General features: G+C 66.4%; 117 protein-coding genes, 2 tRNA genes and 1 other RNA gene (2 of these 120 only partly in view). 65 read left to right on the top strand and 55 right to left on the bottom strand.

The features are described from left to right. From AAIO73_RS00875 to AAIO73_RS00850, 6 genes are all read right to left on the bottom strand, one after another. Nucleotides 1–143: the 5' end (the start) of an HAD family hydrolase gene (locus AAIO73_RS00875; RefSeq protein WP_345875600.1), read on the bottom strand. It extends 556 nt beyond the left edge of the window; 143 of the gene's 699 nt are visible here — the first part of the coding sequence; its start codon is at nt 141–143; the stop codon falls past the left edge of the window. 102 nt (nt 144–245) lie between these two features. Next, the gene (gene clpX / locus AAIO73_RS00870; protein WP_055756400.1) at nt 246–1,511 is read right to left on the bottom strand and encodes an ATP-dependent Clp protease ATP-binding subunit ClpX; all 1,266 of its coding nucleotides are present in this window, start codon (nt 1,509–1,511) and stop codon (nt 246–248) included. 128 nt (nt 1,512–1,639) lie between these two features. After that, the gene (locus tag AAIO73_RS00865) at nt 1,640–2,269 is read right to left on the bottom strand and encodes an ATP-dependent Clp protease proteolytic subunit (RefSeq protein WP_345875599.1); all 630 of its coding nucleotides are present in this window, start codon (nt 2,267–2,269) and stop codon (nt 1,640–1,642) included. 93 nt (nt 2,270–2,362) lie between these two features. Continuing rightward, nucleotides 2,363–3,289, bottom strand: coding sequence for a glycosyltransferase family 2 protein (locus AAIO73_RS00860; RefSeq protein WP_345875598.1), 927 nt, complete (start codon nt 3,287–3,289; stop codon nt 2,363–2,365). A gap of 110 nt (nt 3,290–3,399) precedes the next feature. Further along, entirely contained in the window at nt 3,400–5,028 is a 1,629-nt protein-coding gene (tig, locus tag AAIO73_RS00855) for a trigger factor (protein ID WP_345875597.1), read from the bottom strand. A gap of 66 nt (nt 5,029–5,094) precedes the next feature. Beyond that, nucleotides 5,095–5,179 (bottom strand) — tRNA-Leu (locus AAIO73_RS00850). A 137-nt stretch (nt 5,180–5,316) separates the two neighbouring features. On the opposite strand from AAIO73_RS00850, the gene AAIO73_RS00845 reads away from it, so the two are divergent. Both AAIO73_RS00845 and AAIO73_RS00840 read left to right on the top strand, forming a co-directional pair. Next, complete coding sequence (locus AAIO73_RS00845; protein WP_345875596.1) at nt 5,317–5,547, top strand: hypothetical protein; 231 nt, start codon at nt 5,317–5,319, stop codon at nt 5,545–5,547. Between the two features lies 1 nt (nt 5,548). Continuing rightward, the gene (locus AAIO73_RS00840; protein WP_345875595.1) at nt 5,549–5,767 is read left to right on the top strand and encodes a hypothetical protein; all 219 of its coding nucleotides are present in this window, start codon (nt 5,549–5,551) and stop codon (nt 5,765–5,767) included. 123 nt (nt 5,768–5,890) lie between these two features. Here AAIO73_RS00840 and AAIO73_RS00835 read toward each other — a convergent pair whose 3' ends face one another. Genes AAIO73_RS00835 through gatC form a run of 4 tightly spaced genes read right to left on the bottom strand, consistent with a single transcriptional unit; the run spans nt 5,891 to nt 9,810 of the window. Further along, nucleotides 5,891–6,520: a peptidylprolyl isomerase gene (locus AAIO73_RS00835; protein ID WP_345875594.1), complete on the bottom strand. Its 630-nt coding sequence runs from the start codon at nt 6,518–6,520 to the stop codon at nt 5,891–5,893. Continuing rightward, a complete protein-coding gene (gatB, locus tag AAIO73_RS00830; protein WP_345875593.1) occupies nt 6,517–8,001 on the bottom strand; it encodes an Asp-tRNA(Asn)/Glu-tRNA(Gln) amidotransferase subunit GatB in 1,485 nt (494 codons plus the stop codon). Before gatB ends, AAIO73_RS00835 begins: the two co-directional genes overlap by 4 nt. A 40-nt stretch (nt 8,002–8,041) precedes the next feature. Beyond that, nucleotides 8,042–9,523 carry an Asp-tRNA(Asn)/Glu-tRNA(Gln) amidotransferase subunit GatA gene (gene gatA, locus AAIO73_RS00825; protein WP_345875592.1) on the bottom strand — a complete coding sequence of 494 codons (1,482 nt, stop codon included), beginning with the start codon at nt 9,521–9,523 and terminating at the stop codon, nt 8,042–8,044. Further along, the gene (gene gatC, locus AAIO73_RS00820) at nt 9,523–9,810 is read right to left on the bottom strand and encodes an Asp-tRNA(Asn)/Glu-tRNA(Gln) amidotransferase subunit GatC (RefSeq protein WP_056399654.1); all 288 of its coding nucleotides are present in this window, start codon (nt 9,808–9,810) and stop codon (nt 9,523–9,525) included. Before gatC ends, gatA begins: the two co-directional genes overlap by 1 nt. A gap of 105 nt (nt 9,811–9,915) precedes the next feature. Between gatC and AAIO73_RS00815 the strand changes: the two genes are divergently transcribed. From AAIO73_RS00815 to AAIO73_RS00800, 4 genes are read left to right on the top strand one after another with little or no spacing between them, the layout of a single operon-like run. After that, nucleotides 9,916–11,025 (top strand): DUF3089 domain-containing protein, encoded by a 1,110-nt coding sequence (locus AAIO73_RS00815; RefSeq protein ID WP_345875591.1) that lies wholly within the window; start codon nt 9,916–9,918, stop codon nt 11,023–11,025. Continuing rightward, nucleotides 11,022–11,492, top strand: a complete 471-nt coding sequence (gene ruvX / locus AAIO73_RS00810; RefSeq protein WP_345875590.1) for a Holliday junction resolvase RuvX — start codon at nt 11,022–11,024, stop codon at nt 11,490–11,492. The genes AAIO73_RS00815 and ruvX overlap by 4 nt, the downstream gene beginning before the upstream one ends. 40 nt (nt 11,493–11,532) lie before the next feature. After that, complete coding sequence (locus AAIO73_RS00805) at nt 11,533–12,522, top strand: aspartate carbamoyltransferase catalytic subunit (protein ID WP_345875589.1); 990 nt, start codon at nt 11,533–11,535, stop codon at nt 12,520–12,522. Then, entirely contained in the window at nt 12,519–13,721 is a 1,203-nt protein-coding gene (locus AAIO73_RS00800; RefSeq protein ID WP_345875588.1) for a dihydroorotase, read from the top strand. Before AAIO73_RS00805 ends, AAIO73_RS00800 begins: the two co-directional genes overlap by 4 nt. Nucleotides 13,722–13,764: 43 nt before the next feature. Here AAIO73_RS00800 and AAIO73_RS00795 read toward each other — a convergent pair whose 3' ends face one another. Genes AAIO73_RS00795 through AAIO73_RS00785 form a run of 3 tightly spaced genes read right to left on the bottom strand, consistent with a single transcriptional unit; the run spans nt 13,765 to nt 16,093 of the window. Continuing rightward, on the bottom strand, nt 13,765–15,006 hold the full coding sequence (locus AAIO73_RS00795; protein WP_345875587.1) for a tetratricopeptide repeat protein: 1,242 nt from the start codon (nt 15,004–15,006) through the stop codon (nt 13,765–13,767). Next, nucleotides 15,003–15,386, bottom strand: a complete 384-nt coding sequence (locus AAIO73_RS00790) for a hypothetical protein (RefSeq protein ID WP_345875586.1) — start codon at nt 15,384–15,386, stop codon at nt 15,003–15,005. The genes AAIO73_RS00795 and AAIO73_RS00790 overlap by 4 nt, the downstream gene beginning before the upstream one ends. 2 nt (nt 15,387–15,388) lie before the next feature. Beyond that, complete coding sequence (locus tag AAIO73_RS00785) at nt 15,389–16,093, bottom strand: AAA family ATPase (RefSeq protein WP_345875585.1); 705 nt, start codon at nt 16,091–16,093, stop codon at nt 15,389–15,391. Nucleotides 16,094–16,225: 132 nt separating this feature from the next. Between AAIO73_RS00785 and AAIO73_RS00780 the strand changes: the two genes are divergently transcribed. Continuing rightward, on the top strand, nt 16,226–17,140 hold the full coding sequence (locus tag AAIO73_RS00780; RefSeq protein ID WP_345875584.1) for an SPOR domain-containing protein: 915 nt from the start codon (nt 16,226–16,228) through the stop codon (nt 17,138–17,140). 3 nt (nt 17,141–17,143) lie between these two features. Here the strand turns inward: AAIO73_RS00780 and serB are convergent, their stop codons facing one another. Further along, nucleotides 17,144–18,025, bottom strand: a complete 882-nt coding sequence (gene serB / locus AAIO73_RS00775; RefSeq protein ID WP_345875583.1) for a phosphoserine phosphatase SerB — start codon at nt 18,023–18,025, stop codon at nt 17,144–17,146. On the opposite strand from serB, the gene miaA reads away from it, so the two are divergent. The 5 genes from miaA (at nt 18,024) to AAIO73_RS00750 (ending at nt 23,480) form a co-directional block, all read left to right on the top strand. Further along, on the top strand, nt 18,024–18,956 hold the full coding sequence (gene miaA / locus AAIO73_RS00770) for a tRNA (adenosine(37)-N6)-dimethylallyltransferase MiaA (RefSeq protein WP_526023752.1): 933 nt from the start codon (nt 18,024–18,026) through the stop codon (nt 18,954–18,956). The two genes, serB and miaA, sit on opposite strands and share 2 nt — an antisense overlap. An 87-nt stretch (nt 18,957–19,043) precedes the next feature. After that, a complete protein-coding gene (locus AAIO73_RS00765) occupies nt 19,044–20,789 on the top strand; it encodes an acetolactate synthase 3 large subunit (protein ID WP_345875581.1) in 1,746 nt (581 codons plus the stop codon). Nucleotides 20,790–20,934: 145 nt separating this feature from the next. Beyond that, complete coding sequence (ilvN, locus tag AAIO73_RS00760; RefSeq protein WP_345875580.1) at nt 20,935–21,450, top strand: acetolactate synthase small subunit; 516 nt, start codon at nt 20,935–20,937, stop codon at nt 21,448–21,450. Between the two features lie 54 nt (nt 21,451–21,504). Further along, on the top strand, nt 21,505–22,524 hold the full coding sequence (gene ilvC, locus AAIO73_RS00755; protein WP_345875579.1) for a ketol-acid reductoisomerase: 1,020 nt from the start codon (nt 21,505–21,507) through the stop codon (nt 22,522–22,524). A gap of 350 nt (nt 22,525–22,874) precedes the next feature. Next, nucleotides 22,875–23,480 carry a YceI family protein gene (locus AAIO73_RS00750; protein WP_345875578.1) on the top strand — a complete coding sequence of 202 codons (606 nt, stop codon included), beginning with the start codon at nt 22,875–22,877 and terminating at the stop codon, nt 23,478–23,480. A gap of 16 nt (nt 23,481–23,496) precedes the next feature. Here the strand turns inward: AAIO73_RS00750 and AAIO73_RS00745 are convergent, their stop codons facing one another. Then, a complete protein-coding gene (locus tag AAIO73_RS00745; protein WP_345875577.1) occupies nt 23,497–23,880 on the bottom strand; it encodes a BLUF domain-containing protein in 384 nt (127 codons plus the stop codon). 259 nt (nt 23,881–24,139) lie between these two features. Here AAIO73_RS00745 and leuA point away from each other — a divergent pair, with 259 nt between their 5' ends. After that, nucleotides 24,140–25,816: a 2-isopropylmalate synthase gene (leuA, locus tag AAIO73_RS00740; RefSeq protein WP_345875576.1), complete on the top strand. Its 1,677-nt coding sequence runs from the start codon at nt 24,140–24,142 to the stop codon at nt 25,814–25,816. 61 nt (nt 25,817–25,877) lie between these two features. Here leuA and AAIO73_RS00735 read toward each other — a convergent pair whose 3' ends face one another. From AAIO73_RS00735 to AAIO73_RS00720, 4 genes are all read right to left on the bottom strand, one after another. After that, on the bottom strand, nt 25,878–26,609 hold the full coding sequence (locus tag AAIO73_RS00735; protein WP_345875575.1) for a TorF family putative porin: 732 nt from the start codon (nt 26,607–26,609) through the stop codon (nt 25,878–25,880). Continuing rightward, the gene (locus AAIO73_RS00730; protein WP_345875574.1) at nt 26,606–27,052 is read right to left on the bottom strand and encodes a hypothetical protein; all 447 of its coding nucleotides are present in this window, start codon (nt 27,050–27,052) and stop codon (nt 26,606–26,608) included. Before AAIO73_RS00730 ends, AAIO73_RS00735 begins: the two co-directional genes overlap by 4 nt. A gap of 214 nt (nt 27,053–27,266) precedes the next feature. Beyond that, nucleotides 27,267–27,539, bottom strand: coding sequence for an SWIB/MDM2 domain-containing protein (locus tag AAIO73_RS00725; RefSeq protein ID WP_055761337.1), 273 nt, complete (start codon nt 27,537–27,539; stop codon nt 27,267–27,269). Between the two features lie 160 nt (nt 27,540–27,699). Then, a complete protein-coding gene (locus tag AAIO73_RS00720) occupies nt 27,700–30,351 on the bottom strand; it encodes a TonB-dependent receptor (RefSeq protein ID WP_345875573.1) in 2,652 nt (883 codons plus the stop codon). 204 nt (nt 30,352–30,555) lie between these two features. Here AAIO73_RS00720 and folE point away from each other — a divergent pair, with 204 nt between their 5' ends. From folE to AAIO73_RS00705, 3 genes are all read left to right on the top strand, one after another. Beyond that, nucleotides 30,556–31,179, top strand: a complete 624-nt coding sequence (gene folE, locus AAIO73_RS00715; protein ID WP_345876295.1) for a GTP cyclohydrolase I FolE — start codon at nt 30,556–30,558, stop codon at nt 31,177–31,179. Nucleotides 31,180–31,213: 34 nt separating this feature from the next. Beyond that, entirely contained in the window at nt 31,214–31,759 is a 546-nt protein-coding gene (locus AAIO73_RS00710) for a hypothetical protein (protein ID WP_345875572.1), read from the top strand. Between the two features lie 46 nt (nt 31,760–31,805). Beyond that, nucleotides 31,806–31,882 (top strand) — tRNA-Arg (locus tag AAIO73_RS00705). Between the two features lie 237 nt (nt 31,883–32,119). On the opposite strand, the gene AAIO73_RS00700 is transcribed toward AAIO73_RS00705, so the two are convergent. From AAIO73_RS00700 to AAIO73_RS00685, 4 genes are read right to left on the bottom strand one after another with little or no spacing between them, the layout of a single operon-like run. Then, nucleotides 32,120–32,548, bottom strand: a complete 429-nt coding sequence (locus AAIO73_RS00700) for a DUF1178 family protein (RefSeq protein WP_345875571.1) — start codon at nt 32,546–32,548, stop codon at nt 32,120–32,122. Next, complete coding sequence (locus tag AAIO73_RS00695; protein WP_345875570.1) at nt 32,545–33,372, bottom strand: carbon-nitrogen hydrolase family protein; 828 nt, start codon at nt 33,370–33,372, stop codon at nt 32,545–32,547. The genes AAIO73_RS00700 and AAIO73_RS00695 overlap by 4 nt, the downstream gene beginning before the upstream one ends. Continuing rightward, the gene (gene grxC / locus AAIO73_RS00690; RefSeq protein WP_345875569.1) at nt 33,369–33,623 is read right to left on the bottom strand and encodes a glutaredoxin 3; all 255 of its coding nucleotides are present in this window, start codon (nt 33,621–33,623) and stop codon (nt 33,369–33,371) included. The genes AAIO73_RS00695 and grxC overlap by 4 nt, the downstream gene beginning before the upstream one ends. A gap of 32 nt (nt 33,624–33,655) precedes the next feature. Next, nucleotides 33,656–34,387, bottom strand: coding sequence for a double zinc ribbon domain-containing protein (locus AAIO73_RS00685; RefSeq protein ID WP_345875568.1), 732 nt, complete (start codon nt 34,385–34,387; stop codon nt 33,656–33,658). A 42-nt stretch (nt 34,388–34,429) separates the two neighbouring features. Here AAIO73_RS00685 and AAIO73_RS00680 point away from each other — a divergent pair, with 42 nt between their 5' ends. Then, nucleotides 34,430–35,263 carry a class I SAM-dependent methyltransferase gene (locus tag AAIO73_RS00680; protein WP_345875567.1) on the top strand — a complete coding sequence of 278 codons (834 nt, stop codon included), beginning with the start codon at nt 34,430–34,432 and terminating at the stop codon, nt 35,261–35,263. Nucleotides 35,264–35,413: 150 nt separating this feature from the next. On the opposite strand, the gene AAIO73_RS00675 is transcribed toward AAIO73_RS00680, so the two are convergent. Next, the gene (locus AAIO73_RS00675) at nt 35,414–35,800 is read right to left on the bottom strand and encodes a (deoxy)nucleoside triphosphate pyrophosphohydrolase (protein WP_156359867.1); all 387 of its coding nucleotides are present in this window, start codon (nt 35,798–35,800) and stop codon (nt 35,414–35,416) included. Nucleotides 35,801–35,880: 80 nt separating this feature from the next. Between AAIO73_RS00675 and AAIO73_RS00670 the strand changes: the two genes are divergently transcribed. Both AAIO73_RS00670 and AAIO73_RS00665 read left to right on the top strand, forming a co-directional pair. Further along, the gene (locus AAIO73_RS00670) at nt 35,881–36,072 is read left to right on the top strand and encodes a Flp family type IVb pilin (RefSeq protein WP_345875566.1); all 192 of its coding nucleotides are present in this window, start codon (nt 35,881–35,883) and stop codon (nt 36,070–36,072) included. A 131-nt stretch (nt 36,073–36,203) separates the two neighbouring features. After that, the gene (locus AAIO73_RS00665; protein ID WP_345875565.1) at nt 36,204–36,383 is read left to right on the top strand and encodes a Flp family type IVb pilin; all 180 of its coding nucleotides are present in this window, start codon (nt 36,204–36,206) and stop codon (nt 36,381–36,383) included. Between the two features lie 64 nt (nt 36,384–36,447). Here AAIO73_RS00665 and AAIO73_RS00660 read toward each other — a convergent pair whose 3' ends face one another. From AAIO73_RS00660 to AAIO73_RS00645, 4 genes are read right to left on the bottom strand one after another with little or no spacing between them, the layout of a single operon-like run. Continuing rightward, a complete protein-coding gene (locus tag AAIO73_RS00660; RefSeq protein ID WP_345875564.1) occupies nt 36,448–37,395 on the bottom strand; it encodes an acetyl-CoA carboxylase carboxyltransferase subunit alpha in 948 nt (315 codons plus the stop codon). An 11-nt stretch (nt 37,396–37,406) separates the two neighbouring features. Continuing rightward, entirely contained in the window at nt 37,407–38,315 is a 909-nt protein-coding gene (locus AAIO73_RS00655) for a tyrosine-type recombinase/integrase (protein ID WP_345875563.1), read from the bottom strand. Then, complete coding sequence (locus AAIO73_RS00650) at nt 38,312–40,108, bottom strand: hypothetical protein (protein WP_345875562.1); 1,797 nt, start codon at nt 40,106–40,108, stop codon at nt 38,312–38,314. Before AAIO73_RS00650 ends, AAIO73_RS00655 begins: the two co-directional genes overlap by 4 nt. Beyond that, nucleotides 40,089–40,226 (bottom strand): hypothetical protein, encoded by a 138-nt coding sequence (locus AAIO73_RS00645; protein ID WP_200909539.1) that lies wholly within the window; start codon nt 40,224–40,226, stop codon nt 40,089–40,091. Before AAIO73_RS00645 ends, AAIO73_RS00650 begins: the two co-directional genes overlap by 20 nt. Before the next feature lie 90 nt (nt 40,227–40,316). On the opposite strand from AAIO73_RS00645, the gene AAIO73_RS00640 reads away from it, so the two are divergent. Genes AAIO73_RS00640 through AAIO73_RS00625 form a run of 4 tightly spaced genes read left to right on the top strand, consistent with a single transcriptional unit; the run spans nt 40,317 to nt 43,322 of the window. Next, nucleotides 40,317–40,868 carry a shikimate kinase gene (locus AAIO73_RS00640; RefSeq protein WP_242117616.1) on the top strand — a complete coding sequence of 184 codons (552 nt, stop codon included), beginning with the start codon at nt 40,317–40,319 and terminating at the stop codon, nt 40,866–40,868. After that, a complete protein-coding gene (gene aroB, locus AAIO73_RS00635) occupies nt 40,865–41,965 on the top strand; it encodes a 3-dehydroquinate synthase (RefSeq protein WP_345875561.1) in 1,101 nt (366 codons plus the stop codon). The genes AAIO73_RS00640 and aroB overlap by 4 nt, the downstream gene beginning before the upstream one ends. After that, a complete protein-coding gene (locus AAIO73_RS00630) occupies nt 41,965–42,126 on the top strand; it encodes a DUF2256 domain-containing protein (protein ID WP_345875560.1) in 162 nt (53 codons plus the stop codon). Before aroB ends, AAIO73_RS00630 begins: the two co-directional genes overlap by 1 nt. 47 nt (nt 42,127–42,173) lie before the next feature. After that, nucleotides 42,174–43,322, top strand: coding sequence for a diguanylate cyclase domain-containing protein (locus AAIO73_RS00625; RefSeq protein ID WP_345875559.1), 1,149 nt, complete (start codon nt 42,174–42,176; stop codon nt 43,320–43,322). Nucleotides 43,323–43,326: 4 nt separating this feature from the next. On the opposite strand, the gene AAIO73_RS00620 is transcribed toward AAIO73_RS00625, so the two are convergent. After that, a complete protein-coding gene (locus AAIO73_RS00620) occupies nt 43,327–43,731 on the bottom strand; it encodes a hypothetical protein (RefSeq protein WP_242117607.1) in 405 nt (134 codons plus the stop codon). 109 nt (nt 43,732–43,840) lie between these two features. Here AAIO73_RS00620 and AAIO73_RS00615 point away from each other — a divergent pair, with 109 nt between their 5' ends. From AAIO73_RS00615 to lexA, 6 genes are all read left to right on the top strand, one after another. Further along, nucleotides 43,841–44,425 carry an anthranilate synthase component II gene (locus AAIO73_RS00615; RefSeq protein WP_345875558.1) on the top strand — a complete coding sequence of 195 codons (585 nt, stop codon included), beginning with the start codon at nt 43,841–43,843 and terminating at the stop codon, nt 44,423–44,425. After that, nucleotides 44,422–45,414, top strand: a complete 993-nt coding sequence (gene trpD / locus AAIO73_RS00610; RefSeq protein ID WP_345875557.1) for an anthranilate phosphoribosyltransferase — start codon at nt 44,422–44,424, stop codon at nt 45,412–45,414. The genes AAIO73_RS00615 and trpD overlap by 4 nt, the downstream gene beginning before the upstream one ends. Continuing rightward, nucleotides 45,411–46,187 carry an indole-3-glycerol phosphate synthase TrpC gene (gene trpC, locus AAIO73_RS00605; RefSeq protein ID WP_345875556.1) on the top strand — a complete coding sequence of 259 codons (777 nt, stop codon included), beginning with the start codon at nt 45,411–45,413 and terminating at the stop codon, nt 46,185–46,187. Before trpD ends, trpC begins: the two co-directional genes overlap by 4 nt. Further along, a complete protein-coding gene (moaC, locus tag AAIO73_RS00600; protein ID WP_345875555.1) occupies nt 46,184–46,651 on the top strand; it encodes a cyclic pyranopterin monophosphate synthase MoaC in 468 nt (155 codons plus the stop codon). The genes trpC and moaC overlap by 4 nt, the downstream gene beginning before the upstream one ends. A 264-nt stretch (nt 46,652–46,915) precedes the next feature. Further along, nucleotides 46,916–48,094 (top strand): molybdopterin molybdotransferase MoeA, encoded by a 1,179-nt coding sequence (locus AAIO73_RS00595; RefSeq protein ID WP_345875554.1) that lies wholly within the window; start codon nt 46,916–46,918, stop codon nt 48,092–48,094. A gap of 53 nt (nt 48,095–48,147) precedes the next feature. Then, entirely contained in the window at nt 48,148–48,810 is a 663-nt protein-coding gene (gene lexA, locus AAIO73_RS00590) for a transcriptional repressor LexA (RefSeq protein WP_345875553.1), read from the top strand. Between the two features lie 183 nt (nt 48,811–48,993). Here the strand turns inward: lexA and AAIO73_RS00585 are convergent, their stop codons facing one another. Further along, nucleotides 48,994–51,132, bottom strand: a complete 2,139-nt coding sequence (locus AAIO73_RS00585) for an alpha-glucuronidase family glycosyl hydrolase (protein ID WP_345875552.1) — start codon at nt 51,130–51,132, stop codon at nt 48,994–48,996. 209 nt (nt 51,133–51,341) lie between these two features. Between AAIO73_RS00585 and AAIO73_RS00580 the strand changes: the two genes are divergently transcribed. Together AAIO73_RS00580 and AAIO73_RS00575 are read left to right on the top strand one after the other, a co-directional pair. After that, nucleotides 51,342–52,568, top strand: coding sequence for an MFS transporter (locus tag AAIO73_RS00580; RefSeq protein WP_345876293.1), 1,227 nt, complete (start codon nt 51,342–51,344; stop codon nt 52,566–52,568). Further along, entirely contained in the window at nt 52,565–53,725 is a 1,161-nt protein-coding gene (locus AAIO73_RS00575; RefSeq protein WP_345875551.1) for an endo-1,4-beta-xylanase, read from the top strand. The genes AAIO73_RS00580 and AAIO73_RS00575 overlap by 4 nt, the downstream gene beginning before the upstream one ends. Before the next feature lie 399 nt (nt 53,726–54,124). Here AAIO73_RS00575 and AAIO73_RS00570 read toward each other — a convergent pair whose 3' ends face one another. Continuing rightward, a complete protein-coding gene (locus AAIO73_RS00570; RefSeq protein WP_345875550.1) occupies nt 54,125–58,351 on the bottom strand; it encodes a translocation/assembly module TamB domain-containing protein in 4,227 nt (1,408 codons plus the stop codon). Continuing rightward, nucleotides 58,351–60,522, bottom strand: coding sequence for an autotransporter assembly complex protein TamA (locus AAIO73_RS00565; RefSeq protein ID WP_526023751.1), 2,172 nt, complete (start codon nt 60,520–60,522; stop codon nt 58,351–58,353). The genes AAIO73_RS00570 and AAIO73_RS00565 overlap by 1 nt, the downstream gene beginning before the upstream one ends. 180 nt (nt 60,523–60,702) lie before the next feature. Between AAIO73_RS00565 and AAIO73_RS00560 the strand changes: the two genes are divergently transcribed. Further along, complete coding sequence (locus tag AAIO73_RS00560; RefSeq protein WP_345875549.1) at nt 60,703–61,707, top strand: YihY/virulence factor BrkB family protein; 1,005 nt, start codon at nt 60,703–60,705, stop codon at nt 61,705–61,707. On the opposite strand, the gene AAIO73_RS00555 is transcribed toward AAIO73_RS00560, so the two are convergent. Further along, nucleotides 61,701–62,162, bottom strand: a complete 462-nt coding sequence (locus AAIO73_RS00555; RefSeq protein ID WP_345875548.1) for a MarR family winged helix-turn-helix transcriptional regulator — start codon at nt 62,160–62,162, stop codon at nt 61,701–61,703. The genes AAIO73_RS00560 and AAIO73_RS00555 overlap by 7 nt on opposite strands. Nucleotides 62,163–62,267: 105 nt before the next feature. On the opposite strand from AAIO73_RS00555, the gene gntA reads away from it, so the two are divergent. Next, on the top strand, nt 62,268–62,954 hold the full coding sequence (gntA, locus tag AAIO73_RS00550) for a guanitoxin biosynthesis heme-dependent pre-guanitoxin N-hydroxylase GntA (protein WP_345875547.1): 687 nt from the start codon (nt 62,268–62,270) through the stop codon (nt 62,952–62,954). Then, nucleotides 62,951–63,538, top strand: coding sequence for a DUF1989 domain-containing protein (locus AAIO73_RS00545; protein ID WP_345875546.1), 588 nt, complete (start codon nt 62,951–62,953; stop codon nt 63,536–63,538). Before gntA ends, AAIO73_RS00545 begins: the two co-directional genes overlap by 4 nt. On the opposite strand, the gene AAIO73_RS00540 is transcribed toward AAIO73_RS00545, so the two are convergent. Then, entirely contained in the window at nt 63,535–64,287 is a 753-nt protein-coding gene (locus AAIO73_RS00540) for a prepilin peptidase (RefSeq protein WP_345875545.1), read from the bottom strand. The two genes, AAIO73_RS00545 and AAIO73_RS00540, sit on opposite strands and share 4 nt — an antisense overlap. A 95-nt stretch (nt 64,288–64,382) precedes the next feature. Between AAIO73_RS00540 and AAIO73_RS00535 the strand changes: the two genes are divergently transcribed. From AAIO73_RS00535 to AAIO73_RS00480, 12 genes are all read left to right on the top strand, one after another. Then, complete coding sequence (locus AAIO73_RS00535) at nt 64,383–65,567, top strand: acetyl-CoA C-acyltransferase (protein ID WP_345875544.1); 1,185 nt, start codon at nt 64,383–64,385, stop codon at nt 65,565–65,567. Between the two features lie 63 nt (nt 65,568–65,630). Next, complete coding sequence (locus AAIO73_RS00530; protein WP_345875543.1) at nt 65,631–67,910, top strand: FdhF/YdeP family oxidoreductase; 2,280 nt, start codon at nt 65,631–65,633, stop codon at nt 67,908–67,910. After that, the gene (gene fdhD, locus AAIO73_RS00525; protein ID WP_345875542.1) at nt 67,907–68,686 is read left to right on the top strand and encodes a formate dehydrogenase accessory sulfurtransferase FdhD; all 780 of its coding nucleotides are present in this window, start codon (nt 67,907–67,909) and stop codon (nt 68,684–68,686) included. The genes AAIO73_RS00530 and fdhD overlap by 4 nt, the downstream gene beginning before the upstream one ends. Then, nucleotides 68,683–69,222 (top strand): molybdenum cofactor guanylyltransferase, encoded by a 540-nt coding sequence (mobA, locus tag AAIO73_RS00520; protein ID WP_345875541.1) that lies wholly within the window; start codon nt 68,683–68,685, stop codon nt 69,220–69,222. The genes fdhD and mobA overlap by 4 nt, the downstream gene beginning before the upstream one ends. Before the next feature lie 33 nt (nt 69,223–69,255). Beyond that, nucleotides 69,256–69,729: a chemotaxis protein CheW gene (locus tag AAIO73_RS00515; RefSeq protein WP_345875540.1), complete on the top strand. Its 474-nt coding sequence runs from the start codon at nt 69,256–69,258 to the stop codon at nt 69,727–69,729. Further along, complete coding sequence (locus AAIO73_RS00510) at nt 69,726–70,991, top strand: CheR family methyltransferase (protein WP_345875539.1); 1,266 nt, start codon at nt 69,726–69,728, stop codon at nt 70,989–70,991. The genes AAIO73_RS00515 and AAIO73_RS00510 overlap by 4 nt, the downstream gene beginning before the upstream one ends. Continuing rightward, nucleotides 70,988–71,500 carry a chemotaxis protein CheW gene (locus tag AAIO73_RS00505; RefSeq protein ID WP_345875538.1) on the top strand — a complete coding sequence of 171 codons (513 nt, stop codon included), beginning with the start codon at nt 70,988–70,990 and terminating at the stop codon, nt 71,498–71,500. The genes AAIO73_RS00510 and AAIO73_RS00505 overlap by 4 nt, the downstream gene beginning before the upstream one ends. A gap of 3 nt (nt 71,501–71,503) precedes the next feature. Continuing rightward, nucleotides 71,504–73,162, top strand: coding sequence for a methyl-accepting chemotaxis protein (locus AAIO73_RS00500; protein WP_345875537.1), 1,659 nt, complete (start codon nt 71,504–71,506; stop codon nt 73,160–73,162). A 3-nt stretch (nt 73,163–73,165) separates the two neighbouring features. After that, nucleotides 73,166–75,169 carry a hybrid sensor histidine kinase/response regulator gene (locus tag AAIO73_RS00495; protein WP_345875536.1) on the top strand — a complete coding sequence of 668 codons (2,004 nt, stop codon included), beginning with the start codon at nt 73,166–73,168 and terminating at the stop codon, nt 75,167–75,169. Nucleotides 75,170–75,176: 7 nt separating this feature from the next. After that, the gene (locus AAIO73_RS00490) at nt 75,177–76,217 is read left to right on the top strand and encodes a chemotaxis protein CheB (RefSeq protein WP_345875535.1); all 1,041 of its coding nucleotides are present in this window, start codon (nt 75,177–75,179) and stop codon (nt 76,215–76,217) included. Then, nucleotides 76,217–77,860 (top strand): response regulator, encoded by a 1,644-nt coding sequence (locus tag AAIO73_RS00485; protein ID WP_345875534.1) that lies wholly within the window; start codon nt 76,217–76,219, stop codon nt 77,858–77,860. The genes AAIO73_RS00490 and AAIO73_RS00485 overlap by 1 nt, the downstream gene beginning before the upstream one ends. Further along, nucleotides 77,860–79,659, top strand: coding sequence for a response regulator (locus tag AAIO73_RS00480; protein ID WP_345875533.1), 1,800 nt, complete (start codon nt 77,860–77,862; stop codon nt 79,657–79,659). Before AAIO73_RS00485 ends, AAIO73_RS00480 begins: the two co-directional genes overlap by 1 nt. Here the strand turns inward: AAIO73_RS00480 and AAIO73_RS00475 are convergent. After that, entirely contained in the window at nt 79,634–80,392 is a 759-nt protein-coding gene (locus tag AAIO73_RS00475; RefSeq protein WP_345875532.1) for a hypothetical protein, read from the bottom strand. The two genes, AAIO73_RS00480 and AAIO73_RS00475, sit on opposite strands and share 26 nt — an antisense overlap. Beyond that, entirely contained in the window at nt 80,376–80,987 is a 612-nt protein-coding gene (locus tag AAIO73_RS00470; protein WP_345875531.1) for a L,D-transpeptidase family protein, read from the bottom strand. The genes AAIO73_RS00475 and AAIO73_RS00470 overlap by 17 nt, the downstream gene beginning before the upstream one ends. 177 nt (nt 80,988–81,164) lie before the next feature. On the opposite strand from AAIO73_RS00470, the gene AAIO73_RS00465 reads away from it, so the two are divergent. Continuing rightward, a complete protein-coding gene (locus tag AAIO73_RS00465; RefSeq protein WP_345875530.1) occupies nt 81,165–81,872 on the top strand; it encodes a murein L,D-transpeptidase catalytic domain family protein in 708 nt (235 codons plus the stop codon). Between the two features lie 324 nt (nt 81,873–82,196). Further along, a complete protein-coding gene (locus AAIO73_RS00460; protein WP_345875529.1) occupies nt 82,197–84,251 on the top strand; it encodes an NAD(+) synthase in 2,055 nt (684 codons plus the stop codon). A gap of 158 nt (nt 84,252–84,409) precedes the next feature. Here the strand turns inward: AAIO73_RS00460 and AAIO73_RS00455 are convergent, their stop codons facing one another. Next, nucleotides 84,410–85,264 carry an oxygenase MpaB family protein gene (locus tag AAIO73_RS00455; RefSeq protein ID WP_526023738.1) on the bottom strand — a complete coding sequence of 285 codons (855 nt, stop codon included), beginning with the start codon at nt 85,262–85,264 and terminating at the stop codon, nt 84,410–84,412. Between the two features lie 102 nt (nt 85,265–85,366). On the opposite strand from AAIO73_RS00455, the gene AAIO73_RS00450 reads away from it, so the two are divergent. Continuing rightward, complete coding sequence (locus AAIO73_RS00450) at nt 85,367–87,004, top strand: histidine kinase famiy protein (protein WP_345875527.1); 1,638 nt, start codon at nt 85,367–85,369, stop codon at nt 87,002–87,004. 85 nt (nt 87,005–87,089) lie between these two features. Beyond that, nucleotides 87,090–89,264, top strand: coding sequence for a histidine kinase dimerization/phosphoacceptor domain -containing protein (locus AAIO73_RS00445; RefSeq protein WP_345875526.1), 2,175 nt, complete (start codon nt 87,090–87,092; stop codon nt 89,262–89,264). 168 nt (nt 89,265–89,432) lie between these two features. Here AAIO73_RS00445 and rplS read toward each other — a convergent pair whose 3' ends face one another. Continuing rightward, entirely contained in the window at nt 89,433–89,822 is a 390-nt protein-coding gene (gene rplS, locus AAIO73_RS00440; RefSeq protein WP_345875525.1) for a 50S ribosomal protein L19, read from the bottom strand. Further along, nucleotides 89,819–90,556, bottom strand: coding sequence for a tRNA (guanosine(37)-N1)-methyltransferase TrmD (gene trmD, locus AAIO73_RS00435; RefSeq protein WP_345875524.1), 738 nt, complete (start codon nt 90,554–90,556; stop codon nt 89,819–89,821). Before trmD ends, rplS begins: the two co-directional genes overlap by 4 nt. A 61-nt stretch (nt 90,557–90,617) precedes the next feature. Here trmD and AAIO73_RS00430 point away from each other — a divergent pair, with 61 nt between their 5' ends. Together AAIO73_RS00430 and AAIO73_RS00425 are read left to right on the top strand one after the other, a co-directional pair. After that, nucleotides 90,618–91,559 carry an NAD(P)/FAD-dependent oxidoreductase gene (locus AAIO73_RS00430; protein ID WP_345875523.1) on the top strand — a complete coding sequence of 314 codons (942 nt, stop codon included), beginning with the start codon at nt 90,618–90,620 and terminating at the stop codon, nt 91,557–91,559. 107 nt (nt 91,560–91,666) lie between these two features. Continuing rightward, entirely contained in the window at nt 91,667–92,062 is a 396-nt protein-coding gene (locus tag AAIO73_RS00425; protein ID WP_345875522.1) for a BLUF domain-containing protein, read from the top strand. Here AAIO73_RS00425 and rimM read toward each other — a convergent pair whose 3' ends face one another. The 4 genes from rimM to ffh all read right to left on the bottom strand — a co-directional run bounded on the left by rimM (nt 92,063) and on the right by ffh (nt 94,680). Next, nucleotides 92,063–92,521, bottom strand: coding sequence for a ribosome maturation factor RimM (rimM, locus tag AAIO73_RS00420; RefSeq protein ID WP_345875521.1), 459 nt, complete (start codon nt 92,519–92,521; stop codon nt 92,063–92,065). Between the two features lie 28 nt (nt 92,522–92,549). Continuing rightward, nucleotides 92,550–92,678: a hypothetical protein gene (locus tag AAIO73_RS00415; protein WP_345875520.1), complete on the bottom strand. Its 129-nt coding sequence runs from the start codon at nt 92,676–92,678 to the stop codon at nt 92,550–92,552. A gap of 86 nt (nt 92,679–92,764) precedes the next feature. Then, the gene (gene rpsP, locus AAIO73_RS00410; RefSeq protein WP_242117527.1) at nt 92,765–93,139 is read right to left on the bottom strand and encodes a 30S ribosomal protein S16; all 375 of its coding nucleotides are present in this window, start codon (nt 93,137–93,139) and stop codon (nt 92,765–92,767) included. A 47-nt stretch (nt 93,140–93,186) separates the two neighbouring features. Further along, nucleotides 93,187–94,680 (bottom strand): signal recognition particle protein, encoded by a 1,494-nt coding sequence (ffh, locus tag AAIO73_RS00405; RefSeq protein WP_345875519.1) that lies wholly within the window; start codon nt 94,678–94,680, stop codon nt 93,187–93,189. A gap of 240 nt (nt 94,681–94,920) precedes the next feature. Here ffh and AAIO73_RS00400 point away from each other — a divergent pair, with 240 nt between their 5' ends. Then, complete coding sequence (locus AAIO73_RS00400; protein ID WP_345875518.1) at nt 94,921–96,567, top strand: putative bifunctional diguanylate cyclase/phosphodiesterase; 1,647 nt, start codon at nt 94,921–94,923, stop codon at nt 96,565–96,567. Here the strand turns inward: AAIO73_RS00400 and AAIO73_RS00395 are convergent. Then, nucleotides 96,542–97,147 carry a DUF924 family protein gene (locus AAIO73_RS00395; protein WP_345875517.1) on the bottom strand — a complete coding sequence of 202 codons (606 nt, stop codon included), beginning with the start codon at nt 97,145–97,147 and terminating at the stop codon, nt 96,542–96,544. The two genes, AAIO73_RS00400 and AAIO73_RS00395, sit on opposite strands and share 26 nt — an antisense overlap. Between AAIO73_RS00395 and mtaB the strand changes: the two genes are divergently transcribed. The 3 genes from mtaB to AAIO73_RS00380 are packed head-to-tail and all read left to right on the top strand — an operon-like array spanning nt 97,119 to nt 99,909. Continuing rightward, on the top strand, nt 97,119–98,354 hold the full coding sequence (gene mtaB, locus AAIO73_RS00390; RefSeq protein ID WP_345875516.1) for a tRNA (N(6)-L-threonylcarbamoyladenosine(37)-C(2))-methylthiotransferase MtaB: 1,236 nt from the start codon (nt 97,119–97,121) through the stop codon (nt 98,352–98,354). The genes AAIO73_RS00395 and mtaB overlap by 29 nt on opposite strands. Then, a complete protein-coding gene (gene ftsY / locus AAIO73_RS00385) occupies nt 98,351–99,280 on the top strand; it encodes a signal recognition particle-docking protein FtsY (protein WP_345875515.1) in 930 nt (309 codons plus the stop codon). Before mtaB ends, ftsY begins: the two co-directional genes overlap by 4 nt. Beyond that, nucleotides 99,277–99,909, top strand: coding sequence for a septation protein A (locus AAIO73_RS00380; protein ID WP_345875514.1), 633 nt, complete (start codon nt 99,277–99,279; stop codon nt 99,907–99,909). The genes ftsY and AAIO73_RS00380 overlap by 4 nt, the downstream gene beginning before the upstream one ends. A 137-nt stretch (nt 99,910–100,046) precedes the next feature. On the opposite strand, the gene AAIO73_RS00375 is transcribed toward AAIO73_RS00380, so the two are convergent. Then, nucleotides 100,047–100,658, bottom strand: coding sequence for a superoxide dismutase (locus AAIO73_RS00375; RefSeq protein ID WP_345875513.1), 612 nt, complete (start codon nt 100,656–100,658; stop codon nt 100,047–100,049). 112 nt (nt 100,659–100,770) lie between these two features. After that, nucleotides 100,771–101,799 (bottom strand): phage shock protein operon transcriptional activator, encoded by a 1,029-nt coding sequence (pspF, locus tag AAIO73_RS00370; protein WP_345875512.1) that lies wholly within the window; start codon nt 101,797–101,799, stop codon nt 100,771–100,773. Nucleotides 101,800–101,969: 170 nt separating this feature from the next. Here pspF and AAIO73_RS00365 point away from each other — a divergent pair, with 170 nt between their 5' ends. The 9 genes from AAIO73_RS00365 to AAIO73_RS00325 all read left to right on the top strand — a co-directional run bounded on the left by AAIO73_RS00365 (nt 101,970) and on the right by AAIO73_RS00325 (nt 105,142). Next, nucleotides 101,970–102,113 carry a hypothetical protein gene (locus AAIO73_RS00365; RefSeq protein WP_345875511.1) on the top strand — a complete coding sequence of 48 codons (144 nt, stop codon included), beginning with the start codon at nt 101,970–101,972 and terminating at the stop codon, nt 102,111–102,113. Between the two features lie 67 nt (nt 102,114–102,180). After that, the gene (gene pspA, locus AAIO73_RS00360) at nt 102,181–102,849 is read left to right on the top strand and encodes a phage shock protein PspA (RefSeq protein WP_242117502.1); all 669 of its coding nucleotides are present in this window, start codon (nt 102,181–102,183) and stop codon (nt 102,847–102,849) included. A 5-nt stretch (nt 102,850–102,854) separates the two neighbouring features. Further along, complete coding sequence (gene pspB / locus AAIO73_RS00355) at nt 102,855–103,139, top strand: envelope stress response membrane protein PspB (protein ID WP_242117499.1); 285 nt, start codon at nt 102,855–102,857, stop codon at nt 103,137–103,139. Next, nucleotides 103,139–103,519 (top strand): envelope stress response membrane protein PspC, encoded by a 381-nt coding sequence (pspC, locus tag AAIO73_RS00350; RefSeq protein WP_242117496.1) that lies wholly within the window; start codon nt 103,139–103,141, stop codon nt 103,517–103,519. Before pspB ends, pspC begins: the two co-directional genes overlap by 1 nt. Before the next feature lie 38 nt (nt 103,520–103,557). Then, nucleotides 103,558–103,851 (top strand): hypothetical protein, encoded by a 294-nt coding sequence (locus AAIO73_RS00345; RefSeq protein ID WP_345875510.1) that lies wholly within the window; start codon nt 103,558–103,560, stop codon nt 103,849–103,851. A gap of 20 nt (nt 103,852–103,871) precedes the next feature. Next, nucleotides 103,872–104,183: a hypothetical protein gene (locus tag AAIO73_RS00340; RefSeq protein WP_526023750.1), complete on the top strand. Its 312-nt coding sequence runs from the start codon at nt 103,872–103,874 to the stop codon at nt 104,181–104,183. A gap of 11 nt (nt 104,184–104,194) precedes the next feature. Continuing rightward, nucleotides 104,195–104,458 (top strand): hypothetical protein, encoded by a 264-nt coding sequence (locus AAIO73_RS00335; RefSeq protein ID WP_056451243.1) that lies wholly within the window; start codon nt 104,195–104,197, stop codon nt 104,456–104,458. A gap of 25 nt (nt 104,459–104,483) precedes the next feature. Next, nucleotides 104,484–104,714 carry a hypothetical protein gene (locus tag AAIO73_RS00330; RefSeq protein ID WP_345875509.1) on the top strand — a complete coding sequence of 77 codons (231 nt, stop codon included), beginning with the start codon at nt 104,484–104,486 and terminating at the stop codon, nt 104,712–104,714. Between the two features lie 23 nt (nt 104,715–104,737). Next, nucleotides 104,738–105,142 carry a SufE family protein gene (locus tag AAIO73_RS00325; RefSeq protein WP_345875508.1) on the top strand — a complete coding sequence of 135 codons (405 nt, stop codon included), beginning with the start codon at nt 104,738–104,740 and terminating at the stop codon, nt 105,140–105,142. Nucleotides 105,143–105,431: 289 nt separating this feature from the next. On the opposite strand, the gene AAIO73_RS00320 is transcribed toward AAIO73_RS00325, so the two are convergent. The 9 genes from AAIO73_RS00320 to AAIO73_RS00280 form a co-directional block, all read right to left on the bottom strand. Then, complete coding sequence (locus AAIO73_RS00320) at nt 105,432–105,728, bottom strand: (2Fe-2S) ferredoxin domain-containing protein (protein WP_345875507.1); 297 nt, start codon at nt 105,726–105,728, stop codon at nt 105,432–105,434. Beyond that, nucleotides 105,725–106,261: a J domain-containing protein gene (locus tag AAIO73_RS00315; RefSeq protein WP_242117486.1), complete on the bottom strand. Its 537-nt coding sequence runs from the start codon at nt 106,259–106,261 to the stop codon at nt 105,725–105,727. The genes AAIO73_RS00320 and AAIO73_RS00315 overlap by 4 nt, the downstream gene beginning before the upstream one ends. A gap of 51 nt (nt 106,262–106,312) precedes the next feature. Further along, an RNA gene (gene rnpB, locus AAIO73_RS00310) (RNase P RNA component class A) lies at nt 106,313–106,711 on the bottom strand. Between the two features lie 33 nt (nt 106,712–106,744). Continuing rightward, nucleotides 106,745–107,428, bottom strand: a complete 684-nt coding sequence (locus tag AAIO73_RS00305) for an N-acetylmuramoyl-L-alanine amidase (RefSeq protein WP_345876287.1) — start codon at nt 107,426–107,428, stop codon at nt 106,745–106,747. A 67-nt stretch (nt 107,429–107,495) separates the two neighbouring features. Beyond that, nucleotides 107,496–108,332 carry a CheR family methyltransferase gene (locus tag AAIO73_RS00300; protein ID WP_345875506.1) on the bottom strand — a complete coding sequence of 279 codons (837 nt, stop codon included), beginning with the start codon at nt 108,330–108,332 and terminating at the stop codon, nt 107,496–107,498. Next, nucleotides 108,329–109,378, bottom strand: a complete 1,050-nt coding sequence (locus AAIO73_RS00295; protein ID WP_345875505.1) for a chemotaxis protein CheB — start codon at nt 109,376–109,378, stop codon at nt 108,329–108,331. Before AAIO73_RS00295 ends, AAIO73_RS00300 begins: the two co-directional genes overlap by 4 nt. Nucleotides 109,379–109,397: 19 nt before the next feature. Further along, nucleotides 109,398–109,763, bottom strand: coding sequence for a response regulator (locus AAIO73_RS00290; RefSeq protein WP_056401071.1), 366 nt, complete (start codon nt 109,761–109,763; stop codon nt 109,398–109,400). Between the two features lie 61 nt (nt 109,764–109,824). Next, on the bottom strand, nt 109,825–110,265 hold the full coding sequence (locus AAIO73_RS00285) for a chemotaxis protein CheW (RefSeq protein WP_345875504.1): 441 nt from the start codon (nt 110,263–110,265) through the stop codon (nt 109,825–109,827). A 2-nt stretch (nt 110,266–110,267) separates the two neighbouring features. Continuing rightward, on the bottom strand, nt 110,268–111,316 hold the 3' portion of the coding sequence (locus AAIO73_RS00280) for a chemotaxis protein CheA (protein WP_345875503.1). The gene runs 1,291 nt beyond the window's last position; only the last 1,049 of its 2,340 coding nucleotides appear in the window; the start codon falls outside the window, past its right edge; its stop codon occupies nt 110,268–110,270.

Genomic DNA, 111,316 nt, shown 5'->3' with positions numbered 1-111,316 from the left:
CACGCCTCAAGCGTCTCGATCGCCACATCGGCGGCCGCAAAGGGTTCGAGCATCGCGACGAAGGCGTCCTGCGCCTCTTCGAAATGGCGCATATTGTGCCACAGCGTGTCGTCGGCATCGAGGCAGATGAGTTCGATCGCCATGACAAAGCCGGTAGCCGACGAATCAGCCCTTCGAAAGCCCGCACAAACGAAATGGGCGCCGGTTGCCCGACGCCCATCTCTATCGATGGTTGGCGATGCAGCCTATGCCGCGTCGCCCGCTTTCTTCTTCTCCGCATAGACGCGGACGGGTTCCTTGCGGCCCTCGATCACGTCCTTGTCGACCACGACCTCATCGACACCGTCCATCGACGGCAGGTCGAACATTGTGTCGAGCAAAATGCCTTCTAGGATCGAGCGAAGCCCGCGCGCCCCGGTCTTGCGCTCGATCGCCCGCTTCGACACCGAGACCAACGCCTCGTCGTTGAAGCCGAGCTTCACGCCCTCCATGTCGAACAACTTCTGATACTGTTTGACCAGCGCGTTCTTCGGTTCGGTCAGGATCTTGATGAGTGCCGCCACGTCGAGATCCTCGAGCGTCGCAATCACCGGCAGACGGCCGACGAATTCCGGGATCAGCCCGAACTTCAGCAGATCCTCCGGCTCGGTCTGGCGCAGCACCTCGCCGGTGCGACGCTCTTCCGGCGCGGCGACATAGGCACCGAAGCCGATCGACTTGCCCTGCAGGCGATCCGCGATGATCTTCTCCAGACCCGCGAACGCCCCACCGCAGATGAACAGGATGTTCGTCGTATCGACCTGCAGGAATTCCTGCTGCGGATGCTTGCGACCACCCTGCGGCGGCACCGAGGCGGTGGTGCCTTCCATCAGCTTGAGCAGCGCCTGCTGCACGCCCTCGCCCGACACGTCACGCGTGATCGACGGATTTTCGGCCTTGCGGCTGATCTTGTCGATTTCGTCGATATAGACGATCCCGCGTTGCGCCCGCTCGACGTTGTAGTCCGACGCCTGAAGCAGCTTGAGGATGATGTTCTCGACATCCTCACCGACATAGCCGGCTTCGGTCAGCGTCGTGGCATCGGCCATGGTGAACGGCACGTCGAGAATCCGTGCCAGCGTCTGCGCCAGCAGCGTCTTGCCGCAACCGGTCGGGCCGACGAGCAGGATGTTCGATTTCGCCAGTTCGACGTCGGCACCCTTCTGCCCATGGTTCAACCGCTTGTAATGGTTGTGAACCGCGACCGACAGCACGCGCTTTGCCTGCTTCTGCCCGATGACGTAATCGTCGAGCACGTTGCAGATTTCCTGCGGCGTCGGAACCCCGCCATCCTTCTTGGCGACCAGTGCCGACTTCGTCTCCTCACGGATGATGTCGTTGCACAGTTCGACGCATTCATCGCAGATGAACACGGTCGGACCCGCGATCAGCTTACGCACCTCATGCTGCGATTTGCCGCAGAACGAGCAGTACAGGGTGCTCTTGGAGTCGCCGCCGCTGAGCTTCGTCATTCAATTCATCTCCCGCGTCGCCGTGACGCGTCTTTCCGCCTGTCAGGATACACACAGGCTTGTATCCGGCAATGCCTTAAAACTTTACCCGACCGCGCCGCCGGTTGAGGCGCGGTCGGCCAGGCCGCTTACGCCGTCGGGGTGGCTTCCTCGGGCGCGCCCGGACGCTTGTCGAACACCTGATCGACCAGCCCGAACGCCTTGGCCTCTTCCGCCTCGAGGAAGGTGTCGCGGTCCATCGCCCGTTCGATCTCTTCCAGCGGCTTGCCGGTGTACTTCACGTACAGCGCGTTCATCCGGTCCTTGATCCGCTGGATTTCCTTCGCCTGGATCTGGATGTCCGACGCCATGCCCTGCGCACCACCCGAGGGCTGGTGGATCATGATCCGGGCATTGGTCAGTGCCACGCGCATGCCCGGCTCGCCCGCCGCCAACAGAAAGCTGCCCATCGACGCCGCCTGCCCGATGCAGACCGTGCCGACGCGCGGACGGATATATTGCATCGTGTCATGGATCGCCATGCCGGCCGTCACCACCCCGCCCGGCGAGTTGATGTACATCCAGATGTCCTTCTTCGGATTTTCCGATTCGAGGAACAGCAGCTGGGCCGTGATCAGCGAGGCCATATGATCCTCGACGCCGCCAGTCACGAACACGATCCGCTCGCGCAACAGACGCGAATAGATGTCGAAGCTGCGCTCGCCGCGGCTCGACTGTTCGATGACGATGGGGACAAGGGCGTCGTGAATATCGTGCATTGGGTTCCCGCTGAGTAGATTTCGACCCCTACATCGGCGCTCGCGAGAGGCGACGCAAGAGGCGACCCTGCCGCGGCGCACCCGGAAAGATGGTTAGTGGTCGCCGGGTGCCCGATGCGCGAGATAGGCGAGCCGCCGCACCTCGCGCCGGCCGCGCACCACCGTGTCGAGGATCAACCCCGAAAACAGGCAGAGCGACGCCAGTATCACAAGGCCGGTAGCGAGGATCGCGGTCGGGAAGCGCGGCACCAGCCCGGTCTGCGCATAGGTGATGGCCAGCGGTACCGCGAGGATCACCGCGAAAACGGCCAGCGCCAGCCCGATTGCGCCGAAGAACCACAAGGGCCGCTCGATCCGGTACAGCGTGGCGATGGTACGCGCGATCCGGAAGCCGTCGCCATAGGTCGACAGCTTCGACGCCGATCCCTCGGGTCGCGCGAAATAGCGCGTCGCCACCTCTGCGACCGGCATGCGGAGTTCCAGCGCATGGACGCTAATCTCGGTCTCTATCTCGAACCCGGCCGACAGCGAAGGAAAGCTCTTCACGAACCGTCGTGAAAATACCCGGTATCCCGAGAGAATGTCGGTGAAACTCCGCCCGAACAGCCGTGCCAGCATGCCGGTCAGCATCGCATTGCCGAACCGGTGCCCACGCCGATAGGCCAGCACCGCCTCGCTCACCCGTTGTCCCACGACCATGTCGAGTTGCTCGTCGACCAGTCGCGCGACCAGTTGCGGCGCTGCCTCCGCATCATAGGTCGCGTCGCCATCGGCCATGACATAGATATCGGCATCGACATCGGCGAACATGCGCCGGACGACCGCGCCCTTACCCTGGATGCGTTCGGTCCGGACCACTGCCCCCGCGCCGCGTGCAACGTCGACCGTACGGTCGGTTGAGTTGTTGTCATAGACATAGATGGTCGCCTGCGGCAGCGCGGCGCGGAAACCGGCAACGGTCGCGGCGATCGCGGCTTCTTCGTTATAGCAGGGCAGCAGGACGGCGACGGTCATGGACATGGCGCGCCGTACAACATCCTGCGCCGTCGAAAGCAAGCATCCCGACAGCAAAAGGCCGCCCGCTCCCGTTCAGGAAGCGGACGGCCTTCACGCCGTTCGATCGCGAGGGATCAGCCTTCGCTGGCTTCGGTCTCGACCTTCTTCTTCGCGCGAGGCTTCTTCGCCGGAGCCGGAGCGGCGTCGCCCTCGGCAGCGTCCGCAGCCTCTTCGGCCGGAGCCGCTTCGGCCTTCTTTGCCGGCGTCTTGCGGGTCGCGGCCTTCTTCTTCGGCGCTTCGGCCTCGGCGGGTGCGTCGGGCGCGGCCGGCTCGATGTCCTTCGCGGTCACCGGCGTGGCTTCGGCATGGTCATGATCGTGATCATGGCCGTGGTCGTGACCGCAGCCCGGGCCATGCACATGCGGCACCGCGCCTTCTTCGCTCTCGATCTCGGCTTCCAGTTCCTCGCGCGTCACTTCGCGGTCGGTGATCTCCGCCTTGCCGAACAGGAAGTCGACGACCTTGTCCTCGTACAGCGGGGCGCGCAGCTGGGCGGCCGCCATCGGCTCCTGCTGGACATACTGCATGAAGCGCTGACGATCCTGCGGGCTGTACTGCTGCGCAGCCTGCATGATTAGGCGCTGCATTTCCTGCTGGCTGACCTCGATGCCGTTGGCCTGCCCGATTTCCGACAGCAGCAGGCCAAGGCGAACGCGACGGACGGCGATCTGCCGGTAATCCTCACGCTCCGCTTCCAGTTCGGCGCGCGCCGCTTCGGGATCGGCTTCATGGCCGGCTTCGTGCTGAAGCTGCGCCCAAATCTGCTCGAACTCCGCCTCGACCATCGACGGCGGCACTTCGAAATCATGGCCGGCAGCGAGCTGGTCGAGCAGCTTGCGCTTCATATGGGTGCGGGTCAGGCCGTTCAGTTCCTGCTCGATCTGTCCCTTGATGAGGCCGCGCAGCTGCTCGAGGCTCTCGAGGCCCAGCGACTTGGCGAACTCGTCGTCCGGGCCGCCTTCGGCCGGGACCTTCACGTCGGTGATCTTCAGGTCAAAGGTCGCGGCCTTGCCCTTCAGGTTTTCGGCCTGATAATCTTCGGGGAAGGTGACGTCGATCGTCTTCTCGTCGCCCTTCTTGACGCCGACCAGCTGGTCTTCGAAGCCGGGGATCAGACGGCCAGAGCCGATCTCGATCGACATGCCTTCGCCCGTGCCGCCGTCAAAGGCAACGCCGTCGACCTTGCCCACGAAATCCATGACGACCAGATCGCCGGTCGCCGCTTCATGGCCTTCTTCGGCTTCGTCATGCCGCTTGTTGTTGCTGGCGAGCTGTTCGAGCTGCTGATCGACGACCGATTCGTCGGCCGGAACGGTCAGGCGCTCCAGCTTCAGCCCGTCGATCGCCGGGGCCGGCACGTCGGGCAGCACTTCGAGCGAAACGTTGACCGCAGCGTCCTGACCGGGCGCATAGGTGCCGTCCAGCGAAACCTGCGGCGCGGTGGCCGGGCGCAGCTTCTGTTCCGCGATCAGCGTCTGAATGCCGTCCTGGATCGAGCTGTTGAGCGCGTCCTGCGACAGCGCTTCGCCGTGCATCTTGCGGATCAGGTTCGCGGGCACCTTGCCGGGGCGGAAGCCGGGCATCTTCACGGTCGGCGCAACGCGCTTCACTTCGGCATCGACCTTCGCGTCCACCTCGGCCGCGGTGATGGTCAGCGTGTAGGCGCGCTTCAGGCCCTCGTTCAACGTCTCGACAGTCTGCATTCTCGAAGCTTTCGTCAAAGTAATCGATTCGGGGCGGCTCCAGCCTCGACCGGGCGGCGGCGTCACTGGTGCGGGCGAAGGGAGTCGAACCCCCACATCTTTCGATACTGGAACCTAAATCCAGCGCGTCTACCAGTTCCGCCACGCCCGCCGAGCGGACGCCGCCGGCACGGGCGCGTCTATAGCAGCCATGCACGCCGGGGCAAGTCGCCACGCTTCGCAGAGTTGCAATGCGACCGCAACCCGCATCCATCGGACGCGTTGGGTAGGGCGAAGGAGAGGATTTCCATGCCCGTCGAACCACCGATCCCCGCCGAAACCCCCGCGCCCGATCCGGGTGTTGCGCCGACCGCGCCGCCGCCCGAACAGCCCGTTCCGCAGACTGAACCCGGCCAACCGACTGCGCCGCCGCCCGAAATCGACGTGCCCGGCCCCGACATCGACGTGCCCAGCCCGACGCCCGGCGGCGATCCGGGCGTAACCCCGGTACCCGGCCAACCCGTGATGAAAGGAAACTGACATGAGCGATCGCGATCGCAGCAGCCATCCAGACAGCCCGCCCGAGGGCGAAACCGATCGTCGCAGCGACATCGAGAAGGCGGTCGACTCCGTCAACGGTGACGTCGAGCGCGGCGGAACCGATATCGGCGCGACGTCGCCGACCGAACCGACCGTCTCGCCGGATACGGCAGGCGGTTCCGGCGGGGTGGTCCGCAATCAAGAGGGGGACGGGCAGTAATTCTGCCGCGTCCGGCGCACCTTCCTCGACGAAGAAGCTGCTACGGGGGGCCGGGCTTGCGGCGCGGGTTACGCTCCGGCGCAAACCGACCCACCCTTTCCGGCCGGTAATCAACGCTTCCCGCTAACTCGCAACCCGCCGCGCGCTAACGACCTTCACCGGCGCGGCGGGCATCTCCCCCTTGAAAGCACCGTTGCTCGCCTTTGCCGGATCGACTGGCGTGTCGAGGATCTTCAGCAGTACATCGCGACCGTCGACGATGCGGGCAAAGGCGGCATAGCCCTGCCCGTCCGCCGGCACGCCCGGTGCCGCGTCCAACGCGCGACGCTGATCGCCGACCGAGATCGTAAACTCGCCGCGCGCGGTACCAACTCCCAGTCGCGCGACCGACAACGTGCCATCGGTATGCGACAGGCCGGTTTGCGTCGTCGGTTCATGCTTGATCGGGGGCAGCATCTTCTTGGCATCGGTATGCGGACCGAACTGGACGAAGCCGAATTCCGGACCGACCTTGACGATGCGGTAGAAGCTGACGCCGTCTAGCCTTTTCTGGTCGACATAGCGCAGGAAATTGGCGGCGGTGATCGGCGCACGCTTCACTTCGACCTCGACGGTCAGCGTGCCGGCAGTGGTGACAATCGCGACACGCGGCAGCGGCGGTTCGGCGGGCGGTTGCGGAGCGGGCGTCTGGGCCCATGCCGGCCCGACACAGGCCAATGCCACCAGCAGCGCGCGTCGCGTCGTCTTCATCATCCCAGCGCCTTCTTCAGCAGATCGTTGACCACGCCGGGATTGGCCTTGCCGCCCATTGCCTTCATCGTCTGGCCGACGAAGAAGCCGAACAGCTTGTCCTTGCCGCCGCGATAGTCGGCTACCTTGTCGGCATTCTTTTCCATGACCTCGGCGATCACCGCCTCGATCGCGCCGGTGTCGCTGGTCTGCTTCAGCCCACGCTCTTCGACGATGGCATTTGCCCCCTGCCCGGTTTCGAGCATGATTTCGAACACCTGCTTCGACAGCGTGCCCGACAGCGTGCCGTTGGCGACCAGCTTGAGCAGTTCCGCGCCCTGCGCCGGCGATACCGGGCTGTCGCCGATGGTCTTGCCCAAACGATTCAGCGCACCATACAGGTCGGAAATCAACCAGTTGGCAGCCGACTTTGCCGGCACGTCCGAACCGCATTCCGCCAGCAGTGCCTCGAACCAGCGCGCCGTTTCGACCTCGGCGGTCAGCACCGCAGCGTTGTATGCCGAAAGGCCGAGTTCGCCCTCATAACGCTTGCGCTTGGCGTCGGGCAGTTCGGGCAGCGACGCGCGGCATTCCTCAAGGAACGCATCGTCGAGTTCGAGCGGCAACAAATCGGGATCGGGAAAATAGCGATAATCGTGCGCGTCTTCCTTCGACCGCATCGACCGCGTGACGCCCTTGTCCGGATCGAACAGGCGGGTTTCCTGCACGATGCGACCGCCATCCTCGAGCACCGCGACCTGCCGGTTCGCTTCATATTCGATCGCGGCCATGACGAAGCGCACCGAATTGACGTTCTTCGTCTCGGTCCGGGTGCCGAATTCCTCGCCTGGACGCCGCACCGATACGTTGACGTCCGCGCGCATCGACCCCTGGTCCATATTGCCGTCGCACGACCCGACGTAGCGGAGAATCGTTCGGAGCTTCGACAGGTAAGCCCCTGCTTCGGCGGGAGAACGCATGTCGGGACGGCTAACGATTTCCATCAGCGCCACGCCCGAGCGGTTCAGGTCGACATAGGAACGCGTCGGGTGCTGGTCGTGCATCAGCTTGCCGGCATCCTGCTCGACATGGATGCGCTCGACCCCGATTGCCTTGGGGACGCTGTTCGGGTCCTTTTCGTCGAGCACGATCTCGACCACGCCTTCCCCGACCAGCGGATGGTAGAGCTGGCTGATCTGATAGCCCTGCGGCAGATCGGCATAGAAGTAATTCTTGCGGTCGAAGCGCGACCATTTGTTGATGACCGCATCGATTGCCATGCCGGTCCGCACCGCCTGCCGAATGCATTCGCGGTTCGGGGTCGGCAACATGCCCGGCATCGCCGCGTCGACTAGCGACACCTGCGTATTCGGCTCGGCCCCGAACGCCGTTGCCGCGCCGGAGAACAGCTTGGCGTTCGAGGTGACCTGCGCATGGACTTCGAGGCCGATCACGACCTCCCAGTCGCCGGTCGCGCCACGGATGCGGTAGTTTGATTCAGTCATTTCGCATTCCTCTCGCACCGCACGCAGGCGGCGCGGCCAATCACCACCACTTATCTGCGCGAGCCACGAACCCGGCCCGCTGCTCGATCGCCAGCCCGGCGTTCAGCACGCCCTGCTCGTCCAGCGGCCTGCCGATGACCTGCAACCCCAGCGGCAGGCCGTCCTTGTCGACGCCACCCGGCACGCTCATCGCGGGCAGCCCTGCCAACGACGACGGCACGGTGAAGACGTCGTTGAGGTACATCGCAATCGGATCGGCGCTCTTCTCACCGAGCGCGAACGCGGCCGACGGCGCGGTCGGGGTCAGCAGCACGTCGCACTGTTCGAACGCCTGTTCGAAATCGCGCGCGATCAGCGTCCGCACCTTCTGCGCCTGCGTATAATAGGCGTCGTAAAAGCCGGCGGAGAGCACATAGGTGCCGATCATGATCCGGCGCTTCACCTCGTCGCCGAAGCCGGCGGCGCGGGTCGCGGCGTACATGTCCTGCAAGCCGGCACCATCGGGCAACACCCGCTGGCCATAGCGCACGCCATCATAGCGCGCGAGGTTCGACGACGCTTCGGCCGGCGCGATGATGTAATAGGCCGGCAGCGCATATTTGGTATGCGGCAGCGAGACCTCGACGATTTCCGCCCCGGCATCCTTCAGCCAGTCGATACCCTGCTGCCACAGCGCCTCGATCTCCGCCGGCATTCCGTCGACGCGGTATTCCTTCGGAATGCCGACGCGCTTGCCGCGCAGGTCGGCGTTCAGCCCTGCTTCCCATGCGGGCACGGGCAGGTCGAGCGACGTCGCATCCTTCGGATCGAATCCGGCCATCGCCTCCAGCATGATCGCGCAGTCGCGCACGTCGCGCGCCATCGGCCCGGCCTGATCGAGCGAGGAGGCGAAGGCGACCACGCCGTAGCGCGAGCAGCGGCCGTAGGTCGGCTTGATGCCGGTGATGCCGACGAACGCGGCCGGCTGGCGGATCGAACCGCCGGTATCGGTGCCGGTCGCCGCCGGGCACAGCCGCGCCGCGATCGCCGCCGACGACCCGCCCGACGAACCGCCGGGTGCCAGCGGCGCTGTATCGCCCGGCCGCCGCCATGGCGAAATGACGTTACCGAACGCGCTGGTTTCGTTGGACGACCCCATCGCGAACTGGTCGAGGTTCAGCTTGCCCAGCATCCCCGCACCGGCATTCCACAGATTGCCGGAAACGGTCGATTCATACTGGGGAACGAACCCCTTCAGAATGCCGCTCGCCGCCGTCGTCTCGACGCCCTGCGTGCAGAACAGGTCCTTCATGCCGATCGGCACGCCGGCCAGCGGCTTCAGCGTCTCGCCAGCGGCGCGCGCATCGTCGGCCACCTTGGCGGCGGCACGGGCATAGTCGGGGGTTTCGACGAGGAAGGCGTTGAGCGGCTTCGCAGCGGCAACCGCGTCGATGAACGCATCGGCGACGTCGCGGGCGGAAAATTCGCCGCCGCGCACGCCGTCGCGGATCGCGGCGACGCCAAGGTCGGTCAGGTTCGACACTATTCGATCACTTTCGGAACGGTGAAAAAGCCATGCTCGCCCTGCGGCGCATTGGCGAGCACGCGGTCGCGCACATCGCCATCGGTGACGACATCGTCGCGCAAGCGCAGATGATTGGGGATGACGGCGGTCATCGGCTCGACGCCGCTGGTATCGACCTCGCCCAATTGCTCGATGAAGCCGAGAATATTGCCGAGTTCGGGTGCCAGCTTTTCGGCTTCGGCATCGGTGATCGCGATACGGGCAAGGCCGGCCACGCGTTTGACGGTTGCAGGTTCGACGGACATGGCACGGCGGCTAGCATCCCGCCGCGCCCCCCACAAGCACCGCAAAGCGGTTGCACGGGAACGCCGCTTCCCGCACTCAAGGCGCAATCACCAGCGGAGATCGGTTTGGCGCGCAAGTTCCTGTATGTCGTGGCGGCGCTGATCGTCCTCGCGATCGCGGCGCTGTTCGCGTTTCGCCTGTTCGGCAATGACCTGTTGCGCCGCGCGATGGTGCCGAGCGTCGCGTTCCGCGCCGAACCGGCGATGCCCGCCAACGCCTATGCCGACCGCGCCATGTGGTTCGCGCGGCCGGGACTGACCAACACACCGATCGACTGGCTGCCGCAGGGCGTCACGAGGACGGCACCCGGCAATGCCGAAATCTTCTTCATCCATCCGACTTCGTTCGTCGGGACCGACCGGTGGAACGCCGCGCTGGACGACAGCGAGACCAATGGTCGCGCGCAGGTGTTCTTGCGCGGACAGGCCAGCGCGTTCAGCGGCGCCGGGCAGGTCTGGGCACCGCGCTATCGGCAGGCGACGTTCGGCGCGTTCCTGACCAGCGATGCCGCTGCTACCCAGGCGCTCGACCTCGCCTATCGCGACGTGTCGGCCGCGTTCGATACCTTCGTTGCCGAAGCCGACCCCGAACGGCCGATTATCCTTGCCGGGCATAGCCAAGGCGCCCTCCACCTCACGCGCTTGCTGCGCGAGAAAGTCGCCGGCACCCCCCTCGCCAGCCGGATCGTCGCCGCCTATGTCGTCGGCTGGCCGATATCGAGGGTGACCGACCTCACCGCGCTCGCCCTGCCCGAATGCGCCACTGCCGATCAGGCCGGTTGCATCCTGTCATGGCAAAGCTTCGCCGAACCTGCCGACCCGACGCTGGTCGTCGAGCAATATGATGCCTCGACCGGTTTCGACGGCAACCCGCGAAAGGGCACGGCGATGGTCTGCACCAACCCGTTGACCGGCACAGCCAACGCCGCCGCGCCCGCTACCGCCAACCGAGGCACGCTGATCCCCGACAAAGAACTGACCGACGCGACCATGGCACCGGGACTGGTCCCCGCACGGTGCGACGAACGCGGTTTCCTGCTGATCGGCGACAATCCGCCCGATCTCGGCCCCTATGTACTGCCGGGCAACAACTGGCACGTCTATGATTACAGCCTGTTTTGGGCGGATGTCCGCGCCGATGCACTGCGCCGGTTGGCGGCTTGGGAGAAACGATGATTACCGAAGACCGCGCCGTCTTTCGCGACGCGCTGCCCGATGGCGGACGGCTGATCGGGCTGGACGTCGGCACCAAGACGATCGGCACGGCTTTGTGCGACGCCGGGTGGAGTTTCGCTAGCCCGGCTGTGCTGGTGAACCGCACGAAATTCACCGCCGACAAGGCGCAACTCGGGACGCTGATCCGGCAACAATCGGTGCGCGGCATCGTCATCGGCCTGCCGCTTAACATGGACGGCAGCGATTCGCCGCGGACGCAATCGGTCCGCGCCTTTGCCCGCAATCTTGACGATACCGGCATGCCGATCTTCCTGTGGGACGAACGCTGGTCGACGGTCGCGGTCGAACGACAGATGATCGCCGAGGATCTGAGCCGCGCCAAACGCGCCGAACGCGTCGACAAACTCGCCGCCGCCTATATTCTGCAAGGTGCGATCGACGCGCTGGTCAACGTTCCGCTCGCCTGAGCTTGCGCGCGCGCGCCCTCCGGCTTAACCGGTCGCTTCGATGCCTAGCTCAGACCACCGCCCCGCCGCCATGATCGATGGGGGTGCCGTTTTCCCGCATCGCCACCTGACCGGGATCGAGGGGTTGCAGCCCCATGAGATCCTGTTCCTGCTCGACGAAGCCGAACAATGGATCGACGCCAATCGCAGCCGCGGTCCCAGCGACCACTGGCTGGACGGCGTGACGCAGATCAACGCCTTTTTCGAGAACAGCACGCGCACGCTGCTGTCGTTCGAGATCGCCGGCAAGCGGCTCGGCGCAGACGTCGTCAACATGCATGCCGGCCAGTCGAGCGTGAAGAAGGGCGAGACGCTGATCGACACCGCCGTCACCCTCAACGCGATGCGCGCCGACGTCATCGTCATCCGCCACAGTTCGTCGGGCGCGGTGCAGCTGATCGCCGACAAGGTCGACTGCCCGGTGCTGAACGCTGGCGACGGCTGGCACGAACATCCAACCCAGGCGCTGCTCGACGCACTGACCATACGCCGGCGGTTGGGCGAGATCGCCCATAAGCGCGTCGTGATCTGCGGCGACATCCTCCATAGCCGCGTCGCGCGGTCGAACATTCTCGCCCTCACCACCCTCGCCGCCGAAGTCCGCGTCGTCGCGCCGACGACGCTGATGCCGCAGGCGATCGAATCGATGGGCGTCACCCCCTTCACCGATTTCGATGCCGCGTTGGAAGGTGCCGATGTCGTGATGATGCTGCGATTGCAGAATGAGCGGATGAATGGCGGCTTCATCCCGTCGACCCGCGAATATCATTTGCGCTACGGCCTGACCCGCGAACGGCTGAAGCGCGCCGAACCGCACGCGATCGTCATGCATCCCGGCCCGATGAACCGCGGGATCGAGATCACCAGCGACGTCGCCGACGATCCCGAACGATCGACGATCACCGAACAGGTCGAAATGGGGGTCGCGGTCCGCATGGCATGCCTCGACGTGCTCACTCGACGCAGTCGCGGCGTGGAGGGCTGGGCATGAACATGTTCTTCACCGGCGGCACTTTGGTCTGCCCCGACCACGGCGTTCTCAACGGCGATCTGTCGGTCACTGGCGACACGATTGCGCAGGACGCGCCGGGTGCCGACCCGATCGACATAACGGGCAAGCTGCTGGCGCCCGCGATCGTCGATTTGGGCGTATTCGGCATCGATGCGGCGGCATGTCGTGCGGGCGGGATCGTTCGCGTCGGCCTGATGCCCGATCAGGCACCTGTCCTCGACGATCCGGGCATCGTCGCGCGGGCCGCGCATATGGGCAAGCCCGACATCTGGATTCATCCGCTGTCGGCAGCGACGCAGGGGTTGCGCGGCACCGACCTCGCCGAAATGGCGATCAATGCCGAAGCCGGCGCGGTGGCGGTTGCGACCGGCCGGCGCTGGATCGCCGACAGCGGCGTGATGCGCAAGGTGCTGGCCTATGCGCGCGATTGTGAACTTGTCGTTGTCGCGCATGCGGAGGATGGCGGTCTGGCAGGCGACGCAGTGGCGACGTCGGGCGAAACCGCGACCCGGCTTGGCCTGCCCGCGGCGCCGGCCATGGCCGAGGCGCTGGCGATCGCTCGCGACGTGATGCTGGCCGAGGATACCGGCGCGCGGCTGCATTTCCGGCAGGTGACGACCGCCGCCGGATTCGACCTGGTCCGCGCGGCGAAGCGGCGCGGGGTCCGCGTTACCTGCGGCATCACCCCGGCCCATCTCTATTTTTCCGACATCGCAATGAGCGATTTCCGCACCTTCGCGCATCTCTCCCCGCCGCTGCGCGACGAAAGCGATCGGCGGGCGGCACGCGCCGCGCTGGCGGACGGGACGATCGACGTGCTCTGCTCAGGCCATGACCCGCGCGGACCCGAGGCAAAGCGCCTGCCCTTCGCCGATTCGGAGCCGGGCATGGCGGGGGCGGAGACGCTGCTGGCGTTGGGACTGGGGCTGGTCCGCGACGGGCTGATCGGGCTCGATCGCCTGTTCGCGCTATTGGCGCGCAATCCTGCGAAGCTGCTCGGGCTCGATTCGGGCACGCTGACGATTGGAGCGCCGGCCGACCTGATCGTCGTCGATCAGGATTTGCCGTGGCAGGTTCGCGCCGATGCGCTGGCGGGCAAGGCGGCAAACACCCCGTTCGACGGGCTGCCGGTGCAGGGCCGCGCAGTGCGGGTGATAAAGGGCGGCGCGTTCCTGTAACGGAACGCGCCGCCTCCTCCTGGGAGAGGCTCGGGAAACTGGTTTAGCGCGATGCGAGCCGCTCGGGACCGGCCCAGCTCGCAATTTGTTCGCCGGCATGGGTGCGAACGAAGCAACGGTCGCCCTTCGCCCGGACGCTGCCGCACAGCGACGCCGCATCGGCCCGCGCGAACCCGCCGACCGACAGCCGATAGAAGCTGGCGCCACGGACACTCGCCTGCATACCCTGCGGCGACATTTCGGCAAGCCGGGGTACGTTTCGACTCAGACGCCGCCATGCCGTACGAGCAACCGCCGCACTGTCGAACGCGCCGAGCTGCACATAATAGCCGCCCGTGCTGCGCGGTGCGGCGGCCATACGAACCGGTGCAACGGAACGCCCGCCTGCCCCGCGATAGTCGCGCGGCAGGGCCTGTACTATCTCCTGCCGCGGAGCGAAGGTGATTGCCGGCCGTACGATCGCCGCCAGTTGCGTCGGGGCCGCTTCAGGCGCCGACGGCACATCGACCGGCTCGGCCGGTGCCTGCGCGACCGCCACCGGCGCCGCATCGCCCGGCGCTGCCAAGGCGAGTTGCACCGGCTGCCCGCGATCGACCACCGGCGTCACGCCCAGCAAGGCCGCCACCTGCTGCGCCGCCGATTGCGGCCGCGCGAAGCCCGCCCATTCGACCAGTCGCGCATCGACCTGTTCGGGCGACATATCGACCGACGCGATCGTCCGTGCCTCGACCCAGCGCCCGTCGAGCGCCAGTGCGAGCGCCAGATTCTGCCGCATTGTCGCCGTCGCCGCCGGATCGCGCGCCGCATTGCCGAGCAACGCGATGCCTCCCGCCGGATCGCCCGCAAGTGCCAGCGCCAACCCGCGATCGGCATCGGTGATCCGCGCGGCATGGGCGTTCAGCGTCTGGCGCGCAGCCACCCATTCGCCGGTAGCCGTCTGCGCCAGTGCGAGGTTCAGCGCCGCGCGACCATCGGCCGGGTCCAGCGCCAGCACGTCGCTGAACGCCTGCGCCGCGGAAGCGAAGCGACCAGCCTGTAGATAGGATTTGCCCAACAGGGTGCGATATCCGGCATCGCCCGGCATCAGGGCGACCGCCTGTTCGGCAAAGGTAACGGCTTCGTCACCGCGCCGCTTCGCCAGCGCTTTCGCCGCTTTGCCGGCCAGCTTCTGCGCCATGCCCTGCTCCGACGACGCCACCGCCATGGTCCCGCTGGCAACGAGCGCCAGCGAACCGCCAAGCATCGTCGCGGCAAGGCCGATCGATACGAACAAATGGGTCTTCATTGCGCACCCTTTGCGGCCCCATCGGGGGCAAGGCGCTGAACGAGCGCCGCGATGTCGGACGTCGACGGGAGGGACCGGTCTAGTGTTTCGAGAATAAACGCTTCGGGCGAGAGATCGCGCACTGTCGCCGCCAGCCGCAGCCGTAACAGCCGATCGGCGTCGAGCCGCAGCGTGATCGCCTCACCGGCTGCCGCCTGCAGTTTCGCACGCTCGTGCAACACCGCAGGAACCGGCATCGTCTCGCCAAGATCGTTCCAGCCGAGATCGTCGCCGGGATCGATCGCATCGCCGGTCCCATGCGGTCGCATCGCCGGACGCGCCTCGCCCTTGCGTGCCAGCAGACCCGGATTGATCTGCGTCGGATTGCGCGGTGCCGCCATGACTAGCCCCGCACCCGACGGCCGAAACCGCCCGTCGCTCGCGGTCCGCCCGGCAGCGTCGGCACCGCGAACACGGTGCGACGGAAATTCTTTTCCAGCCGGTCCTGAATATAGGACCACAGCGCCTCGATCTCCGCACTCGACTTCGACGTCGGATCGATCTCCATGACCGTGCGACCGTCGACCATCGACGATGCGAAATCGACACGGTGATGGATCGTCACCGGCGCGACGGTGCCGTGCTGCGACAGCGCCATTGTTGCCTCACTCGTGATCTTCGCCCCCGGCGTCGCGGCATTGACCACGAACACCAGCGGCTTGCCGGCACGATCGCACAGATCGACCGTCGCGCCCACCGCGCGCAGATCGTGCGGGCTCGGTCGGGTCGGCACGACGATGAGTTCGGCGACGGCGATCACGCTCTGGATCGCCATGGTGATGGCCGGCGGCGTATCTATCACTGCCAGTTTGAAGCCGTGCCCGCGCAGCGTCTCCAGATCGGCGGCCAGTCGTGCTACCAGCGTGTGCGCAAAGGCGGGTTCGTCGGAGACGCGGGCATTCCACCAGGCGGCCAGCGACCCCTGCGGATCGATATCGACCATCACGACCGGCCCGGCGCCCGCCCGCTCCGCCTGCACAGCGAGATGGCCAGACAAGGTCGTCTTGCCCGATCCGCCCTTTTGCGATGCCACCGCCAGAACGCGCATGCCGCCAACGTCTCCCTTCTCTTGACGCCGGGAGTCGCATGGTCGTCGCTAAAATGCGGTTAACGTCCGGTACGGGGACGGCGGATCGCGAAAGCCGTTCCGCCGATCGACAAGCGCTGGTAATGGATCGGCATGATCGCAAAGGGAATTAGAATGCGCGGTGCGAAGGGGCTGGCGATGGCGGTGGCGATGCTGGCGGCGCCGGCGTTGGCCGATGTGAAGGCCGGAGTCGAGGCGTGGTCGCGCGGCGACTGGGCGACGGCGGTGAAAGAATGGCGCGATCCGGCAGTCGCGGGCGACGCCGATGCGCAGTTCAATCTGGGGCAGGCGTACAAGCTCGGCCGCGGCGTGCCGATGAGCCTGACCGAAGCCGAAACATGGTATGCCCGCGCTGCCCAGCAGGGCCATCGCCAGGCCGAGGACAATTACGGTCTGATCCTGTTCCAGAACGGCAAGCGTGCCGAAGCCGTCCGGTGGCTGGAGAAATCCGCCGAGCGGGGCGAGGCGCGTAGCCAGTTCGTGCTCGGCACCATGTTGTTCAACGGCGATGCCGTCCCGAAGGACTGGCGGCGCGCCTATGCGCTGATGACGCGCGCGTCGTCGGCCGGATTGCCGCAGGCGTCGGCGACGCTGGCACAGATGGACCGCTACGTCCCGTTGCCCGATCGGCAGGCGGCACTGGCCATGGCCCGCGATCTGGAACGCGGCGCGGGACGCCCCGCCCTGCCCGTCGCGACCGTGCCACAGGCGCAGGCAGCGCCGGCCCCGCCCGCCCCGGTCGCGAAGCCTGCCCCCGCCCCCAGGCCCGTCGCGAAGCTGCCGGTCGCCAGCGGCGATTGGCGCGTACAGCTCGGCGCGTTCCGTGATGCGGGCAACGCGCGGCGGCTATGGGGAGAGGTTGCGAGCCGGTTCGCCGGCCGTCAGCCCTTCTATGACGATGCCGGCGGCGTCACCCGTTTGCAGATCGGCCCGTTCGCCACCAGTGCCGAGGCGGGCCGCGCCTGTGCCGCGATCCGCCCGACGACCTGCGTGCCGGTCAAACGCTGACCTTCAGTCCGCCGCCCAGGCGGCGGACGCGATCCCCTGTATATAGAGCAGCGCGGTCAGGTCGTTATGGTCGATCCGCACGCCTGCTTCGGCGGCGACGATCGGCTTGGCGTGATAGGCGACGCCCAGCCCCGCGCGACGGATCATCGGTAGGTCGTTGGCACCGTCGCCCACTGCCAGGGTCACCGCCGGATCGATCCCCAGTTCGTCGATCGCCTGGAGGAGCGTGACCTCCTTGGTCGTCGCATCGACGATCGGCTTGCGGACCTTGCCGGTAAGCTTGCCGTCCTCGATCAGCAGGCGGTTGGCGATCATCCGGTGAAAGCCGAGGTCGGTCCCGACCGGTTCGGCGAAGCGGGTGAAGCCTCCAGAGACGAGGATGGTCATGGCGCCGCGCGCGCGCATCGTCCGGATCAGCGTCTCCGCGCCCGGCATCAGCTTGACCCGTTCATCGAGGCAGCGCTGGATCGCGCTCTCGTCCAGCCCTTCCAAGAGTGCCACCCGCGCGTCGAGTGCCGATGCGAAGTCGAGTTCGCCGCGCATTGCGCGCTCGGTCACTTCTGCGATCTGGGCCTTGATGCCGGCATAGTCGGCCAGTTCGTCGATGCACTCGACGGTTATCATCGTCGAATCCATGTCGGCGACCAACAGCTTCTTTTCGCGGTTACTGGCGGGCTGGACGGCGACGTCCGTACCGGCAAACACGCATTCTATCGCGGCCCGCGCGGCGCGCGGTTCGTCGGCGAAGCGGATATCGGCAGCCCGGCCCTCGTCGATCCACGTCCAGCCCTCGACCAGACAGTTAGCCCCATCGAGCCGGTCTGCAGCGGCGGAAATATCGCCCGCGGCGATCGATTCAGCTGCTATCAGCGTGGCGATGAACATGGCGAATTCTCCTGACCGTCCGAGGGTCGCGCTCATCGCAGGCCCGACCGCCAGCGGCAAGTCCGCGCTCGCGATCGAAATTGCCCGCGCGCATGACGGCGTCGTCATCAATGCCGACAGCGCGCAGGTCTATCGCGACCTGCGCATCCTCTCCGCCCGCCCGTCCCCACAGGAGGAAGCACAGGCGCCGCACCGGCTGTTCGGCCATGTCGACGGCGCGGACAGCTATTCGGCGCCAGCATGGGCGAAGGACGCCATCCGCGAGATCGACGCTGCCCATGCGGCTGGCAAGCTGCCGGTACTGGTCGGCGGCACCGGCCTGTATCTGCGCACGCTGATCGACGGTATCGCGCCCGTCCCGGAGATCGATCCCGCCATTCGCGAAACGGTCCGGGCGCTGCCGGTCGCGGACGCGGCCGAAGCGCTGCGATCCGCCGACCCGGAAGCTGCCGTGCGGCTGAACCCCGCCGACACCACCCGTATCGCCCGCGCCCTCGAAGTGGTGCGGTCGACCGGACGGACGCTTGCCGACTGGCAGCGCGACCGCACCGGCGGCATCGGCGATCGCATCGCCATTTCGCCGATCATTCTTCTGCCAGAGCGCGACTGGCTGACGGAACGCTGCGACCGTCGCTTGGCGGCGATGTTCGATGGCGGCGCGGTCGAGGAAGTGGCGGCGCTGCTGGCGCGCGACGATATCGCGTCACAGGCCTCGGTCCGTCGTGCGATCGGCGTGATGGAGATCGAACGCTGGCAAAACGGCGAATGGACCCGCGACGAAGCGCTGCGCGAAGCCCGTTTCGCAACGCGGCAATATGCCAAACGGCAATATACGTGGTTCCGCAACCAGCCGCCGGACGATTGGCTTCGCACCAGCGAAACCGAAACATGCGGACTTTTGGACCAATTCGACACTTTATTACGTCGATGACGGTTGACACGTACATTTATGGCGACTAGCGACACCGCTCCAACGGTGCTATCGCGCCTGCGAAATTGTTTGAGGAGTTGAAGACCCATGACCGAGAAGAGTGGAGCCGCCATTTTGGTCGAGGCCCTCGTCGACCTCGGCGTGGAAGTCGTATTCGGCTATCCGGGTGGCGCGGTCCTGCCGATCTATGATGCGCTGTTCGAACATAGCCGGATCAAGCACATCCTCGTCCGCCACGAACAGGCTGCCACCCATGCGGCGGAGGGCTATGCCCGTTCGACCGGCAAGCCGGGCGTCGTGCTGGTCACTTCGGGTCCGGGGGCGACCAACGCCGTCACCGGCATCACCGACGCGCTGCTCGACTCGATCCCGATGGTCGTCATCACCGGACAGGTTCCGACCGCGCTGATCGGCACCGACGCGTTTCAGGAGGCCGACACCGTCGGCATCACGCGCCACTGCTGCAAGCACAATTATCTGGTGAAGGATCCGGCCAAGCTCGGCCATGTCATTCACGAGGCGTTCCACATCGCCACGGCCGGTCGCCCCGGCCCGGTCGTGATCGACATTCCCAAGGACGTGCAGGTCGCGACCGCGCGCTATACCAAGCCCGGCCCGATCCAGCACAAGACCTATCGCCCGAAGGTGAAGGCCGACCGGGCGGCGATCGAACAGGTCGTCGACATGCTGGCCGCCGCGGAACGCCCGGTGCTCTACACCGGTGGCGGTATCATCAATTCGGGTCCGGGCGCGTCGCAGCTGCTGCGCGAACTCGCGCGGATTTCGGGCGCGCCGGTCACTTCGACGCTGATGGGTCTGGGCGCCCTGCCCGCATCCAGCCCGCAATGGCTGGGGATGCTCGGCATGCACGGCACTTACGAAGCGAATATGGCGATGAACGAGGCCGATCTGGTCGTCGCGATCGGCGCGCGCTTCGACGACCGGGTGACGGGGCGGCTCGATGCCTTTTCCCCGCGCAGCCGCAAGGTCCATATCGATATCGACCGTTCCAGCGTGAACAAGATCGTCCGTGCCGATCTCGGCATCATCGCCGATGCCGGTCACGCGATGGAGGACATGGTCCGCGTGTGGAAGGCGCGCCAGCATCCCAAGCCCGACCTGTCGGCATGGTGGTCGAAGATCGATGGCTGGCGGGCGAAGCGCTGCCTCGACTTCCCGGAGTCGACCAAGGAAATCATGCCGCAGCGGGCGATCCGTGCGCTGTACGAGGCGACCAAGCATCGCGCGCCGATCGTGTCGACCGAAGTCGGTCAGCACCAGATGTGGGCCGCGCAGCATTTCGGGTTCGAAGCACCGAACAAGTGGCTGACCAGCGGCGGTCTCGGCACGATGGGCTATGGCTTGCCCGCCGCGATCGGCGCGCAGCTCGGCAATCCGGGAGCGCTGTGCATCGACATCGCCGGTGAGGCGTCGATCCAGATGAACATCCAGGAGCTGGCGACGGCGACGCAATATCGGCTGCCGGTCAAGGTGTTCATCCTCAATAACGAATATATGGGCATGGTCCGCCAGTGGCAGGAACTGACCTATAGCTCGCGCTACTCGAACAGCTATTCGGACTCGCTGCCCGACTTCGTGAAGCTGGGCGAGGCCTATGGCTGGAAGGGCATCCGCATCGAAGGGCCGGATCAGCTCAAGGCCGGCATCCAGGCGATGCTCGACCATGACGGCCCGGTGATCGTCGACTGCATGGTGGCGAAACTCGCCAATTGCTTCCCGATGATCCCGTCGGGCGCGGCGCATACCGACATGATCCTGCAGGCCAACGAAGTCTCGGGCGAGATGGACGACGAGGCCAAGGCGCTGGTTTGACCTTTTAGTTCCTCCCCGCTCGCGGGGAGGGGGACCGCTCGAAGAGCGGTGGAGGGGGATCGTCTCATACGTAGCGCTGGTGGAGGTCCCCCTCCACCAGCCTGCGGCTGGTCCCCCTCCCCGTGCCGGGGAGGAATTTTTCAGAATGCACATCAAGACCGAAAAGACCGAACGGCACACGCTGGCCGTGCTCGTCGACAACGAACCTGGCATCCTCGCGCGCATCGCTGGGCTGTTCTCGGGGCGCGGCTATAATATCGAAAGCCTGACCGTTTCGGAAATCACCGTCGACAAGGCGGTTAGCCGGATTACCATCGTCACCAGCGCATCGCCCCCGGTGATGGAACAGATCATCGCCCAGCTCGACCGGCTGGTGCCGGTCCACAAGGTCGTCGACCTGACCGTGCAGGGGGCGCATGTCGAACGCGAGTTGGCGCTGGTGAAGGTCGTCGGCACCGGCGAGCAGCGCATCGAGGCGCTGCGCCTCGCCGAGGTCTATCGCGCCCGGGTGGTCGATGCGACCGTGTCGAGTTTCGTGTTCGAGGTGACGGGATCGATCGAAAAGATCGACAAGTTCACCGAATTGATGGCTGAAGTCGGTCTGGTCGAGGTTGCTCGCACCGGCATCGCCGCCATCGCCCGCGGACGAGAGGCCGCCTGAACCCATCCATCGCGCCCGAAACCGGGACTGCGCCAATTTCGAAAGGGAACCCACATGCGTGTCTATTATGATCGCGACGCCGATCTGAACCTCATCAGCGACAAGAAGATCGCGATCCTCGGCTATGGTTCGCAGGGCCATGCCCATGCGCAAAACCTGCGCGGTTCGGGCGTCAAGAACGTCGCCATCGCGCTGCGCCCCGGTTCGGCCAGCGCCGCAAAGGCCGAGGGCGCGGGCTTCAAGGTGATGCCGAACGCCGAAGCCGCCGCATGGGCCGATATCCTCATGATCCTCGCACCCGACGAGCATCAGGCCGCGATCTATGCCGATGACATCCATGCGAACCTGAAGCCGGGTTCGGCACTGGCCTTCGCTCATGGTCTGAACGTCCATTTCGGCCTTATCGAACCGCGCGCCGACGTCGACGTCATCATGATCGCGCCGAAAGGTCCCGGCCACACCGTGCGCAGCGAATATGTAAAGGGTGGCGGCGTGCCCTGCCTCGTCGCGATCCATCAGGACGCATCGGGCAACGCCCATGACATCGCGCTCGCCTATGCGTCGGGCGTCGGCGGCGGCCGTTCGGGCATCATCGAAACCAATTTCCGCGAAGAATGCGAAACCGACCTGTTCGGCGAGCAGGCCGTGCTGTGCGGCGGCGTGACCCACCTGATCCAGGCCGGGTTCGAAACGCTGGTCGAGGCCGGCTATGCCCCGGAAATGGCCTATTTCGAGTGCCTGCACGAAACCAAGCTGATCGTCGACCTGCTGTATGAGGGCGGCATCGCCAACATGCGCTATTCGATCTCCAACACCGCCGAATATGGCGACATCGTCACCGGCCCGCGCATCATCACCGACGAAACCAAGAAGGAAATGAAGCGCGTGCTCGCCGATATCCAGTCGGGCCGCTTCGTGAAGAACTTCGTCCTCGACAACCGCGCCGGCCAGCCCGAACTGAAGGCAGCACGCAAGCAGGCGGCGGCGCATCCGATCGAGAAGACCGGTGCGGAGCTGCGCGCAATGATGCCGTGGATCGGTGCCAACAAGCTGGTGGACCAGTCGAAGAATTGACTGAGCGCAGCGGTACACCGCTGCACTCGACAATTCTTCGACCGGCCGGCGCGACAAAGCCCGCCCCTCGGGGCGCGGCTTTGCCGCGACCGACGGGCGGGCCGCATCCATCGCCCGTCATCCCGGCGAAGGCCGGGATCCATGGACGCGGCACAGTCGCGACCAATCGATACCACCCGACACAATGGATCCCGGCTTCCGCCGGGATGACGGGCGCGTTGCTATACCGTGAGCGCCAACCCACGGCACCGAAACCGAAACCGATCGTTTCGCATCCGGTATTTGACCAGAAGCGCGGCGCCCCCGACAAAGGCGGCATCCTGACTTCGCTTCAACCGGAGAGCTCCAAAATGCGCACGCCCCTGATCCTTGCCGCCGCCCTGTTCGCCGTCGCCGCCCCGACGGTCGCTCAGATGCCGGGCGCGCCCGATAAGGCCCGCGTCACCGCCGGCAACTACACCGTCGACACCGCCCATACGCAGGTCGCCTGGCGCGTGAACCACATGGGCTTCTCGATGCTCGACGGCCTGTTCGGCGCGACGGGTGGCTCGGCGACGATCGACCCGAAGAACGCCGCTGCGAGCAAGGTGACGATCGACTTCAACATTGCCGACTCGCTGACCGTGACCAGCCCGCAATTCGCGAACCATCTCAAGTCGAAGGACTTCTTCGACGTCGCCACTTATCCGACCGCCGAGTTCGTCTCGACCCGAATCCAGCCGATGGGCGATCACTGGATGATGGCCGGCAATCTGACGATCAAGGACCAGACCAAGCCCGTGCAGTTGACCGTCCGCTTCATGGGCGCGGGCGAGAACCCGATGAACAAGAAGAAGAATATCGGCTTCGTTGCTACGGGTTCGATCAACCGGAGCGACTTCGGTCTGGGCTTTGCCGTACCGGCAGTGTCGGACAAGGTCGACCTGACGATCAACGCTGCCTTCGTCGCAGCCTGAGGCGGTGGCGCGCGGTTCAGGCCGCGCGCATTCCCGCAAATCCCTCGAAGGTGCCGCGCACGCTCGGCGCGGCGCCTTCGACCAGCTTCCCTACCTGTGCGACCGCGGTCCCGCTGCCATCATCGGTCGCCATCGCCCAGTCGCCGAATTCGCGTGCCTCGACCAAGCGCCGCGACAGCACGACAAGGGCGAAATGGCGCGGATCCCCGGCGATGCGGGCATAAGCCGCTTCGACTTTGACCACATCGCCCTCCAGCGCCTGTAAGAACCGCCGCCCCTTCGCATGCAGCAGCCCGGTGATCCCGTCGCGTCGATTGTTACGCCGCGATTTGGCGAGAATGTCGTCGAGATCGATCGTCTCACTGCTTCGCGCCGTACTCACATAGATTAGTTGCAGCATGACATTCCGATGCGTTGCCCGTCCAACTTATTGGCACTGAACCACAAAATATTACCAACCGGTGTCTTTGCCATCGGCGCTGGACATTCGGCCCGCTTTTGCCCACAGACGCGCCATGGTCCGCGCGTTCGCCAGCCTGCTACGACTTAGCCGCCCTTAGGGCAGGATCGCACGCGCGTGCGCCTTCCCTGAGGGAGTATCGAACCTTTTCGGCAGATACCGGCGTCCGCACGACGCCCCCAGACAGGCTGTAGACGACATGTTGCGCGATCCTTCGACCAAATACCGCCCCTTCCCGACCATCGACCTCCCCGACCGGCAATGGCCGTCGCGCACCATCACGACCGCGCCGCGCTGGTTGTCGACCGACCTGCGCGATGGCAATCAGGCGCTGATCGACCCGATGGGCGCCGAGAAAAAGAACCGCTTCTTCGACCTGCTGCTCAAGGTCGGGTTGAAGGAGATCGAGGTCGGTTTTCCATCTGCGGGAGCGACCGAGTTCGACTTCATCTCCGGGCTGGTGCAGCAGGACCGCATCCCCGACGACGTCTGGGTGCAGGTGCTGACCCAGTCGCGCCGTGACCTGATCGAACGCAGCTTCGAAAGCCTCGACGGCGCGAAGCAGGCGATCGTACATCTCTACAATGCGGTCAGCCCGGCTTGGCGGCGGATCGTGTTCGGCATGGAACGTCCCGAGGTAAAGGCGATCGCGGTCGCCGGTGCCAAGGTGCTGCGCGATGAAGCCGCGAGGCGGCCGAACACCGACTGGCGCTTCGAATACAGCCCTGAAACCTTCTCGACCGCCGAACTCGATTTCTCGGTCGAGGTCTGCGCGGCGGTAATGGAGGTGTTGCAACCGACGCCGGACAAGCCACTGATCCTCAACCTGCCCGCGACGGTCGAGGCGGCGACGCCCAACGTCTATGCCGATCAGATCGAATGGTTCTGCCGCAACGTGCCGAACCGCGACAGCGTCGTGATCTCGCTGCACACCCATAACGACCGCGGCACCGGCGTCGCTGCCGCCGAACTGGGTCTGATGGCGGGAGCCGACCGGGTCGAGGGCTGCCTGCTCGGCAATGGCGAGCGGACCGGCAATTGCGACCTCGTGACCGTCGCCTTGAACCTGTACACACAGGGCGTCGACCCGGCGCTCGACCTGTCGGATATCGACGAAGTCGTGAATACGGTGAATTACTGCACCGCCCTGCCCGTCCATCCGCGCACGCCCTATGCCGGCGATCTGGTGTTCACCGCCTTTTCGGGCAGCCATCAGGACGCGATCAAGAAGGGCATGGCTGCGCAGGCGGTGCGCAATGACGGGCTTTGGGAAGTCCCCTATCTGCCGATCGACCCCGCCGATCTCGGCCGCAGCTATGAAGCCGTGATCCGCGTCAATTCGCAGTCGGGCAAGGGCGGCGTGGCGTGGGTGCTGGAACAGGACAAGGGGCTTAAACTGCCCAAGCGGTTGCAGGCCGATTTCAGCCGCCATGTGCAGGCGATGGCCGATAAGCTCGGCCGCGAGCTGAACGCCGCTGATATTTGGGCTGCGTTCCACGACGCCTATCTGCCGCATGGCAAGGACCGCTATGCCCTGATCGACTATGCCGAGACGCATGCGCCGGGGGGCGGGCCGCCACGTACCTTTGTCGGGCGCGTCCGGCTGGACGGAGAAGAACGCTCGATTTCGGGCAAGGGCAACGGCCTGCTGTCCGGTCTCCTCGCCGCGCTGCGCGAAGAGGGCGGCATCGACATGGACGTGATCGATTATAGCGAGCATGCGATCGGCCATGGCGCGGATGCGCAGGCCGCCGCCTATCTCGAATGCAGCCTGCCCGATGGCCGGCGCGTATTCGGTGTTGGCATCGATGGCGATGTCGCGACCGCAACGGTCCGGGCGGCGCTGAGCGCGGCCAACGCGGCCGCGCGGGGGTAAGCCCACACCTCGTCCTCAAATCTATCCCCGCGCAAGCGGGGATACGACTATCTCGCGAAGGTCAAAAAGCGAAGCGCGCCCGCGCGAGCACCCGGTCGCCACTATTCCCGCGATCACCGATAGCGCTGACCGGCCGCCCTTCGGCCAGATCGGTCCCGACATAATCGAGCGCCAGTGTCAGCGGTCCGGTCACATGCTCCACGCCCAGCCGCCAGTCGCGATAGCTGCCCCCCGGTCGCAGCCGGTCGGCACGCGTGGGATCGTCGACCGTTCCCGCCGACCGTCCGACCCCGCCGACCAGCGTGAACGGCGTCATTGGGATGCCCGCCACCGCCTGCGCCGACATATACAGGTTGCTGCCCCCGATCGCGTCCTGCGGCGGTGCGTAAAGGGCACCGGCGATCAGTTCCACCGGACCCAGCGTGTAGCGCGCATCGCCGCCGATCTCGCCATAGTTCATGCTGCTCCGCGAGCCGGCAAAAACATGGCCGATGGCCCGCGCGCGAAGCTGGAACGGCCCGACACCCGTCACGAACGCCGCGCCCAGATCGGCCACCGCATCGGCACCGTCATGCCGTATCGATCCGCGCAGCGCCGCAATCCGGGCGTCCAGTTCGATCGTTCCCAGCGTGACGGCGAGATCGCCCGACACCGAAGCCCGGCCTTCGCTCCAGCTAAGTCCGCGACGCCGCTCGTCGATCGTTGCTTCGACACCGCCGGATGGCAGCGACTGCGCATGCGCTGCCGCCAACGGCAGCAACGACGCCGCACCTAGCATGATCCGGCCGATCATCCGGCCTGGGTCGTCCCGTGCATCCGGTCGATTTCGGCATGCAGCACGCCATGATCGTCCTGCGCCAATCGAACCAGCCGCTCGCGCAACTCGGGCTGCCGGGCGGCGACCTCCTGTGCGATCGAACGCTGCTGCGCGCTGCACCAGCCTGGCCGACTGCCCGCGACGACGCCGTCATGCGCAAACGTACGAGCCATGGTCGACCCCGACGCATGCCGCGCCTGCCGGTCGACGACCAGCCCCGCGCTCCACAAGCAGCGCAGCGTCGAGGGGCGGCCGCCGACGCCGACCGTGCCGACCTGTTTGTGCGTGATGCGGACATCGGCGATGTACTGTGATTCCACCGTGCCGGTGCGGTGGTCGATGCGGACCTTGTGCTCGATGCCGCTATCTGGCGCGGCCACCATTGCACCCAGCAACAGCCCGACCATTCCGAACGTCATTCCCGTTCTCCTTGTCCTTCTGCGGATGGTCCCGGCCCATGCTGACCGGTGACCGAAATCGGACTTCCGTCCGATACGTACATAACTGATCGCAGCGAGGCCGCGCTCCGAAATTTCCGCCGGCAAAGCTTTGTTACGAAACGAAAAACGCCGCCCGGCATCGACCGGACGGCGTTCGGTTCGTAACGGCGGCGCGGGTTCGCGCCGGACGACGTTACTTCATGTGCGCGCTGAGCAGCTTGTTCATTTCGAACATCGAGCACGATTTCTTGCCGAACAGCTTTTCGAGCGTTTCGTCGGCGAGAATCTCACGCTTGTCCTTCGGATTCTGAAGGTCGTGCTTCTTGATATATTCCCACATCTTGCTGACAACTTCGCTGCGGGGCAGCGGGTCGGATCCGGTAATCTTCGCCAGATCGGCCGACGGCGTCACCGGCTTCGCGATTCCGCCCCGGGCGCCGCCGGTCGTCGTGGTTTCCTTGGCCATAATATTTCTCCTATCCCCCTGCAGGGCCGCACCCCGTGGGCACGGCAGGCCGACGGTTATGCAAGGTTACGCTACGGTTGTCGCGGGGGAAAAGCGACAAACCGCTCCAACGATTCCACGATTTTTCCGCTCGATCCAGCGTATACCGCCTATCGCGCCGTCAGAAGCCGAACCGCGCGCGCACGCCGTAGAAGCGCGGCATGGCCGGATAGACGCCATAGGTGCCGGTCTGCTCGGGGATCGCGAAGCCCGAGATATTGTAATATTGGTTGGTGATATTTTCGACGAAGAATTCGAGTTGCTTGCGGCGGTCATCGGTCGCGATGCCGATCTTGCCGTTCAGCAGCGGATAGCCGTCATTGCCGACCGTGGTCGCCCCTGTGCCGTCGCGCACGATCGACACGTCGCTGTTATAGCGCATATCGACATGGAACAGCGCGTTGAGCGTGCTGGTCAGGCGCGGCTGCCATGTCGCCGCCACGGTCACGACGTTGCGCGGCTGGTTCAGGAATTGCCGCCCTTGCTGGTTCTGGAGCGGGGTCCCGCTAAAGTCGTTATCGGCATCGTAGGACGCGTCGAGCAACGTATAGCCGAAGCGGAAGCTCAATTCGCGGATCGGCTGGATCAGCGATTCGAGCTCGACGCCCTTGGCGGTCGATCGCGGCACGTTCTGTACGACGAAGCTGTTGCCGGCAAAGATCAGCGACTGCAGCCCCTTGAACTTCTGGTAGAACAGCGCCGCATTGAATGAGAATTGCCGGGTGAAGCTGGTCTTGAAGCCCAGTTCGTAGCTGTCGACCGTTTCCGCCCCGAATTCCAGATCCGTCGCTTGTGCGCCGTCGCCGCCCAGTACCGTTGTATCGAAGCTCGCCTGATCGAGATTGTAGCCGCCCGATTTGAAGCCACGATCATAGCTGGCATAGCCGAGGATATCGGGCGTGAACTTGTACGCCAGCTTGGCGGTGCCGGTCAGGCGGCTTTCCGAGCGATCATGGGTGTAATTGCCGTTGAATTCGCTCGACACTGCGGGGTTGCAGCTAAGCAGGAACAGGTTCTGGAACAGGGCCGGGCTCGCTGCACGGATCGCGTTGCGATAGGTGACCGCGCGCGGATCGTTGCCGAGGAAGAAGCCGCACGCCGCCGGATTGCTGTTGACCGTCGCCGCCAGCTCCTTGCGCTCGTAATTGTAGCGCAGGCCAAGCGTGAGCGAGAGCTGGTCGGTGATGTTGACGATATTATGGGTAAACAGCGCGAAGGCGTTGGTATCGACTTGGAAATCGTCATTGTTGTTGCCCTGCCCGGCGACGTTCGGGGTCAGCGGCGTGTTGAAATAGGCGAACAGCGCCGGGTTAGCGGCACCCGCCGCCTGCAACTGCGGGCTCTGCGCATAGAGGAGCTGCGAGAATAGTGGCACCGTCCCTGCCGGCAACGCCGCGCCGCCGCGCAGCGAAGTGACGAGCTGCGTAAAGGTCGGCACATTAAAGCTGCCATAGAATTGCGCCGCGCGTCCGATTCCGCCGGCGGAGGCCGGCTGTCCCAACACGCCGGCCAGCAGCGTATCGACATAGCGATTGGCATCATTGCCCAGCCGCACCGTGTCGCGCAGCTTGAGCTGTTCGTTTAAGTAAAAACCACCGACGAGGAAATCGAGCTTCCCGTCGAACAGCTGCCCCTGCAACCGCAATTCCTGCGTGATGTTGCGCAGCGACGACCGGTATCCGTCGCGATAGGCGCGATCGATGCCCGAATAATCGATATCCTGGTTCCGCAGCACCCGGAAGTCGCGATAGGCGCTGATCGATGTCAGTTTCATCTCGCCGACATCGGCGTTTATCTCGCCCGACACGCCCCAGTCGCGCACCGCCTCGCCATAATCGCGATTGGGCGACGCGGCCATGCGCCGGTCGGAGGGCGGACCGGTATAGATGCCGGTGCGGCCCTGCTGCGCCGCAATTGCCTGGATCGCCGGGGCGGTCGCCCCGCGGGTGCCGCTGACCACGCCGCAGCATTGTTCGTCGGTCTGGTAATAGTCGCCGATCAGCCGGAAGCTGAAGGCCGACGTGTCGTACAGCGCCTGTCCGCGCACATACCAGCGGCTGATGTCGTTGAACGCACGGTCGGAATTGACGTCCTGGATATAGCCGTCGCGCTGCCGCCAGCCGCCGTCGACGCGCAAGGCGAGCTGTTCGGACACCGGCCCGGTCAGGGCGCCCTTCAGTTCATAGGCGTTGTAATTGCCATATTCCCCCTCGACATAGCCGCCCAGATCGAATTTCGGCATCGCCGTCGTCACCGAAAGCGCGCCTGCCGAAGTGTTCCGCCCGAAGAGCGTGCCCTGCGGCCCGCGCAGCACCTCGACCCGCTCCACCTCGGGCAGTTCGGCGATGGCGATGCCGGCGCGGGCGCGGAACACGCCGTCGATGAACACCCCGACCGCTGGTTCGAAGCCGGGATTATCGCCTGCGGTGCCGACACCGCGAATCGACAGCGACGTCGACACCGCCGACGATTGACCGGTCGTGGTCTGCAGCGACGGGGCGAGCTGTTCGAGGCCACGAATGTCGCGCACCCCGGCGTCGTCGAGCAGCTGCGCATTCACGGCGGTTACCGCGATCGGCACGTCCTGGATCGGTTCGGCGCGACGGTTGGCGGTGACGATGATCTCGTTCCCCCAATCGTCATCGGTCGTGGTCGTCCCTTCCGACTGGACGGTCGCGGGTTCGGTCGCCGGAGTCGCGGTCTGTGCGATCGTCGGGCTGGTGCCGGCGACTATCGAGAGAGCGGTTGCGGCCAGCAGTTGGAACTTCGTCATGACATCCCCTCATCCGCGCTGCCGATATCGTCCGGCTAATGCAGTTGGCATTTGGTGACGGAGCATCTATCCCGCGTCAACGGGCAACCTGCACCTTCGCACAGCTTTTATCGGCGAACGGGTATGGAAGCCACAGTCGCGCCGATGCAGGGATTTTATGCGGCGGATGCGAACAAGTTCGAATATCGGGAATGGACGAAGATCATGTGTGACGCGAATGACGATGCCGGGACCGGCGACCTGGTGGCATCGGCGCCGAAGATTCCGGTGCCCGACGACGTCGCAGAAGCGATCCGCACCCTCATCCGCTGGACCGGCGAGGACCCGAACCGCGAAGGGCTGCTCGAAACGCCGCTGCGCGTCGCCCGCGCGTGGAAGGAATATACGCAGGGCTATGCCGACAATCCCGCCCGCCACCTCGAACGTGTCTTCGAGGAAGTCGGTGGCTATGACGAGATCGTCCTGCTTCGCGACATTCCGTTCCAGTCGCATTGCGAACATCACATGGCGCCGATCGTGGGCAAGGCGCACATCGCCTATCTGCCAAAGGATCACGTCGTCGGCATTTCGAAGCTGGCGCGCGTCCTGCACGGCTATGCCCGCCGGTTGCAGGTGCAGGAGCGGCTGACCGCCGAAGTCGCCGACTGCATCTGGAACGGGCTGCAGCCGCGCGGCGTCGCGGTGGTGATCGAGGCGACCCATGGCTGCATGACCGCGCGCGGCGTTCGCACCCCGGGCGTCACCATGACGACCAGCCGCATGATGGGCGTGTTCCGCGACGACGAACGCAGCCGCGAGGAAGTGCTGGCCCTGATCGGGCGCGGATGACGGAACGGCAGCGACCAGTCGACGTTCTCGAACGATGAACCGTTTCGCCTCGCTGCTGCTCCCGTTCACGCTCGTCGCCTGTTCGGCCGAGCCGCCCGCCGACGCCAACGCGACGCAGGCAGCGATGCCGGTCGGTTCGTTGGGCGGTGTCGATCCGGCGGCCAATGGCGCGGTCGTTTCGACGCGCGGTGTGCCGACATCGCCATCGCTGCATCCGGCGTCGGAATTGCAGCCGCTCGTCTATGACGACTTTAAGGACAAGGATCTGCTCGGTTCGGGCTGTGCCTTCCGTGCCGGTGCCGGTACGCCCACGTTGTTGATGGTCCGCGACGAAGGGGACGGTCTAGTCAAATATGACAAGCGTTTCCATCGCATCACCGCCGCCACACCCGGCCGCGACGCGATACAGGGTGGTGCGATCCTTGCCGGCGACGGCGTATCCTTCACCGTCGCACGCCAGCTTGGCGACCCGGTGCAGGCAGGCGCCTCGATACAGGCATGGCCGGCCACGCTGACCATGCGCACCGCCGATGGGGGCGAGCGGCTCTATCGCAACGGCCGCTGGGAATGCGGCAGTTGATCGCCACCGTTGCGCGAGGGGCGACGGCATTCTACAGCGCACGGACGGTCTCGTAGCTCAGCTGGACAGAGCGCCGCTTTCCTAAAGCGGGCGTCGGGGGTTCGAGTCCCTCCGAGACCACCACCCCACTGGGGCGATCGAAAGGGACGTGTGCGGCGAGCGTCGTCCGTCGAAAGGCGGCCGCATGTCGGTCACCGTCATAACGTGGTGACAAGAGGTAGATCCGTTCGTGCTGAGTAGGGGCTGAGCGAAGTCAAAGACCCGTATCGAAGCACACGCTACGGGCTATCCTTCGATACGCCATTTCGACAAGCTCAATGGCTACTCAGGACGAACGGGTCGGGTTCATCCTCTCCGACCCTAATTCGCCCGCTCGGGCGGCACGACTGGCAGCAACAGCGGCGCTACGGCCACGCCCTCCTCGATCAGCGCCTTCGCCTCGGCACGGGTCGCCTGGCCGTGGATCGTCGCCGGTTCAGCATCGCCAATATGCATCGCCCGCGCCCGATCGGCAAAGGCGGTGCCGACCCATTCGCTATTCGCCAACGCCGCCTGCTGCGCCTGCGCCAGCGTCTGCAGCGCCGCCTTCATCATTTCGGGCGTGGGGGCGGCGGCGCGATCACCCTTCGGCGCGATATTGGGCGCCATCACCGCCTTCTCGATCGTCGCATCGGTACAGATGGGACATTGAATCAGGCCCCGCCCCCGCTGATCGGCGTAGGCATCGCTGGAGGCGAACCATGCCTCGAACACATGGGCATTGCCGCAGCGCAGGTCGAACACGATCACGCGACGATCCCGACCGGCGGGATCGCGCGGCGATGCTCGATCGCCGGAATCCGTGCCCGCACCGCATCGACCTGCCCCGGATCGATGTCGACGAAGCCGACGCCCGCCGCCTCACCCATATCGCGCAACACCTTGCCCCACGGATCGACGACCAGCGAATGGCCATAGGTCGTCCGGCCGTCCGCGTGGCGACCGGTCTGCGCGGCAGCGACGACGAACGCCCCCGCTTCGATCGCACGGGCTCGCAGCAGCACATGCCAATGCGCCTCACCGGTCGGCACGGTGAACGCAGCGGGCACCGCCAGCATCGTCGCGCCGGCATCGCTCAGCGCACGGAACAGGTCGGGAAAGCGCAGATCGTAACAGATGGTCAACCCCAGCCGACCGGCCGGGGTCACCACCACCGTCGCCGATTCGCCCGGCGCATAGCTTGCCGATTCGCGCCAGCTCTCACCGGTCGGCAGCGTCACGTCGAACAGGTGCAGCTTGTCATAGCGCGCGCGGATGACGCCGGTCGCATCGATCACATAGCCGCGATTGGCCAGTCGCCCGTCCGTCCGCCGCACCGCCAGCGACCCCAAATGCACCCAGATACCGGCCCGCGCCGCCGCCTCGCTTACCGAATGCAGCACCGGATCGGCGTCTTCGCTCACGATCGACGCGGCTGCGCGCTCGCGGTCCCGGTCGATCAGGCCCGACATTTCGGGGGTGAACAGCATCGTCGCGCCACCCGCCGCCGCCTGCTCGATCGCCTTCACCAACACGGCAGCATTGGCGTCGCGGTCGATACCCGCCGTCATCTGGAGCAGCGCGATACGGGTCACGCCAGCAGCGCGTCCAGCTTGCCCGCGCGTTCCAGCGCCGCCAGATCGTCCGACCCGCCGACATGGGTGTCACCGATGAAGATTTGCGGCACCGTCGTCCGGCCGTTGGCGCGCGCCAGCATCTCCTGCCGCTTCGACCCGCCGAGCGTGATGTCGATCTCGTCATAGGCGGCGCCCTTCTCGTCGAGCAACCGCTTGGCGCGGGTGCAATAGGGGCAGAACGCCTTCGTATAGATGATGATATTAGCCATGCTGGTTCAGGTGTGTCCGGCGATCGGGCTTGTCAATCGTCTGCACCGACGACGCGTGCCCAGCAAAGGATCGTCACCCGCGTCGCACCGGCGGCACGCAGCACCTTGGTACAGGCGGCAACGGTCGCGCCGCTGGTATGAACGTCGTCGACGAGCACCACCGCCTGCCCGGCGACCCGCCCCGGATCGGACGCCATGAACGCGCCGCGCACTGCCTGCGATCGCCTGCGACCGTTCATCCCCTTCAGCGCCGGCGTGGGGCGCGTCCGTCGCAGCGCGTCGCGTGCGACCGCGACGCCCGACAGGCGCGACAGTCCGTTGGCGATCAGCAGCGCCTGATTATATCCGCGGGTCCATAATCGTCGTCGATGCAGCGGCACCGGCACGATCAGGGTCGCGTCGTCCGGCAGGTGCCGGTGCATCAGCCGCGCTATCGTCTCCGCCAGCGCCAGTCGACCGCCATATTTCAGCTTCAGCGCGACATCCCGCGCGACCGGGCCATAGGCGACGGCGGCGCGCAGTCCGTCATGCGCCGGTGGCGCGACAAGACACGGCGCGCAACGCGCGTCTCTTCCCCGATCGATCGCAAACGGCGCGCCGCAGGTCGCGCATGCCGGATCGCCCAGAAAACGCAATCCCGACCAGCACTTGGCACAAAAACGATGATCGGCCTCGACCACCTCGCCACAGCCCGGGCAGCGCGGCGGCAGCGCCAGAGCGACCAGCCGTTTCAGTGCTACGACAGGAACGCGGGCAAACGGCATGCCCCCTTGTCGCCGCGCGCGCCACCCGGCACAAGCGGCGTCGTGAACGCCCCCGATATCTTCGATCGTCAGCGCCGCCGCCTGCATCGCGACCGTGCCCAGGCCGGCTTCGCGCGCGCCAATTTCCTGCACCGCTACATGCTGGAGGGGATTGAGGACCGGTTGCAGGCGGTGACGCGGCAATTCACCGACGTGCTCGACCTCGGCTGCCACGACGGCGCCTTCATGCCCCCGCCGGGCGCGCGCATCGCCCGCTTCGATCCGGGTTTCGCTTTCGCTCGAGCAGCGGACGGCGTGCAGGGGGACGAGGACCGGCTGCCCTTTGCCGATGGCGCGTTCGATCTGGTGGTATCGGTCGGCGTGCTCGACAGCGTCAACGACCTGCCCGGCGCACTGACGCTGATCCGGCGGACGCTGCGCCCCGATGGCCTGTTCCTTGCCGCCTTCACCGGTGGCAGGACGCTGGCCACGCTGCGTCAATCGCTGCTGACTGCCGAGGGCGATCGGCCGGCCGGCCGTGTCCATCCGCAAATCGACCTGCGCTCGGCCGGCGACCTCCTCGTCCGGGCCGGGTTCGCGCTACCCGTCGCCGATTCGGAAACGCTGACGGTCCGATATGCCGGGCTGGGTCGCTTGGTCGACGATCTGCGCGGCATGGGCGCGACCGGACTGCTCGATCCCGCACCGCTGGGTCGCGCCGGATTGATGGCAGCGGCCAGTGCCTTTGCCGACCGCGCCGATCCCGATGGCCGGACCGTCGAACAGTTCGAGGTCATCTACCTGACCGGCTGGGCCCCCGCCCCCAGCCAACCGCAACCGGCCCGCCGCGGCAGCGCCACCACCTCGCTCGCCGCCACGCTGCGTCCTGGAGCATGACGTGAGCTTTACCCGTTCGTCCTGAGTAGCCATTGAGCTTGTCGAAATGGCGTATCGAAGGACCGCTCGTGACCAGGTACTTCGATACGGGTCTTCGACTTCGCTCAGCCCCTACTCAGCACGAACGGTTCTACCTATTGTCATCTCACTTTAAATGAGCGCTTCGAGCAACCCGATCAGCGGCCGATCGGCAGGCGGCATGGCAAGGGCATGCAACTGCACCGGCCGCAACCATTGTAGTGCGGTCGCATGGCGCGCGACGGGTATCCCCTGCCATTTGCGCAGCGCGTAGAGCAGCAGCAACAGATGCCGCTCGCCCAACGCTTCGCTGGCAAAGGCCGCCGGCGCCAGACAGCTATGGTCGACGACGATCCCCAATTCCTCGTCCAGTTCGCGGACCAGCGCCGCCTCGGGGGTCTCGCCCGGCTCGATCTTGCCGCCAGGAAACTCCCACAGCCCCGCCATCGCCGTCCCGGGCGGGCGTTGCTGGACGAGCACCCGGCCGTCGCCGTCGATCATCGCTGCGGCGGTCACCATCAGGAAGTGGGGTGGAAGCGACAATTTCTTAACCTCGCCGGCGTTAGGGGTCGAATCGGTCTTGGCGGAGTAGAAGGTCCATGCGTTGCGCGCTGCGCCCGCTATACAGTCTCTGGCGCGATCGGCGTGGGGCCACTGCCGTCGAATATGGTATGATCCTCGCGATGGTCGCGATTGCGATCGCTGCTGCCATCGCCGGCGTGGGCGACATCAACGGCAGCATATGGAACGGGGTCGCGGCCAACGTCATCGAACATAGCCATGTTGGTTAAGCATCGAAATATTGTCGGTAACCTTCCTGCTTAAAACTTTATCAACCGAGTTCTTCGTACACTGCGCCTGCTGACCGGGCATCGTCCGAACGGCCGGGAAAATTGAAGTACGCAGAACCACGGAGACCGATATGCAGAAGATCCGCACCTTTCTGAAGAATAGCAAGGGCGCCACCGCGATCGAATACGGCCTGATCGCCGCGCTGATCGCCGTTGCCGCCATCACCGCGATGCAGGGTCTGGGCAACCAGCTCAGCAAGACCTTCAACAACGTTTCGGGCCAGATGCAGGCGACGAAGGCCGGCGGCTGATCCTTACGATCACCGAATGCAAAGGGGCGGCGGGACTTCGGTTCCGCCGCCCTTTTCATGTCGGTTACAGCCGGCCCATCTTCAGGAACTTCTGCCGCCGCGCCTGGCGCAGCGAAGCGGCCTCCATGCCCGACAGCTCACCCAGCGCCGTATCGATCGCATCGCCCAGCGCCGCGATCGCCGCACCCTTGTCGCGATGCGCCGCACCCAGCGGTTCGGGCACGATCCGGTCGATCACGCCCAGCGACTTCAAATCCTGCGCCGTCACCCGCATCGCCTCGGCCGCTTCCGGCGCCTTGTCGGCGGTGCGCCACAGGATCGATGCGCATCCTTCGGGCGAGATCACCGAATAGACGGCGTGCTCCATCATCAGAACGACATTGCCCGCCGCCAGCGCGATCGCGCCGCCCGATCCGCCCTCGCCCAAAATTGCCGACACCATCGGCACGCCGAGGTTCAGCGCCGCCTCGGTCGAGCGCGCGATCGCCTCCGCCTGTCCGCGCTCCTCAGCCTGAATGCCGGGAAACGCGCCCGACGTATCGACCAGCGTCACCACCGGCAGCGCGAAGCGGTCGGCGAGCTGCATCAGCCGGATCGCCTTGCGATAGCCCTCGGGCTTGCCCATGCCGAAATTGTGGCGGAGCCGGCTGGCGGTATCGTCGCCCTTTTCATGACCGATCACCACCACCTTGCGCCCGCGGAACCGCCCGATCCCGCCGAGGATCGCCGAATCATCGGCAAAGGCGCGGTCCCCACCCAGCGGCATGAAATCCTCGACCAGCGCCGCGACATAATGTTTGAAATGCGGCCGCTCGGGATGGCGCGCGACCTGCGTCTTCTGCCACGGGGTCAGTTTGGTATAGGTTTCGCGCAGCAGCCGGTCGGACTTGGTCTGCAACCGGCCGATCTCGGTCGCGATGTCGAGCTCGCCATCGGCGGCGGTATCGCGCAGTTCGTCGATCCGCGCCTGCAATTCGGCGATGGGTTTTTCGAAATCAAGGAAGCTAGCCATGGGTCCGCGCCCTATGGCCGTGTCCGCCCGGCGTCAATCAGCGGGTGCCGCTCGTTGACCAGCCGCACCAGCCGCGACGCATCGACATGGGTATAGATTTCGGTCGTGGCGATATCGGCATGACCGAGCATCGCCTGCAACGCGCGCAGGTCGGCGCCGCCCTCCAGCAGATGCGTTGCAAAGGCGTGGCGCAGCACGTGCGGGCTGATCCGGTCGGGCGCGATGCCGGCCTCGCCCGCAAGCGCCCGCACGATCTGATATAGTCGCATCCGGCTGAGATGCCCCTTGCCCGACGGGAACAGCCACGGACTGTCCGCCGGGACATGCGCGCGCCAGCGGACTACGGCGGCCCGCGCGCGATCCGACAGCGGCACCATCCGCTCGCGCCCGCCCTTGCCCTTGAGGATCAGATAGGGCCGGTCCGAAGCAATCGCGCCGCGCGGCAACGACACCAGTTCGGTCGCGCGTAGCCCTGATCCATAGAGCAGCTCGAACAGCGCCGAGAGCCGCAAATCGTTGCGATCGGGCGGCACGCGCGCAATCCGCACCTCGATCGCGGCGAACATCGCATCGATATCGCCGCTCGACAGCGTTTTCGGCAGCGGCCGCGACGTCCCCGGCCGGGGCAGCGCATTACCCGGATCGTCGGCGCGCAGCCCTTCATCGGCAAGGAATGTAAAAAACCGCCGCAGCGCCGCCGCCTTCCTCGCCACCGTCGACTTGGCGAGGTCGTCCCAGCCATCGGCCAGCCGGCCGATCGCCGCCGCGTCGGCCTCGGCCAGCCGTCCGCCCAGCGCCCCGGACGCCAGCGACAAATCGGTGCGATAGGCGGCGACGGTATTGCGTGCGGCCCCCGCTTCCGCCGCCATCATTTCGAGGAAACGGTCGATCAGCACGCGATCGCCGCCGACGCCGCTCACGTCCGCGCGATCGCCTCGGCGGCGATCATCCGCGCCTCGCCCTCACGCCCCGCCGCGCGCAATGCCGCGACGATATGGAACAGCGCCACCGGCGACACGCCGCGCCAGTCGCGCGTCTGCATGCCCGTAGCCGCCAGCAACAGCACCGTGCCCGCCTCACCACGCACGCCCGACCGGTCGATCGCATCGGTCCACGCGTTGCGCGCGCCGATCGGGACGTTCAGGTCGCGCGCCAGTCCCTGGACCTGATCCTGCGGCAGCCGGCCAAGCCCCGCCAGCCCGGCGAACAGCAACTGCCCCTTACGCCCATTCTGCCCGGCATAGTCCGACACCGCCCCGACCGGAACCGAACGCCCCATCGGATCGGCCAGTGCCAGCATTGCCCAGCCATCGCTGCCGACCGGCGCCACCGGCCGCCAGCGCAGCGCGGGCAGATCGAGACCCGCGGTCAGCATCGACGCGATCAGCTGGTCCGCGTCGCCGACATGATCGGCAACCGGCGCAATCATCGCCGCCGCTCTGGCCGTCAGCACCCGGCGGGCATGGCCGAGCGGCGTCGTCGCCGCCGGTTCCCAGAACTGGCGCAGCATGGTCAGCCGCTGATCGTCATTGCCGGTAAAGGCGGTCCGCAAGTCGGTCGCCAGCGCACTCTGCGCGCTGCTGGCGTCTTCGTCGGCCAGCAACTGCGCATACAGGTCGACCAGCGCCTCGCTCGACAACACGCCCTGTGCCGCGGCGAACTCGCCGTCGGTCAGCCGGACATTGGACGCGAATTGCGGCGCGGTCGCATGCCAGTAGCGGACCTGCGGACCGACCCCGTCGAACAATTCCACCGGCACCGGCGTCGCACTGGCGGCGGCCATGCCATATCGCCACGCGGTCAGCCGGTCGACACCGTCCCATTCGATCGTCGCCGCCCGCCTGCCCTGTGCCCCCTTGCCAACCAGCTTTTCGGCGAGCGCCACGTCGATCGCACCGCCGCCCGGCGCCTGACGCCGTGCCTGATCGACGATCCGCCCCGCCTCGCGCGCCTCGCCTTTCAGGCCGAGGCAGACGGCATTGGCCAGCCGCCATCCGCGCTCGTTCGACACCCGCATCGCCGGTGCAACAAGCGGGCACATGCCACCCGGATCGCCGGTCGCCAGCAACGCCTGCATCGCGACCTGATAGAGTTTGGGGGTATAGTTATCGATATCGACCGACTGGACCAGCGCGCGTGCGGCCGGTCCCTCGCCCATCCGTACCAGCAGCCATGCCCGCTCGGCGGCGAAATCCGCACCGTCGACGCCGCCCGGCGTATCGATATCGGCGACCAGCGCCCGCCGCAGCGCGATCGAGAGCCAGCGCGAGGCGACCGGCGCGTCGAGCGAGCGCATGATCCGCTCCAGCCACGGCCCATCGGCCGCGCCGAACGCGTCGCGCCTGAAGTCGCTGCCCTGCCCCGCAATGCCGATATTGTTCAGCGACCGGCGCGCGAAATCGGGCAATTCATATTGCCGAAGCGCCTCGGCATCGATCGGCACGGTCGATGCGGAAGGGGTCGGCGTGGGCGTCGGCGTCGCGCCCGGCAATCCCGGTATCGGTTGGACGATCGCGGCGGGCGGCGCGAAGTTCGGCGCACCCGGAGCTGCCGAGCTACTGGGTCGCGGCGTCGGCGTCGGGGCCGGCGCATCGCCGAACCCCGGCGGCAACAGCGATTCAGGTACGTCCTGACCCGTTGCCGGTACCGCGATCGCGATCAGCGCCGCTGCGGCGACCCCGATCCGCAACCGGTCAGTTGGCGAGATTTTCAAGCGAGACCGCCTTTTCGATCTGGGTCGGCTGCTGCTCGGTCGAACGTCCCGCCAGCAGGAACATGCCCGCGATCAGCGCGACCACGACGACGAGAAGGATGACAAGCGAACGCGACATGGATCAAATCGTCCCGGTAATTTGGCTCGAACAAAGAAGGCGACGCGCCTTTTGCCCGATCGGTTGGGCGGCTGTATAGCCCATCGTTCGATGCTGCAAATTCAAGAATCCATTCCCCAGCCGCCACCGCCCTGGACCGGACGCCCGATCGTCCTGGTCGGGTTGATGGGCGTCGGCAAATCCACCGTCGGCCGGCGGCTTGCCCAACGCATGAAACTCGATTTCGTCGACGCCGATCACGAGATCGAACATGCCGCCGGCATGACCATTGCCGAGATCTTCGAACGGTTCGGCGAGGCGCATTTCCGCGACGGCGAACGCCGTGTAATCGCCCGACTGATCGACGGCACGCCCAAGATCATCGCGACCGGCGGCGGCGCGTTCATGCAGGAGGAGACGCGCGCGCTGATTCTCGACCAGTCGCTGGCGATCTGGCTCGATGCCTCGCCCGAAATACTGGCCGAACGCGTCCGCCGCCGCGACACGCGTCCGCTGCTACGCGGAAAAGATCCGCGCAAGGTGCTGACCGAACTCGCCCGTATTCGCAATCCCGTCTATGCGCTTGCACCGATCCACATCGTCAGCCAGCACGCGCCGCACGACGCCACCGTCTCCGCGATCCTGAAAGCCATCGGCCAATGACCGTCATTCCCGTCGCCCTTGGCGACCGCAGCTACGACATCGTGATCGAGGACGGCGTGCTCGCCCGTGCCGGCGGCCATCTTGCCCCCATCGCGCGCGGGCGACGGATGGTGATCGTCGCCGATGCCAATGTGCCGATGCACCTCGCGACTCTGCGGCAATCGCTTTCGGCGGCGGGCGTGGCGAGCGAAGCGATCGAGATTCCGGCCGGCGAAGGCTCGAAAAGCTGGGCGACGCTCGAAAGTCTGCTCGATTCGCTGCTCGCACTCGGCGTCGAGCGCGGTGACCATATCGTGGCGCTGGGCGGCGGGGTGATCGGCGATCTGGTCGGTTTCGCCGCCGCGATCCTGAAGCGTGGCTGCGGCTTCGTACAGGTGCCGACGACCTTGCTCGCACAGGTCGATTCGTCGGTCGGCGGCAAGACCGGGATCAACACCCGCGCCGGAAAGAACCTGGTCGGTGCCTTTCACCAGCCGGCACTGGTGCTGATCGACCCGACCACGCTCGATACGCTGCCGCCGCGCGAGGTCCGCGCCGGCTATGCCGAGGTCGTCAAATACGGCCTGATCGACGATCCCGACTTCTTCGCCTGGTGCGAGACGAACGGTGCCGCGCTGCTGGCCGGCGACCCTGCCGCCCGCGCCCACGCCATCGCCCGGTCGGTGACGGCCAAGGCCCGCATCGTCGGCGCCGACGAACGTGAGACGACAGGGACGCGCGCGCTGCTCAACCTCGGGCATACCTTCGGCCATGCGCTGGAGGCGGAGGCCGGGTTCGACGGATCGCTGCTGCATGGCGAGGGGGTGGCGGCCGGTATGGCGCTGGCCTTCGCCTATTCGGCCGAACATGGGATGTGTTCCGCCGCCGATGCCCATCGCGTGGCCGCGCATCTGCGTGACGCCGGCCTGCCCGACGGCCTCGCTGCCGCCGGCATCGCCGCCTCGGGCGAAACGCTGGTCGCGCACATGCTGCATGACAAGAAGCGGGAGGGCGGCACCCTGCCCTTCCTGCTCGCGCGTGGCATCGGGGCGACCTATCTCGACCGCTCGGTCGATCTGGAACAGGTCGCCGCCTTCCTGAACCGCTGCCCTCGCTGATGCCGCGGGGCGTCGCCAAGCGCGATCTGCCGACCAAGATCTGCCCGGTATGCGAACGGCCATTCGCATGGCGCAAGAAATGGGAACGCGACTGGGACAACGTCGTCTACTGCTCCGACCGCTGCCGTCGCACGGGGCGGGCGTTAACCGATCCGCAGTAGCGCCATGCTACAGCGCTCGCCTCCAGCGTAATTCGGGGGCCGGCTTCATGGAACACCAACGACGGGCGCGGCTGGGCAACGGATCTATGCTGGCGTGGCTCGTCGACCCCACGACGAACATCCCCGCCGACACTCGACCGATTCTGCTCGGCTCGCTGCTGTCCGCCTCGGGCGTCGTTTTGGTGGGTGCATTGTCGGGCATCTTCGTCGCGGTCGCCGCCGCATGTCGCACCGGATCGCGGCAATTCTGGGTGTTCGCCGCGATCGAGGTCGTGCTCGTGCTGCTGCGGCTGCGCGCGATCCGGCGAAGCGAACGCCATTTCCGCGCGGGGACGCTGCCAACCGTCGACCGTTCGGTCCTGCTGACCATCGGCTGGTGCGCGCTGCAGGGCATCACCGGATTCGCCATCGCGCTGACCGGTGATCTCGTGATGATCGTCATCGCGACCGCGTTCATCCTTGGCCTAGTCGCGCCGATTTGCGCCCGCAACCACGCCGCCCCGCGACTGGCGGTCCTGCTGGTGATGCTGTGCGATCTCCCGTTGAAGATCGGGCTGGCCTTTTCGGGCCATCCGGTCTTGTGGGTGCTGATCCCGCTTTGCTTCCCGCTGTTCGCCAGCATCTGCGTGCTGCTGCGCAACGTCGCGGCGGTCATGGCCGCTTCGTTCAACGCCGCCGAACGCAACCGCTTCCTTGCCGGACACGACGCACTGACCGGTCTCGCGAATCGCTACGGCCTCGACGAGCGGATCGCGGCGATGGCCGTCCGCCCGTTGGCGCTGCTGTGTCTCGACCTCGACCGGTTCAAGTCGATTAACGACCGGTATGGCCATGGCGCGGGCGATGCGGTGCTGGTCGCGGTCGCCACGCGGCTGCGCACTGTGGCGGGGGATGGGGCGCTGGTCGTCCGGCTCGGCGGCGACGAATTTTTGCTTGCCGTCCCCGACCTCGACCCTGCACAGACTGAAGCGCTCGGCCGGGATATCGCCGCCGCCATCACCGACTGCCATATCCCGCTCGACAGCGGCGACCATGTCGCGATCGGGACCAGCATCGGCTATGCCTGTTTTCCCGAAGACGCGACCTCGGTCACTTCGCTCCGAACCAACGCCGACGACGCGCTCTACGCCGCCAAGCGGGCCGGCGGCGGCGTCCGCCGGCATCGGGCGGCGGCGACGCTCCCCGACGCCGCCTGACGCATTAAGGGATATCGCGCTCGGCCGCCTGCTGCTGACGCCGCTCGGCGAACCATTGGCGCAGCATCGCCTGGGTACAGCCGGTTTGGCCGCCGGTGCCGATCACCGAACAGCTATTGGGCCGCGTCGCCCGCGCCGCCTCCATCGCCACATCGGCGCGCTGCGCCCAGCTCGCATCCGCCGACCGTTGCGACGGCGGGTCGCGGAAGCGCTTCGGAATGCGATAGCGTTCGTTTTCGTTCAGCCGCGCGCACACCACGATCTCGTCGTCGCTATCGGGCTTGGGACATTGCTCGTCGCCATAGACGGTCGCGTTGCGCACGCGTTGCGGCGGATCGGCCGGGGCATCCTGTGCGAGTGCCGGCCCCGCGATAGCCAATGCCAGTCCCGCCAAAACCCAACGCGCCATCGCAAATCTCCTCGACGCCGACCATAACGACGCGCCCCCATGAGCGCAGGCTGAACGGCCGAAACGTTCGGAGCGTTGCACACCGCCCACGACGCGCTATGGCGGTGCCATGATCCTCGTCATCGACAATTACGACAGCTTCACCTGGAACCTCGTCCATTATCTGATGGAGCTGGGCGTCGAGGTTCGCGTCGAACGCAACGACGCGATGACTGCGGCACAGGCGGTCGCCAGCAACGCGCAGGGCTTCCTGATCTCGCCCGGCCCCTGCACCCCGACCGAGGCGGGCATCTCGCTCGACCTCGTCGCCGCCTGCGCGGAAACCCGGCGTCCGCTGCTCGGCGTCTGCCTCGGCCATCAGGCGATCGGCCAGCATTTCGGCGGAAAGGTCGTGCGCGGCGGGCTGATGCACGGCAAGACGTCGCCGATCGAGCATGACGGGACCGGCCTGTTCGCCGGGCTGCCTTCGCCCTTCACTGCCACCCGCTATCATTCGCTGATCGTCACCAAGATTCCCGACTGCCTCACGGTCAACGCCACCGCGTCCGACGGCAGCGTCATGGGGTTCCGCCACCGCGACCTGCCGATCCACGGCGTGCAGTTCCACCCGGAAAGCATCGCCACCGAGCACGGCCACGCCATGCTCGCTAATTTCCTGAAGGACGCGGGCCTGCCCGCGACGATGCCGGCATGACCGTCACCACCCTGCTCCCCGATCCGTCGACCCCGCTCAGCCACGAGAGCGCGGCCGAAGCCTTTGCCGCGATCCTCGACGGCACCGTCGGCGACGAAGCCATCGCCGCCTTCCTGACCGACCTTGCCATCCGCGGCGAGACCAGCATCGAGATTGCCGAGGCGGCGCGCGCGCTCCGCGCGCGGATGATTCCGATCGCACCGGTCCCCGGTGCCATCGACGTCTGCGGTACCGGTGGCGACGGGCATCACACGCTCAACGTCTCGACCGCCGTCAGCCTCGTCGTCGCCGCATCGGGCATCCCCGTCGCCAAGCATGGCAACCGTGCCGCCAGCAGCAAGGCGGGCGCCGCCGACACGCTCGAGGCGCTCGGCCTCGACATGGTCGTCGCCGGGGCGATGGCCGAATCGAGCCTGCACGATATCGGCATCGCGTTCCTCTTCGCCGCCAACCACCATCCGGCGATGCGTCGCATCACCCCGATCCGGCAGCGGATCGGCCGGCGCACCATTTTCAACCTCATGGGTCCGCTCGCCAATCCGGCGCGTACCACCCGCCAGCTGATCGGCATCGCCCGCCCCGATTATGCCACTGTCTATGCCGAGGCGATGGAATTGCTCGGCGCCGAGACCGCGCTGATCGTGTCGGGGGAGGAAGGGCTCGACGAAATCTCCGGTGCCGGCCCGACCATCGTCGTTCCCGTCGGCATGACCATGGCCGACCGCATCGTCCCCGAGGATGTCGGCCTGCCCCGCCATCCGATCAGCGCGATCCGTGGCGGCGATGCGGTGCATAACGCCGCCGCCCTGCGCGCGCTGCTCAAGGGGGAACGCGGGCCCTACCGCGACGCCGTCCTGCTCAATGCCGCCGCCGCCCTGATGATCGCCGACGCCGCCACCGACCTGCGCGACGGGGCGGAGCGTGCCGCCGACACCATCGATTCCGGCGCCGCCGACCGCCTGCTCGACCAATGGATCGCCTACGCATGACGATGCTCGACACCATCCTCGCTACCAAACGCGCCGAAGTCGCCGAGCGTAGCGCCAGGGCGAGTATCGCCGATCTCGACGCCCGCGCGACCGAACGCAGCGCCCCGCGCGGCTTCCGCGCCGCGCTCGACGCGAAACCCGGCCATGCGCTGATCGCCGAGATCAAAAAGGCCAGTCCGTCCAAAGGGCTGATCCGCCCCGATTTCGACCCGCCGGCCCATGCCCGTGCCTATCAGGCGGGGGGTGCCGCCTGCCTGTCGGTGCTGACCGATGTGCAGTATTTTCAGGGCGCCGACGACTATCTGGTCGCTGCCCGCGCGGCGTGCGACCTGCCGGTACTGCGCAAGGACTTCAACGTCGATCCGTGGCAAGTGGCAGAGGCCCGGTCGCTGGGTGCCGACGCGATCCTCATCATCGTCGCCGCGCTGTCCGATACGCAGATGGCGGAGATCGAGGCGGCGGCGATCGAACGCGGCATGGATGTGCTGGTCGAGGTCCACGACCGCACCGAACTCGATCGCGCGCTCATGCTCCGCTCGCGGTTGATTGGCGTAAACAACCGTAATCTGAAAGACTTCTCGGTCAGTTTTGACCGTACCTATGAACTGGTCGGCCATGCTCCGGCCGACTGTACCTTCGTCGCCGAAAGCGGCCTGAGCGCCCGCGCCGATCTTGACGCGATGGTCGAACACGGCGTCCGCTGTTTCCTGATCGGGGAAGCACTGATGCGACATCATAATGTCGAGGCGGCAACGCGAGCGATGATCGGATGAGCCTTACCCATCTCGATGCCGATGGCAGCGCGCATATGGTCGATGTCGGCGGCAAGGCGGTTACCCAACGCATTGCCGTCGCCACCGGACGCATCACCATGTCGCCCGAGGCGCTGGACGCGATCCGCGACGGGCTGGTGAAAAAGGGCGATGTCCTCGCCGTCGCGCGTGTCGCCGGCATCATGGCCGCCAAGCGGACCAGCGACCTGATCCCGCTCTGCCACCCGCTGCCGCTGACCAAGGCATCGATCGACTTCGCGTTCGAGGACGACGCGATCCGTGTCGGCGCGATTGCCGCGACCGAAGGCAAGACCGGCGTGGAAATGGAAGCGTTGACAGCGGCTTCCACCGCATTGCTCACCATTTACGACATGGCCAAGGCGATCGACAAGACGATGGTGATCGAGGGTGTGTGCCTGCTGGAGAAACAGGGCGGCAAGTCGGGCGACTGGCTGCGCGGTTGATCCACCGCGGAAGCCCCATCGTTACCCTGGGTCGCCCCAAACCTCTCCGAAAATGCGGGACGGAGCCAAAGTCAAACCGTACCCCGGCGAAGGCCGGGGTCTAGTTGGGGGACGTGAGTAACCTACAGAAAACCCTTCCCAACTGGACCCCGGCTTTCGCCGGGGTAAGGCTAGTTTGTGGATAGATTTGCGACTTCCATAGTAGCTTCGATAAAGTCCCCGCTGAAGAAATCGCCTACGCGCCCCCTTTGAAAAGGCCCACCCATGAGCCTCCTCCCCGTCGCCGAAGCCCAGTCCCGCGTCCTTGCGCTCGGCCGCGCCCCGCTTGCCGAAACCACGCCCATCGCCGACGCCATCGGTCGCTTCGCCGCCGCCGACGTCGTCGCCCGCCGCACCCAGCCCGCGCGCCCGCTATCGGCCATGGACGGCTATGCGATCCGCTTCGACGACCTGCCTGGACCATTCGCCGTCATCGGCGAAAGCGCCGCCGGTGCCGCCTTTTCCGGCGCCGTCGGTGAAGGACAAGCCACCCGCATCTTCACCGGCGCGGCAATGCCGACCGGCACCGACTGCGTGCTGGTGCAGGAGGAAGCGACGCGTGACGGCGACCAGCTTCATTTGTCCGGTGAAGGCCCCGTACGTGGCGGCAATGTCCGTCGCGCCGGCCTCGATTTCCGCGAGGGCGAACTGCTAATCGCCGCCGGCGAACGCATCACCCCCCCTCGCGCTGCACTGGCGGCGATCGCCGGTCACGGCACGCTGCCGGTCGGCCGCCGCGTCCGCGTCGCCATCGCCGCGACCGGCGACGAACTGGTCCCTGCCGGACAGCCGATCCGCGACGACCAATTGCCCGAAACCAACGGACTGATGCTCGCCGGTCTGCTCGGCGACCTGCCGGTCGACCGCATCGACCTCGGCATCCTGCCCGACCGGCTGGAGGCACTAGTCAGCGCCTTTGCCGCGGTCGATTGCGACCTGCTGGTCACCACCGGCGGCGCCTCGGTCGGCGACCATGATCTGGTCCGTCCGGCACTGGCGGCGGCGGGCGGGACGCTCGATTTCTGGCGGATCGCGCTGCGGCCGGGCAAGCCGATGCTGGCTGGAACGCTTGGGCAGGCGGCGGTACTCGGACTGCCCGGCAACCCGGTCTCGGCATACATCACCGCCCTGTTGTTCGTCCGGCCATTGGTCGCGCGCCTTGCCGGCGCGACCAACCCGCTGCCCCGCACCGTTCGCGCGACAATGGCCCACCCGCTACCGGCCAACGGCCCGCGACAGGACTATCTGCGTGCGACGCTGGTCGACGGACAGGCATCGACCGCGGCCATCCAGGACAGCTCCATGTTGCGGACGCTGGCGCGTTCGGACTGTCTGATCGTCCGCCCGCCGTACGCCCCGGCAGCCGATGCGGGCGACTCGGCGGAAATCCTGCAACTCGCTTGACGGCAAGCAAATCGTTTCCTATTGGTTCCACGTCTGTTCCGACGGAGGACCCCATGCTGACCCGTAAGCAGCACGAGCTGATCTGCTTCATCGACGACCGGTTGCGCGCGACCGGCGTATCGCCTTCGTTCGAGGAGATGAAGGAAGCGCTCGACCTCAAGTCCAAGTCGGGCGTTCACCGCCTGATCTCGGCGCTGGAGGAACGCGAATTCATTCGCCGCCTGCCCAATCGCGCCCGCGCGCTCGAAGTGTTGCGGATGCCCGAGCGGCCGGTCGCCAAGAAGACGGCGGCCAAGCCTGCCGCCGCCCCCCGCCCCACGCCCCAGCCTGCGAACGACGTCATCGAACTGCCGCTGCACGGCCGCATCGCCGCCGGTGTCCCGATTGAAGCGATCGAGGGACAGGCGACGTTGCCCGTTCCCGCGGCGCTGCTCGGTGCTGGCGATCATTATGCCCTTGAAGTTGCGGGGGACTCGATGGTCGAAGCCGGCATTCTCGACGGCGACTATGCGCTGGTTCGCCGGACCGAAACCGCCCGCGACGGCGAGATTGTCGTGGCGCTGATCGAGGATAGCGAGGCGACGCTTAAATATTTCCGCCGCGAAGGCGCAATGATCCGTCTCGACCCCGCCAACCGCAGCTACGATCCGCAGCGCTATCGTCCCGAACAGGTGCGCGTGCAGGGCAAACTCGCCGGCCTTCTCCGCCGATACTAACCTCCATTCCCTTCCCCGGCGGCGAGGAAGGGAGCGGCAACGCCGTGGAAGGGTGAGAGCGATCTAACCCCTACAAACCGCCTGTTAAGATTCAGTCGCGATTGCAAACAAACCGCGCGCAAGTGTGAACTTAGTGAACTTTGGCGCCCCGCCCGGCTTCTCCAGCCGGGCGGGGCCTCACCGTTACTTGCCGTTTCCCGGCGCCCATGGAGTCCGTATCGCCTTGTAATAGCTGGCCGGATGCGGCGGCGGCGTTACCCCGGCCGGGATCGGACGGCCCGACACTTCCGCGAAGTACGCGATGCATGCATCTCGCCACCACTGCGCCTCCTTCCGCTGGATCGCGAGGAACTGGCTGACCTCGGCAAAGCGCTGCGCATCGACCTTCCCCTCCATCGCCGCCCATTGCGCCTGCATCGCTGCGACCTCGGCCACGCCCCGGTCGTAATGCGCGACCAGGTCCTCCCACAGCGTCCGCCCCGACGCCATTCGCCGGTCCCATGACGCGTGATGGAACCACAGCAGCAGATTTTCGGGCACTGCCCTGGGATCGCTGAACTTCTTGGCCAGCACCGGCGCATATTGCGCGGCGGCATTACTGCCCGACGGCGTCCGATCGAACCCGATGCCGTTCCGGTCGGCCTTGTGGAAATAGACCGGGTTCCAGTCCTCTCGCGCCAGATCGTCGACCCAAGGCCCCGGTCCGTAATGATGTCCGGTGGCGAACAGGTGGTTGAGCCCCAGCGGCATCATGTAATCGACGACCGCCTCATGCGACCGCATCATCATCGCGACGATCGGGTCGGCCGTCGCCTGCCCCCATGTCATCGCCGCCCAGTCGCGCGCGATCTCGCGCGCATCGCCGTCCGGGTTCCACGCCAGCCGCCCGAACGCATACCAGTTCGCCTGATCGAATTGCGATCCCGACCAGTTGCGATCGGTGCCGATGTTCGACACCCCCGCCATTCCCGTCAGCGCACCCGGCCGTACCGGCGTGTCGAGCACGTCGGCGACCGTGGCGCCCTTGCGCGGACGATAGGTGTCGCTGCGCAGAACCTCCTGCCACAGGGTCCCTAGATAGACGAGGTGCGTGGCGAACCCCATATATTCCTTGGTGATCTGCACTTCCATCATCAGCGGCGTGCGCGGCGTCGCCCCGAACAGCGGATGGAAGGGTTCGCGCGGCTGGAAATCAATCGGGCCGTTCTTAACCTGCACGATCACATTGTCGGCGAACTTGCCGTCGAGCGGTTCGAACTCGCTATAGGCCTGCCGCACCCGGTCCTCGGGCTTTTCATTGGCGTAGACGAACGCCCGCCACATCACGATCCCGCCATGCGGCTTTAGCGCACGGGCCAGCATGTTGGCGCCATCGGCATGGCTGCGCTTGTAGTCGCCCGGCCCCGGCTGCCCCTCCGAATTGGCCTTGACCAGGAACCCGCCGAAATCGGGAATGCGGGCATAGATTTCGTCTGACTTCGCCTTCCACCATGCCGCGACCTGCGGATCGAGCGGATCGGCGGTCTTCAGCCCCCCGATCTCGATCGGTGCGGAGAACCGCGCCGAAACATAGACCTTGATCCCCCACGGCCGGAAAATGCCGGCCAGCTTCTCGATCTTTCCCAGAAATTCGGGCTTCAGGATATCCGCGCTGGCATTGACGTTGTTCAGCACGGTGCCGTTGATGCCGATCGAGGCATTGGCGCGCGCATAGTCGGTGTAGCGCGGATCGGAAAAGCCCGGCAGCTTCTGCCAATCCCAAAGCGACCGCCCGGCATAACCCCGCTCGACATAGCGATCGAGATTGTCCCAGTGGTTGAGCATCCGCAACCCAAGTTTCGGCCGATCCACCACCGACAGATTGTCGATCGACCCGCCGGTCTGCGCAATACGGAGCAACCGGAACGCGCCATATAATACACCGATCGGGGTGTTCGCGGCCACGACCGTCACCGGTTTCCCATCGACCGTCGCCGACCGCACCACGAAACCCTCGTCACCTGCATCCGCCAACGGCAACCGTAAGGCCGCGATTCGCGCAGACCTGGCCGTGCCAATCACGATCGCGCCATTTGCTACGTTGCCCGCAGCAACCGCGCGGCCGGTCAAACCGGTCATTCCCCGAACAAGTTCTGCCGCCGCAAGTTCGATCGTCGGATCCGCTTCGTCACGCACTACCGATGTCGAACGCGCAGCAACGGCGGTCGCCTGCGCCGGTGGCAGCGGCCGGTACCGCAGCCAAAGGTCATACCCGTCCTCGGCCCGCGCCGGCGCGGTCCATAGCCCGCCGATGACCGCGATCCATCCCAACCATTTCAGCATCAGGCATCCTCTTTGCGTCCCGTCTGACCGACGGCGTTGACACGGGCATATCATGCCGACCATGGTAGCGCTACCACGTCCAAGAGCGTGGAATCGGAGAGCGCATGACCCTGAATCCCCCCGATCGCGCGGGAGCATCCGCAGTTGCGGGCAGTTCCTCGCCGCCCTTGGCGAAGCCCTCCGGACGGGTACGCTGGATCGTCTGCGCGATGCTGTTCTTCGCGGTGGTGCTATCCTATGTCGACCGGCTGGTGCTGGCCGTGCTCAAGCCCGATCTGGCGCAACAATATGGCTGGTCCGAAACCGGCTATGCCGACCTCGCTTTCTACTTTCAGCTTGCCTACGGCCTCGCCTATGTCGTCGCCGGTCGTATCGTAGACCGGATCGGGGCCAAGGCCGGCTATGCACTGGCGATGATCGTCTGGACGATCGGCCACGTTCTGCACACGGCCTTCACCTCGACCAGCGGCATGATCCTCGCGCGGATGCCGTTGGCAGCGGGCGAGGCCGGCACCTTCCCCGCCGCGATCGCCGCGACCAACGAATGGTTTCCTAAGCGGGAGCGGGCGTTTGCGATCGGGATATTCAACGCCGGGTCGAATATCGGGGCGCTGCTGACGCCGTTACTGGTGCCGTTTATCGTTGTGACGCTGGACCTTGGCTGGCGGGCGGCGTTCTTCGTCACGGGCGCGCTGTCGGCCGTCTGGCTGGCGGCGTGGTTCGCATTCTATCGTCGGCCGCGCGAAAAGGCGTCGTTGTCGGCCGAGGAACTGGCGTGGATCGAGGCCGACCCGGTCGAGCCGCAGCGCCACGTCCCCTGGGCACGGATGTTCCGCATCCGCCAGACCTGGGCCTATATCGCCGGGCGGTTCCTGATCGACCCGATCTGGTGGACGTTCCTGTTCTGGCTGCCGGACTTCTTTGCGAAGTCGTTCAACCTGTCGATGAAGGAATTCGGCCCGCCGCTGATCGCGGTCTATCTGCTTGCGGACGTCGGTTCCGTCGCGGGCGGGTGGCTCAGCACCCGGCTGATCGGCAGCGGCATGTCGATCGGGCGCGGACGCAAGTCCGCCATGTTCTGCGCCGCGCTGTGCGCCGTGCCGATCGCCGGCGCAGTCTATGCGCCGAGCATGTGGATCGCGGTAGGGCTGATCGGACTGGCCTGTGCCGGGCATCAGGGTTTCTCCGCCAATCTCTATGCGCTGCCCGGCGACCTGTTCCCCCGCTGGATGGCGGGGTCGGTGGTCGGCATCGGCGGGCTGGCCGGCGCGGTCGGCGGCATGCTGATGGCGAAGTTCGCCGGAGCAATTCTCGAAACCGTCGGCAGCTACCAACCGATCTTTATCGTCGCCGCCTGCGCCTATCTGCTCGCGGTCGCGGTCATCCACCTGATCGTGCCCAACTACACCCCCGTCGATGGAAAGGCCGTCGCATGACCATGATCGATCGTCGCAACATGCTTGCGGGTAGCGCCGCCCTCCTCGCCGCCACGACGGTACGCGCGGCGGATGCGCCTACCGATACGCTAAAGGCCGCCGCCGCCAGCAAGGGCCGTCGCTTCGGATCGGCCTTTGCGTGGAGTCCGCCGGGCGCCGATGCCGGATCCTTCGCCAACCCGGCCTATGCCGCGTTGCTAAAGCGCGACTGCGATGTGCTGGTCCCCGAAAACCAGATGAAGTGGCAGGCGATCCGCCCCGCCGCCGACCGGTTCGATTTCAGCCGCTTCGATCCGATGGTCGAATGGGCGACGACCAACGGCTTCGCCCTGCGCGGTCACACGCTGCTCTGGGCCTATTCGAAATGGTTTCCGGCATGGCTGAACAATCATGATTTCGGCCAGCGGCCCGCGGTCGAAGCCGCCCGCATCCTCGACCAGCATATCGATACCGTCACCAAACGTTATGGCGGCAAGATCGAGAGCTACGACGTCGTCAACGAAGCGGTCGATCCCGATACGGGGGGCTTGCGCGAAACATCGCTGTCGCGGGCGATGGGCGGCACGGCGGTCGTGCTGGACCATGCGTTCCGCACCGCCCGCGCCGCCGCGCCACATGCCGAACTGGTATATAACGACTATATGAGCTGGGAAGACGGCAACGCGAAGCACCGTGCGGGTGTGCTCGCGCTGCTCGAGGAGTTTCGCCGTCGTGGCACGCCGGTAGATGCGCTGGGCGTCCAGTCGCATATCGGTCTGTTCAAGCCGACAACCGATGCCGGCGCGGTAGCGAAGCGGCTGGAGCCCGAATGGCGGGCGTTCCTCGACCGGGTAACGGGCATGGGATACCGGCTGGTCATCACCGAGTTCGACGTGCGCGACAAGGGGTTGCCGGCGACGATCGCCCCGCGCGACAAGGGCGTGGCCGACTTCGCGCGCGCCTATCTCGACATCATGCTGTCCTATCCGCAACTCGGCGATGTGCTCGCCTGGGGGATGAGCGACCGGTATAGCTGGCTGCGCGGGTTCGAACCGCGCACGGACGGGGTGATCGCCCGCGGCTGTCCCTATGACGTGGATTTCAGGGCGAAGCCGTTGCGTGGGGCGATGCTGGCGGCATTGGCCGGGGGCGTAGAACGGGCTGCCAGGGAGCGGTAGGCGGCTTCATAAACGGCATTATGCCGGAGCCGAAGCCGGTCGGGCTGAGTATCCTTTGCGCCTGTCGAAAGGGCGTATCGAAGCACCGCTCGTGGCAGGTGCTTCGATACGGTGCTTCGACAAGGTCAGCCCCTACTCAGCACGAACGGTTCAATCTGATATCGTCACGCTTGGGGCGTGGGTCGGTTTCGGGCGGGGTAACGCTTCCTCACCGACTGGCCATCCCCGCCGCCCTTCCAAGATTAAACTCGACCAGCTTCGGTCGCCCTCACCCTTCCGCGGCTACGCCGCTCCCTCCCTTTCCCGCCGGGAGAGGGACAATATGCCGAAGGCGGATCTATCGCGACTTCATCCGGGACGATGGGACCGGCGCGCCGAACGTCGCGCCGGCCCGCCCCGTCAATAATCCCGACTATACCGCACCGAGGCGTTCGATCCGCCGAACGATCCGGTCTGCGACAGCACGCTGAGCGTACGGGTCAGGGCGATCTGGATCTGCGTGGCGGTGAAGCCGCGGGCGTCGGTGATGATCTCGATATATATGTCGTCGGTCAAATATTTGCCCGCGGCGAGCGAGGTGCCGCGGCCGGTCGCCTCGTCGCCGCCCAGCACGCGCAGCCGGTCGAAGCCGGTCGCCGAGCGGAGCTTGCCGAGCGGGTTGAGCCCGCCCCCGCCCGACCCGCGCAGCGAGTTGAGCGCGGCCGCCAGCTGGATCGCCTCGGTCGCCGACAGGTTGGTGACCGAGCTTCCGAACAACAGCCGCGACAGCACCTCGTCCTGCGCCAGCGCCGGGGTCGAGTTGAACGCGATCTGCGGCGCCTGCGCCGTGCCACTGACGTTGATCGACGCGGTGATCCCCTCGGCGGTCGTGCTTGCGACGATGTCGATGACCGGGTTGGTGTAATTCTCCCCTTCGAAGCGGATGATGCCGCGTTCGACCTCGAACCGCTTGCCCGCGAAGGAATAGGTGCCGCGTACCAGCTGCAACTGGCCGTTGATCGTCGGCGCGGCGGAGGTGCCACCGATGCGGAGATCAGCCTCCCATTCCGATTCCAGTCCCATGCCCGACACGTAGAGCCGGTTGTCGGCGCGGACGCGCAGCGCGAGGCGGAACAGCCCGGCCGATGCGGCCTGCTGCTGCGGACGGGTGGCGGCGGGACGATTGGCGTCGCTCTTGCGCCGGACGCCGGTCAGTTCGGGGACTTCGGCCGCACCCTGGCGGATGATCTGATAACGCGCCTCGGGAATGGTGAGGTCGCCCGAGATCAGCCCGCCATCGGCACCGTTCTGGATGCGAATATCTCCGGTCGCCGATGCCCCGAGCGCATCGCTGCGTGCGAGTTGCGCGTCGCGAAGCTGGGCCCGGATATCGATCGGGAAACCGCTGTTCGACGCCAGCCCGACCGTACCCTGCGCGGCGATCGTGCCGTCCCCGGCACGGGCGCGAAGCTGAGTCAATTCGAACCGGTCGTTGGTGAAGCGGCCGTTGATGCCCATGTTTGTCAGCCGGGTGCCCAGCGTCTCATTCTCATAGGTCAGGTTGTTGGCCCGGACGACACCGGTCAGCTGCGGCGCCTGCACCCGACCGCCAAAGTCGGCGGCGATGCCAATCGGTCCGCTCAACTGCTGGTCGGCGATCCCCGCAAAGGAGAACAGCACACCCGCCGGCCCGTTATAACGAATGCCGCCCGACAGCGGAGCCGCCAGCATCCGCGTGACCCACGAACCGCTGCCCGGGGGCAACGGCCGCAGGTTGGCGACCATCCGGCCGACCGTGGTCGTGCCGCGCCGGATCAGCGCCCGGCCGCTGCCGCCCTCGGGCCGCAGGTCGCCGGCGAACACGATATCGACCGGTTCGGAGACCGAGGCGAGGCTGGTCCGCTGGAAATTTCGGATCGTCAGCCGGGCATCGGCACGCGGGAAGCTCTGATCGGCGGCCTGCGCGAAATCGAGGCTGCCGGTCGCGGTGCCGCCGATGCCGGTGCCGGGCATGAAGGCATTGATGATGCTTAGGTCGAGCCGGTCGAGCCGGGTCTGGATCGACATGCCGTTGCCATAAACGCCGGCGGCACGGATCGACCCCTGCGCGAAATCGATGCGCGTCGGGTAGAGACGATAGCCGCCCGGCGCCGATACGATCCGTGCCGGATTGATCGTCTTGAACGGGATCGAATTGGCGACCCCCTGCAACGCGATTAGATAGTCATTCGGACGCAGGCGCGCATTGGCGGCGACACGGAACGGGACGCCCGACGATCCTTCGGCGAACAACTGCGCCGTGCCGTTGCCGCCGCGATAATTGACCTTGGCGCGGCTGCGTTCGAGCAGGAAGTCGCCCATCGACAGGTTGGCGACCTGCGCATCGGCGACGATTTCGGGCTGGTCGTACAACACGGCGGTGGCGGTGACGATCGCGCGGCCGATGCGGATACCCATATTGCCCGGGATCACGGCGTTCGATGCCTGTGCGTTCACATCGGCGCGTTGATAGCGGCCCTGTGCCGACAGGCGGGCGATGCCGGCAATGCCCGATCCGGCGAAGTTGATGCGTCCGGCAAATGGTCCGGCATTCGTCGCCTCGACCCGGCCGTCGATATTGACGCCGGCAAAGGTGGCGGAGCGGATATCGGCGACGAGGCGCGGTGCGGTCGACACCAGCACATCGGCGCGGAACGGGCCGTAGTTCGTGCCGCCGGTCGCCTGGATCGCATAGCGATCGCCCTGTCCGCGCACTCGCGCTTCGAGATTGACGAGGCCGACGCCGACGCCCGGCCGGGCCGCGCGCAACAGCACCTGCGGCGCGGCGACCGATCCGGTCACCCGCGCCGACAGCGGGCCATATTGCGTCGAATAGGCATCGGCATTGACCAAGAGCGGTCCGGCCGGATCATAGCGACCCGATCCATTGGTGATGCGGAACTGCGGTGCGTTCATCCGCAGGTTGGAAAAGGTGATGATCCCGTCCGGGGCGACGCCGACATCGACGCGGGTGGTCGAGACATTGCCGCCGAGGAAGTTGCGAACCCCTTCGTTGAACAGGCGCGTGGTCTGGGCCACGACGCGCCCCTTGATACCGAAGACGCCATTCGGCGCGGCATAGAGGCTGGCGTCGGTCGACAGGTTGAGGATGCCGATGCTGGCGACCTCGTAATCGTTGATCCGGCCCTTGATCGCCCCGGTATAACGGCCGGTGGTCAGGTTGGCTGCGACGATCGCGGTCGCATCGATCCGGTCCGAACGGATGCGCAGATTGTCGGACAGCACCTGATCACCCGAAATGGCGAGGTCGCCGTTGATCGAGACGTTGGTGACCAGCCCACCGACCGCGGCGTTGAGACCGGTGATGCGGCGCGCCTTTGCCGCGATCGGGATCAGGATTCGGTCGGCATCGACGGTCGCGCGACCTTCGGCGTAGAGTTGCTCGACCACGGTCTCGCCAAAGCCGAGGGCGGCGGCCTGAATCTTGTAATCGACGGTCGGGGTGCCGAAGCCGCCGTCGAGGACGACGGCGGCACGGACCGAGCGGCCGTTGAGGTTGGGCAGGATCGCGCCGGGGGTGAGCAGCATCGCTTCGGTGCGAAAATTGCCGAATCGGCTGTTGCCGAGATCGAGCAGACCGGCGGCGTTGACCGCGAGCGCGCTGGAGCGCAGCTGGATGCGGGTGTCGGCCTTGCGATCCGCCAGCGCCGCGTCGATCGCGACGTCGAGGCGCGGTGCGGTCAGCCGTTCGACCGGCCCCTGCAGGATCAGCCCCGGGCGGGTCGAACCGCGCACGGTGAAGCGGCCATCGCGTCCGGTCACCGCCAGATCGGCAAGCTGCTGCCCGCCGAGCGTCCCGGCCAGGCGCCCGCGCCAGTTGTTCCAGTCGCCCTGCCCGTCGATCGTCGCGGCGATCGGTGCGGTCAGCCCGGCCATGCCGGCGATCATGCCGTTCGCCGGACCGAGGATGCGGGCGTCGATGTCGAAGCGGTTGTCGTCGGGGACCGCGTCCAGCTTCAGCGCGACGCTGTCGCCGCCGGCAATGCCGGGTGCGGCGATGGTTGCGGCGTTGGCGGTCACCTGCGCACGGCGATCGGCGATATGCACTTCGCCGTCGAGGCGGGCGATATGGCGCTGGCCGGTGACGGCCTGGCCGACCTCGATCCGGTCGACTCGCAGGCGGTTCACATCGATATCGTAATCGGGGAGCAGCGGCGCGTTGGGATCGCCGGGCGGCGTGTCCTTCAGCACCGGATTGCGGGCATAGCGGACCAGCGGGCTGGTCAGGCTGCGGATATCGACATGGCCGTTGGCGAAGGCGAACGGCCGCCAGTCGAGCGCGATGGCGGGCGAATCGGCGAAGACCCCGCGCGTATCACTCAACCGCAGGTCGCGGATCGTCATCGCTCCGTAGAGCGATCCGTCGATCCGGCCGATATTGATCTTAAGGCCGGAAGCGGTGGTGTAGCCGTCGAGCTTGCTGACGAGGAAGCCGCGACCGGGGCCGGTGTTCAAGGCTAACACGAGTGCGACGACCAGCAGCAGCAGCGCGACGATCGCGATGCCGATCCATTTCAGGATGCGGAGCCACAGCGGGCGGTCGCGGACGATGACGGTGTCGGCGGCGGGCAGTTCGGCGTCGGTCATCAGAAGGCCTGCCCGATCGAGATGTAGAGCGCGATCTTCGATTCCCCCGGCCGTCGGGCGATCGGCGTGGCGACATCGACGCGCAGCGGCCCGAAATTGGTGTAGAACCGGCCGCCGATCCCGGCACCGAAGCGGAGGTCCGAACCCTTGGGCAGGCTCGATTCATAGACCTGCCCGGCATCGAGGAACGGCACGATCCCGAAATTGCCGAAGCGGTAGCGCGCCTCGATCGCGAATTCGTTCAGGCTGCGGCCGCCGATCGGGCGGTTCAGGTTGTTGCCGTCCTCGTCGACCTCGGGCGTGCGGGGGCCGAGTTCCTGGAACCCGAAGCCGCGCACCGACCCGCCGCCGCCGGCATAGTAACGCCGTGATGGGGCGAGGTCGTCGCGGGCGATGCCCTGGATCGACCCCGCGCGGGCGCGGCCGGCGATGACGATGCTCTCGCCGATCGGGTAATAGCCGGTGCCCTCGACCATGAACCGGCCATAGGGACGCGCGGCGCCCTGCACCGATGCTTCGGGACTGACGTTCAGTTTCAGCCGGAAGCCCTTGGTCGGGTTGAGCAGATTGTCCGAGGTATCGAAGCCGGCGAACAGCGGCAGTGCGGCGATGCCATAAGTCTTGCGACGGCGCGCGCCGACGTCGAAATCGTAGGTGTCTTCGTTGGTGCCGATCAGTTCGGCGCCATAGGCATAGGTGAAGCGCTTCTGCCAGATCGGCGTCGAGTCGTAGGACCAGCGGATGCCGAGCGTACCGGTAAACGCCTCGAACGCGTCGTAATTGGTGCGGCTGGCATTGGCGAGGATCTGGAACGTGCGGTCGCGGCGACCGGCGTTCGAGCGGCGGAAGGTGACGCCCGCGCCCTGTTCCTGCGTACCAGCGACGCCGCGCACGATCAGCGCGCCTTCGGGCGGGAACAGGTTGCGATGGGTCCATGACCCTTCGAGGCGGATGCCCTGTCCGGTGCCATAGCCCGCCTCCCCCGCCAGCGTCCGTGCCGGCCCGGCATCCTGCCGCACCAGCAGGTTCACATATTCGGTGCCGTCGGGCGCAAGCTGCCCGGTCCGCTGCGGCTCGACCGAGACGCTGGAGAACAGACCCGTCGACACCAGCGCGGCGCGCAGATCGTCGACCTTGCGATTGTCATAGAGTTCGCCCTGATCGAACCGGGCGAGCACGCCGACATGTTCGGCATCGAACGCCAGCTTGCCGGTGGTCGAATAGGTGCCGAACGACGAACGCGGCCCGGTCGTCACCGGCAGGGTGTAGGCGCCGGTATAGGCGGTGTCGTCGAGCAGGATATCGCGCTGTCCGACCTCGACAAAGGGATAGCCTTGTTGCGGCAGCTTCAGGCTGACATTCGCCTCCGCCGCCTGGATGCGTTCGGCATCGACCGGATCGCCGACCTTCAACGGCAATTCGCGCTGGACGAGGTTGGGCGGCACGGTCGGCTGCGTATCCACGCGGATCGACCCGAGGGTGAACTGCTTCCCCGGAATGGCGGTGACGACGGCGCGGATGCGTTCGCCCGGCGGGTTTTCGATCGCCGAGGTCGCGGTGCCGTCATAATAGCCCTTGGCCCGCATGATGCGGATCGCAAGCTGTTCGTCCTCGCGGGCGCGGGCCTGTACCATCGTCGCGTTCGCGGCCTTGCCCTTCCCCTCCTGCAACGACGACAGCGCGTTGAACTGCGCGGCGCCGTCGATCTCGTCGAGGCCCCGAATGACCGTGTCGTACCGGATCTCGACCGCCCGGCCGTCGTCGACGCCTGCGACCTCGACCGGGGTCACGTCGAAGGTCGACAGAGGCGGTAACGGCTGGGCCAGTTCGGGCGCCTCGGGCAGGACCGCGTCGGGCAGGGTTTCGGCTGGCACCGAAGCCTCGGTCGCGGGCGCGGCCGGTGGCGTCACCGTTGCGGGAGCGGGCGCGGCGGCCTGGGGCTTGGCGGACTGCGGCGTCGGCGCGGCCGGCGAATCAAAACCGGACATCGGTTCGAGCGGCGCATTGATGTCGCCCGACAGCGTCGGCAGTGCCGCGTCGAATTCGAGATCGGGGACGATCGCGCCATCGGCGGTCGTACCCTGCGGCGTAGAGGGAGCCGCCACCGGTGGCGGGTTCTGGGTCGTCTGGGCCAGCGCGGTCGGGGCAGTCATCGTTCCCGCCAGCAACATATAGATCGTCCGCGCGCGAAAATCCCCCAACGTTCCGTCCCCGTCCCCTTGTCCCGAGCATTGCAGCGCACAATCCCCGACGGCTTACGAAACGCCGCATCGAAGAATTGGTTCATATTGAAATTACGCTGCATCCCAACAAAGCGCGACGCGTTGGTTGCGATAGCGAAGGGGAAGAACGTGACCGACACCGCGACATCGATCGATCCGGCAACGATTCCGGGGAGCCAGTCGACCCATCCATGGGCCCATCCGTGGCCGGCGTGGCGCGCGATCCTGTTCCGCGTATATACGATGGTCGGCTACCATAATCTGACGCTGATGGCGGCGGGGGTCGCCTTCTACGCGTTCCTGTCGTTCGTGCCGCTGCTGGGTGCGATCGTCATGACCTATGGCCTGGTCGCCGACCCTTCGACCGTGTCGCGGCACATGCAGACGATCTTCGAACTGGTACCGGCCGATGCCGCCCGGCTGATCTCCGACCAGCTGATCGCGGTGGTGACGACCGCGTCGTCGCAGGCGGGCCTTGGCCTTGCCGTCGCGCTGCTGTTGTCGATCTATGGCGCGATGCGGGCGGCAAGCGCGATCATCCAGGCGCTGAACGTGATCTACGAGGAGGAGGACGAGCGCAGCATCATCACGACCACCCTGTTGTCGGCGATGATTACCGTGGCGGCGATCATCGCGGCACTCGTTGGCATCGTCTCGGCGGGCGTGTTGACGTGGATCCGCAGCGAGACCCAGTTCCTCGGCACCGCCGGCGCGATCTTCATTCAGGGTGCGACATGGCTGGTCGCAGGCGGGATCGCCAGCGCGGCGATCGCCTTCGCCTATCGCTACGGTCCCGACCGCGCGCGGGCGCAGTGGCGGTGGCTGTCGGTCGGGTCGGTTGCGGCGACTTTGCTATGGCTGCTGGCGACCGTCCTGTTCGGCATCTATGCCGCCAATTTCGCCGATTACAATGCGACCTATGGCGCGCTGGGCGCGGTCGTCGTGCTGCTGATGTGGCTGTTCGTATCCAGCTTCGCGATCCTGATCGGCGCCGAGATCAACGCCGAGGCCGAACGCCAGACCGCGATCGATTCGACGGTCGGCCATCCCCGACCCATGGGCCGGCGCGGCGCGCGGCTGGCCGATACGCTGCCCACTAAGCATCAGGCCAAGCCGCGCCGCGACCGCTACTGATCGAGGGTCCGGCGTTCCATGGCATCGGCGGCGACCTGTACCCGTTCGAGCATGTCGCGCAGGACGTCGATCTCGCTTGGCGTAAAGGACGCGAACAATTCCTGTTCGATCAGCAACGCCTTTGGCGCGACCTGTTCGTACAGCGCGCGGCCCGACGGGGTCAGTTGCAGCAGATGCGACCGTTGATCGCCGGCATTGGCACGACGTTCGACCAGCCCGCGATCGACCAGCGCGATTGCGCCACGGCTGACCGTCACCTTGTCCATGCGGGTCGCAACGCACAGCGATTGCTGGGTGATCCCGTCGCTTTCGGCGATCACCGTCACCAGCCGCCATTCGGGAATGCGCAACCCGAACAGCGAGCGATAGGTCGATGCGATCGCGTCCGACACGCGATTCGAGGCGATGGACAGCCGATACGGCAGGAAGTCGTCGAGAAGCAGGCGTTTGTTCACGGACCGGATTGTTGCCGCGCCGCTTCCACTCGTCAACCGTCGCGGAACCGGTGTCAGGGGCGAAACGTACTCTCCATCCAATAACCGGGTCGGGACCTCCGAAATATGTTCAACTGGAAGCACGAAGCGCAGGATCGCCTGCAGGCGATGTTGTTCGAGCATGTCGATGACCGCGCCTTCCCCTGTGTCGGGGCGAAATCGGCGATGGCGAAGGGGACGCTCGACGTGCTGGCCTGCTCCCGCATCGATAGCGCGTGGGACGATGTCCGCATCCATGATTCGCTGATGCGACTGGCCGAGAATTACCGGCGCGATCGCGCGATGTATCGTAGCTTTGCGGTGATCTTCGACGGGCCGGGCGATCTGAGCGAGGCCCAGTTCGAGCATGCGCTGTGGCAACGTGTCCAGTCGCTGTCGGACAAGGATGTGTGGCGCGGGCAGGATTATGACGCCCGGGTCAGTGCCGATCCCGACAACCCGCATTTCTCGCTGAGTTTCGGCGGCGAGGCGTTCTTCATCGTCGGCCTGCACCCGCGCTCAAGCCGGCCGGCACGACGGTTCGACCGCCCGACGCTGGTGTTCAACCTGCACGACCAGTTCGAGCGGCTGCGCGCCGAGGGCAAGTACGAGACGATGCGCGAGAAGATCCTGGTGCGCGACGAGGCGCTGGCCGGCAGCCGCAACCCGATGCTGGCGCGCCACGGCGCGGCGAGCGAGGCGCGGCAATATAGCGGTCGGCAGGTCGACGACCGCTGGGCCTGCCCGTTCCACTATTCGGGAGAGGCAAAGTGAACGTCGTCATCCCTGAACGCTCGGGTACCGCCTTTCGACTGCAACAGGGCGAAACGCTGGTGGTGATCGATCCGCGCGGCTGTCAGGTCGCCGATCTGCTGGCGTTCAATGCCGACGATCTGGACGAAGTCATTTCGTCGGGCCGGACGCTCGATTACGCCGAGACGATCCGACTGACGACCGGGCACAAACTTTATTCCAACCGCAGCCGGGTCATGCTGGAGATCGTCGACGATATGGTCGGGATGCATGATTTCCTACTGACGCCGTGCTCCTACGACACCTTCGATCATTTCTATCCGAACCTGCCGCCGCATCGTGGCTGTTTCGGCAATCTGGCGGCGGCGCTCGAACCCTATGGCGTGCGGCCCGACCGGATACCCGTGGCATTCAACTGCTTCATGAACGTGCCGATCGACGGTGCGACGGGGAAGCTGAGCGTCCTGCCGCCGATCAGCAAGGCGGGTGATTCGATCACCTTTCGCGCGACGATGAATCTGGTGATCGGGCTGACCGCCTGTTCGGCGCCGGCATCGAATGGCGGCAGCTTCAAGCCGATCGAATATCGGGTCGAGGCGGCCTAGGCGGAGAGTGCCCAGTAGAGGAAGGCGGCACCGGCGAGCAGCGTGCCGAGCGGCAGGCGGTCGGTCACGGTAGGGCGTCGGCCGGCAACCGCCATCACCAGCACGACCGCCAGCCCGGCCAGCGATGCGATAAGCAACACAACCGGCAGCGCCCGCCAGCCGAGCCAAAGACCGATCGCGCCGAACAGCTTCGGGTCGCCGCCGCCCAACCCGGTCCGGCCGCGAATCTGTCGATACAGTGCCGCGATCAGCCAAAGGATGACAAAGCCGCCCGCCCCGCCAATCAGCCGTTCGCCGAGATCAGGCGCGGCCCCCGCCATGCCGCCGACCAATGCGGTGATGGCAAGGGTGAGGGTCAGGCGATCGGGCAGCCAGAAAGCGGCGAGATCGACTGCGCCCAGTGCGAGCAGCAACCAGCCGCACACTGCGCCTGCCACGCCGTCGAAACCGGGGGCGGCCAGACCCGCAATGATACCGATCGCCGCGCCGAGCAGTTCGGTCACGACATGGCTCGGCGCGATCCGCGTGCCGCAACGGCTGCATCGCCCCCAAAGGGCGACAAAGCTCGCCAGCGGCAACAGTTCGGTTGCGCGCAACGTCCGGCCGCACCCGTCGCATGCCGACCTGCCGACCGCGACCGACCGGCCCTGCGGCCAACGGATGGTGAGCGTCGCGATGAAGCTGCCGAATACCGCCCCCAGCACGCCGAGCAGAACGGGCCAGACAATGGGGGGAAGTGCGGACAACATCGCCCGCCCCTATCGGCAATCACCGGCATTTGCGAGGCGGCGGCCTTGCCCCTAGATATGATATCAAACGAAACCAGAATCCGTTGGAGAGCCGCATGTCCGATCCCGTCGTCATCCTGTCCTATGCCCGCACCCCGATGGGCAGCTTTCAGGGGTCGCTGAGCGGGGCGAGCGCGACCGAACTGGGCGCGGCGGCGGTGGGCGCGGCGGTGGCGCGCGCGGGCCTGTCGGGAGAGGCGGTCGAACGCATCTATATGGGCTGCGTGCTGCCGGCCGGTCTTGGCCAGGCACCGGCGCGGCAGGCGGCACTGGGAGCAGGCCTGCCGCAGCATGTCGAGGCGACGACCGTCAACAAGATGTGCGGGTCAGGGATGCAGGCGGTGATGATGGCCGCCGACACCATCGCCGCCGGATCGGCCGACATCATCGTCGCGGGCGGCATGGAGAGCATGACCAACGCTCCCTATCTATCGCAGCGGCACCGCAGCGGCGCGCGGATCGGGCACGATCGGCTGTTCGACCATATGTATCTCGACGGGCTCGAAGACGCCTATGAACCCGGCCGGTTGATGGGCAGCTTCGCCGAGGAGACCGCCGCCGCCTATGGCTTTACGCGGCAAGCGCAGGACGACTTCGCCATCGCATCGCTGACCCGGGCGCAGGCGGCGCAGGCCTCGGGTGCGTTCGATCGGGAAATCGTGCCGGTAGAGATTGCCGGTCGCAAGGGCAGCACGACCATCCGTACCGATGAACAGCCGACGCGCGGCGACGCGTCGAAGATCCCGACGCTCAAACCGGCCTTTGCCAATGACGGCACGATCACCGCCGCCAACGCATCGTCGATCTCGGACGGGGCGGCGGCGCTGGTGCTGGCGCGAGCTTCGGTCGCCGACCGGCTGGGCCTGACCCCGGTCGCGCGGATCGTCGCGCAGGCGGGCCACGCCCATGCGCCGGCCCGCTTCGCGACCGCCCCGGTCTTCGCCATGCGCCGTGCGCTCGATCGGGCCGGCTGGGCGAGCGGCGATGTCGACCTGTTCGAGGTCAACGAGGCGTTCGCCTGCGTCACGATGGCGGCGATGCACGACCTCGGCCTCGCGCACGATATCGTGAACGTGCATGGCGGCGCCTGTGCGCTCGGCCATCCGATCGGGGCGAGCGGCGCGCGCGTCCTGGCGACGTTGCTGTCGGCGCTGGAGACGCGCGGATTGCGACGCGGGATGGCGTCGCTGTGCATCGGCGGCGGCGAAGCCACGGCAGTAGCGGTCGAAATGGTCCATTAACCTCTGGAACTTCGTTCATCCTGCTGCGTACCCTACGCCGGATGGCGTGGCGAAGGGATGAATGTGGCGGATCGCGATGATGTGGTGGGATATGACGGTCCCGCCGGCGGTTGGGGTTCGGTCAAGGGGATGTCGAAAATCCTCGGGAAGGAGCGCAACCGTCCCGCCGCGCTCGCCCAGCTCGCCCGCCAGAACAAGCCCAAAGGCTTCATGTGTACCTCCTGCGCATGGGGCAAACCGGCCGAGCCGCACCCGTTCGAGTTCTGCGAGAATGGTGCGAAGGCCACGTTGTGGGACCTGACACCCAATCGCTGCACCCCCGAATTCTTCGCCAAACATTCGGTCAGCGAGCTGAAGAGCTGGAAGGATTTCGATCTGGAGCATCAGGGGCGGCTGACCCATCCGATGCGCTACGATCATGCCACCGACCATTATGTCGAATGCAGCTGGGACGAGGCATTCGCCGCGATCGGCGCCGAGTTGCGCGCGATCGATCCGAAGAAGGCGATCTTCTACGCCTCGGGCCGGGCAAGCCTGGAAACGTCGTATCTCTTCGCCCTGTTCGCGCGGCTGTATGGGCATAACAACCTTCCCGACAGTTCGAACATGTGCCACGAGACGACGTCGGTCGCGCTGAAGAAGACGATCGGTGCGCCGGTGGGTACGTCGATCCTCGACGATTTCGAACATTGCGACGCGATGTTCTTCTTCGGGCAGAATACCGGATCGAACAGTCCGCGGTTCCTTCACCCCTTGCGCGATGCGGTGAAGCGCGGGTGCAAGGTGGTGACGTTCAACCCCGTCAAAGAACCGGGTCTGATCGCCTTTACCGACCCGCAAAACCCCTTCGAGATGGCGACGCGCAGCGAGACGAAGATTTCCTGCCAGTATCACCAGGTCCGACCCGGCGGCGACGTGGCGGTCATGATCGGTCTCGCCAAGCATGTACTCGCCGCCGAAGACAAGAGCTGGGCAGAGCACAAGGTTCACGTCCTCGACGTCGATTTCATCGACCAGCATACCGACGGCTTTGCGGCGTTCGAAGCGATGGTGCGCGCGACCGAATGGGCGGACATCGAGCGTGAGAGCGGACTGAAGCGCGCCGATATCGAGGCAGCGGGACAGGTCTATGTCGAAGCGGATCGGACGATCGGCATCTACGGCATGGGCCTGACCCAGCAGGTCAACGGGTTCGACAATGTCGCGACCTATGTGAACCTGTTGCTGATGAAGGGAAATATCGGGCGCGTCGGTACCGGCATGTCGCCGGTTCGCGGACACAGCAACGTGCAGGGCCAGCGCACCGTCGGCATTTCCGAAAAGCCCGAACTGGTGCCGATGGACCGGCTGCGCGAATTGTTCGATTTCGAACCGCCGATGGATCACGGCCACAACACCGTGACCGCGTGCGAAGACATATTGAAGGGCGAGATCGACGCCTTCGTCTCGCTCGGTGGCAATTTCCTGCGTGCGATCCCCGATCTGGAGCGGATCGAGGCGGCATGGCCCGACATCCGCCTGACCGTCCAGATCGCGACCAAGCTGAATCGCAGCCACCTCATCAACGGCAAGACCGCCTATCTTCTCCCCTGCCTCGTCCGGACCGAGGTCGACAAGCAGGCGGGCGGCGAGCAGATCGTGTCGATCGAGGATACGTTCAGCCATATCCACGGATCGATCGCCACGCACGAACCGGCGAGCGAGCATCTGAAGTCCGAAGTCGCGATCGTCGCCGGCATGGCGAAAGCGACGCTCGATCCGAACCCGAAGGTCGACTGGGACGGGTGGACGGGCGACTATGCGAAGATCCGCAAGCTGATCGAAGCGACCTATCCGGAAGAGTTTCACGACTTCGAGGAACGCATGTTCACGCCGGGCGGCTTCTACCGCGGCAATTCGGCGCGCGAGCGGGTCTGGAAGACCGAAAGCGGCAAGGCGGAGTTCACCGTGCCACGCTCGCTGTCGGGAACGACGATCGACGATGCGCCAGGACGGTATCGGCTCGTGACGCTCCGTTCGAACGACCAGTTCAACACGACGATTTACGGCTATGACGATCGCTTCCGTGGCATTTCGGGGACGCGCGACGTGTTGATGATGAACCCGGCCGAAATCGCCAAGGCCGGCTTGCACAAGGGACAGGTGGTCACGCTGATCGGAGACGCGGAGGATTGCGTCGATCGTCGCGTCCCCGGATTGAAAGTCGTGCCGTTCGACCTGCCCGATGGTTGCGTCGCAGGCTATTATCCCGAACTCAATCCGCTGATCCCGATCGGCTGGCACGACCATGCGTCGCAGACTCCGGCCGCCAAAGCGGTGCCGGTACGCATCGTCGCCGGATGATACACGCCGATACGACCATCCGGCAGTTCGACCGGTTGGCACCAGGGGGGGGACGCACCTTGTACGACCGCGCCGTCGCGGTCGAGGCACCGATCGCAGTCGAGGTGAACGGGCTGGGCTATGCTGTGCTGATGGCAACGCCGAGCTATTTGGACGACCTTGCCCATGGGTTCGTGCTGGCAGAACGTCTGATTGACCGGGCGGAAGAGTTGATCGACGTCGATGCGCACGCCACCGATGCCGGTACGCTGCTGAGAGTAACGCTGGCGGCCGAACGCCACGGCCGGGTGGCCGATCGCGTTCGGCACCGCGTATCCGAATCGTCGTGCGGATTGTGCGGGATCGAGAATCTCGAACAGGCGCTGCGCCCGTTGCCGACCGTCAGCGCGCGTTCCACGGCGGATGATGCCGCGCTGTTCGCCGCCGCCGCTGCGCTCCGCGATCATCAGCCGCTGGCGCAGGCGACCGGAGCAACCCACGCCGCGGCGCTATGCGCGCCAGATGGCCATATCCGCCTGGTTCGCGAGGATGTCGGCCGGCACAATGCGTTCGACAAGCTGATCGGAGCGATGCGCCGCGGCGGACTCGACTGGGACGGCGGGTTCGCGCTGCTGTCGTCGCGCTGTTCGTTCGAACTGGTCGAGAAAGCGGTGCTGGCCGCATGCCCGATGCTGGCCACGCTGTCGGCCGCGACGACGCTGGCGCTGGACCGCGCGGCAACGGCCGGACTGGCTTTGCGGACGCTGGTCCGATCCGATGCGATGCTCGCATCATGACACGGGTCTTGGGAGCGATCATCGCCGGCGGACGATCGAGCCGTTTCGGCAGCGACAAGGCGCTGGCGGCGATCGACGGCCGCGCGCTGATCGATCATGTCGCCGATGCCGTCGAGCCGCAAGTCGATGCGCTGATCGTCGTGGGACGCACGCACCCGGGGCTGGAGGCGGTTCCCGATCGCCCCGCTCCCCATCTCGGGCCACTTGGCGGGATCGCGGCGGCGCTGCACCATGCCTGTTCGGAGGGGTTTACGCACGTGCTGACCGTGCCATGCGATACGCCGTTCGTACCGAACGATTTGCGCGCGCGATTGGCAGCGGCGGGTCCGGCTGCGTATCTGCCCGACCTGCCGGTCGTCGGGCTATGGCCGGTCGATGCAGACACGACCTTACGCACGATGCTGCATGGCGGCGGGTCCAGGTCGGTGCGAACCTTTGCCGAGTGGATCGGGGCGGAGCCGGTAACCGGCGCCGACGAGATAGCCAACGTCAACACGCCGGACGATCTCGTACGGATCAGCGCGCAACGCGACTGACAGCGGGCCGTACCCGCGATATAGCAAGCCGCGATGACTGCATCGTTCCTGATCCTGCGCATCGGTGATACCCGCCTGGCGCTGCCGTTGTCGGCGGTGCGCGAGGTGCTGCCGATGCTGCCGATCGATGCGTCGCCGGGACTGCCCGCGCCCATATTGGGCTTTGTCCTGTTGCAGGGCGCGCCGGTGCCGGTGCTCGCCCCGCTGTTGCTGCTCGATCCGACGGCGCGGGTCGATACCGTCGCCTTGTCGGCGCATCTGGTGCGGCTGCGGAATGGCGGACCGTGCCTGCTTGTCGACCGGGCGGAGGACGTCGTGTCGGGCGGGGTCGCGCCGATACAGTCCGGGCACAGCCTGAACGCGGCCATCGTCGGCGAATTGCCAGTCGGAGACGACGTCGCGCATGTCATCGCGCCGGATCGCCTGCTCCTCGACGGCGAACGCGCGACGCTGGCCGCGCTGACGGCTGCGGCCGCTCAGCGTGCCGGTCAGTGGAGCGCGGCATGATCCACGACGAAGCCTTTGCCGCGGTCAAGGCGCTGGTGATCGGCCGCACCGGCCATCATTATTATGTCGACAAGGATGCGCAGTTCGCCGAGCGCATCGCCCACCGCATGGCCGAAACCGGCGACGCGACGCTCGCGCGCTATCGCGATCGGCTGCAAGACCCGCATGATGCGGAATGGCCGTTGCTCGAAAGCGCGGTGACGATCAACGAGACCTTCTTCTTCCGCTTCGCCGAACAGTTCGACGCGTTGCGCAGCGTCATCCTGCCGCAGCTCATCCGCCGCAATGCCGCCGAGAAAAGGCTGCGCATCTGGAGCGTCGGCTGCTCGACCGGAGCCGAGGCGCATTCGATCGCGATCGTCCTGACCGATCTGCTCGGCGAAGCTGTCGACGAATGGCGGATCGCGCTAACCGGTACCGATATCGACGAGGCGGCGCTGAACGCGGCGCGGCAGGCGGATTATTCGTCCTGGGCGTTGCGCACCGTCGGCGAAGGCGAGCGCGCGCGGCTGTTCGACCGAAGCGGCGAGCGGTACCGGTTGAAGGAGCGCTATCGCGGGCTTGCGCGGTTCGAACGGCATAATCTGATGTCGATGATCGACGGAACCGGGGCGCTCGGCTTCACCGATTACGACTTGATCCTGTGCCGCAACGTGCTGATTTATTTCGCGCAGGAACATGCGACCGCGGTCGTGGGAGCGTTGGTCGAGCGGCTTGCGCCGGAGGGACTATTACTGCTGGGGCATGCCGAACCCAATCCGGGGTTCGACGCCGTGGCCGATCCGGTGCAGGCCGGGGGCGTTCTGGCGTATCGCCCGAAGGGTTCGGTCGAGCGGCCGGCGCCGGTCGTGCCGGTATCCGTCGCAATGCCAAAGCCACTGCCCTCGCCGTCCCCCGCCCGGCCGCGACGGGTGGTGGCCGCCAAGCCACTGCCCGTTCCCGCGCTCGTCGTCGAGCGGATGTCGGATGCGGTTGCGCGCTACTTCGCCGCGCTCGACGCGCTGGCCAGCGGCGACAAGGATTCGGCCGAGCGGGCGTTTCGCGATGCGCTGTATCTCGACCGATCGTTCGCGATGGCGCATTATCAGTTCGGCCATTATTTGTTGGCGCAGGGGCGGCAACCCGATGGGAAACGCAGCCTGACCAATGCGTTGCGCGTCGCCGCCGCGCTCGATCCAGCGACCGAACTGGCAGAGGGCGACGGCATGACCGCAGGCGCGATGACCGCCGCGATCCGGCATATCATCGGGACCACACGGTGAGCGCGCGCCCGATCGTCGCCGAGGGGATGGATGCCGATGCCGTCGCGGCGGTGCTACGCGCGCGGCAGCAGGCGGTGGCGGCGGAGCGGACCCTGCGCGATACGCCGACCGAGACGCTGCTGGCGTTCGCGCTGGGCGGGGTGGCGCACGGGCTGCCGATCGCGCAGGTCCGGGCGGTGGCGATGGTGCCAAAGGTTACACGTGTGCCGCATGGTCCGGCCGCCCTGCTGGGGCTGGTGGCATGGCGGGGGGCGGTGGTGAATCTGTTCGATCCGGCGGGGCTGCTGGCGCGCGAAGTTGACACGCCTGCCGCGATGATCGTCCTGCGCCACGACGCGCCGCGCATCGCGCTGGCGGTCGATGCCCTGCTGGGCGTGATCGATGCGCCGCTGCACGACACGGCGCCAACTTTGTCGCGTCTGGTCGAGGGAGATGGCGAGCGCCTGACCCGTATCGACCCGGCGCTGCTGATCGAGCTACTGCTCCCCGCCCGTCTTCAGGAAGGATAAGGTTTGTCCGTTTCCACCCGGATCGCCGCCGGCTTCGCGGCCCTCACCGCAATCCTGCTCGCCCTCGGCCTCTATGCGTTGATCCAGATCGGTGAGGTCCGGTCGACCGTCGACCTGATCGTCGAACGCGACCTGTCGTCGATGGAGGCGCTGAACCGCATCGATCACGCCTTGTCGCGCAAGGTCGAACAGCGCGCGGCACTGGTTCGCGGGTTCCTGACCGGCGACAACGCCGGCACGCGCGAAGCCACCGCCGGCTGGCGGGCGGCGGTCGACGACGCCGCGCGCGGAATCGTCGAACAGGAGCGCGCCGCCGAAACCTATCGCGCCAACGCCGTTACCGGCCTGCGGTCCGAACAATGGGCGCGCATGGGTCGTCAGCTGGGCGATGCCGGTCGGGCGCTGGCCCGCACCCGCAACGATGTCGAGACGCAGCTGACCGCGATCCAGGCGGGCGACCGGGCGGGCGTGTTGGCGGCGGAGGACGAGATCGTCCGCGACCATGCCGCGACGGTAGCCCGCGTCGGGCAGGCGCGTGAGACGCTCAACGCCGCGATCGAAAAGGGCCGCGATGCGACCCGCGACGTCTACAATGCCAGCCGCGTGTCGATCATCATCGGGCTGATCGTCGCAATCCTGGTCAGCGTCGCCGTCGCGATCACTATCCGCCGGTCGATCGTCCGCCCGCTCGACGAGTTCATGGGGTTCGTCGGGCGGATCGGCGGCGGCGATCTGTCGACCACGACCGATGCGACCGGCAAGGACGAGCTGGGCCAATTGGGGCGGACATTGAACGAGATGGTCGCGGGACTGCGCACCATCGCCGCGCAGAACCGCGCCGCGACCACCAACCTGAACGCCGCGACCAACGAGATCCGCGCATCGACGCAGGAACAGGCGGCATCGGTCGAGGAACAGCTGGCCGCGGTGCAAGAAACCGCCGCGACCGTCGACGAAATCACCCATAGCGGGGCGCAAATCAGCCGTCGCGCGCAGGAGGTCATCGCGCAGGCACAGGCAACCGCACAGGTCAGCGATGCCGGGCTGAACGCGGTCGGCGACACCGCACGGGCGATGGACGCGATCCGCGAACAAGCGGAAGCGGTCGCGACCAACATCGTCGCGCTGTCGGAAAAGACGCAGGCGATCGGCGACATCATCGCCACGGTCAACGACGTGTCCGAACGATCGCACCTGCTGGCGCTGAACGCGTCGATCGAGGCGGCGGCGGCGGGCGAACAGGGGCGCAGCTTCGCGATCGTCGCGGCCGAGATGAAGCTGCTGGCCGATCAGGCGAAGGGCGCGACCCGCAACGTCCGGTCGATCCTGGGCGACATTCAGCGCGGCATCAATTCGTCGGTGATGCTGACCGAGGAAGCGGTCAAGCGCGTCGCATCGGGCAAGGAGCGGACCGATGCCGGCCATGCCGCGATCGAGGAACTGGCGACGCGGGTGCAGGAAAATGTCCAGACGTTCCAGCAGATCGTGGCATCGACCAACCAGCAGCAGATCGGCATCGAACAGGTGACGATCGCGCTGCAGAACATCCGCGAGGCGTCGCAGCAGACCGCGTCGTCGACCCGGCAGCTCGACCAGGCGGCGGGCGATCTGGGCGAATTGTCGCGTACGCTGGTCGGGCTGACCGAACGCTACCGGCTGTAAGCCATGGACGAATTGCAGGCCGAATTGATGGCGGCGTTCGCGTCGGAGCTGGCCGAGCATATGGCCGGGATCCGCGCGGCGCTGGCCGATGCCGATGCCGGGCGGCCGGTCGACCTGCGCGAGTTCAGCCGGCGGGCGCACAGCCTGAAAGGGGCGGCGCGCGCCGTCGAACTGGCGGCGACCGAGGCGGCGGCGCATGAGGCAGAGGCGCTGTTGCTGGCGGTCGAGCGCGGCGACCGCGCGCTGGATGCCGCCGCCATCGCCGAATTGCGGACGCTGGCCGATGCGATCGAGGACGGCGCCGCGCCCCCGTCGGTCGATCCGACGCGCGACCATGAACCCGAACGCCGGGTCGCGATCGCCGGGCACCGAGTCGAACGGTTGGGCCGATCGCTACACGTCATGGCGACGCAGGTCGCCGAACAGGGACAGGTCGCCGAGCGGCTGGACGCACTGGCCGAGGATCTGGCGGCGCTGCATCCGTTGCTGGCCATGGGTGGCGACAGTGAGGCGGCGCGGCGGCTGCGACAGGCTACCGGCGAACTCGACCGCATCCGTCGGCTGCACGGTCGGCTGCGCGATGCGCTCGACCGGTCGAGCGCCGAGCTGGAGCGCGATGGCGAGCGGCTGTTGCTGCAACCGGTCGCGACGCTGTTCGACGGGCATGAGCGGGCGGTCCGCGACCTTGCCGCCGCAGAAGGCAAGATTGCGCGATTGCAGGTGGCCGACAGCGATGGCGAGGCCGATCGCCGGGTGCTGAACGCGCTGCGCGATCCGCTGCTGCACCTGCTGCGCAACGCCGTCCGCCACGGGATCGAGACGCCGGCGGTGCGGCGGCGCGCGGGCAAGGAGGATGCCGGTACCATCGCCGTCGACGCGCGGATCGATCGCGGGCGGATGACGATCACCGTGCGCGACGACGGCGCGGGGCTGGACGATGCCGCGATCGTCGCGCGCGCACGTGCTGCCGGGCTGCTCGCGACCGACGCGCCGGCGCCGCGCGGGACCCAGCTGCATGCACTGCTGTTCGAACAGGGATTTTCGACCGCCGACCGTCTGGACGAAGTCGCCGGGCGTGGCATCGGCCTGTCAGTCGTCGCCGAGGTTGCACGGCGGCTGCACGGAACGGCCACGATCGCGCGAAGCGCGCCTGGCGGAACGGTCGTGTCGATCGCGGTGCCGGTCGCGTTGACCCGGCGGACGTTGTTGTTGGTCGAGGTCGGCGACATGCGCGTCGCGCTGCCGTCCGACGCGGTCAGGCAGGTGCGGCGGATCGACCCGAGCGAATTGACCCCCAGCGGCGGCGACACGATGCTGACCATCGATGGCGAAGCGGTGCCGGTCGGGCGTCTGAGCGACGTGCTGGGCGTTGCGCAGGGCGTGGCGAACGGCACCCTGCCGGCGGTGCTGATCGCGGCCGAAGGCGTCCGGCGGATGCTGGTCGTTGATGCCCTGAGCGACGTGCGGGCATTGCTGGTCGGCGACGTCGCGGCAATCGCCGCCGATGTACCGCTGGTGCTGGGCACGGTGCTCCTGAACGGGGAAATCGTGCTGGTGCTCGACCCGGCGCAACTGGTGCGCGACCGGCCCGGCATCGTCCGGCCGCCGATCGCGGTCGCCGCCGCGCCGGACGCCCGCAGTCACACGATCCTGGTCGTCGACGATTCGATCACGACCCGCACGCTGGAGCGCAGCATCCTCGAAGCGCAAGGCTATCGCGTGCTGATCGAGGTCGATGGGCTGGCGGGACTGGAGCGATTGCGATCCGGCCTCGACGCGATCGACCTGGTCGTGGCCGATGTCGAAATGCCGCGTATGGACGGGTTCGGATTGCTCGGCGCGATACGGAACGATCCGGCACTGAAAACTTTACCCGTCGTCATGATGACCTCGCGCAACAGCCCCGACGACATCGAGCGCGGCCTCAGCCTCGGTGCGGATGCCTATGTCACCAAGCAGGACTTCGATCAGGGCAAGTTGATCGCCGTCGTCCAGCAATTGCTCTGACCCGCCGATGCGCGATCGTACCCATCCGGCCCGCGTGATGATCGTCGAGGATTCGATCGTCGTTCGTACCCTGCTGACCCACATCATCAACGACGATCCCCGGCTGACCGTTGCCGGTGCCTTCGCCAACGCCGAGGAAGCGATCGCGGCGATGCCGGTGGTACAGCCCGACGTGATTTCGATGGATATCCGCCTGCCCGGCATCGACGGGCTGGAGGCGACGCGGCGGATCATGGCCGACCGTCCGACGCCGATCGTCGTCATTTCCGCCAGCATGGACGGCGGGGCGATGGGCAACAGCATGGACGCGCTGCGCGCCGGCGCCCTTTCGGTCGTCGAAAAGCCGGTCGGGCTGGGCGATGCCGCCTATTCGCGAGTCGCGCAGGAAATCCGCACGCAACTGGCGATCATGAGCGAGGTGGCAGTCGTCCGGCGGCGGATGCGGACTTCCCCGGTGCTGCCGGTACCGGTGTCGCGACAGCGCGCGCCGCAGATGCTGCTGGTGGCGGCATCGACGGGCGGCCCCCCTGCCCTTGCCCGGCTGTTCGCGGCGCTGCCCGCCGACCTGCCGATCCCGGTACTGCTGGTCCAGCATATGGGGGCGAGTTTCATGACCGGCTTTGCCAGCTGGCTCGACAGCGTCGTGCCGCAGCGGGTCGAGATCGCCGGGCATGGCGAAGCGCCGCGCGCGGGCAGCATCCACGTCGCGCCGGGCGACGCGCACCTGACCGTCAGCCGCAGCGGCACGATGCTGGTCGGCCGCGACGCACCAGTCAACGGCCAGCGTCCCTCGGCCACCCGCCTGATCGAAAGCGGGGCCGGCGCACTGGACGGGGCAGCGATGGCGGTGGTCCTGACCGGCATGGGCGAGGATGGCGCGGTGGGCGTGCAAGCGCTGCTGGCGGCGGGCGGACAGGCGGTGGCCGAGGATGCGACCAGTTCGGTCGTCTATGGCATGCCCGCCGCTGCGCACCGGATGGGGGCGCTGTCGCTGCCGCTCGACCTGATCGCGCCGCATATTCGCCGCGTGCTGGAACGGACACGGTGATGGAAGGTGCGTCGATCCTGCTGGTTGAGGATTCGGAGACACAGGCGCTGCAACTGCGCCGGATGTTCGAACGGGCCGGGTTGCGGGTCGCGCGGACCCGCGATGCCGAAACCGCGCTGGCAACGCTGAACGATGCCCGGCCCGACCTGCTGGTGGTCGACTACCGGCTGCCGGGCATGAACGGCGACGAACTGGTGCGGATCGTGCGGCAGACCGGCGCGACGCGGACGCTACCGATACTGATGCTGACCGGCGACGATGCGTCGGAGGTCGAACGCCAAGGGCTCGACAGCGGCGCCAACGCCTATGTGCCCAAGCGCGGCGGTGGCGAGTTGATCGTGTCGCGCATCCGCGCGCTGCTTCGGCAGACGCGCGGACGACCGATCGAGGACGGGCCGGCGCCGGCGCTGCGGCAGGCGCGGCTGATGCTGCTCGATACCGATGACGCGAACCGCGATCCGCTGGTCGGGCGGCTGTCGGCGGAGGGGTATCGGGTCGATTGCTGCGCCGATCCGGCGGTGGCGCTGGCGGCGATCGAGGCGGACGATATCGACGGCATCCTGGTCATCGAGCGCGAGCGGGATTTCGCACTGTCGGCCCGGCTCGACGGATGCCGGGTTGCGCGGGCGAGCGGGATGGCGCTGGTCGCGCTGACCGACGATGCCGAACCGGCGACGATGCTGGCCGGGCTGGCAGCGGGGGTCGACGATGTCGTGTCGCGGCGCAGCGACGGCGACATGCTGTTGGTCCGCATCCGTGCCATCGTCCGGCGCAAGCTGGCTCGTGACGAAGAGGCAGCCGGCATCGCCCGCGAGCGCGCGCAGGCGATCGCGCTGGCGCAGGCACGCGCGGAGGCCGATTCGGCAGACCGGCTGGCGCAGGCCAATGCCGAACTGGCCGGCGCCAACGCCCTGCTGCGCGAGACGCAGGCGCAGTTGGTGCAATCGGCGAAGATGGCGTCGCTCGGCGAACTGGTCGCGGGCATCGCACACGAGATCAACAATCCGCTCGCCTTCATCCTCGCGCATCAGGCGACGGTCGAACGCGCGGTGGCGGGGGCGCGCGAGGCTGACGATGCGACGCGGGCGACGCTGTTGACCAAGGCGGCGGACCGGCTGGGATCGATCCGGTCGGGGCTGACCCGCATTCAGGAACTAGTGGTCAAGCTCCGGCGCTTCTCGCGACTCGACGATGGCGAGGTCTCGCAGATCGACATTCCCGATGCGATCGATGCGGTGCTGACGCTGTTGGCACCACGGCTGGGCACGGTGCGGGTGGTGCGCGACTATGGCCCCGCGCGGATGCTCGAATGCTCGGGGGCGCTGGTCAATCAGGTGGTGATGAACATCGTCGCCAACGCCGCCGATGCGGTCGATCCGGTGGCCGGGGAAATAGCGATCGCGACCGGGTCCGCCGACGGCCAGTATCTGATCCGGATCGACGACAACGGCCCCGGCATTCCCGAGGACAAGCGCGAGCGGGTGTTCGAACCGTTCTTCACCACCAAGGATGTCGGCGCCGGTACCGGGCTGGGCCTTGCCATCGCGTACGGCGTGGTACGATCGCATGGTGGCACGATCGAGATCGGACGTGCGGCACGGGGTGGCGCGTCGTTCGCGATCAGGATACCGGAACAATCATAATGGAAACCGCCGGTACCCCGCCTTTGCTGCTGCTGGTCGATGACGAGCGCGAGATCCTCGTCGCGCTGACCGACCTGCTCGAAGATCGGTATCGCATCCTGTCCACCACCTCGCCGGTCGAGGCGCTGGGCATGATCGCAGTCCATCCCGACATTGCCGTAATCGTTTCCGATCAGCGGATGCCCGAGCTGACCGGCAGCCAGTTCCTGGCGCGTGCGCGCACCGCGACCGATGCGGAGGCGATCCTGCTGACCGGCTATGCCGATCTGTCGGCGGTGGTCGCGGCGCTGAACGAGGGTGCGATCAGCGGCTATGCCAACAAACCCTGGGACGCCGAGGCGCTGCTGGCGATGATCGCCGCCGCCGCCGAACGCCACGCGCTGCGCCGGGCGCTGGCGTTCGAACGCGCCGCCTTTCGCGGGCTGGCCGACAGTTCGGGCGATGCGGTCGCGATCCTCGACGCGGAAGGGCGGATCGTGCGCGGCGCAAGCGATGCCGGCGTCGACGCGCGCGATCTCGCGGCGCTGGCGCAGGACCGAGTCGATGACGAGGACCGGCATTACCCGGCGCCGGGCGGTGACCGGTGGACGCATGTCCGGCGCATTCCCTTCCAGGCGGGGAACGACCGCTACCTGCTGCGGATCGAGCGTGACGATACCGATCGCCGGCTGGCGCAGCGGCGCCACCACCAGTCGGAAAAGCTGGAGGCGCTGGGCACGCTGTCGGGCGGCATCGCCCATGACTTCAACAACCTGCTGGCGGCGATCATCGGTAATCTGGAACTGGCCGAACGGCGCATCGACGATCGCGACCGGCTGAAGCGCTATCTGGCATCGGCCGGAGAAGCCGCCGGGCGTGGCAGTGCGATCACCCGCCGCCTGCTCAGCTTCAGCCGCCAGCGCGACCTTGCCGCCGAGGTCTTCCGCCCTGACGCGGCGATCCGTGCGATCGAGGAGCTGATCCTGCGGACCACCGCCGGACGCATCCGCGTCGCCTATCGTTTCGCCGAGGAGCCTTGGTCGGTGCGTACCGATCCGGGACAGTTCGAACTGGCGCTGCTGAACCTCGCCATCAATGCACGCGACGCGATGGACGGCGGCGGGACCGTGGGCATCGCGACCGAAAATATCGCCGATGTTGCCGCGCAACTGCCCGAATTGCGCGGACCTTTCGTCCGCATCTCCGTCAGCGATACCGGCAGCGGCATCGACGATGCGGTGCGCGAACGCGTGTTCGAGCCGTTCTTCACCACCAAGGCGCAAGGCGCCGGCACCGGTCTGGGCCTGCCGATGGTGCGGGCAATGGCACGCGCGGCAGGCGGCGAGGTAACGATCGACAGCGTCGTCGGTCAGGGTACGACGATCCATTTGTGGCTGCCGCGCGTCGAGGCCGACAGTGCGACCACCGCCTTGCCCGATCCGCACGCGGTGACGCCGCGCCGGCTATTGCTGGTCGAAGACGATGCTGAAGTCCGCGCCGTGGTCGCCGCGCAACTGGAGGCAGTCGGGCACAGCGTCACCGTACAGGGTTCGGCCCGCGCGGCGGTCGAGGCGCTGGAGGCGGGCGCGCGGTTCGACCTGGTGCTGACCGACTTCGCCATGCCCGATCTGTCGGGGATCGATGTCGCCAACCGGGTCCGGTGCTGCTGTCCCGACGTGCCGGTGCTGCTGATTACCGGGTTCGCCGAGATCGGCGACACGCCGGTCGGATTGCCGGTGTTGACCAAACCGTTCACCGGCGACCAGTTGCATGCGGCGATCGCCGCGGCGCTCACTAGTTCGGACAGCGCACGCGGCTGATCGGTCGGCCGTCGGTAGCGATGGTCAGTCGGTTGCCGGTTACCCGCAGCGTCTGCGTCGCGGTCCAGCGTTCGCCCTCGCCGTCATAATCGGCGGTGATCCGGACACGGTCGGGCGCAAGCGGTTCGACCCGCGTCACCCGGCCGGCGCTTTCGTGGAACAGGATTTCGGACGGCGTGACCCGCACCCCCTCGATCGACATCGCGGGGTTGGCGCAGGCGGCGGCGTCGCTATTCCATTCACCGAGGAAGATCGCGGGGATGGTCTCTGCCGTCTCGGTGTGTAGCGGTGCCGGCGTACCGGTGAAGGCACAGCCGCGCACGGTCCGGTCGCCAAGCGTCAGCGTGCCCATGAAGTCGCGCGGCGCGCCCGACATGTCGTCTTCGCAGGCAGTTCGAATTGCCGTTACGATCAAGGTCCCGCGATCGTCGCGCGCGGTCCAGCTACGGCGATCGGCAGCAATGGCACGATCGACGATCTTCAGGCGACGCTCGGGCAGGTCGACCCCGGTCAGCAGCACGGCGTCTGCGGCTACCTTAACCGAGTAAAAGGGTTCGTTGGTCGTCACCGTTATCTGGTCGGGTACGGTCGAGGTAATCGGCTTCGAGGTCGCGGTCGGCTGCCGCGTCGCGGTCGGTTGCGGCGTCGGGGCAGGCGCCGGGTCGCGGCGCTCGTTGCAGCCGGCCAGCCAAAGGACGATGACGGAGATACCGATGCTAGCGCGGGTCGGCACGCCGGCCTCCCATGCTGACCCGGTCATCGCGACCGGCGAGCATCGCCACCTCCGCCTCCAGCCGCGGAACCGGATCGGCGGGGCGATAGGCGGGAAAGGCGATGACATCGTTCACCACCGCCACCTGGCCGCCCAGCGCCGTCGCGGCGAACAGTGCGCGGGCAAAGGCGGTCGGGATGCGGATACAGCCATGCGACGCGGGAAAGCCCGGCAGATTGCCGGCGTGCAGCGCCACGCCGTCCCAAGTCAGCCGCTGCATGAACGGCATCGGTGCGTTGTCGTACAGGTTGGAGCGATGGAACGGTCGCTTCTGCAGGATGGTATATTCGCCGATCGGCGTGGTCTTGCCCGATTTGCCGGTCGATACCGTCGACGCGCCGATCAGCGCGTCGCCGCGGTAGACGAACAGCATCTGCATCGGCACACTGACGACGATGCTGACCGGTCCGGGCAGGCGCGGATCATCGGCCCAGCGATGCGCCCCCGGCCGCATTGCCATCGCCGCACGCTCGACGGCCAGCGCATCGCTTCGCTGCGCCAGTGCCGAAGAAGGCAACAGCGCCAGACATAGGCCGAGGCGGAGTGCGACGTTCATGCATGGACTATCCTCCAGCGGCGCGACGAACGCAAATTCATGCGGTATCGTTTGCAACGGAGTCGACCGCCCGTGGCATCGTCGCGACCAGTGACGGCGCGGATTACCCGGCGTTAATTGATTGGAACCGCCTCGTCCCGTATCTGGGGGAGCCATAACGGTTAAACGAGGATTTGGATGCAGGACGAAGCGGTTCGATCGCGGCGGGCGGTGCTGAAGGCGGCAGGGGGTCTTGCCGGGCTCGTGCTGGCACAGGGCTGCACCAAGAATGCGATCGTGCCCGTCGCGCAGAATCTGCCGGTCGCGCCGGTGCCGCAGCGGCTGGCATCGGCCCCGCTGCCCGCCGCCCCCGTAAAGAAGATGCTGGCGCCGCCGACCGTCAATGCCGGCCTGTTCGAACGCGCGCACGCCGCCCTGCAACGCCATGGCGGCACGATCGGCAAGACCGACCGTATCGCCATCGCCGACTTCGCGCTCGATTCGGCGCATCCGCGCTTCCAGTTCATCGATATGCACAGCGGCGTCGTGTCGGCGATGCGCGTGTCGCACGGCAGCGGATCGGACCCGCGCCATCGTGGCATGCTCGACCGGTTCAGCAACGTGCCCGACTCGAACGCCACGTCGGAAGGCGCCTTCGTCACCGAGAATTACTACGTCGGCAAGCATGGTCGGTCGCAGCGTCTGGTCGGGCTGGACCATACCAACGACAATGCGCTGATGCGCGCGATCGTCATCCATGGTGCCTGGTACGCCAATCCGGAAATGATCGCGCAGCATGGCAAGCTCGGTCGCAGCCAGGGTTGTTTCGCGGTCGCCGAGGGTGATCTGGCGCGGGTGTTCGACCTGCTCGGCGAAGGGCGCATGCTGTACGCCGCGAAGGTTTGATCCGGACGAGGACCGTTCGCCCTTCAGCCATACCGGCGTAGTTCGTTGTTCCCGCGCCGATGGGACCTGCGCGAAAGTCCTCGGCCTATGCCCGAACCCTTCCGTACCTCGGCGAAGGCCGGGGTCCAGTTGGGAAGGCTTTTGCACATCTTACCGACGTTCCCCAACTGGGCCCCGACCTTCGCCGGGGTACGAGAAAGGACTTTCGGAAACGGTTCGCGCAGGCAGAATCCGCCGCTGCTACGGTGGCGCTTCGGCGCAAACGATCCCCCTTAGCATTACGAACGGTTTCGCTTTCCAGCGCCCTCCCCTACGTTGCGGTCCATGACCGCCCACCGCTTCCATTCGATCCACACCCATGGCCTGCTCCGCGTTGGGGCCTGTACCCCGCTGGCGAGCGTCGGCGATCCGGCCGCCAACGGCCGGGCCGCGATCGCGCTGGCGCGTGAGGGCCATGATGCCGGGGCCGACCTGCTGGTCTTTCCCGAGCTGAACTTAACCTCTTACGCGATCGACGACCTGCATTTGCAGGACGCGTTGTGCGATGCGACCGAGGCGGCACTGGCGGGCGTCGTCGCGGCCAGTGCCGACCTTCGCCCCGCCTTGCTGCTGGGCGCGGCGCTGCGGCGCAACGGGCGGCTGTATAATTGCGCGGTGGCGGTGGCGCGGGGGCGCATCCTCGGCGTGGTGCCGAAAACCTATCTGCCCAATTACCGCGAATATTATGAGAAACGCTGGTTCGCGCCCGGCGCTGGGCTGACCGGACTGACGATGCGTGTCGCGGGGCAGGAGGTGCCGTTCGGGACCGACCTGATCTTCGCCGCCGACGACCTGCCCGACTTCGTGTTCCATGCCGAAATTTGCGAGGATTTCTGGTCCCCCCTGCCCCCGTCGACGGCGGGCGCGATGGCGGGGGCGCTGGTGCTGTGCAACCTGTCGGCATCGAACATCGTCATCGGCAAGGCGCGCGACCGCGAAATGCTGTGCGCGTCGCAATCGGCGCGGACAATCTCGGCCTATGTCTATTCGGCGGCGGGCATGGGGGAGAGCACGACCGACCTGTCATGGGACGGACAGGGCAGCGTCCACGAACTGGGCGAGTTGCTGGTCGCCTCCGACCGGTTCGATCGTTCGGCCGGCATCGTCTATGCCGATGTCGATCTGGAACGGTTGCGGCTGGAGCGGATGCGGACGGGGACGTTCAACGACTGCGCCACCGCCAGCGGCCATCCCGAAACCCGCTTTCGTCGGATCGGGTTCGACCATGCGCCCCGCCACGACGATATCGGCCTGTTGCGGCCGGTCCGCCGCTATCCCTTCGTACCGAACACCCCCGACCGGCTGGACGATGATTGCTACGAAGCATTCAACATTCAGGTCGAGGGGCTGCGCCAGCGGCTGATCGCGTCGGGGACGAAGCGGCTGGTGATCGGCGTGTCGGGCGGGCTGGATTCGACCCATGCGCTGATCGTCGCGGCCAAGGCGTTCGACCGGCTTAAGCGACCGCGCACCGATATTCTCGGCTTCACCATGCCCGGCTTCGCGACCGGTGAGGCGACCAAGGGCAATGCGTGGAAGCTGATGCGCGCGCTGGGCATCACCGGCGACGAGATCGACATCCGTCCCGCCGCGACGCAGATGCTGGCCGATATGGACCACCCCTTTGCCAAGGGCGAGCCGGTCTATGACGTGACGTTCGAGAATGTGCAGGCGGGGCTGCGCACCGATTATCTGTTCCGGCTGGCCAATCAGCGGCAGGCGCTGGTGCTGGGTACCGGCGACCTGTCGGAACTGGCGCTCGGCTGGTGCACCTATGGGGTTGGCGACCATATGAGCCATTACGGCGTCAACGCCGGCGTGCCCAAGACGCTGATCCAGTATCTGATCCGCTGGGCGATCCGCACCGACCAGTTCGATGCCGATACCGATGCGGTGCTCGACGCGATCCTGAATACCGAGATTTCGCCCGAGCTGGTGCCGGCGGATTCATCGGGCAAGATGCAGAGCACCGAGGACCGGGTCGGCCCCTATGCGCTGAACGATTTCTTCCTGCACCATGTCGTGCGCTACGGGATGCGGCCGTCGAAAATTGCGTTCCTTTGCTGGCATGCGTGGCGGGATGCGGCGGCGGGGCGCTGGCCGATCGATTTCCCGGAGGAGGCGAAGGGCAGCTACGACCTGCCGATAATCGCCGCGTGGCTGGAAAAATTCCTGTGGCGGTTTTTTCAGACCAGCCAGTTCAAGCGGTCGGCACTGCCCAACGGGCCGAAAGTGTCAGGCGGCGGCGCACTGTCGCCACGCGGCGACTGGCGCGCGCCCTCGGATGGCGTGGCCGGGCCATGGGTGGCGGAGTTGCGCGCCGGGTTGCCGCCGCTCTAGCTCACGACGACACGAGCCTGACCCGTTCGTCCTGAGTAGGCAATGAGCTTGTCGAAATGGCGCATCGAAGGATCGTCTCGCCCATGTGCTTCGATACGGGTCTTCGACTTCGCTCAGCCCCTACTCAGCACGAACGGTCTACCTGTTGTCATTCTGCTCTAACCCTGTGCGCGCGCCGTCCGTTCGGACGCCGATCCGCCCAGTGCCCAGCGCAACACCCGCGCCATGCCGTGCGCGCCGGTGCGGACGCCGACGCTGTGCGGCTGCAACTCCAGCATCGCCCTTGCCCACGGCGGCAGAAGGTCGATCGCCGCGGCGGTATTGAGCGCGCCGAATCCCTTTAGCAGCGGATTGGGCAGCGGCTGGTGCAGTAGGGCGTCGCGCACCGTCCGCGTGCGTTCGTCGCAGCGCAGTTCGCGCCGGACCGCTAGCAGCCATGCATCGACCGCTGCCCGGCTGTCGGGGACATTGGTCGCGCCCAGCCGCTCGGCAACAACCACATTCTCGGCGAAATAGCGGTCCTGATCGGCCCGCGACAGGTTCGGATCGCGGTAGCGCAGATAGGCGCGCAGGAACGAATCGGTTTCGGCGACATGCACCCAGGTCAGCAGATGCGGGTCGTTCGCGTCATAAGGCTTGCCGTCGGGCAGCACGCCGTGGACCCGGTCGTGAATCTGCCGCACCCGGCCGATCAGCCGCTCGGCCTCGGCGGTGCTGCCATAGGTGGTGGCGGCGATGAACTGGGCGGTACGCTTCAGCCGGCCGAGCATGTCGCGCTGGAAATTGCTGTGATCCCACACGCCCGCCAGCGCACCGGGATGGAGCATCTGCACCAGCAACGCCGCCGTACCGCCGATCATCATCGACGAAAAATCGCCATGCACGCGCCAGCTTACCGATTGCGGGCCGAACAGCCCGTCATCGCCGGGCGGGCGGGTCAGGTCGATCGCACCGTCCCCTGCCCCGGTCAACGCGCGGACCTGTCGGGCAATGGCTTGGCGGACGGGATTCATACGCGATGCAACGAGCGGCGCGGCGATCCGGGTCCGAATGGGCGGAACCAAAGCCGCCGTTCGCGATCTTTAGCCGAGAACTCGAACCGGTAGACTTCGTCCATGCATTCGCCGTCCAGTCCGGAAAAGCCCCTCGATCCCGTGCATCGCCAGCCGGCGATGGCGGAGGGAGACATGCACGACCCGGCGAACGGAATCTTCTTCGCGGCGGTCAAGACGACGCGGATGCCGATGATCGTGACCGATCCACGGCAGGACGACAATCCGATCATTTTCGCCAATCCCGCCTTCCTGCAGATGACCGGCTATGCCGCCGACGAGGTGCTGGGACGGAACTGCCGTTTCCTGCAAGGACCCGATACCGATCCGGACACCGTCGCCGAGATTTCCGAAGCGATCCGCCGGCACCGCGAGACGTCGGTGGAGATCATCAACTACAAGAAGAACGGCAGTGCCTTCTGGAACGCGCTGTTCATTTCGCCGGTGCTCGATGGCGAAGGCGAGCTACGCTATTACTTCGCCTCGCAGCTCGACGTCACTCGCCGCCGCGATGCCGAGGAAGGCTTGCGGCAGGCGCAGAAGATGGAAGCGGTCGGCCAGCTGACCGGGGGGATCGCGCATGATTTCAACAATCTGCTGACGGTAATTCAGGGGTTTACCGATGTCGTGCTGACTCAGGTCGAGCGCAGCCACGAAAAGCCGATCGACCCCGCCCGCACCAGCCGGTCGCTGCGCGCGGTGGTCGAGGCGGCGGAGCGCGGTGCGGAACTGACGCAGCAATTGCTCGCCTTTTCCCGCAAGCAAAAACTGTCAGGACGGGTGACCAGCATCGACGATCTGGTCGCGAACCTCCTGCCGATGCTGAAGCGGACGATCGGGTCGGCAAAGATAGAGATCGAGGTCAACCCGTGCAGCAGCGAATGCAACGCGCGGATCGATCCGGTCCAGGCGGAAACGGCGATCCTCAACATCCTGATGAACGCGCGCGACGCCATGCCCGACGGCGGCAGGGTGACGATCTCCGCCGAGCATGTCTGTGTCGACGGCACCGACCCGCGTTTCTCCGATGCGCGGCAAGGCAAGTATATCGGGCTGTCGATCGCCGATACCGGAGCGGGCATGTCGCCGGAGGTTTTGGCGAGAGTGACCGAGCCGTTCTTCACGACCAAGGACCAGGGACAGGGCACAGGCCTCGGCCTTTCGATGGTCTATGGCTTCATGAAACAGTCCGATGGTGCGTTGAGGATCGAGTCCGAGGAAGGCAAGGGCACGACCGTCCACCTGCTGTTCCCCGCAGCGAGCGACGCTGCCGAACCGATCCGTCGCCGCCGTACGCACAGCGAGCGCGACTCACGGGGTGACGAGACGATTCTGGTGGTTGAGGACCAGCGCGACGTCGGCGATCTTGCCGAGGCGATCCTGAACGATTTCGGCTATACCGTCCTGCGCGCCGGCAACGGTCCCGAAGCGATCGACATCCTCGAACGCGGAACGCCGATCGACCTGCTGTTCACCGACCTGATCATGCCCGGCGGGATGAACGGGGTGATGCTGGCGCGCGAAGCCCGGCGGCAGCGGCCCCGGCTCAAGGTGCTGCTGACCACCGGCTATGCCGAGGCGTCGATCGAGCGGGTCGACGCGCGCGGAACCGAGTTCGACCTGATCGGCAAACCCTATAAGCGTCCCGATCTGGCAGGGCGGGTGCGTCATGTGCTGGACGGCCCGACCGGAGCCGGTTGATCGAACGCCCTAGTCCTTTTACTGCAAGCACTTCCCGCTGCGAACTTCGTCGTCGGGTCGCATCATGACCACGAAAGGCCGACCGTTGGCGACGAATGCAGACTTCGATGCGCCGCGGCAGGCAGATGCCCATTCGGCATCCGATCTGGGACCCGATCTGACTGCGTGCGATCGCGAGCCGATCCATATCCCCGGCGCGATCCAGCCACACGGCGTGTTGCTGATCGTCGATCCCGTGCAGGAGCGGATCACCGGCGGCGCGGGCGACGTCGCCGCGCTGCTGGGCGACGCTTGGCTGGGCGGATCGGTCGGGCCGCTGATCGGGGACGAGGCAGTCGGCGTCCTGCGATCGACGATCGCCGGCCCGGTATCGCTGGGCACGATCAACGACCGGGCGTTCTCGGTCGTCGCGAGCCGTGCCGGTGCCCAGTGGCTGGTCGAGATCGAGCCGACCGCACCGGGCCAGCCGGGAACCGAGGACGCGCTGACCTGGATCGAACATGGCGGCGAGGAGTTCGCGCGCGCCGTCGACCTCGACGATCTGAGCGCGCGCGCCGCCGCGATCTTCTCGCGGCTGACCGGGTTCGACCGGGTAATGATTTACCGTTTTCTCGACGATGACTCGGGCAAGGTCGTCGCCGAACGCCATGCCCCCGACATGGACGGGTTCCTCAACCATCATTTCCCGGCGTCCGACATTCCGCGACAGGCGCGCGCGCTATATGTCCGCAATCGGGTGCGCGTGATCCCCGACGTCGCCTACACCCCCGCCCCGATCACCGGCATCGACCCGGCAATGCGCAATATCGACCTGAGCGATGTAGGTCTGCGTGCCGTATCGCCGATCCATGTCCAGTATCTGCGCAATATGGGCGTCGCGGCATCGGCGTCGGTATCGATCGTCAAGGACGGCATGTTGTGGGGGCTGGTCGCCTGCCACCACCGCACCCCGCGCAGCCTGTCCTATCTCCAGCGCAAGACGTGCGAACTGGTCGCGGCATCGTTCGCCCAACAGGTCAGCGCCAAGGAAGATGCCGCCGAATATCGGGAACGGCTGCGGCTGCGCGCAGCCGAGGATGCGCTGGCCCAGCGGCTGGCACTCGACAGCGACCCGGACCAGACCGCCGCGCTGATCGGTCACGACCTGCAACGCATGCTGGGTGCCGACGGCTTCGCCCTGCAACGCGGTGCCGTCCTGCATACATCGGGCCATGTGCCGGCGCGTGAGGATATCGCCGACCTGTCGCGCTGGGTTCGGCAGCAGGGTTCGATCCTGACGCATAGCGCCGCACTCGAACTACGCCTGCCCGAGGCGCACGCCTATCGCGACCTGGCCAGCGGCATCCTCGCGATCACGCTGTCGGCCGAGGAGCCGGTGGTGTTGATGTGGTTCCGCGCCGAGACGTTGCAGACGATCCAATGGGCCGGCAACCCGCACAAGGCGGTCAGCGACACGCCCGACCAGCCGCTGACCCCCCGCGCGTCGTTCGCCGCGTGGAGCGAGGAGATACGCGGGCGCGCGCGTCCGTGGACCCCGGCGGAGGTGGAGGCGGCGCACCGGCTGTCGCGCCTGTTGTTCGACGTACGCCAACGGCGACGGATCAGCGAACTGAACCGCGAATTGTCGCGGGCGGTCACCGACAAAGACGCGCTGCTCGCGCAGCAGGAAACGCTCATCAAGGAGGTCAACCACCGGGTGCAGAACAGCCTGCAACTGGTCGTCGCCTTCCTTGCGATGCAGGCGACCGCCGAGAATGACGAGACGCTGACCCGCCATCTGGGTGAGGCGCAACGGCGGCTGTCGGCGGTCGCGCTGGTCCATCGCCGGCTCTATTCCGATGATACCGTGACCGTCATCGACCTTGGCCGCTATATCGAGGACCTGTTGACCGAGATGCAGTCGTCCATGGGTGCCGAATGGAACGGGCGACTGACGATGGATCTGTCGCCGATGCTGATCTCCGCCGATGCGGCAGTGCAGGTCGGGCTGGTGCTGGTCGAGCTGGTCATCAATGCCCAAAAATATGCCTATGAGGGCAAGCCGGGTCCGATCGCGGTGACGCTGGAGCGGTTCCGCAATCGGTTCCGCCTGACGGTCAGCGATCGCGGGCGCGGGCGCGTCGGCAACCGCACCGGCTTCGGCACGCGCATGCTGACCGCGATGGTCAAGCGACTGGATGGCGTGATCGAGGAAAGCGACAATGCGCCGGGGCTGCGCTTCACCGTGTCGGCGCCGATTGGTGGACCGGACGGGGGGTAGACCTCCGTCGTCTTGCCGTCAGGTGCGGCTCGCTTCCCAACCTCCCCCTTCGATGGAAGGGGTGGTTCGGCAGCAATTCGGCGATGCGCCACCAGATATCGACCAAAGAAAAAGGGCGCGGTGACCGATGGCCACCGCGCCCCATTGGCGCAATCACGCCCGCACCGATTACTCGGCGGCGGTCGCCTTGACCGGACGCGGATCGCGGCGTTCGGCGATACGCGCCGACTTGCCGGTACGACCGCGCAGATAATAGAGCTTCGCGCGCCGCACGACACCGCGACGGACGACTTCGATCGAATCGATGTTCGGCGAATAGAGCGGGAATACGCGCTCCACGCCTTCACCGAAGCTCATCTTGCGGACGGTGAACGACGAACCCATGCCGGCGTTCGAACGTGCGATGCACACGCCTTCATAGTTCTGCACGCGGGTCCGCTCGCCTTCGACGACCTTCACGCCGACCTTAAGGGTGTCACCGGCGCGGAATTCGGGGATCGACTTCGATTCAAGGAACTTGGCGATCTGTTCCGCTTCGAGCGTCTGGAGGAGGTTCATTTCTTCTGACCTTCGTCTTGCCTGTGCGCGCCAGAGGGCGACTGGACCCGAGCGTCGACGTGACGCTCCCACAGATCCGGCCGCCATAGCCGTGTGTCGGATTCCGATCGTGACTTGCGCCACGCGGCGATCCTCGCATGATCCCCCGATCGCAACACTTCGGGGATCACACGCCCTTCCCATTCAGCAGGTCGGGTATATTGAGGATATTCGAGAAGGCCGCTTTCGAAGCTTTCCTCGATACCACTCGAAGCCGCGCCCATTACGCCGGGAAGCAGCCGAACGCAAGCATCGAGCAGCACCAGCGCGCCCATTTCGCCACCCGACAGCACATAATCGCCGATCGCGACCGGCTCGATGGCGCGTGCTTCGAACAGCCGTTCGTCGAACCCCTCGAAACGGCCGCACAGCACGATCGCGCCCGGCCCCGCCGCCAGTTCGCGTACCCGGCCCTGCGTCAGCGGCTTTCCACGCGGCGTCATCGCGAGCACCGGGCGGCCATCGGTCACGCTGTCGAGCGCGGCGGCCAGCACATCGGCGCGCAGCACCATCCCCGCCCCGCCCCCGGCCGGCGTATCGTCGACCGAACGATGCTTGTCGGTGGCGAAGTCGCGGATCTGCACCGTGTCGAGCGACCAGCGTTCCTCACGCAGCGCCCGGCCGGCCAACGACAAGCCGAGCGGCCCGGGAAACATTTCGGGATAGAGAGTCAGCACGGTCACGGCGAAAGTCATTCGGCAGCCTGTGCCCGCTTGTTCGGGGGAACGAAAGCCCATCCGCTTCATTTGCGCCTCCATGCCGGCGACCTCCCATGCCCCCGATCCCGAAACGGTTGATTGCGTCATCGTCGGCGCCGGCCCCGCCGGGCTCACTGCCGCCATCTATCTCGCACGGTTCCACCTGACGATCCGCATGTTCGATTGCGGATCGAGCCGGGCAGCGATGATCCCGCGCACCCATAATCATGCCGGCTTTCCCGGTGGCATTGCCGGCAAGGAATTGCTGGCGCGGATGCACGAACAGGCGCGGACGTACGGCGCGACCTGCACCCCCGCGACGGTCGACGCGATCGAGCGCGACGGCGAGGACTTCCGCATCGTCACCGCCGACGGCGTCGTGGCAGCGCGCAGCGTGTTGCTCGCGACCGGGGTCGTCAATCATCGGCCGCGCGGGCTGGAAGACGCCATCCATGACGTGGCGCTGGCGCAGGGATTGTTGCGCTATTGTCCGATCTGCGACGGATATGAGGTCACCGACCGGCGGGTCGGCGTGATCGGCACCAGCGATCACGGCATGCGTGAAGCGCTGTTCCTGCGCGGTTATACCGCCGACGTCACGCTGATCGCCCCGGACAGCGACCATGATCTCGACGATACCTGTTTGGAAAAACTCGACGCAGCCGGCATCCAGCGCGTCGACGGACCATGCGGCGACTATCGGATCGATGGCGACCGGTTCGTCGTGCGCACCGCCGACGGCGAGATGGCCTTCGACAGTGTCTATCCGGCGCTCGGATCGCACATTCGCTCCGAACTGGCGGTTGCGGCCGGGGCGCGGGCGAGCACGGACGGCTGCCTGGAGGTCGACGATCACCAGCGCACGTCGCTCCCGGGGCTGTTCGCGGCCGGCGACGTGGTGAAGGGCCTAGATCAGATCAGCCATGCGATGGGCGAGGCCGGGGTTGCGGCGACGACGATCCGCAACCTGCTGAGCGAACGCCGCCCGTTGCGGCGGTGAGGTCGGCACGGGCCGAATTTGGTCCGGCGCCGACCATTCCGGATTGGGAACGATCGGCGACCGCGAAGTGACTTGATCGAACGCGGCGGGAACCGTATCCGATGTTTGTGACCGCGCCGCCCTTTCGTCAGCTATTCTACGCCAGCCGGTGCGCACCCGGTGTCGATGTCGACCGGATCGTGCAGCAGTCGCGGCACAACAATGCCGTCGACGGGGTTACCGGGTTGCTGTGGTATCAGGACGGCCTGTTCCTGCAGGTGATCGAGGGGCCGGAGAGTAGCGTCGCCGCCACCTTCGCCCGGATCGCCGCCGACCCGCGGCATGAGGAGCTGACGATCCTGTCCGATCGTCCGGTCGAGGCCCGCGAATTCGGTTACTGGAGCATGGAGCGCGCTCAGAAAGGCAGCGCCGACACCGACGCGTTGCTCGCGCGGCTCGAACGGCGATTGTTCAATGCGCCCGAATCGGTGCGGCAGGCGTTCACCGCCGCTGCCAATCGCTGATCAGTCGGCGGCGAACAGCGCGTCGACCACCAGCCGTTCGGCGTTCCATTCGGGGACCGCTTGCGGCTGCATCGGTACCATGAAGCGCTTGCCGTCGGGGCGTTCGATTTCGATCACGTCGCCCGCGCCGAAATCGTCGATCGCGACGACCTGGCCCAGCGTCTCGCCCTCGCTCGACACCACCGGCAACCCCAGCAGGTCGGCATGGTAATATTCGCCCTCGCCCAGCGGGGGCAGTTGGTCGCGGCCGATCCATAATTCGGTGCCGCGCATTGCCTCGGCTTTGGTCCGGTCGGCGATTTCACGGAACTTGCCGATGACGCCGTTGGTGGCGGGACGCACCGACATCAGCGTCAGTGCGCCGCCGTTCAACTTCGGGTATGCCGACAGATCGTCGGTGAACAGCTTCAGCCGAACCTCGCCATTCAGCCCATGCGCACCGGCGATCGCTGCCAGCACGACCCGGTCACGGACCGCCGCCGCCGGTTCAGGCGTCGGGCGAGCCTTCGCCGCCCGCGGGGGCGTCGTCGCGGCCTTCGGCGGGTTCTTCCGCCGATTGGCCGGCATTGGTGGCGTCTTCGTCATGGTTCGACTGCTGTTCGGGATCGATCATCATTCATGCTCCTGTTCAGGTAGATCCGGAACGCATGACGACGATCATAGGGTGCCGGCGCGCCCGAAAAGACGCGCCGACGGAACCCCTTATGCTTCGGCCGGAGCGGCGGCGGCTTCTTCGGCGGCCTTCGCCTTTTCGGCACGCTCTTCGGCGCGCTCGACGGCCTTCTCGCCCGGCTTGCCCTTGTTCGGGTTGTTGCGGGCAGCGCGTTCCTTCACGCCGGCCTTGTCGAGGAAGCGGGCGACGCGGTCGGTCGGCTGCGCGCCGACGCCCAGCCAGTGGGTCGCACGCTCGGCATCGAGCACGACGCGCTTCTCGTCTTCCTTGCCCAGCAGCGGGTTGTAGGTGCCGATCTTCTCGATGAAGCGACCGTCGCGCGGGCTGCGCGCGTCGGCGACGACGATGCGGTAGTACGGACGCTTCTTCGAGCCACCACGCGACAGACGGATGCTGAGTGCCATTATTCTTCTTCCTTCGTTGGTCTGTGTAAGCCGGTTCCGACCGGCGGTTACTTCTTCTTGATGAGGTTTTCGAAGCCGGGGGGCAGTTGCGGCATGCCCTTGCCACCCGTGAGACCCGGCAGGCCCGGCATCTCGCCGCCTGCCTTGCTCATCAGGTCGCCGAGCCCCGGACCGCCCAGCGCGTTGCCGAGGCCGCCCATGCCGCCCTTGCCGAGCATCGCCATCATGCCCTTGATGCCGCCCATCTTCTTGAGCTTCTTCATCGCGGACTGCATTTCCTGATGCATCTTCAGCAGTTTGTTGACGTCCTGCACCGTGGTGCCCGACCCCTTGGCGATACGGATCTTGCGCTTGGCGTTGATCAGCTCAGGCTTGGCGCGTTCCTTGACCGTCATCGACGTGATCATCGCGTCCATGCGCAGCAAGATCTTTTCATCGACCGCGCCCGAGGCCATCGCCGCCTGCGCCTTCTTCATGCCGGGGATCATGCCGGCAAGCGCACCGAGGCCGCCCATGCGCCGCATCTGCGCCAGCTGCCCGCGCAGGTCGTTCATGTCGAACTGACCCTTGGCGAGGCGACCAGCCATGCGCTCGGCATCTTCGGCCTCGATCGACTGCGCCGCCTTCTCGACCAGCGAGACGACGTCGCCCATGCCGAGGATCCGGCCGGCAACGCGCTTCGGGTGGAACGGCTCGATCGCATCCAGCTTTTCGCCGGTGCCCGCGAACTTGATCGGCTTGCCGGTTACGGCCCGCATCGACAGCGCGGCGCCACCGCGCGCATCGCCGTCCATGCGCGTCAGGATAACGCCGGTCAGCGGCACCTGTTCGGAGAAGTTCTGCGCGACGTTGACCGCGTCCTGACCGGTCAGCGAGTCGACGACCAGCAGGATTTCGTTCGGCCGGGCGATCTCCGCCACCGCCTTCATCTCGTCCATCAGCGCCTGATCGACGTGCAGACGGCCCGCCGTGTCGAGCATGACGACGTCATAGCCCTGCAGCTTCGCCGATTGCAGCGCGCGCCGGGCGATGTCGACCGGCTGCTGCCCGGTAACGATCGGCAGCGTTGCGACCTCGACCTGCGTGCCGAGCACTGCCAGCTGTTCCTGCGCCGCCGGGCGATTGACGTCGAGCGACGCCATCATCACCTTCTTGCCCTCGCGCTTGGCGAGCAGCTTGGCGAGCTTGGCGGTGGTGGTGGTCTTGCCCGAACCCTGCAGACCGACCAGCATCACGACGGCGGGCGGCGTGACCGCGACGTCGAGTTCGGCCGTGTCCGGCCCCAGCATGTCGACCAGCGCGTCGTGGACGATCTTGACGACCTGCTGCCCCGGCGTGATCGAGCGTAGGACGTTCTGGCCGACGGCCGCTTCGGTCGCCTTCTCGACGAATTCGCGCGCGACCGGCAGTGCCACATCGGCTTCGAGCAGCGCGACGCGGACTTCGCGCATCGCGGTGCGAACGTCGGCTTCGGTCAGTGCGCCACGACCGCGCAAGCGATCGAACACTCCTCCCAGCCGGTCACTCAGACTCTCGAACACGCGTACCACTCCAGCCTTGCCGTACGAGAAACGCTCAAGCAAAACACGCCGGCGGACGAAACCTCGTCGGCCGGCGTCGCCCATGGGCGGCAATGCTGAACGTCTCCGCACGGAAACGATCCGGGGCGCCTATCCCAAAACTCGGTTCGGCGCAAGTGACGACGATCTACGACCGGTCCATGGCGGACGATGGGGCGGCTTTAACCGCTTCTATACCGATGGTCGGGATAAGAATTGCCGATGGAATGGGATCGTCAAAGAGGAACCGAGGGCATCAGCCCTGCTCCGGCGGAACCGCGGGAAGGCGGCGAACGCTGGACTCTGGCGATCTGCGTCTCGGCGATCCTGCTGTTCGTCGGCCTCAGCTTCGCGGTCATTTCCGGGCTGCTCGACCATCGATTCTATGGCGGCGAACCGGTGGCGCAGCCGCTGGTGACCGCGCTGCTCATCAATGCCGCGCTGGTCATTTTCGGCTGGCGCCGCCACCGCGCCGTGCGGATCGAGATGCATGGCCGATCCGCCGCCGAGGAACGCGCGCGCATGTTGGCGTCGCGCGACCCGCTGACCGGTTTCCTCAATCGCCGCAGCCTCAGTGAGGCAGGTGCCGCGCTGATGCGGTCGGCGACGAAGCGCGATCAGGCGGTGGCGCTGCTGATCGTCGACCTCGATCATTTCAAGATGGTCAACGACATGCACGGCCATGCGGCGGGCGACAGCGTGCTGCGCAGCGTCGCGCTGGAGATTGCCGGCGCGATGCCCCCCGCCGCGCTGACCGCGCGGTTCGGCGGCGACGCCTTCGCCTGTGCCTTCGTCTTCGACGCGCGCGATCCGGCGGTCGTCGAACGCATTGCCGGCCGGGTCATCACCGCGCTGTCGCAGCCGATGTTCGTCGACGATCTGCGCATTCATCTGAGCTGTTCGATCGGCATCGCCCGGTCGGACTTTGACGGGGGCAGCATCGACACGCTGCTGCGCGCCGCCGATATCGCGATGTATTCGGCCAAGAAATCGGGTCGCGGCGACTTTACCTGGTTCAACCGGACGATGGAGAACGCGCTGATCGACCGCAACGACATCGAAAGCGGGTTGCGCCAGGCGATCCCGGCCGGACAGGTGGTTCCCTTTTTTGAACCGCAGGTCGATCTGGCTACCGGCCGGCTGTGCGGGTTCGAAGTGCTGGCGCGCTGGGTGCATCCGACACAAGGGCCGATCCCGCCCGATCGTTTCATTCCGGTCGCGGAGGAAGCCGGGCTGATCGGCGACCTGTCGCTGTCGATCATGCGTCAGGCGTTCGCCGCCGCTCGCGACTGGGACCCGGGCATCACCCTGTCGGTCAACATCTCGCCATGGCAGTTGCGCGACGCCTGGCTGGCGCAGAAGATCATCAAGACTACGGTCGAATCCGGTTTTGCCGCGAACCGGCTGGAGATCGAGATCACCGAAAGCGCGCTGTTCGACAATCTGCCGCTGGCGCAATCGATCGTGGGATCGCTCAAAAACCAGGGTGTCCGGCTGTCGCTCGACGATTTCGGCACCGGTTATTCGAGCCTCGCACATCTGCGGGCACTGCCGTTCGACCGGATCAAGATCGACAAGAGCTTCGTCCTGTCGCTGCTCGACAACGGCGATTCGGCGGCGATCGTCCACGCGATCATCGGTCTGGGCGAAAGCCTGAACCTGCCGATCACCGCCGAGGGGGTCGAGAACGACGCGATCGCCGAACGGCTGGCTGCGCTCGGTTGTGCCAAGGCGCAGGGCTGGGCCTATAGCCGGCCGTTATCGGTGGCCGACACCCGGCGGATGCTGGCGGCACGCGGGCTGCTCCATTGCGGCGGGGGGAGCGATCCCGAACTGACCGACCTCACCAACCGGCGTCGGGCCGGCTAAGATAGGCGCGCTCCGCCGCGGTCGATTCGCGGCCGAGCGCGGCGTTGCGCGACGGATAGCGGCCGAAGCGTGCGAGGACGTCGGCATGGTCGCGGGCGAATTGCAGGTTCACCGGATTGCCCAGCGACTCGAAGCAGCGCAGCGAGAAGCGCGCGACGCCGGCATCCTCGCTATGCATCAACGGCATGTACAGGAACGAGCGTTCGAGTGGCGGGAATTCGCGGTCGTCGCCGCGCGTGATGCCGATCAACGCCAGTTCCAGCGCGAGCGGGTCGGCGGCAAAGGCAGCCGAGGTCCCGCGATGGATGTTCCGCGAAAACTGGTCGAGCAGGATCACCGCCGCCAACAACGTGTCGCGATCGTGGCGCCAGCCTTCCGCCTCGGTCGTCAGCACCGCGTCGCGCAACGCCCCGAATCGCTGCGCGATCGTCGCATCAAGCGCTTCATCCTTGGCGAAATGCCGTTCCGGCCCGACCTCGTCGAACCAGAAGTCGAGCACGCTCCGCGCGTTCGCGTGGACTTCGCGTGTCCCTGTCCCTAGATCACCGCCCATGCCATCCTCCGCTGGTCCCACAATCATCACGCTCGGCTGTCGGCTGAACATCGCCGAAAGCGATGCGATCCGCGCGCTGGTCGTCGATCGCGACGTGACCGTGGTCAATAGCTGTGCGGTCACCAACGATGCGGTCGCCGCCACCCGCCGTGCGATCCGTCGCGCCCGCCGCGACCGGCCGGCGGCGGAACTGATCGTTACCGGTTGCGCGGCACAGATCGATCCGGCGCAGTTCGCGTCGATGCCCGAAGTCGACCGGGTCATCGGCAATTCGGACAAGCTGAACCCGGTCGCGTGGGGTTCGACCGATCCGATCGTCGTCCGCGACTTCGCCCGCGTGCTCGACACCGCGCCGCAACTGGCAGGCGGGTTCGAAGGGCAGACGCGGGCCTTTGTCGAGGTCCAGAATGGCTGCGACCATCGCTGCACCTTCTGCGCGATTCCCGCGGGGCGCGGTCCGTCGCGCTCGGCGACAATCGACGGCGTGGTCGCACAGGTCGCGGCGCTGGTTTCGGCCGGCCATGCCGAGGTCGTCCTGACCGGTGTCGACCTGTCGAGCTATGGCGAAGACCTGTCCGATACGCCGAGGCTCGGCGATCTGGTCGCGGCGATCGTCGCCCGTACGCGCCTGCGCCGCCTGCGTCTTTCTTCGCTCGATCCCGCAGCTATCGATGCCAAGCTGTTCGATTTGCTGACGAACGAACCACGGGTCATGCCGCACGCGCATCTGTCGTTCCAGGCGGGCGACGATATGGTGCTGAAGCGAATGCGCCGCCGCCACAGCCGCGCCGACGCGGTCGCGCTGGTCGACCGGCTCAAGTCCGCCCGTCCCGATATCGCGATCGGCGCCGATCTGATCGCCGGCTTTCCGACCGAGGATGACGCGATGGCGGCGAACACGCTCGCACTTATCGACGATTGCGACATCGTCCATGCCCATGTCTTTCCTTACAGCCCGCGCGCCCGCACCCCCGCCGCGCGGATGCCGCAGGTGCCACCGCCGGTCGGCAAGGCGCGCGCACAGGCGTTGCGCGTCGCCGCCGAACGTCGCCACCGCGATTGGCTCGAACGGCAGATCGGCACTACCGCCGAAATCCTCGTCGAACGTCCCGGCACGCGCGGGCACAGCCCTGGCTTTGCCGATGTCTCGCTTCCCCCCTGCCCGCCCGGCTCGATCGTGACCGCGCGGCTGACCCAGATCGAAGGCAATCAGTTGATCGGAATGCCCCTATGAGCCTGTCGTGGCATGAACGCCTGCTCGGCGGCCTGAAGAAGACGTCGGACCGACTGACCGGCAACCTTGTCGGCCTGTCCGCCGCGCGGCTCGACGACGCGCAACTCGACGATATCGAGGAAGCGCTGATCGCCTCCGACCTCGGTCCCGCCACCGCCGCCCGCGTCCGACAGCGCCTTGCCGAAGGGCAGTATGAGCGCAACATGGAGGAACTGGGCATTCGGCTCGTCGTCGCAGAAGAGATCGAAAAGGTCTTAACGCCGGTCGCCAAGCCACTGGAAATCGAGGCGTTTCCGCGTCCGCAGGTGATCCTCGTCATCGGCGTCAACGGTTCGGGCAAGACCACCACCATCGCCAAGCTCGCCAAGACACTGGTCGAGCAGGATTATGGCGTGATGCTGGCGGCGGGCGATACCTTCCGCGCCGCCGCCATCGGCCAGTTGCGCACCTGGGCCGAACGCATCGGCGTACCGATCGTGAGCGGTGCCGAGGGGGGCGACGCCGCCGGCATCGTCTATGAAGCGGTCAAGCAGGCGACGGCGACCGGCATCGACGTGCTGATCGTCGACACCGCCGGGCGCCTGCAGAACAAGCGCGAACTGATGGACGAACTGGCCAAGGTCCGCCGTGTCCTCGGCCGGCTCAATCCGGCAGCGCCGCATGATGTCGTCCTCGTCCTTGATGCGACGACGGGCCAGAATGCGCTCAACCAGATCGAGGTATTCAAGGAGATGGCGGGCGTCACCGGCCTCGTCATGACCAAGCTGGACGGTACCGCGCGCGGTGGCGTGCTGGTCGCGGCGGCGGAAAAGTTCGGTCTTCCGATCCATGCAATCGGCGTGGGTGAGACCGCCGACGACCTGCGCGGCTTCGACGCCAACGAAGTGTCGCGGATCATCGCCGGTGTCGAACGGGTGCGCAAATGACCGCGCAGCGCCAACCCGCCTCGCCGCTGTTCCGCATGGCGCTCGATTACGGGCCTCTGGTCGTGTTCTTCGTCGCCAACCTACTGGCCGGAAAGATCGGCCTGCCCGACATGGTCGATTCGCTGGCGCAGGTGATCATCGCCAGCACCGCCTTCATGATCGCCAGTGTCATCGCGATCATCGTATCGAAATGGAAGACCGGCCATATCTCGCCGATGCTCTGGCTGTCGGCGGGACTCGTCGTCGTGTTCGGCGCGCTGACCCTCTATTTCCGCGACGATACCTTCATCAAGATGAAGCCGACCATCGTCTATGCGATGTTCTCGGCGATCCTGACCTTCGGGTTGGTGACCGGACGCCCGTTGCTGCAACAATTGCTCGAAACCGCCTATCCGGGGCTGAGTACGCTTGGCTGGCGCAAGCTGACGGTCAACTGGGCGGTGTTCTTCGCGTTCATGGCGGTGCTGAACGAAGTCGTATGGCGCCATTCGACCTGGGATTTCTGGGTCGGGTTCAAGCTGTGGGGGGCGGTGCCGCTGACGTTGCTGTTCGCGGTGGCGAATATCCCGATGCTGTTGAAGCATGGGCTGAAGGTCGGGGAAGACAGCCCGCTTCCCCCGGCGGACTAACTCCCTCTCCCCTTCAGGGGAGAGGGCCGGGGAGAGGGGACGCCCCAAGCGTCGCGCCCACGAAAAAGGGACCGTCCTCGCGGACAGCCCCCTCTCCCAACCCTCTCCCCTGAAGGGGAAAGGGCTATTGAGGCGGATTACTTCACCGCTGCGTCGTACCGCTGGCCGACCTTGTCCCAGTCGACCACGTCCCACCACGCCTTGAGATACGCCGGACGCGCATTGCGGTAGGTGATGTAGTAAGCGTGTTCCCAGACGTCGTTGCCAAGGATCGGCGTACCCTTGACCGGCGCGACGTCCATCAGCGGATTGTCCTGGTTCGGCGTCGAGGTGATGGCGAGCTTGCCGTCCTGGCCGACGATCAGCCACGCCCAGCCCGATCCGAACTGGTTCGCGCCCGCCGTGTTGAACTTTTCCTTCAGCGCGTCGAGACCGCCGAACTGGTCGTCGATCGCATCCTTCAACGCGCCCGACGGCTGCGATCCGCCACCCTTCATCGTTTCCCAGAAGAAGGTGTGATTCCAGAAGCCGCCGCCATTGTTACGCAGCTTGGCCGAACCGCTGCCGATATTGGCGAGCAGTTCCTCTATCGACTTGCCCTCGAGGCTCGCATCTTCCGACACGGCTTCGTTTAGCTTGTCGGTATAGGCCTGATGATGCTTATCATGGTGCAGCGTCATCGTTTCCTTGTCGATGGTCGGCTCCAGCGCGTCATAGGCATAGGGCAGCGGCGGAAGTTCGAACGCCATGGCAATTCTCCTTAGGAAAAGAACTCGCTCGACCGAACGCGGCGGACCCCGCTTGGCTCCGGTCGTTACGCCTGCGAACCCATAGGCGTGGCCGGCGGTGTCGAAAAGGGGGTCAGCCGCCCTGCCCCAGCATTCCGTGGCGCTTCAATGCATGGCGCAACTGGTCATAGGTCAGCCCGATCGCATCGGCGCAGTTGCGCTGATTGTAGCGCGCCTCCGCCATCGCGCGTGTCAGCAATTGCCGTTCGAAGCGGTTGACGCGAGTCTTGAAATCCTCGCACGGATCGTCGGGCGCAGCAGATTCGATCGTCGGCGTTCCCACGACCGGCGCAGCCCCCGACGCGGCAGGACTCGCATTGGATCGCGGACGGAAGGGCGAGGCGAACGGATCGATCTCGACCAGATCGATCGGCCCCGGCCGTTCCCAGCGATAGACCGACCGTTCGACCGCGTTGCGCAACTCACGGACATTGCCAGGCCAGCGATGCTCCATCAATTGGTCGACCGCATTCGGCCCGAACCCGACCCATTCGTCGCGCCCGATCTCCGCCGCCATGCGCCGTCCGAAGAAATCGGCCAGCACCATGATATCCCCCGGTCGCGCCCGCAACGGCGGCAGCGTCACCACCTCGAAACTTAACCGGTCGAGCAAGTCGGCGCGGAACGTGCCGCATTCGACCCGGTCGGGCAGATGTTCGTTGGTCGCGGCGACGATGCGGACATCGACCCGGATCGGCCGCGACGACCCGATCCGCGTCACTTCGCCATATTCGACCGCGCGCAACAACCGCTCCTGCGCGCCCATCGACAGCGTACCCAGTTCGTCGAGGAACAGCGTGCCGCCATCGGCCTCCTCGAACCGCCCTGCCCGCGCCTTGGTCGCGCCGGTGAACGCACCCGACTCATGACCGAACAATTCCGCCTCGATCAGCGTCTCGGGCAGCGCCGCGCAATTCATCACCACCAGCGGCTGGTCCCAGCGCCCCGACAGGCGGTGCAGTCGTTCGGCGACCAGTTCCTTGCCCGTTCCCCGTTCCCCGATCACCAGTACCGGGCGGTCGAGCGCGGCGGCACGGCTGGCCCGTTCGAGGGCATCGAGAAACGGACCGGACTGGCCGACGACCTGGGTTGCGCGCTCCATGCCGATGATGTGGCGTATTTTCCCAATAGTTCGCAAGGGGCCAAATGCGCCGACGCCGATGATCTATGAAAAGTGACGCAAATCCGTCATTTTTAGATTTGGCACGGCTCCTGCAATGTATTGTGCAAGCCCGACACGGGGCGCACGCTACAGCTTCAGGGAGTTCCACCATGATCCGCATCAACAAGAACGTGACCACCCGCCAGTCGCTCCTCAGCCTGATCGGCGCGGTTGCGGTCTGCGTTACTGCCTTCGGCGTTACGACCGCACCCGGTCCGATCGCCACCACCCATGCCGCCGCGCCGATCGCGTAAGGCGGCAGGCCGGGGCGGTTCTGCCCCGTTCCGTCCCGACCACCCACGCATTCTTCAGGAGTAACCGATGGGCATTTTCTCCCGCACCCGCGATATCATCGCCGCCAACGTCACCGACCTGCTCGACAAGGCCGAAGACCCCGCGAAGATGATCCGCATGATCATCCTCGAAATGGAGGAAACGCTGGTCGAGGTCCGCGCATCCGCGGCGCGCACCATCGCCGACCAGAAGGAAATGCGCCGCCACATCTCCAAGCTCGACAAGCTGCAGGAAAGCTGGACCGAAAAGGCCGAGCTGGCGCTGAGCAAGGATCGCGAGGATCTGGCCAAGGCGGCACTGGTCGAACGCCAGAAGGCGGTCGACATGATCGAACAGCTCAATTCGGAGATCGTCGTACTCGACGACGCGCTGCGCGCTTCGGAAGCCGATATCGCCAAGCTGCAGACCAAGTTGCGCGAGGCGCGGACCCGGCAGAACGCTATCCAGACCCGGATGGAAAGCGCCAACAACCGCACCAAGCTGCGTGAAATGTATGCCGGTTCCAAGACCGCCGAGGCGTTCAGCCGCTTCGACGTGCTCGAACGCCGCGCCGATCTGGCCGAGGGTCGCGCCGAAGCGGCCGGCATGGGTCAGGGCGGCAAGAGCCTTGAGGACGAGATCGCCGAGCTGCGGCAGTCGGACAAGATCGATGCCGAACTGGCCGCGCTCAAGGCCCGCCTGAACCGGGAGGGCTGATCGCAATGGGCGATTTCCTGATCGGCATGGTCGCCGTCGCCGCACTCCTGATCGGGCTGCCGTGGCTGATCCTCCACTATATCACCAAGTGGAAACAGTCGCCGACGCTGACCAACGAGGACGAGCGGCTGCTCGACGACATGCACCTTACTGCCCGCCGGCTCGAAGAGCGGCTCCAGACGATCGAGCGGATCATCGCCGCCGACAATCCGGACTTCCGCCCATCGATGCCGCGCCGGGAATATCCGGAAAGCGATTTCCGCAACCACGATTACACACGGAGGGACTGATGTCCGGCGCACGCACCAAATTCTATGTCGACAAGGCGAATGGCAAGATGTCTGGCGTGTGTGCCGGCATCGCCGACTATACCGGTGTCGAGGTCATGTGGATCCGCATCGGCACGGTGTTGCTGACGCTGGCCGGTGGCTTTCCCTGGACCGTGATCGCCTACTTCATGATCGCCTGGATGGCGCAGAAGAAGCCGCATGGCCTGTACGAAAGCCGCGAGGACGAGAAATTCTGGCAGGGCGTGCGGTCGAACCCGACCCGTACCGCGTCGGAAATGCGCTCGACCTTCCGTGACATCGACCGTCGCCTCGCCGACATTGAAATGTACTATACCAGCCGCAACACCCGTCTGGCGGACGAGATCGACAGCCTGCGCTGATCCGATCCCCGCCGGGGCAGATTTAGGGGAGAAGGACAATGAATTCGGGTGGACCAGGGTTCGTGCTGGCGATCATCACGATCGTCATGATCGCGAGCATCGTGAAGACCGCGATCCGGGCGAAACATGGCTATTCGCTGGATCGCGACGGGGGCAAGCGTCGCAGCCGCCACGACGAGATCGACGCGACGCGACAGGCACGGTTGATGGCCGATCAGAACGAGCAGCTGCAGGCGAAGGTCCTGCGCCTCGAAGAGCGGATCGCCGTCCTCGAACGCATCGCCACCGATCCCGCCACGCGAACCGCCCGCGAAATCGACGCGCTGCGCTGAACGCAAGGACGACCGACATGATGAGCACCAACCCCGACTTCATCCCGATGATCGTCACCATTTGCCTGACCGGCATGGCGGCGTGGGTCATCACCACCTGGCTCCGCGTCAAGAACGGCTATCCGCTGCAGGGCAGCTGGGGGCAGAGCGTCTATCCCCGCGCCAATGACGAGACGGTCGAACGGGTCAAGCTGCTGAGTCAGGAAAATGCCCAGCTCAAGGCCGAACTGGGATCGATCAAGGACCGGCTCGCCAATGTCGAGCGGATCGTGACCGACGGTGCGCACAGCCTCGATCGCGAGATCGAACAGCTGCGCGGCCGGACGAACTGAAAGGACCGACCATGAGCCCCTTCATCATCCCCGCCCTCGCCCTGATGATCCCGATCGTCGCGATCCTCAGCAAGCTAGTCTTTCAACCCTGGCTGGAGCTGAAGGAGCGCGAATTGCAGGTCCGCGGCACCGAGACCGCCGAAAAGGCCGCGCAATATGCTGCGCAGACCGAACGGCTGGAACAGCGGGTGCGGGTCCTCGAACGCATCATCACCGACCGCGGCGTCGACCTCTCCGACGAGATCGAACGCCTTCGCGACAAACCGCTGAACTGACAAACCCGACGAAAAGGGCAGTCCGATGAACCTGACTCTTACCCTCGCACTCGCCGCCACCACCCTTGCCGCCGTGGCGATCGTCTCTGCTACGCTGCTGTCGGGCTGGCGCGGCTGGCTGGCCCTGCAACAGCAGCGTATCGGCGACCGCACCATTGCCCAGCCCGCGCCCAATGCCGGCACCCGGATCGAGATCGCCGACTTGAAGGAACGCATCCGCAAGCTCGAAGCAATCGCTGCCGGGGTGGAACTCTAACGCGCAATGCCTATAGCGGCGTCATGCAGAGCATCGACGATATCCGCGAAGAATATGACTTTCTAGACGGCGACGACCGCTACCGGTTGCTGATCGATCTGGGCCGGCAGCTGGAGCCGATGCCCGCCCCCCTCAAGACCGATGCGACGCTGGTCCGGGGCTGTTCGGCATCGGTCTGGGTCTATCCCCAGCAACAGAGCGACGGCACGCTCCACTTCCTCGCCGACAGCAACGCCGCGATTACCAAGGGGATCATCGCGCTGGTTCTGGCAACCGTACAGGACCGCAAGCCCGACGCGATCCTGTCTGCGGACATCGATGGCACACTGGCCCCGTTCGACCTGCGCAACCAGCTGAGTTCGAACCGCACGCAGGGGATACCGAACATGATCGCCCTCATCCGCGAAACCGCGCAGCGGTTGTTGTAGAGCGTCGGCGCGCCCCTCGACGTCGCCCTGGACTTGATCCGGGTTCTCGCTTCTTCTTCTACGGCGGCCAAGCGGGACGCCAGCTTAGAACGGGACCTGTTCGAAAACCTCGGGGTCGTACCCCGGCGAAGGCCGGGGCCCAGTTGGGGGACGTTGGCAGTTACGGAAAAACCTTCCAAACTGGACCCCGGCCTTCGCCGGGGTACGCTGCGGGTTTGGTTCCGTTCGAGACCTTGCAAAGGTCTCGATGAAGTCCGTGATGACGTCAAACAAGAACGATCGTTACGACCTACGCCAACCCCAGCCGCGCCGCCACCGCATCCAGATCGTCACCCGGCCGCACCAGCAGCCACTCGCCCGGTCGCGCTCCGTCCACCACGACCACCGCGCCCTTGGGACACACGTCGAGACACTTCACCTCGACCACGCCCGCCGCGCCCTTCGGTCCGCTCTTCAGCCTCAGATGCTTGCGCAGCGCCTTGGCCAGCGGTTTGCCGCTATCGCCGAAGCCACCGTCGAGCTTCTTCGAACATTTGGCGCAGACCAGTATCGCCTTGCTCCAGCGCGAACGGACCTCGCGCTTCACGCCGGCTTCCAGCTCCGCCGTTCCTCGGCAACGCGCAGCACGTCATAGGCCGCCTGGATCGCGTGGAATTTCTTCGCCGCCTCGGCATCGCCGGGACGGACATCGGGGTGGAAGACCTTGGCCAGCTTGCGCCAGGCCAGGCGGATGGTGTCGAAATCGGCGTCGGGATCGCATTCCAGCACTTCCAGCGCGCGCATCTCGTCGCGCGATCGGCTTCCGTCGCCCGACCCGGCCCACGCGTTCGATGCAGACGCGGCATAGCCATTGGCGGTGCGCCGTTCGGCCTCCTCGCGCGCCTTGGCTTCCTCTTCGTTCAGCCCCTCGAAGTAGTTCCAGCCCTTGTTGTATTCGGCGGCATGGGCTTCGCAGAAATACCAGCGATCGGGGTTGTTCGGCGATTTGGGCGCCGGGCATTTGCCGGGTTCGGTGCAGCCATGCCGGTCGCACAGCTTCACCGTCTGCGCCTCGCGGCCCTCGCTATAGCCGCGCCAGCGGGGAAAACCCCAGTCGTTCGATCGCGTATGTCGTGCCATTGTCTTCGAAATAAGCTGCCGTGCGCCCCACGCAACCCATCGTCGCGTGCGAATGTCAGAGGGTCTGTAAGCCGGGTTCTGTCCACCCGCCAAAGCGGGATAGGCGACCATTCCTCTCGGACGACGCTTGCGCGCCGTCTCCAGCAACCAACCCGGGCAGCGGGCCGGAACATGCCCCGAAGCGCTTGCGCGCCTCATGCCGCCCCTATTCGGTCTTGCTCCCGGTGGGGTTTGCCATGCCGCTGCCGTTACCGGCCGCGCGGTGCGCTCTTACCGCACCCTTTCACCGTAACCCGGCCGAAGCCAAGGCCGTCTGCTCTCTGTGGCACTGTCCCTGAACCCCCGACCGAAGCCGGAAGCCCGCCGGGCGTTACCCGGCACCGTCGTTTCCGTGGAGCCCGGACTTTCCTCGGCACGCTCATCGCGTGACGCGGCCGCCCGACCCTCTGACGGCGCCTCCCCTACCCCCAAGCGCGGCCGCGTTCAATCGTCGCCTTGTGGCTTGGGCAGCAACAGCGCCAACAACAGCATCCGGCATTCGCCGTCCGCGATCCCGTCGATCATCTCGGGACGGAACCGCCGCTGGAACGCGGTGATCGCCGCTGTGGGATCGGACACATCGTAGCCGAAGCGTTCGAGCGCCAGCAGGAAGCCGGCATCGCTCCATCCCGGATCCATCAGGTTGCGCGTCGGTCGCGGCAGCGCGAGGCGCAGCCGCGCCAGCCGGTTCCACGGGAACAGCTCGCCCGGATCCTGCTTGCGCGTAGGCGCAATGTCCGAATGGCCGACGACGTTGCCACGGGTGATCTGGTGCCGGTCCTTGATCGCGTGAACCAGCGGGATCAACGCGTCGATCTGCGCCTCCGGGAACTCGCGATAGCCGAACTCGTGGCCCGGATTGACCAGTTCAATGCCGATCGACGCGCTGTTGATGTCGGTGATCCCGCGCCAGTGCGATTTGCCGGCATGCCAGGCGCGCTTGTCCTCGGCAACCAGTCGATGGATCGTGCCGTCCTCCTCAATGACATAATGCGCCGATACCTCGGCGGCCGGGTCAGTCAGCCGCGCGATCGCCGATGCCGCATCAGTCATACCGGTATAGTGCAGCACCAGCATCGTGACCGGCAGGGTGCGTTCGCCGAAATTGGGCGACGGCGTCTCGATCATCTGCACGCGACTCTTTCCCCTCACGCCACTGCGACCCGATTGCGGCGGGACGCGGGGAAAGGCAAGGTCAGTGCGCCGCCGGCCGGTACAGCCCGCGATAGCGTTCGGAGGGGACCAGCGCGTCGGTGTGACCGATCACCGTCTCGCCCGCGCCCAGCACCAGCAGGCCGCCCGGCCGCAGCACCGGAGCGATCCGGTCGAGTACCACGCCGCGCATCGCGGGCGACAGGTACATCAACACGTTGCGGCACAGCACGATATCGAACTTGCCCGCCGGCATCGGGTCGGCGATGAGATTGTGCTGGCCATAGAGCAGCCGGAAGCGCAACTCCGCCTTCGCCTCCCACAGATCGTCGCGCGGTTCGAACCATCGCATCATCCGCCGGATCGGCAGTCCGCGCTGGATTTCGAACTGGGTATAGCGCGCCGCCCGCGCCCGCATCAGCGCGCGCATCGAAATGTCGGTCGCGCGGATTTCGGGCGGCAGGATACCGGTCCGCTCGCTTGCTTCGGCGAACAGCATCGCCATCGACAGCGGCTCCTGCCCGGTCGAGCAGGCCGCCGACCAGATGCGCAGCCGCCGCGGCGCCTCCGCGACCATGTCGATCGCTGCCTGCACGACCGTGTCGAGCGTTGCGGCGTCGCGGAAGAAGGATGTCTCCTGATTGAGCAGCGCATCGACCACCAGATCGGCCAATCCGCGCTCGCCCGCCGTCCGATCGTTGATCCGCGCAACCAGTTCGTCGAGCGTGGTCAGCCCGCGCTCGCGCAGCATGGGTTGCAACGCGCTGTCGATCCGCCATGCGCGTCCGGCGTCGAGCTGTTGCCCGGTCCGCTGTTCGAGCAATGCGACGATCGCGTTCGCGGCGGGGCCGAGCGGGCCGGCGGGGCGCGCCACGGTCATGCCGGCCGCCGCCGCCGCGCGACGAACGCGCCCAGTTGCGCGGGCGTGCCGATGGTGTTGGCCAGCCCCGCCTCCGCCACCGCCCCCGGCATCCCCCAGACCACCGAACTCGCCTGATCCTGCACCGCGACCACTCCCCCTGCCGCACGGACGTTCGCCGCGCCGCGTGCGCCATCGCGGCCCATGCCCGACAGCACGATCGCCAGCGCCCGCGCGCCGAACACCTGCGCCACCGAATCGAACATGGGATCGACCGACGGCATGCACCCGCTGATCGACGGCCCCCGATCGAGTCGCGTCGCCGCGCCGTCGCTGGTCGGCACCACCCGGATATGCGCATCGCCCGGCGCCACGATCAGCCGTCCGCGCTGGATGCGCAGGCTGTCGCGCGCGACGTCCACGGGCCGCCGCGCCAGCCCGGCCAGCTGCTGCGCGAAATATTCGGTGAACGTTCCCGGCAGATGCTGGGTGACGAGGATCGGTATGTCGAGCGCGGGCGGAATCGCCGCCAGCAATGGCGCCAGCGCATGGATGCCGCCGGTCGACGCGCCGATCGCGATGACGTCGAATACGTCGCTGCGCGCCTGGGCCAAACCACCGGTCGCGCGCGGCACCGTGCGCATCACGCGTTCAACCAGACCCTCCAGCCGCGCGGCGAACCCGCCCGCCAGCGGCGAGGATTCGGGCTTGGCCAGCGTCGCCGCCGCGCCCAGCGACAGCGCATGGGCGGCGGTCGGCGATCCGTCGGCACAGTCGGCCGACAGCACGATGACCCGCGCCCCCGGCGCCGCCGCCAACAGGTCGGGCAACCCCGACAGGCCGTCGATGCCGGGCAAATTAATGTCGAGCAGGATCAGGTCGGCGGTCTCGCCCGTCAGACTGCCAGTCGCCTGCACGATGCCGCCGACCGCCGCGACGACACGGTGTCCGGGCATCGTCTCGACGATGCGGGTCAGCACCGCGCGGGTCACCGCCGAATCGTCGACGATCAGGATCCGTACGGCCGTTCCGTCCGCTGCGGCGGTTCGGGCGAACGGGGCGTTCACGACGTGGTTTCGGTCTGGATCAGGCGACGCCGACGATCTGAAGCTTGCTCTCCAACGTCTCGCGGTCGAACGGCTTCATGACATATTCGTCGGCCCCGGCCTCGATCGCCGCACGGATATAGGCCATGCCGTTCTCGGTCGTGCAGAACACGACCTTGGGCTGCATGCCGCCCTCGCTCTGGCGCAGCGCGCGCAGGAAATCCATGCCGCTCATCACCGGCATGTTCCAGTCGAGCAGGATCACGTCAGGCTGCGCCTTGGCGCATTGGTCGAGCGCCTCGCGCCCGTCGCCCGCCTCGCGCACCTCGAACTGGAGCGTTTCGAGAATATGCCGGGCGACCTTGCGGATCACCTTCGAATCATCGACGACCAGGCAACTCTTCATGATGACACCCCATGTTGGTACGCGCGACAGTAGGACGCTTTCGTAAGCGCCGCGTTAAAGTTCAGGCGGCGACCCGTCCCGCATCTGCCGCCCGTGCGACGATCGCCGGCAGGTCGAGGATCAGGACGACGCGCCCCTCATGCTCGATCAGGCCGTTGGTGATCGCCGCCCATGCCGCCCCCGGCAACAGCCCCGCCGACAACGGTTTGGGTACGAAGCGATGCGCATCGTCCAGTGCGTCGACCAGCAGCGCGTAGTGATGCCCGTCGACCTGCGTCACCACGGCGCGGCGGCGCGCGGCCGGCGATGCCGCTGGGTCGAGCACGATCGCGGTATCGACCACCGTTACCACCCGGCTGCGCAGTGCCGCCAGTCCGCGCACCGCGCGCGACGTGCGCGCGACCGGCGTGATCTCGCCGATATCCACCACCGATTCGACGTGATCGGACCGGATGGCGACCTCTTGGCCGACGATGGTCGCAAGCAGGAACAACTGGGGCATGCTCAACCTCCCGCCGCAATGCGCAGCGCCCGCAACACGCCTTCGCGGTCGTAGCGATAGATGCTGCCGTCGCCGATATCGGCGGGCGACGCGCGCAGCCTTACCACTGGCGCGCCAGCAACCGGGGTCGGCACGGCGATATCGGCCTGTGCCAGCACCAGGGTCGGGCGTTCGCCCTCCTCGACCCGCTCGACGATGCGATAGCCCGCCTGCTCCAGCATCGGACGCAGGAAAGCACGCATCCACCCGCTGCCGCCATCGGCCAACAGACAGGTCGGCCGGCCGCGCGTGACCAACGCCGACGCCGCCTCGCGCGCATGGCGTTCGAACAGCCATAGCGGATCGACCTGCTCGACCTGCTCGCCGTCGAGCAGCACGATGCCGGCGATCGGACCCGGCACCTCGCCAGTCGGCGCCAATTCGGGAAGCATGACGATGTCGACCGCGTCGACGATCGCATAGGCGACTTCCATCACGCCATCGGTCAGGCGCAGCACCGTCGTCACCCGCTCGATCGCCATCGGATCGCTGGCCTCAGCCGGCACGATCCGCCCATCGATCGCCAGCCGGATGCGCCCTGCGCTCTGCTGGAGCGATCCGGCCCGGATGCGCTCGATCCGGTCGATCACCGCCAGCGGGATGAGCCGCCGCCGCCCGTCAAGATCGTCGAACAGCAAGGCGGTGACGCGGTGGTCCGCTTCCGCCGCTTCCTCGGCCTCGATCTCCAGATCCATCGCATCGGCAAAGCTCAAGCCCGCCGCCTGCGCCACCCCGGCGCAATCGAGCATCAGCATCGGCCGCCCGGTATCGGGCAGCGTCTGCCCGGCATACAGGCCGGTCGCCATCACCGCGGGCGCGGCGGGCTTCACTACCAGTTCCTCAGTATCGAGCACCTCGTCGACCGCGATGGCGAAATCGCCCGCGCCGATCGTCACAACCACCAGCATCTTGGGCGTGGCGGGTGCATCGGCGGCCACGCCGATCACGTCGCACAGATCGACCACCGGAATGCGCCGGTCGCGGATGCGGGCGATGCGATTGTCGCCCAGCT

The organism is Sphingomonas epibiotica (genome assembly GCF_039615155.1).
GTDB lineage: Bacteria > Pseudomonadota > Alphaproteobacteria > Sphingomonadales > Sphingomonadaceae > Sphingomonas.
This window is presented reverse-complemented; position numbering and strand designations above follow the sequence as displayed.

Coding starts and splice junctions, on each gene's coding strand:
- clpX (WP_055756400.1), bottom strand. CDS start 1,511: ATGACGAAGCTCAGCGGCGGCGACTCCAAGAGCACCCTGTACTGCTCG.
- AAIO73_RS00865 (WP_345875599.1), bottom strand. CDS start 2,269: ATGCACGATATTCACGACGCCCTTGTCCCCATCGTCATCGAACAGTCG.
- AAIO73_RS00860 (WP_345875598.1), bottom strand. CDS start 3,289: ATGTCCATGACCGTCGCCGTCCTGCTGCCCTGCTATAACGAAGAAGCC.
- tig (WP_345875597.1), bottom strand. CDS start 5,028: ATGCAGACTGTCGAGACGTTGAACGAGGGCCTGAAGCGCGCCTACACG.
- AAIO73_RS00845 (WP_345875596.1), top strand. CDS start 5,317: ATGCCCGTCGAACCACCGATCCCCGCCGAAACCCCCGCGCCCGATCCG.
- AAIO73_RS00840 (WP_345875595.1), top strand. CDS start 5,549: ATGAGCGATCGCGATCGCAGCAGCCATCCAGACAGCCCGCCCGAGGGC.
- AAIO73_RS00835 (WP_345875594.1), bottom strand. CDS start 6,520: ATGATGAAGACGACGCGACGCGCGCTGCTGGTGGCATTGGCCTGTGTC.
- gatB (WP_345875593.1), bottom strand. CDS start 8,001: ATGACTGAATCAAACTACCGCATCCGTGGCGCGACCGGCGACTGGGAG.
- gatC (WP_056399654.1), bottom strand. CDS start 9,810: ATGTCCGTCGAACCTGCAACCGTCAAACGCGTGGCCGGCCTTGCCCGT.
- ruvX (WP_345875590.1), top strand. CDS start 11,022: ATGATTACCGAAGACCGCGCCGTCTTTCGCGACGCGCTGCCCGATGGC.
- AAIO73_RS00805 (WP_345875589.1), top strand. CDS start 11,533: ATGCCTAGCTCAGACCACCGCCCCGCCGCCATGATCGATGGGGGTGCC.
- AAIO73_RS00800 (WP_345875588.1), top strand. CDS start 12,519: ATGAACATGTTCTTCACCGGCGGCACTTTGGTCTGCCCCGACCACGGC.
- AAIO73_RS00795 (WP_345875587.1), bottom strand. CDS start 15,006: ATGAAGACCCATTTGTTCGTATCGATCGGCCTTGCCGCGACGATGCTT.
- AAIO73_RS00790 (WP_345875586.1), bottom strand. CDS start 15,386: ATGGCGGCACCGCGCAATCCGACGCAGATCAATCCGGGTCTGCTGGCA.
- AAIO73_RS00785 (WP_345875585.1), bottom strand. CDS start 16,093: ATGCGCGTTCTGGCGGTGGCATCGCAAAAGGGCGGATCGGGCAAGACG.
- AAIO73_RS00780 (WP_345875584.1), top strand. CDS start 16,226: ATGATCGCAAAGGGAATTAGAATGCGCGGTGCGAAGGGGCTGGCGATG.
- miaA (WP_526023752.1), top strand. CDS start 18,024: ATGGCGAATTCTCCTGACCGTCCGAGGGTCGCGCTCATCGCAGGCCCG.
- serB (WP_345875583.1), bottom strand. CDS start 18,025: ATGTTCATCGCCACGCTGATAGCAGCTGAATCGATCGCCGCGGGCGAT.
- AAIO73_RS00765 (WP_345875581.1), top strand. CDS start 19,044: ATGACCGAGAAGAGTGGAGCCGCCATTTTGGTCGAGGCCCTCGTCGAC.
- ilvN (WP_345875580.1), top strand. CDS start 20,935: ATGCACATCAAGACCGAAAAGACCGAACGGCACACGCTGGCCGTGCTC.
- ilvC (WP_345875579.1), top strand. CDS start 21,505: ATGCGTGTCTATTATGATCGCGACGCCGATCTGAACCTCATCAGCGAC.
- AAIO73_RS00750 (WP_345875578.1), top strand. CDS start 22,875: ATGCGCACGCCCCTGATCCTTGCCGCCGCCCTGTTCGCCGTCGCCGCC.
- AAIO73_RS00745 (WP_345875577.1), bottom strand. CDS start 23,880: ATGCTGCAACTAATCTATGTGAGTACGGCGCGAAGCAGTGAGACGATC.
- leuA (WP_345875576.1), top strand. CDS start 24,140: ATGTTGCGCGATCCTTCGACCAAATACCGCCCCTTCCCGACCATCGAC.
- AAIO73_RS00735 (WP_345875575.1), bottom strand. CDS start 26,609: ATGATCGGCCGGATCATGCTAGGTGCGGCGTCGTTGCTGCCGTTGGCG.
- AAIO73_RS00730 (WP_345875574.1), bottom strand. CDS start 27,052: ATGACGTTCGGAATGGTCGGGCTGTTGCTGGGTGCAATGGTGGCCGCG.
- AAIO73_RS00725 (WP_055761337.1), bottom strand. CDS start 27,539: ATGGCCAAGGAAACCACGACGACCGGCGGCGCCCGGGGCGGAATCGCG.
- AAIO73_RS00720 (WP_345875573.1), bottom strand. CDS start 30,351: ATGACGAAGTTCCAACTGCTGGCCGCAACCGCTCTCTCGATAGTCGCC.
- folE (WP_345876295.1), top strand. CDS start 30,556: ATGTGTGACGCGAATGACGATGCCGGGACCGGCGACCTGGTGGCATCG.
- AAIO73_RS00710 (WP_345875572.1), top strand. CDS start 31,214: ATGAACCGTTTCGCCTCGCTGCTGCTCCCGTTCACGCTCGTCGCCTGT.
- grxC (WP_345875569.1), bottom strand. CDS start 33,623: ATGGCTAATATCATCATCTATACGAAGGCGTTCTGCCCCTATTGCACC.
- AAIO73_RS00685 (WP_345875568.1), bottom strand. CDS start 34,387: ATGCCGTTTGCCCGCGTTCCTGTCGTAGCACTGAAACGGCTGGTCGCT.
- AAIO73_RS00675 (WP_156359867.1), bottom strand. CDS start 35,800: ATGGTGACCGCCGCAGCGATGATCGACGGCGACGGCCGGGTGCTCGTC.
- AAIO73_RS00670 (WP_345875566.1), top strand. CDS start 35,881: ATGCGTTGCGCGCTGCGCCCGCTATACAGTCTCTGGCGCGATCGGCGT.
- AAIO73_RS00665 (WP_345875565.1), top strand. CDS start 36,204: ATGCAGAAGATCCGCACCTTTCTGAAGAATAGCAAGGGCGCCACCGCG.
- AAIO73_RS00660 (WP_345875564.1), bottom strand. CDS start 37,395: ATGGCTAGCTTCCTTGATTTCGAAAAACCCATCGCCGAATTGCAGGCG.
- AAIO73_RS00645 (WP_200909539.1), bottom strand. CDS start 40,226: ATGTCGCGTTCGCTTGTCATCCTTCTCGTCGTCGTGGTCGCGCTGATC.
- AAIO73_RS00640 (WP_242117616.1), top strand. CDS start 40,317: ATGCTGCAAATTCAAGAATCCATTCCCCAGCCGCCACCGCCCTGGACC.
- aroB (WP_345875561.1), top strand. CDS start 40,865: ATGACCGTCATTCCCGTCGCCCTTGGCGACCGCAGCTACGACATCGTG.
- AAIO73_RS00630 (WP_345875560.1), top strand. CDS start 41,965: ATGCCGCGGGGCGTCGCCAAGCGCGATCTGCCGACCAAGATCTGCCCG.
- AAIO73_RS00625 (WP_345875559.1), top strand. CDS start 42,174: ATGGAACACCAACGACGGGCGCGGCTGGGCAACGGATCTATGCTGGCG.
- AAIO73_RS00620 (WP_242117607.1), bottom strand. CDS start 43,731: ATGGCGCGTTGGGTTTTGGCGGGACTGGCATTGGCTATCGCGGGGCCG.
- AAIO73_RS00615 (WP_345875558.1), top strand. CDS start 43,841: ATGATCCTCGTCATCGACAATTACGACAGCTTCACCTGGAACCTCGTC.
- trpD (WP_345875557.1), top strand. CDS start 44,422: ATGACCGTCACCACCCTGCTCCCCGATCCGTCGACCCCGCTCAGCCAC.
- trpC (WP_345875556.1), top strand. CDS start 45,411: ATGACGATGCTCGACACCATCCTCGCTACCAAACGCGCCGAAGTCGCC.
- moaC (WP_345875555.1), top strand. CDS start 46,184: ATGAGCCTTACCCATCTCGATGCCGATGGCAGCGCGCATATGGTCGAT.
- AAIO73_RS00595 (WP_345875554.1), top strand. CDS start 46,916: ATGAGCCTCCTCCCCGTCGCCGAAGCCCAGTCCCGCGTCCTTGCGCTC.
- lexA (WP_345875553.1), top strand. CDS start 48,148: ATGCTGACCCGTAAGCAGCACGAGCTGATCTGCTTCATCGACGACCGG.
- AAIO73_RS00585 (WP_345875552.1), bottom strand. CDS start 51,132: ATGCTGAAATGGTTGGGATGGATCGCGGTCATCGGCGGGCTATGGACC.
- AAIO73_RS00580 (WP_345876293.1), top strand. CDS start 51,342: ATGCTGTTCTTCGCGGTGGTGCTATCCTATGTCGACCGGCTGGTGCTG.
- AAIO73_RS00575 (WP_345875551.1), top strand. CDS start 52,565: ATGACCATGATCGATCGTCGCAACATGCTTGCGGGTAGCGCCGCCCTC.
- AAIO73_RS00570 (WP_345875550.1), bottom strand. CDS start 58,351: ATGACCGACGCCGAACTGCCCGCCGCCGACACCGTCATCGTCCGCGAC.
- AAIO73_RS00565 (WP_526023751.1), bottom strand. CDS start 60,522: ATGTTGCTGGCGGGAACGATGACTGCCCCGACCGCGCTGGCCCAGACG.
- gntA (WP_345875547.1), top strand. CDS start 62,268: ATGTTCAACTGGAAGCACGAAGCGCAGGATCGCCTGCAGGCGATGTTG.
- AAIO73_RS00540 (WP_345875545.1), bottom strand. CDS start 64,287: ATGTTGTCCGCACTTCCCCCCATTGTCTGGCCCGTTCTGCTCGGCGTG.
- AAIO73_RS00535 (WP_345875544.1), top strand. CDS start 64,383: ATGTCCGATCCCGTCGTCATCCTGTCCTATGCCCGCACCCCGATGGGC.
- fdhD (WP_345875542.1), top strand. CDS start 67,907: ATGATACACGCCGATACGACCATCCGGCAGTTCGACCGGTTGGCACCA.
- mobA (WP_345875541.1), top strand. CDS start 68,683: ATGACACGGGTCTTGGGAGCGATCATCGCCGGCGGACGATCGAGCCGT.
- AAIO73_RS00515 (WP_345875540.1), top strand. CDS start 69,256: ATGACTGCATCGTTCCTGATCCTGCGCATCGGTGATACCCGCCTGGCG.
- AAIO73_RS00510 (WP_345875539.1), top strand. CDS start 69,726: ATGATCCACGACGAAGCCTTTGCCGCGGTCAAGGCGCTGGTGATCGGC.
- AAIO73_RS00495 (WP_345875536.1), top strand. CDS start 73,166: ATGGACGAATTGCAGGCCGAATTGATGGCGGCGTTCGCGTCGGAGCTG.
- AAIO73_RS00490 (WP_345875535.1), top strand. CDS start 75,177: ATGCGCGATCGTACCCATCCGGCCCGCGTGATGATCGTCGAGGATTCG.
- AAIO73_RS00485 (WP_345875534.1), top strand. CDS start 76,217: ATGGAAGGTGCGTCGATCCTGCTGGTTGAGGATTCGGAGACACAGGCG.
- AAIO73_RS00480 (WP_345875533.1), top strand. CDS start 77,860: ATGGAAACCGCCGGTACCCCGCCTTTGCTGCTGCTGGTCGATGACGAG.
- AAIO73_RS00470 (WP_345875531.1), bottom strand. CDS start 80,987: ATGAACGTCGCACTCCGCCTCGGCCTATGTCTGGCGCTGTTGCCTTCT.
- AAIO73_RS00465 (WP_345875530.1), top strand. CDS start 81,165: ATGCAGGACGAAGCGGTTCGATCGCGGCGGGCGGTGCTGAAGGCGGCA.
- AAIO73_RS00460 (WP_345875529.1), top strand. CDS start 82,197: ATGACCGCCCACCGCTTCCATTCGATCCACACCCATGGCCTGCTCCGC.
- AAIO73_RS00455 (WP_526023738.1), bottom strand. CDS start 85,264: ATGAATCCCGTCCGCCAAGCCATTGCCCGACAGGTCCGCGCGTTGACC.
- AAIO73_RS00450 (WP_345875527.1), top strand. CDS start 85,367: ATGCATTCGCCGTCCAGTCCGGAAAAGCCCCTCGATCCCGTGCATCGC.
- rplS (WP_345875525.1), bottom strand. CDS start 89,822: ATGAACCTCCTCCAGACGCTCGAAGCGGAACAGATCGCCAAGTTCCTT.
- trmD (WP_345875524.1), bottom strand. CDS start 90,556: ATGACTTTCGCCGTGACCGTGCTGACTCTCTATCCCGAAATGTTTCCC.
- AAIO73_RS00430 (WP_345875523.1), top strand. CDS start 90,618: ATGCCGGCGACCTCCCATGCCCCCGATCCCGAAACGGTTGATTGCGTC.
- AAIO73_RS00415 (WP_345875520.1), bottom strand. CDS start 92,678: ATGATGATCGATCCCGAACAGCAGTCGAACCATGACGAAGACGCCACC.
- rpsP (WP_242117527.1), bottom strand. CDS start 93,139: ATGGCACTCAGCATCCGTCTGTCGCGTGGTGGCTCGAAGAAGCGTCCG.
- AAIO73_RS00400 (WP_345875518.1), top strand. CDS start 94,921: ATGGAATGGGATCGTCAAAGAGGAACCGAGGGCATCAGCCCTGCTCCG.
- mtaB (WP_345875516.1), top strand. CDS start 97,119: ATGCCATCCTCCGCTGGTCCCACAATCATCACGCTCGGCTGTCGGCTG.
- AAIO73_RS00395 (WP_345875517.1), bottom strand. CDS start 97,147: ATGATTGTGGGACCAGCGGAGGATGGCATGGGCGGTGATCTAGGGACA.
- ftsY (WP_345875515.1), top strand. CDS start 98,351: ATGAGCCTGTCGTGGCATGAACGCCTGCTCGGCGGCCTGAAGAAGACG.
- AAIO73_RS00380 (WP_345875514.1), top strand. CDS start 99,277: ATGACCGCGCAGCGCCAACCCGCCTCGCCGCTGTTCCGCATGGCGCTC.
- AAIO73_RS00375 (WP_345875513.1), bottom strand. CDS start 100,658: ATGGCGTTCGAACTTCCGCCGCTGCCCTATGCCTATGACGCGCTGGAG.
- pspF (WP_345875512.1), bottom strand. CDS start 101,799: ATGGAGCGCGCAACCCAGGTCGTCGGCCAGTCCGGTCCGTTTCTCGAT.
- AAIO73_RS00365 (WP_345875511.1), top strand. CDS start 101,970: ATGATCCGCATCAACAAGAACGTGACCACCCGCCAGTCGCTCCTCAGC.
- pspA (WP_242117502.1), top strand. CDS start 102,181: ATGGGCATTTTCTCCCGCACCCGCGATATCATCGCCGCCAACGTCACC.
- pspB (WP_242117499.1), top strand. CDS start 102,855: ATGGGCGATTTCCTGATCGGCATGGTCGCCGTCGCCGCACTCCTGATC.
- pspC (WP_242117496.1), top strand. CDS start 103,139: ATGTCCGGCGCACGCACCAAATTCTATGTCGACAAGGCGAATGGCAAG.
- AAIO73_RS00345 (WP_345875510.1), top strand. CDS start 103,558: ATGAATTCGGGTGGACCAGGGTTCGTGCTGGCGATCATCACGATCGTC.
- AAIO73_RS00340 (WP_526023750.1), top strand. CDS start 103,872: ATGAGCACCAACCCCGACTTCATCCCGATGATCGTCACCATTTGCCTG.
- AAIO73_RS00335 (WP_056451243.1), top strand. CDS start 104,195: ATGAGCCCCTTCATCATCCCCGCCCTCGCCCTGATGATCCCGATCGTC.
- AAIO73_RS00330 (WP_345875509.1), top strand. CDS start 104,484: ATGAACCTGACTCTTACCCTCGCACTCGCCGCCACCACCCTTGCCGCC.
- AAIO73_RS00325 (WP_345875508.1), top strand. CDS start 104,738: ATGCAGAGCATCGACGATATCCGCGAAGAATATGACTTTCTAGACGGC.
- AAIO73_RS00315 (WP_242117486.1), bottom strand. CDS start 106,261: ATGGCACGACATACGCGATCGAACGACTGGGGTTTTCCCCGCTGGCGC.
- AAIO73_RS00305 (WP_345876287.1), bottom strand. CDS start 107,428: ATGATCGAGACGCCGTCGCCCAATTTCGGCGAACGCACCCTGCCGGTC.
- AAIO73_RS00300 (WP_345875506.1), bottom strand. CDS start 108,332: ATGACCGTGGCGCGCCCCGCCGGCCCGCTCGGCCCCGCCGCGAACGCG.
- AAIO73_RS00290 (WP_056401071.1), bottom strand. CDS start 109,763: ATGAAGAGTTGCCTGGTCGTCGATGATTCGAAGGTGATCCGCAAGGTC.
- AAIO73_RS00285 (WP_345875504.1), bottom strand. CDS start 110,265: ATGCCCCAGTTGTTCCTGCTTGCGACCATCGTCGGCCAAGAGGTCGCC.